Below are 115,343 nucleotides of genomic sequence, written 5' to 3' on the forward strand. Positions count from 1 at the left end.
ATTCGTGAAGCCGTGGTCCCTGGAGTTCGCTCCGGGGACCACGGCTTTTCTGCGTTCTGTTACCGGGAGTTCATGTGCCGCCGCCAGCATCGCCGTCATGGGGACGACGACACTGGGCAGCACGCTGCGATCGAAGCTCGAAGAGCAGCACATAGGCGTTGGGGACGAAGTCGTCGTGCCCGCCTACTGCGACAGCGAGGTGGCCGCCGCCGTACGGGAAGTCGGAGCACTGCCGGTCTTCGCCGACGTCGAGCGGGAGAGCCTCTGCCTCGATCCCGCGTCCGTCGCCGCGGTGGTGAGCGAACGGACCGCCGCCGTGATCCCCGTGCACACCTTCGGGTATCCCGCCGACATGGTGTGTCTGCGCGCGTTGGCGCAGCGGCACGGAGTGAAGGTGATCGAGACGGAGGAGGAGACGGCCGTCTCCTCGGTGGAGACCGCGCGGCGTCGACAGCACGCGGAGTTCCTGAGCGCGCGACTGAACGGTGTGATCGTCCCGCGGGCCGCGGCCGGCGTGCGGCACGCGTACGAGCAGTACGTGGTCCGGGTCCCGGGGAACGGACGGCCCGACCGGGACGCCTTCAAGCAAGCGTTGAGGGCGCGTGGAGTGCCGTGCCACGTGCCGGTGAAGACGCCCCTGTACCGGCTGCCGGAATTCCGGGCGGACATCTGGTTGCCCGAGACCGAGCGGGCGACGGACGAGTGCCTGGCGCTGCCGCTGGACGCGGCGATGTCCCGTCGCGATCTGCAGAGGATCGTCTCGGCGTGCAACGCGCTGGGCGGACTGCTGATGGAGCCCGCCTGTTGAGCCGGCCGAACTCCCGGAAGCGATCCCCGGAAAGGCTCCGGGGCCGGGGTGGTCGGAAGGGCTCCGAAGTTCAGGTATGATCTACTCCGTTGCCGCGCCCCAATAGCTCAGTCGGCAGAGCGTCTCCATGGTAAGGAGAAGGTCTACGGTTCGATTCCGTATTGGGGCTCAGGGAAAGAGAACGAGGAGGCCCCCGCCTTAAGGCGGGGGCCTCCTCGTCGTTCGTCTCGTTCGCCCTCGCGCTCGCTCGTATTCGTCACTCGGGGACGCGCATCGCGAGGATCGCCATGTCGTCGGAGGGAGCGTCGGCGGCGAAGCGTTCCACGGCGCGCATGATGCGCGCGGCGACGGCACCCGCCGTCAGGCCCGTACACGTGGTGAGGACGTCCGCGAGGCCGTCGTCCCCCAACATGCGGGCGCCCTCGCGGCGTTCGGTCACGCCGTCGGTGACGCAGAGCAGGACGTCGCCCGGGTCGAGGGTGACCGTTTCCTCGTACAGCTCCAGGTCCTCCAACACGCCCAGCAGCGGCTGCGGTTCGGCGGCCGGCTCGACGCTGCCGTCCTGGCGCAGGCGCAGCGGCAGCGGGTGGCCCGCGCAGACGACCTTGAGGGTCGCGCCGCCCTCCGGCTTCGGCCACAGCTCGCCGTAGAGGAGGGTCAGGAAGCGGCTGCGGGCTCCCTCGTCGAGGATCGCGGCGTTGAGCCGCTCCAGGACGGCCGGACCACCGAATCCCTCGCGGGCCAGGAGACGCAGCGCGTGACGGGCGAGCCCGGTGACCGCCGCGGCCTCGGGACCGGTGCCGCAGACGTCGCCGATGGCGAAGCCGTACGCGCCGTCGCGGATGGGGAAGATGTCGTAGAAGTCGCCGCCGACCTCGTTGCCCTCTCCCGCGGCGCGGTAGATGACCTCCACTTCGACGCCCGGCACGTCGGGCAGCTCGGGCGGCAGCAGGCTGCGCTGGAGGGACTGGCTGATGGCGGTCCGCTCGCTGTAGAGCCGGGCGTTGTCGAGGGCGAGGGCGGCCCGGCGTGAGAGGTCCTCGGCGAGTTCCAGGATCTCCTGGCGGAAGCGCTCCTCGGTCGGCTTGCCCAGCGTCAGCATGCCGATGACGCGGTTGCGGGCCACCAGCGGCAGCACCACCGTCTCCCCGCCGACCGCGGCGGCGGTGGCGAGGGTGGTGCCGGTGATGCCGGCGGAGGGGCGGTCGCCGGAGAGGCCGGTCTGGTCCAGCCCCAGGCTGCGCAGGGAGGTGCGCAGGGCCGCGGAGTGCGCCGCGTCGCCCGGGGCGGTCCACACCCGGGCGCCGGGAGTGGGCACCGGATCGGGCGGGGGAACCTTGGTCAGCAGGGCCTTGAGGCCGTCGATGCGTTCCTCGTCCTCGTGCAGGACGTAGGAGAGTTCGGGCTCGGACGACTGGTCGGCGATGGTGTAGACGGCGCACCAGGAGGCGAGGGTGGGGACCGTCATCTGGGCCATCAGGGCGAGCGTCTGGTCGCGGTCGAGAGTGCCGGCGAGCAGGTCGGACGCCTCGACGAGGAAGGAGAGCGAGCCGCGGCGCAGCCTCTCCAGCTCGGTCAGCCGCGCGGACTCCACGGCGAGCGCGATCCGGTCGGCGGCGAACTGCAGGCGCAGGGCCTCCTCGTTGGTGTAGCGGCCGGGCGCCTCGGCGGCGACCCCCAGGGAACCGGTCAGCCGTCCCTCGACCTTCAGCGGGACGGTGACCACCGAGCGCATCCCCGTGCCCTCCAGCAGGGGAACCGCGCCGGGCACCGCCGTGAGGTCCTCGTGGACCGAGGGCATCCGGGCCGATCCGTACCGGCCGCTGCCCGCCTCCACGGGGACGCGGGCGAAACGCTGACGGGCGGACGGCAGTCCGGTGGTGGCGCGGACCTCGAGCTCGGTCTCGTCGTCCGTGGCCAGCAGGAGGAACGCGGCGTCGCCGTCGAGCATGTCGCGGGCGCGCTCGACGGTGCGCTGGAGGAGGCCGTCGAGGTCGTCCGGCGGGGGCGAGCCGATGAAGATCTCGAAGGGATCGGCGGCGCGTTCACGGCTCTCGGAGGCACCCGTGGTGTCGGCCGCCGCGCCGCGCGCCGGGGACTGCAACACCGCGCGCTCGTGGTCGCGCACCAGCAGGCACACGGTGGAGGGCTCGCCGTCGGCGTCGCGGACGCGCAGGTGGGAGGCGTAGACCGGGATCGTGCGGCCGTCGGCGCCGCGGATGCCGTACGAGCCCTCCCAGCGGGAGAGGGCCAGGGCCTCGGCGATGCCGGTGCCGATGCCGGGGGTGTGGGGCCAGGCCGCCAGGTCGGTGAGGGGCTTGCCGATGACCTGCTCGGAGGTGTAGCCGAACAGCTCGCGGGCGTCGTCGTTCCAGGAGGAGACGGTGCCGCCGCTGTCGACCTGCACCACGGCGACGCGGACCCGGGTGTCGGTGACGGGCAGGGCGCTGTCGGGGAGCACGGGGCCGGCGCTGCGGGTGCCGACCGGACGCTCGGGCAGGTCGAGACGGAACCAGACGCGCTTGTCGGTGGCGGTGTACTCCACGCCCCAGCGGTCGGCGAGCGAGGCGCACAGCAGCAGGCCGCGGCCCCCCTCCCGGTCGGGGTCGCCGAAGTGGTGGCCCAGGTCCTGGACGGGCAGCCCCCGGTCGGGGTAGCGGTCGGCGACCTCGACGCGCACGCTCCCGTCGCCGTCGCGCAGGCACAGGACGTCGGCGGCGGTCCCGGCGTGGACGACGGCGTTGGTGACCAGCTCGCTGGTGAGGACCACGGCGTCGTCGACGATGTCCGCCAGGCCCCAGCCCTGGAGGGTGTCCCGGACGAAGGCGCGGGCACTCGCGACCGAGCGTCCGACCGGCTCGAAGGTAGCCGCAGCTCGCGCCGTGATCACTGTTCTCCCCATGGCTCTGTCGTCGGCGTTGTGGACGTTGTCGGCGTCGTGGACGTCGGTGCCGTCCGCACGCGCCGGTGTCGAAGGTGTGCGCTGGGCGCCCACCGCCGCCGCGGTCAGCCCCTGCCCGGCACTCGCCTCGTCCACCGCAGCGCCCCTCCGTTGCCCGTCGTGATCACGTGCCATCGCGGCCCGGCGGACCGGGACGGATGGACAGCCGGATGCCAGGTTACTTACGTTCGCAGCGCGAGCGGGCCCCGGATGCGGGTGTTTCCCCCTCGGGGCGATCGGTCGGCGGTGTGCGATGCTGCCGAACTGTTATCGCCTGGTTCCACCATGGTGAAACACTGGGAAGGCTCGAAGGGAATGCCCGGGCGGAACGTTCGACCCAACGGGAGGGACACGGTGCAGTCTGGCGGAGCGGCGCGAGGCGCCAGCACGCGCACGAGGAGCGGGCGGTCCCGGGCGAGCGGGACGATCGAGGTGGAGGTGGCCGAGGTCAACCGGCTGCTGACCGCTCTCGAGGCGATGCGGGACGGGAACTTCCGCAAACGCCTCACCGTGACCGGCAACGGCCCGATGGCCGAGATCGCGGCCGTCTTCAACGAGGTCGCCGACCGGAACCTCCATCTGACCAGTGAACTGGCCCGCGTGCGCAGGGTGGTGGGCAGGGACGGCAAGCTGACCGAACGGCTGGAGACCGGGGCCTGCGAGGGCGCCTGGGCCGCGGCCATCGACGCGTCGAACGCCCTGGTGGACGATCTCGCGCGACCCGTCTCGGAGGTCGGCCGGGTGCTGTCGGCGGTGGCCGAGGGCGACCTGGAGCAGCGGATGGACCTGCGGGTCCAGGGGCCGGACGGGACGACGCACCCGCTGCGGGGCGAGTTCCTGAAGGTGGGCCGCACCGTCAACGGGCTGGTCGACCAGCTCTCGACGTTCACCGACGAGGTGACGCGGGTCGCCAGCGAGGTGGGCACCGAGGGCAAGCTGGGCGGCCAGGCGCGGGTGCGCGGCATGTCCGGGTCCTGGAAGGACCTGACGGACTCCGTCAACACCATGGCGTCCCGGCTGACCGCCCAGGTCCGCGACATCGCGCTGGTGACGACCGCGGTCGCCAAGGGCGACCTGTCCCGCAAGGTCACCGTGCACGTGGCCGGCGAGATGCTGGAGCTGAAGAACACCGTCAACACGATGGTCGACCAGCTCTCCGCCTTCCAGTCCGAGGTGACGCGGGTGGCGCGCGAGGTCGGGACCGAGGGGCAGCTCGGCGGCCAGGCGCGGGTGCCGGGCGCCGGGGGCGTGTGGAAGGACCTGACGGACTCCGTCAACACGATGGCCGGCAACCTCACCTCCCAGGTGCGCGAGATCGCGCGGGTGACGACGGCCGTCGCGAACGGCGACCTGTCGCAGAAGGTCACGGTGAACGCACGCGGCGAGGTGGCCCAGCTCGCCGAGACCATCAACACGATGACGGAGACGCTGCGCACGTTCGCCGACGAGGTGACGCGGGCGGCGCGCGAGGTCGGGACCGAGGGCATCCTCGGCGGTCAGGCGCAGGTGCCGGGCGTGGCCGGGACGTGGAAGGACCTGACGGATTCGGTGAACACCGCGTTCCGCAACCTCACGGCGCAGGTGCGGGACATCGCGCAGGTGACGACGGCGGTGGCGCGCGGCGATCTGTCGCAGAAGGTCACGGTGGACGTCTCCGGCGAGATGCTGGAGTTGAAGAACACCGTCAACACGATGGTCGACCAGCTCTCCGCCTTCGGCTCCGAGGTCACCCGGGTGGCCCGGGAGATCGGCGTCGAGGGCGAACTGGGCGGTCAGGCGCAGGTGCCGGGGGCGGCCGGGACGTGGAAGGACCTGACGGACTCCGTCAACACCGCGTTCCGCAACCTCACCGGTCAGGTCCGCAACATCGCGCAGGTGACGACGGCGGTGGCCAACGGTGACCTGTCGCAGAAGGTCACGGTGGACGTCTCCGGCGAGATGCTCCAGCTGAAGAACACCGTCAACAGGATGGTCGACCAGCTCTCCGCCTTCGCCGAGCAGGTGACCCGGGTGGCCCGGGACGTGGGAACGGAGGGCCGGCTGGGCGGTCAGGCCCGCGTCGACGGGGTCTCGGGCACCTGGAAGGACCTGACGGACTCCGTCAATTCCATGGCGGGCAATCTCACCGCCCAGGTCCGGAGCATCGCCCAGGTGACGACGGCGGTGGCGCGCGGCGATCTGTCGCAGAAGATCGAGGTGGACGCCCGGGGCGAGATCCTGGAGCTGAAGAACACCCTCAACACCATGGTGGACCAGCTCTCCGCCTTCGCGGAGCAGGTGACCCGGGTCGCCCGCGAGGTGGGCACCGAGGGACGGCTGGGCGGCCAGGCCCAGGTGCCCGGGGTGGCCGGCGTGTGGCGTGACCTGACCGACTCGGTCAACGGCATGGCGGGCAATCTCACCGCGCAGGTCCGCAACATCGCCCAGGTCGCGACGGCGGTGGCGCGCGGCGATCTGTCGCAGAAGATCGAGGTGGACGCCCGGGGCGAGATCCTGGAGCTGAAGAACACCCTCAACACGATGGTCGACCAGCTGTCGTCGTTCGCCGAGCAGGTGACGCGGGTGGCGCGCGAGGTGGGCACCGAGGGCATCCTGGGCGGCCAGGCCGAGGTGGAGGGCGTCTCGGGCACCTGGAAGGACCTCACCCAGTCCGTCAACGGCATGGCGAACAACCTGACCTCCCAGGTGCGCAACATCGCCGAGGTGACCACCGCGGTCGCCCGGGGCGACCTCTCCAAGAAGATCACCGTCGACGCCAAGGGGGAGATCCTCGCCCTGGTGACGACCGTGAACACGATGGTCGACCAGCTGTCGTCCTTCGCGGAGCAGGTCACCCGGGTGGCCCGCGAGGTGGGCACCGAGGGCCAGCTCGGCGGCCAGGCCCACGTGCCCGGGGTCACGGGCATCTGGAAGGACCTCAGCGAGAACGTCAACCTGATGGCGTCCAACCTGACGGGCCAGGTGCGCAACATCTCCCAGGTCGCGACGGCGGTCGCCAACGGCGACCTGACCAAGAAGGTCACCGTCGAGGCGCGCGGCGAGGTGGCCCAGCTCGCGGACGCCGTCAACACCATGGTGACGACGCTGTCGTCGTTCGCGGACGAGGTGACGCGGGTGGCGCGCGAGGTGGGCACCGAGGGCATCCTGGGCGGACAGGCCCACGTGCCCGGGGTGTCGGGCACCTGGAAGGACCTGACGGAGTCCGTGAACTCGATGGCCTCCAACCTCACCGGTCAGGTCCGCAACATCGCGATGGTCACCACCGCGATCGCCAAGGGCGACCTCACCAAGAAGATCGACATCGAGGCCCGGGGCGAGATCCTGGAGCTGAAGACCACCATCAACACGATGGTCGACCAGCTGTCGTCGTTCGCCGAGCAGGTCACCCGGGTCGCCCGCGAGGTGGGTACCGAGGGTCGGCTGGGCGGTCAGGCCCGGGTCGACGGCGTCTCGGGCACCTGGAAGGACCTCACCGAGTCGGTGAACGAGATGGCGGGCAACCTGACCCGCCAGGTGCGCGCCATCGCCGCGGTCGCCGCCGCGGTGACCCGCGGCGACCACAACGTGAAGATCGACGTGGACGCCGCGGGCGAGATCCTGGCGCTCCAGGACAACGTCAACACCATGATCGCCACCCTGCGCGAGACCACGCTCGCCAACCAGGAGCAGGACTGGCTCAAGGGCAACCTCGCCCGGATCTCCGGTCTGATGCAGGGACGCCGCGACCTGGAGGACGTGGCACGGCTGATCATGAGCGAGCTGACGCCGGTGGTCTCCGCCCAGCACGGCGCGTTCTTCGTGGCCGCGCCGACCGGCAGCGGCGCGGAGATCGGGGTGGGGGCGAGCGAGGACGGCTCGTACGAGCTGCGGATGATCGGCAGCTACGGCTACTCCCCGGGCACCATGCCCACCACCTTCCGTCCGGGCGAGTCCCTGGTCGGCACCGCGGCGGAGGAGAAGCGCACGGTCCTGGTCGAGCACACGCCGCCCGGCTACCTGAAGATCTCCTCCGGTCTGGGCGAGGCGCCGCCCGCCCACGTGATCGTGCTGCCGCTGCTGTTCGAGGGCAAGGTGCTCGGCGTCATCGAACTGGCCTCGTTCCAGCCCTTCACCCAGATCCAGAAGGACTTCCTGAACCAGATCGCCGAGATGATCGCCACGAGCGTCAACACGATCAGCGTCAACACCAAGACCGAGCTGCTGCTGAAGCAGTCGCAGGAACTGGCCGAGCAGCTCCAGGAGCGCTCGATCGAGCTGGAGAGCCGCCAGCGGGCGCTCCAGGCGTCGAACGAGGAGCTGGAGGAGAAGGCCGAGCTGCTCGCCAAGACCAACCGCGACATCGAGATCAAGAACTCCGAGATCGAGGACGCCCGGCAGGTCCTGGAGGAGCGCGCCGAGCAGCTCGCGGTCTCGATGCGCTACAAGTCGGAGTTCCTGGCGAACATGTCGCACGAGCTGCGCACTCCGCTCAACTCGCTGCTCATCCTCGCCAAGCTGCTGGCCGACAACGCCGAGGGGAACCTGACCCCCAAGCAGGTGGAGTTCGCCGAGACGATCCACGGCGCGGGCTCGGACCTGCTGCAACTGATCAACGACATCCTCGACCTGTCGAAGGTCGAGGCGGGCAAGATGGACGTCAGCCCGACCCGCATCGCGCTGGTGCAGCTCGTGGACTACGTGGAGGCGACGTTCCGGCCGCTCACCGCGGAGAAGGGGCTCGACTTCTCGGTGCGGGTCTCGCCGGAGCTGCCGCCGACACTCCACACCGACGAGCAGCGGCTGCTCCAGGTGCTGCGCAACCTGCTGTCGAACGCGGTGAAGTTCACCGACAGCGGCGCGGTGGAGCTGGTGATCCGTTCGGCCAAGTCGGACGTGCCGGAGTCGATCCGGGAGCAGATGCTGGAGTCCGGCTCGCTGCGCGACCCGGACGCCGACCTGATCGCGTTCTCGGTGACCGACACCGGCATCGGCATCGCGCAGAGCAAGATGCGCGTGATCTTCGAGGCGTTCAAGCAGGCGGACGGCACGACCAGCCGCAAGTACGGCGGCACCGGGCTGGGCCTGTCCATCAGCCGGGAGATCGCGCGGCTGCTCGGGGGCGAGATCCACGCGGTCAGCGAGCCGGGCCGGGGCTCGACCTTCACCCTCTACCTGCCCCTGACGCCGACCGAGCTGCCGCCCCAGGGCTACGGGCAGACCGGCGGCCCGGAGAGCACGGCTCCCCGGACGGCCGAGGGCGAGCCCGGCGCCGAGGAGGAGACGGACCGGGAGGCGGGGGGCACGCTGGACGTGCCCGCCGCGGAGCGCGCCGCCGCGGAGCTCTCCTCCCGCCGCCGTACGGTGCCCCTGCCGGAGAAGCGGCCGGCGCGGCAGGGGGACCGTCCGCGCGCGGAGGAGACGTGGGTGAACGGCGACCGGAAGGCACAGGGACGCCCGCGCGGAGCCTTCAACGGCGAGAAGGTGCTCATCGTCGACGACGACATCCGCAACGTCTTCGCGCTCACCAGCGTGCTGGAGCAGAACGGCCTGCAGGTGCTCTACGCCGAGAACGGACGCGAGGGCATCGAGGTGCTGGAGCAGCACGACGACGTGGCGCTCGTCCTGATGGACATCATGATGCCCGAGATGGACGGGTACGCCACGACCGCGGCGATCCGGCGGATGCCCCAGTTCGCCGGGCTGCCGATCATCGCGCTGACGGCGAAGGCCATGAAGGGCGACAAGGAGAAGAGCATCGAGTCGGGGGCCTCGGACTACGTCACCAAGCCGGTGGACACCGATCACCTGTTGTCCGTCATGGCGAGGTGGATGCGCGGGGAGTGATGTGCGATGGTTCCGGGGCGGTGGCCGGCTCGCCGGCCGCTTGGTGCGCATTGTGTGTGAAGTGCTGTATTCGGGGAACCTTCGGGTCTCTTGCAGCGTTTCACCTATGTGCACAGTGACATCTCGGTGACAGGGTGTGGTGGGCCACGAGGTGGGGCTACCATGACCGGCACAAGAACGGGCGGCGCAAAGGAGTCGTTGCCAGTGACGGCGTCCAGGACGCTGTCGGGGCGAGGAGGACGGGCCATGGTGCAGAAGGCCAAGATCCTCCTGGTCGATGACCGGCCGGAGAATCTTCTGGCGCTGGAGGCCATCCTCTCCGCGCTGGATCAGACGCTGGTGCGGGCATCGTCAGGGGAGGAGGCGCTCAAGGCGCTGCTCACGGACGACTTCGCGGTCATCCTGCTGGACGTGCAGATGCCGGGCATGGACGGTTTCGAGACCGCCGCCCACATCAAGCGGCGCGAGCGCACTCGGGACATCCCGATCATCTTCCTCACCGCGATCAACCACGGTCCGCACCACACCTTCCGCGGCTACGCCGCCGGTGCCGTCGACTACATCTCCAAGCCGTTCGACCCGTGGGTGCTGCGGGCGAAGGTGTCGGTCTTCGTCGACCTGTACATGAAGAACGTCCAACTGCGTGAACAGGCCGCCCTGCTCCGGCTCCAGTTGGAGGGTCAGAACGCGGAGGAGGACGGCGCCAAGGGGCCCTCGGTCCTGCTGGCCGAGCTCTCCGCGCGTCTGGCGGCGGTGGAGGAGCAGGCCGAGGCGCTCTCCAAACAGCTGGACGAGTCCGCGGACGCCGCGGCGGTCGCCACGGCGGCCCACCTGGAACGCAAACTCACCGGCCTGCGGCGGGCACTCGACGCCCTGGAGCCGGGCAACGGCGGCCGGACGAGCTCGCTGCCGTCGCAGAACTGACACCGGACGGGCCGCGTCGCCCGGGCGCACCGGAACCTGGCGGGGCGTCACGTGCCCCGCGCCGGCGCCGCACCCGTCCCACCGGCCCCGTGGGTGTCCGTGTCCGGCGGGTCCGTCGCGGGTAATCTCGGCATCATGGCCTCACGTACGTCCGGCAAGGCCGCCAAGAAGGCGCCCGCGAAGAAGGCTCCGGCCAGGAAGCCCCCGGCATCGAGGTCCGCCGCCGCCAGGAAACCACCGGCGAAGAAGGCGGCGGCCAAGGCGCCCCCGAAACCCGCGCCGTCGCCCACCAACGGCGTCTACCGCCTCGTCCGCGCCCTGTGGCTCGGTCTCGCCCACACCGTCGGCGCGCTGTTCCGCGGCATAGGCCGCGGCGCCCGGGGGCTGGACCCCGCGCACCGCAAGGACGGGCTCGCCCTGCTGCTGCTCGGCATCTCCCTGGTGGTCGCGGCCGGCACCTGGTCCAATCTGCACGGCCCCGTCGGGGACCTGGTCGAGATGCTGGTGACCGGCGCCTTCGGACGCCTCGACCTGCTGGTGCCGGTGCTGCTGGGCACCGTGGCCGTGCGCCTGATGCGGCATCCGGAGAAGCCGGAGGCCAACGGACGGATCGTCATCGGGCTCTCCGCGCTGGCCGTGGGGCTGCTCGGACTGGTGCACATCGCCTGCGGTGCCCCGGGGCGGGGCGAGGGCGACGAGGCGTTGCGGGACGCGGGCGGCATGATCGGCTGGGCCGTGTCCAAGCCCCTGATCCTCACCGTCAGCGAGGCGCTGGCCGTTCCCCTGCTGCTGTTGCTGACCGTCTTCGGGCTGCTGGTCGTCACCGCCACGCCCGTCAACGCCATCCCCCAGCGGCTGCGGCAACTGGGCGTACGGCTGGGCGTGGTGGCGGAGAACGACGGACGGCACGGAACGTACGACGTGTACGACGCGTACGACGACCCCGGGGAGGACGAGCCCCGGCCGCGGCGGGCGAACCTCCGCAAGGGCGACGACGACGCCTTCCGGGCGGAGAAGGAGGCGCTGGACGGCCGCCGCCGCTCCCGCCGTCCCGCGCCCGCCTCCGACGACTTCCCGGACGCGGTGGACGTGGCCGCCGCCGCGGCGGCCCAACTGGAGGGGGCCGTCCTGCACGGCGTCCAGCCCTCGCCGCTGGTCGCCGACCTCACCAGCGGGGTCAGGGCCGACCGGGAGGAGCGCGAGCGCACCGGCGCCCCGACGGCCCCGACGCTCCCGGAGGCGCAGGAGGCACAGGACGTCCGGGAGGCCCCGGCGTCCGGCGGGCGGAGGGCGTCGCGCTCCGGGCGGACCTCCGTGCCGGACCTGACCAAGACGGCCGCCGAGCCCGCCGAGTCCCTGCCGCCGCGTGCCGAGCAACTCCAGCTCGCCGGGGACGTCACCTACACGCTGCCCCCGCTGGACCTGCTGCGGCGCGGCGGCCCGGGCCGCACCCGCAGCGCCGCCAACGACGCGGTCGTCGCGGCGCTGACCAACGTCTTCTCCGAGTTCAAGGTGGACGCGGCCGTCACCGGCTTCACCCGCGGCCCGACGGTCACCCGCTACGAGGTGGAGCTGGGGCCGGCGGTGAAGGTCGAGAAGATCACCGCCCTGGCCAAGAACATCGCCTACGCCGTCGCCAGCCCGGACGTGCGGATCATCAGCCCGATCCCCGGCAAGTCGGCGGTCGGCATCGAGATCCCCAACACCGACCGGGAGATGGTCAACCTCGGCGACGTGCTCCGTCTGGCGGAGGCCGCGGGCGACGACCATCCGCTGCTGGTCGGCCTCGGCAAGGACGTCGAGGGCGGGTACGTCACGGCCAACCTGGCGACGATGCCGCACGTCCTGGTCGCGGGCGCGACCGGGTCCGGAAAGTCCTCCTGCATCAACTGCCTGATCACCTCGGTGATGGTCCGTGCCACCCCCGAGGAGGTCCGGATGGTGCTGGTGGACCCCAAGCGGGTCGAGCTGACGGCGTACGAGGGCATCCCGCACCTGATCACCCCGATCATCACCAACCCGAAGAAGGCCGCCGAGGCCCTGCAGTGGGTGGTGCGCGAGATGGACCTGCGCTACGACGACCTGGCCGCCTACGGCTTCCGGCACATCGACGACTTCAACGCGGCGGTCCGCGCCGGCAAGGTGAAGGCGCCCGAGGGCAGCGAGCGGGAGCCGGCGCCGTACCCGTACCTGCTGGTCATCGTGGACGAGTTGGCCGACCTGATGATGGTCGCGCCGCGCGACGTGGAGGACGCGATCGTACGGATCACGCAGCTCGCGCGGGCCGCGGGCATCCATCTGGTGCTGGCCACCCAGCGTCCCTCCGTCGACGTCGTGACGGGGCTGATCAAGGCGAACGTGCCCTCGCGGCTGGCCTTCGCCACCTCCTCCCTCGCCGACAGCCGGGTCATCCTCGACCAGGCGGGTGCCGAGAAGCTGATCGGCAAGGGCGACGGCCTCTTCCTGCCGATGGGGGCCGGGAAACCCACCCGTATGCAGGGCGCCTACGTCACGGAGGAGGAGGTCGCGGCCGTCGTGGCGCACTGCAAGAAGCAGATGGCGCCGGTCTTCCGCGACGACGTCCTGGTCGGACAGGGCAAGAAGAAGGAGATCGACGAGGAGATCGGCGACGACCTCGACCTGCTGTGCCAGGCGGCCGAACTGGTGATCAACACGCAGTTCGGCTCCACCTCGATGCTCCAGCGGAAGCTGCGTGTGGGGTTCGCCAAGGCGGGCAGACTGATGGACCTGATGGAGTCTCGCGGGGTGGTCGGTCCCAGCGAGGGGTCGAAGGCCAGAGACGTACTGGTCAAGCCGGACGAGCTGGACGACGTGCTGGCGATGATCCGCGGCGAAACTCACTCGTAGGAGTGAGAAGGGCAACCGTTTCCCCTGGTTAAACGTCAACTTGGAGGAGGTCGCGGTCATGTGTTCACCGTTGGACGGCAAGGCCATCCCTATGGCGGACAGACGCCCTCCGCCCGCTTGCCCCACCCTTCCGCCCCCCCTCTAGACTGAACATCCAGCAGGTGGCTACACGCTCGAAAGGCGCCCCCGTGTCCATCGGCAACTCCCCCTCAGAAGACCGGCCTTCCGTCGGTCAGGCGATCCAGAAAGCCCGCATCGACGCACGACTGACGGCTGACGAGGTCAGCGCGACCACCCGCATCCGCGTCCCGATCGTGCACGCCATCGAACAGGACGACTTCTCCCGGTGCGGAGGCGACGTCTACGCCCGCGGCCATGTCCGCACGCTCGCCAAGGCCGTCGGGCTGGACCCGGACGAACTGGTGGCCCAGTACGACGCCGAGCACGGCGGGCGTCCGGCACCGACCCCCGCGGCCGCCCTCTTCGAGGCCGAGCGCATCCGTCCCGAGCCCAGCCGTCCCAACTGGACCGCCGCCATGGTGGCCGCGATCGTGGCGGTGGTCGGTTTCGTGGGATTCACCCTCTTCAGCGGCGACGACGAGCCGGCGCGCACCCCGGTGGCCCAGGAGGACGCCTCCGACACCGCCGAACGGCCCGACCCGGCCAAGCCCGCCGACCCCAAGCCCGAGCCGGAGCCGTCCGAGTCCGACAGCGCCATCGCCGCCGCCCCGGCGGACAAGGTCACGGTCAAGCTGGTCGCCGAGGACGGCAGCAGCTGGATCTCGGCCGAGGACCACAACGGGCGACTGCTCCACGAGGGCGTGCTCAAGGACGGGGACTCCAGGACCTTCACCGACGACAAGCGGATCGACCTGGTGCTCGGCAACGCCGGCGCGGTCACCCTCTTCGTCAACGGCAAGGAGGTCGACAAGGTGGGCGAGGTCGGCCAGGTGCAGCGCGTCAGCTACACCAAGGGCGATCCCGAGCAGGGATGACCAAACCCTGACGGCGGGAGGGGCGGCGGGGACGAAGTAGGCTGAGTCCATGCCCGAACGCCGTACCGTCGCCCTCGTCACCCTTGGCTGCGCACGTAACGAGGTGGACTCGGAGGAGCTCGCGGGCCGTCTGGCGGCGGACGGCTGGGAGCTCGTCGAGGACGCCGCCGAAGCGGACGTCGCCGTCGTCAACACCTGCGGTTTCGTCGAGGCCGCGAAGAAGGACTCCGTCGACGCCCTGCTGGAGGCCAACGACCTCAAGAAGACGGCCTCCGAGGGGGGCGGCCGCACCAAGGCCGTGGTCGCCGTCGGCTGTATGGCGGAGCGCTACGGCAAGGAACTGGCCGAGGCGCTCCCCGAGGCCGACGGCGTACTCGGCTTCGACGACTACGCCGACATCTCCGAGCGGCTGAGGACCATCCTCGCCGGGGGCGGACACGTCTCGCACGTCCCGCGCGACCGACGCAAGCTCCTGCCCATCAGCCCGGTCGAGCGCCGGAACGTCGCCGTCGCGCTGCCCGGCCACGGCGACGCCGCCGCCTCCGCGCCCGCCGACCTCCCCGACGGGGTGGCGCCCGCCTCCGGCCCCCGGGCACCGCTGCGGCGCAGGCTGGGAAGCAGCCCGGTCGCCTCGGTGAAGCTGGCCTCCGGCTGCGACCGCCGGTGCTCGTTCTGCGCCATCCCCTCCTTCCGCGGGGCCTTCGTCTCCCGCCGCCCCTCGGACGTGCTGGCCGAGACCCGGTGGCTGGCCGAGCAGGGGGTGAAGGAGATCATGCTGGTCTCCGAGAACAACACCTCCTACGGCAAGGACCTGGGCGACATCCGGCTGCTGGAGACGCTGCTGCCGGAACTGGCCGCCGTGGACGGCATCGAACGGGTCCGGGTGAGCTACCTGCAGCCCGCCGAGATGCGACCGGGGCTGATCGACGTCCTGACCGGGACGGAGAAGGTCGCCCCCTACTTCGACCTCTCCTTCCAGCACTCGGCTCCGGGCGTGCTGCGCGCCATGCGCCGCTTCGGCGACACCGACCGCTTCCTGGAACTGCTGGAGACCATCCGCTCCAAGGCGCCGCAGGCGGGCATCCGGTCGAACTTCATCGTGGGCTTCCCCGGTGAGAGCGAGGCGGACCTCGCCGAACTGGAGCGGTTCCTCACCCGTGCGAGGTTGGATGCGATCGGCGTCTTCGGGTACTCGGACGAGGAAGGTACCGAAGCGGCGACCTACGAGGACAAGATCGACCCGGAGGTGGTGGCCGAACGTCTGGCCCACATCTCACGGCTCGCGGAGGAGTTGACCGCGCAGCGCGCGGAGGAGCGCATCGGCGAGACCGTACGGGTGCTGGTCGAGTCGGTGAACGAGGAGGACGGCCCGGTGGGGCGCGGGGAGCACCAGGCCCCCGAGACCGACGGGCAGGTCTTCCTCACCGGCTCCTCGAGGTTCTCCGTGGGACAGATGGTCGAGGCGAAGGTGGTGGCGACCGAGGGTGTGGATCTCGTTGCCGAGCCGCCCCCGGGCATCGCGTGGGGGCACCCCGAGAATGAGGAGGCGGGAACATGACGGACGTCCACGCCTCCACGGCGAGCGGTGGACCTGTGGTGAGACCGAAGAGCGCCCCCAAGAACAGCGCCGCCCGCAAGGTGAGCCTGTGGAACATCGCCAACATCCTCACCATGGTGAGGCTGCTCCTGGTGCCGGGCTTCGTGATCCTGATGCTCGCCGACGGCGGGCACGATCCGGCCTGGCGCTCTCTCGCCTGGGCGGCCTTCTCCATCGCCATGATCACCGATCTCTTCGACGGCGAGCTGGCGCGGCGGTACGACCTGGTCACGGACTTCGGCAAGATCGCCGACCCGATCGCGGACAAGGCGATCATGGGCGCGGCGCTGATCTGCCTCTCGGCGCTCGGCGACCTGCCCTGGTGGGTGACGGGCGTGATCCTCTTCCGGGAGATCGGCATCACCGTGATGCGCTTCTGGGTGATCCGGCACGGCGTCATCCCGGCCAGCCGCGGTGGGAAGATGAAGACCCTCGCCCAGGGGATCGCCGTGGGGATGTACATCCTGGCGCTGACCGGACCGCTCGCCACGCTGCGCTGGTGGGTGATGGCCGTGGCCGTGGTGTTGACGGTCGGCACCGGTCTGGACTACGTGCGGCAGGCGGTGACCCTGAGGCGGGCCGGGCTGGCGGCGGAGCGCGCCCATGAACGGTGAGACCGCCACGGCACAGGCGTTGAAGCTGCTGAAGGACCGCGGACAGACCGTCGCGGCCGCCGAGTCGCTCACGGGAGGGCTGGTCGCCGCCGAACTGACCGAGGCCCCCGGGGCCTCGGCGACCGTACGGGGCTCGGTGACCGCCTACGCCACCGCCGTCAAGCACGAGGTGCTGGGCGTGGACGGGGCCCTGTTGGAGGAACGGGGCGCGGTCGACGCCGAGGTGGCCCGCCGGATGGCGGAGGGAGTCCGGCGGGTGCTGGGCGCGGACTGGGGCCTGGCGACGACCGGGGTCGCCGGTCCCGAGCCCCAGGACGGACAGCCGGTCGGCACGGTCTACGTGGCGGTCGCCGGCCCGGACGGGTCGGAGCGGGGCCTCCGTACCGTGGCGCGGCGGCTCAGCCTGGACGGCGACCGGAAGGAGATCCGCGACGCGAGCGTCCGCGAGGTCATCCGACTGCTCTTGAGCGAACTCATGGAAAATGCGGCGACAAAGGATACGGAACACAGTGGGGGGAATGGATGTTTGCAGCCCTGAGTGAACACAGCATCGCTCCCCGCACGGCCGCGGTTGTAGGCGGTACGGTGGGGCATGAAGGATCCGGGTCAGCGGTCCTAGGAGGGAGCCACCGATGATTCTGCTCCGTCGCCTGCTGGGTGACGTGCTGCGTCGGCAGCGCCAGCGCCAGGGCCGTACCCTGCGCGAAGTCTCCTCGTCCGCCCGGGTGTCACTCGGTTACCTCTCCGAGGTCGAGCGGGGTCAGAAGGAGGCTTCCTCCGAACTGCTCGCGTCGATCTGCGAGGCGTTGGACGTGCGGATGTCCGAGCTGATGCGAGAGGTCAGCGACGAGCTGGCCCTCGCGGAGCTGGCGGAGTCCGCGGCGAGCGACACGGTGCCCGCGCCGATGCGCCGTCCCGTTCTCAATCCGGTGTCCGTGACGTCCGTCACCGGGCGCCCGGACGAACGGGTGACGATCAAGGCACCGACGGAAGCCGTCGACGTCGTCGCCGCCTGATCGACGCAGCCCGAGGCACACGCCGGGACAGTCGGCACGGGCCCGGACCGGTCGCACACCGCGCACCGGCCGGGCCCGATACCGCAGGCGTGCCGTCCGGGGCGTCCGCGTCGCGCGTACGCCGGTGGGCAGCGAGCCGCCGGGTGATGAGCGCCGGTTCGGGCGAACGGTGGTTCGGAGCAGGGTACGGGCGGGCGCCGCGCTGCCCACCATGGAACGCGACGTGCTCCGGCACGCCGTCGGTCAGGAGGGGGACGGCCCCGTTTGACAGCGCGGACACCAGTACGCCACCCGCTGCCGATCGGCCGGGTCGGGCGTCTGTTTACGGACGGTGGTGCCGCAGCGCAGACACGGTTTTCCCCCACGCCCGTACACCCACAGGTTCCGGTCGCTCCGGACGTCGCCGGTGGTGACGCGCAGAGACCGTTCCTTGTTCACCTCCAGCAGCTTCCCGGCCAGGGCCGGCAGCCGCTCGGGCCTGGGCACCTCTCTCATCGGCAGCCAGGGGGTGACCCGTGTCAGGAAGCACAGCTCCGCCATGAAGACGTTGCCGATGCCGGCGAGGTTGCGCTGGTCCAGCAGGGCCTCGCCGACCGGGCGGGCCGGGTCGGCGAGCAGGCGCCGCAGCGCCTCGTCCGGATCCCAGTCGGGGCCGAGGAGATCCGGCCCCAGGTGGCCGACCACCCGGTCCTCGTCGGCGGTGCGCAGCAGGTCGAGGACGGGGAGGCGGTACCCCACGGCCGAGCGGGCGGCGGTGGCGAGGACCGCGCGGATCTGGTGGCCCGGGCCGCCGGTCCACCGTTCGTCGGGCGCGTAGACGCGCCAGGCTCCGTCCATCCGCAGGTGGGAGTGGAGCGTGAGACCACCCTCGAAACGGGTGAGGAGGTGCTTGCCCCGCGCGGTGGTCTCCAGCACCCCGCGGCCGGTGAGGTCGACGGTGGCGAGCTTCGGCACGCGCAGGTCGCAGCGGGCGACGGGCGCCCCCGACAGCGCCCGGTGGAGCTGCCGGGCGGTGCGCCAGACCGTGTCTCCCTCGGGCACCGGAACCGCCTTTCCTCGTCGTCCGCCCGTGTCCGTGTCCGCCCCTGTGCCGCCTCCACTGTGGCACGCCCCGGGCACCACCGGGCGCCGTCACGCGCGCAGCCGCATCCCCCGCGGGGTGGCGTGGAAGCCGGCCGTCTCCAGGGCTCGACCGAGCGGCGAGCCCAGCACGGGGGAGCCGTTGGCGCGCTCGACGGTGAGCGTGCCCACCATGCCCTGGCGCGTGGCGCGGGCCAGGGCCTCGACCGCGGCGTCCAGCGCCGGGCCCTCGGTCCGCCAGGCCAGCAGCGTCCTGCCGCCGCGCTCCAGGTAGAGGATCAGCTCGCCGTCCACGAGGACCACCAGGGAGCCCGCCTTCCGCCCGGGCTTGTGGGCGGCGGCGCGTGCCGTGCCGGAGCCGTCGGCGGAAGCCGTCGGGGGGTCGGGCCACGGCAGGGCGGCGCCGTAGGCGTTGGCGGGATCGGCGGCGGCGAGCACGGCGGTCCGCGGACGGGTGCCCTCCGGCTTCTCCCGGGCCGTGGCGATCGCGCGCAGCCGGTCCACCGCCCCGTCCATGGCGAACTGCGCGGCGCCCAGGCCCTCCACCACGTAGCCGCGTCGGGCCTGACCGCTCTCCTCGAAGACCGACAGCACGCGGTACGCGGCCGAGAAACCGCCCTCCACCCCCTCGGCGGCGACGGCCCCCCGGGTGACCACGCCGTGCCGGTCCAGGAGGGTGCGGGCCAGCGCGTGGGCGCGGTGGGTGGGGTCCGTCTCCCGCTCGGGCAGCAGCGACCAGCGGCCCGCCACGGTCGGGGGACCGGTACGGGAGGCGGTGGGGCGGGACGCGGCGGAGGACGCCGGCGAGGAGAGCAGGGCCAGGGAGCCGTACCGGCCCCGGGGCGTGGACCGCCTGGCGCGGTGCGCCGTGGCCCCCGCCGTACGGCCGGACCCGAGCAGGGCGCGCAGGGGGGCGAGGGTGTCGTTGGTGAGCCGCCCGGACCAGGCCAGCTCCCAGACGGCCTCGGCCAGCTCGGGGTCGGGCACCTCGACCCCGGCGGCGCGGACCCGTTCGGCGATCTGCCGGAAGAACAGCCCGTACCCGCCCGAGAGCGCGTCCAGGACCGCCCGGTGGACGGTGGTGAGCTCCAGCGGATGCGCCGGCGGCAGCAGCAGGGGCGCGGTGTCGGCGAGGTGGAGACGGACCCAGCCGTCCTTGCCGGGCAGCGCGCCGGCGCCCGCCCAGAGCACCTCTCCGGTGGTGGTCAACTCGTCCAGCATCGACGGGTGGTAGTCGGCGACCCGGGAGGGCAGGACCAGCTTCTCCAGCGCGGAGGCGGGCACGGGCGCGCCCTGCAACTGCTCGACGGCGCGCAGCAGTCCGTCGATGCCGCGCAGACCGCCCGCGCCCAGGTGCTGCCACTGGGGGAGGAAGGCGGCGAGCGCGGCGGGCGGCACCGGCTCCAGCTCCTGGCGCAGCGCGGCCAGGGACCGGCGGCGCAGCCGCCGGAGCACGGTGGGCTCGCACCACTCCTGCTCCACCCCCGAGGGATGGAACTCGCCCTGGACCAGCCGGCCGGAGGCCGCCAGCCGGTGCAGCGCGCCGTCGGCGACCGCCGTGCCCAGCCCGAAGCGTTCGGCGGCCCGGGCCGTGGTGAACGGGCCGTGGGTGCGCGCGTACCGGGACAGCAGGTCGCCGAGCGGGTCGGGAACGGGCTCGGTGAACGCCTCGGGCACGCCCACGGGCAGTGCCGCGCCGAGGGCGTCGCGCAGCCGTCCGGCGTCCTCGATCGCCGCCCAGTGCTCACGGCCGGCGATGCGGACCCGGATGGCGCGCCGGGCGTGCTCCAGCTCGCGCGCCCACCGGGGCTCGGCGCCCCGCTCGGCCAGTTCGTCGTCGGTGAGCGGGCCCAGCACGCGCAGCGCGTCGGCGACGGCCTCGACGTCCTTGACCCGGTGGACGCCGTCCTCGCCGGGGAGCCACTGCAGTTCGCGCTCCAGCTCGGCCAGCACCTCGGGGTCGAGCAGCTCGCGCAGCTCGCTGTGGCCCAGCAGCTCGGCCAGCAGCCGGGAGTCCAGCGACAGGGCGGCGGCCCGGCGCTCGGCGAGCGGCGAGTCGCCCTCGTACAGGTACTGCGCGACGTAGCCGAACAGCAGGGAACGGGCGAACGGGGACGGCTCCGGGGTGGTGACCTCCACCAGACGCACCCGACGCGCCTCGATGTCGCCCATCAGCTCGGCGAGGCCGGGCACGTCGAAGACGTCCTGGAGGCACTCGCGCACGGCCTCCAGCACGATCGGGAAGGACCCGAACTCGCTCGCCACCTGGAGCAGTTGCGCGGCGCGTTGGCGCTGCTGCCACAGCGGGGTGCGCTTGCCCGGATCGCGGCGGGGCAGCAGCAGGGCGCGGGCGGCGCACTCGCGGAACCGCGACGCGAACAGGGCCGAGCCGCCGACCTGGTCGGTGACGACCCGCTCCACCTCGTCCCGGTCGAACAGGACGTCGGCGGCGCCGACCGGCGGCTCCTCCGGCTCGTGGCCCGAGGCGCCGAAGTCCGCGCCCGGGCCCGGCCCCGTACCGAGGTCCGCGTCGGGGTCGAAGCCCAGCAGGTCGGTGTCGGGCAGGCGGAGCACGATGCCGTCGTCGGCGTGCATCACCTGCGCGTCCATGCCGAACCGCTCGCTCAGCCTCGCGCCCAGCGCCAGCGCCCAGGGCGCGTGCACCTGGGCGCCGAAAGGAGAGTGGACGACGATCCGCCAGTCGCCCAGTTCGTCGCGGAAGCGCTCCACGACGATCGTGCGGTCGTCGGGCACGTGCCCGCAGGCGCGGCGCTGCTCGTCGAGGTAGGTCAGCACGTTGTCGACGGCCCAGTCGTCCAGGCCGGCCGCGGCCAGCCGCTTCCGGGCGGCCTCGGGCGTCAGGCCGCCCACCTCGCGCAGGAACGCGCCCAGCGCGCGGCCCAACTCCAGTGGGCGGCCGAGCTGATCGCCCTTCCAGAACGGCAGCCGTCCCGGAACCCCCGGGGCGGGGGAGACCAGCACCCGGTCGCGGGTGATGTCCTCGATCCGCCAGCTGGTCGTGCCCAGGGTGAACACGTCGCCCACCCGCGACTCGTAGACCATCTCCTCGTCCAACTCCCCGACGCGGCCGCCGCCCTTCTTCGGGTCGGCGCCGGCGAGGAAGACGCCGAACAGCCCGCGGTCGGGGATCGTCCCGCCCGAGGTGACCGCCAGCCGCTGCGCACCGGGGCGCCCGCCGACGGTGTGGGCGACGCGGTCCCACACCAGGCGCGGACGCAGCTCGGCGAAGGCGTCGGAGGGGTAGCGTCCGGCCAGCATGTCCAGCACGGCGGTGTACGCCGACTCCGGCAGCGACGCGAAGGGCGCGGCGCGCCGGACGACCGCCAGCAGCTCGTCCACGTCCCAGGTGTCCATGGCCGTCATGGCGACGAGCTGCTGGGCCAGCACGTCCAGGGGGTTGGACGGCACCCGCAGGGCCTCGATGGCGCCCTCGCGCATCCGCTCGGTGACCACCGCGGCCTGGACCAGGTCGCCGCGGTACTTGGGGAAGACCACCCCGGCCGAGACCGCGCCCACCTGGTGGCCCGCGCGGCCCACCCGCTGGAGGCCGGAGGCGACCGAGGGCGGGGACTCGACCTGGATCACCAGGTCCACCGCGCCCATGTCGATGCCCAGCTCCAGGCTGGAGGTGGCCACCACGGCTGGCAGGCGTCCCGCCTTGAGGTCCTCCTCGACCCGGGCCCGCTGCTCCTTGGAGACCGAGCCGTGGTGGGCGCGGGCCAGCACCGGCGGCGCCCCGCCGGCCGCGCCGGATCCCCCCATCAGCTCCGCGGGCGAGTGGTCCTCGGGCACCGGCTCGCCGGTGGCCCGCTCGTAGGCGATCTCGTTCAGCCGGTTGCACAGCCGCTCGGCCAGACGGCGGGAGTTGACGAAGACGATCGTCGAGCGGTGGGCCTGGACGAGGTCGGCGATCCGCTCCTCGACCGACGGCCAGATCGACGGCCGATCGCCGCCGTCGCCGTTCGCGTCCTGCGCGGGCGAGCCGCCCAGCTCGCCCATGTCCGGCACGGGCACCACGACCGACAGGTCGAACTCCTTGTCCGTGGGCGGCTGCACGATCCGCGCGCCGCGCCGGGGCGACAGGAAGCGCGCCACCTCGTCCACCGGGCGGACCGTCGCCGACAACCCGATCCGCCGGGCCGGGCGGTCCAGCAGCTCGTCCAGCCGCTCCAGGGAGAGCGCCAGATGGGCGCCGCGCTTGGTGCCGGCCACGGCGTGCACCTCGTCCAGGATCACCGTCTCGACCCCGCGCAGGGCCTCGCGGGCGGCGGAGGTGAGCATCAGGAAGAGCGACTCGGGTGTGGTGATCAGGATGTCCGGGGGGCGCCGGACCAGCGCCCGGCGCTCGGCGGCCGGGGTGTCCCCGGAGCGGACCCCGACCCGGATGTCCGGCTCGGGCAGCCCCAGCCGCACCGACTCCTGCCGGATGCCGGTCAGCGGGCTGCGCAGGTTCCGCTCCACGTCCACCGCCAGCGCCTTCAGCGGCGAGACGTACAGCACCCGGCAGCGGCGGGTCGGATCCGCGGGCGGAGGCGTGGCGGCCAGCCTGTCCAGGGAAGCGAGGAAGGCGGCCAGCGTCTTGCCGGAGCCGGTCGGCGCGACGACCAGCACGTCGCTGTCCTCGGCGAGCGCCCGCCAGGCGCCTTCCTGGGCGGCGGTGGGCGCGTGGAACGCCCCCGTGAACCACGCGCGGGTCGCGGGGGAGAACATGTCGAGAGCCGGTGGCCGGTCCATGCGTCCATCGTGCACCCCGTCACTGACACCGCCGCCGGGGCCGTCTCCCGAGGCCGCGCACCACGGGTCGCACAATGGGGTCATGGGCACGGAGGAGTGGGCACGGCACTGGCGGTACGACCGGTTGCCGGACACGGACCTGCTGCGCGCCCGGTACGTCCGGCACACCTTTCCCCGGCACGCCCACGACGGCTACGTGTTCGCCGCCGTCACCGGCGGCGTGGAGGAGGTCGGGCTGCCGGAGGGCGCCCTGCGCGCCGGCGAGGGGTCCGTCGTCATGATCAACCCCGAGGTGGCGCACACGGCGCGCGCCGGGGCACCCGAGGGCTGGGCCTACGCCACGCTCTACCCGGCGGTCGGCACGGTCGCCGCCATCGCCGCCGAGACCACCGCCGTACGGGGCACGGCGGGGTTCGCCGAGCCCGTCGTGCACGATCCGGAGACCGCGCGTCTGATCACCGGGGTGCACCGGGCCGCCGAGCAGGGCAACGCCCTGGCCGCCGACAGCCTGCTGCGGGTCGCCGTCACCCGGCTGCTGCGCCTGCACGGCGGTCCGCTCCCGTCGCGCACGGTCCGCACCGCGGGCGCCCGCAACGCCGCGCGCGCCCGCGAGATCCTCCTGGAGCGCATGACGGACCCGCCCACCCTGGAGGGGCTCGCGGCGGAGCTGGGGACCAGCCCGTTCTCGCTGCTGCGCGCCTTCCGCGAGCGGTACGGCATGCCGCCCCACGCCTGGCTCACCAGCGCGCGGGTCCGCCGGGCCCGTCGACTGCTGGAGGAGGGGGTCCCGCCGGCCGAGGCGGCCACGGCCGTCGGGTTCGCCGACCAGCCGCACCTGGGACGGCACTTCCGCCGGATCGTCGGGGTGCCGCCCGGCGCCTACCGGCGAGAACGCGCAAGAACGTACAAGACCGGGCGGTGGGAGCGCCCGTAGCATCGAACGCGTGTCAGAACGGACCAAGATCACTCACACCGTGGCGGAGACCTCGGCGGACGCCCCGGTGGACCTGTCGGCGGACGCTCCCGCGGAGGCTCGCGAGACCGCCGGCCCGCCGTCCGCCGGCGACGACCGCACCGTCGTCCGGGACGCGCTCGGCGTCGGCGTGGCCGTCGGCCTCTCCGGCTTCGCCTTCGGGGTGACCTCCGCCGCCGCCGGGCTCGACCTCGCCCAGACCTGCGCGCTGAGCCTGCTGGTGTTCACCGGCGCCTCGCAGTTCGCCCTCGTCGGCGCGCTCGCCGCGGGCGGCAACCCGTTCACCGCCGCGGCCGGGGCCTTCTTCCTCGGCATCCGCAACGCCTTCTACGGACTGCGGCTGTCCACGCTGCTGCGCCTGCCGCGCGCGGTCCGTCCGTTCGCCGCCCAACTGGTCATCGACGAGAGCTCCCTCGTCGCCCTCGCCCAGCGCGACAGGCGCGCCGCCCGGATCGGCTTCACCGTCACCGGCGTCACCCTCTACGTGCTGTGGAACCTCACCACGCTGTTCGGCGCGCTGGGCGCCGAGGCGCTCGGCGACACCGATGCCTGGGGGCTGGACGCGGCCGGGCCCGCCGTCTTCCTGGCGCTGCTGGCCCCCATGCTGCGGACGGCGGTGGAGCGTGCCACGGCCGGGCTCGCGGTCCTGCTGGGCCTGGGGTTGTTGCCGGTGCTCCCGGCCGGGGTTCCGGTGCTGGTGGCGGCGCTCGCCGCCCCGCTGGTGCTGCTGGCGCGCGGACGGCGGGGCGGGGAGGAGGGCCGGTGAGCGTGTGGATCGCGATCGGGGTGACGGCCGTCGGCTGCTACCTCGTCAAGCTCCTCGGCCTGTCGGTGCCCGCCGGGGTGCTGGAGCGCCCGCTGGTGCGGCGGCTGGCGGCCCTGCTGCCCGTCGCGCTGCTGGCGGCGCTCACCGCCCAGCAGACCTTCGAGGGGACCGGCGGCACGCTGGTCGTCGACGCCCGCGCCGCGGGCGTCGCGGCGGCGGCGGTCGCCCTGGTGCTGCGCGCGCCGTTCCTGGTGGTGGTGGCGGTGGCCGTCCTGGTCACCGCGGGCGTGCGGGCCCTGGGGTAGGTCCGGGGCGGGGCCGGTGCCGGGCGGCCGACCGCGCCCCGCGGCACCCCCGCGGTCGACCGATACTGGAGACATGCGGTTGACGGTCTTCTGGGAGCGGATGGCGGCCCACTTCGGTGCGGCGTACGCCGACTCCTTCGCACGCGATCACGTGATGTCCGAGCTCGGTGGGCGGACGGTGTACGAGGCTCTGGAGGCGGGGTGGGAGGCGAAGGACGTCTGGCGCGCGGTCTGCGCCGCCATGGACGTCCCCGCCGACCTGAGGTGAGTGCGCACCGACCGGGCACGGCCCATCGGAACCCGCTCTGAGCTGCGATTTTTCGGGTTTTCCACAGGGCGGGGGAGCAACTTGACACAAAAATCGAACAACCATTCTCATAGAGGGGCCGGGCGGCTCGGGAACGGCGTCCGGGCTGATTGTCAGTGGCAGGCGCTAGCGTCTTTGACGTGAAGCGATCGACTCAAGCAAACCGGGTGGCACCCATGGCAGGAACCGACCGCGAGAAGGCGCTGGACGCCGCGCTCGCACAGATTGAACGGCAGTTCGGCAAGGGCGCCGTCATGCGTCTCGGCGAGCGACCGAACGAGCCCGTGGAGGTCATCCCCACCGGGTCGACCGCTCTCGACGTGGCTCTCGGCGTCGGCGGTTTCCCGCGTGGTCGGGTGGTGGAGGTCTACGGTCCGGAGTCCTCCGGCAAGACGACCCTGACGCTCCACGCGGTGGCCAACGCCCAGAAGGCGGGCGGCACGGTGGCCTTCGTGGACGCCGAGCACGCGCTGGACCCGGAGTACGCCAAGAAGCTGGGCGTGGACGTGGACTCCCTGATCCTGTCCCAGCCGGACAACGGCGAGCAGGCGCTGGAGATCACCGACATGCTGATCCGCTCCGGCGCCCTGGACCTGATCGTGATCGACTCCGTGGCCGCCCTGGTGCCGCGCGCGGAGATCGAGGGCGAGATGGGCGACTCCCACGTGGGCCTGCAGGCCCGGCTGATGAGCCAGGCCCTGCGGAAGATCACCGGCGCGCTCAGCCAGTCCAAGACCACCGCGATCTTCATCAACCAGCTCCGCGAGAAGGTCGGCGTGATGTTCGGCTCGCCGGAGACCACCACCGGCGGCCGGGCGCTGAAGTTCTACGCCTCGGTGCGGCTGGACATCCGCCGCATCGAGACCCTCAAGGACGGCACCGAGGCGGTCGGCAACCGCACCCGCGTCAAGGTCGTCAAGAACAAGGTGGCGCCCCCGTTCAAGCAGGCCGAGTTCGACATCCTCTACGGCGTGGGCATCAGCCGGGAGGGCGGCCTGATCGACATGGGGGTGGAGCACGGCTTCATCCGCAAGTCCGGCGCCTGGTACACCTACGAGGGCGACCAGCTCGGTCAGGGCAAGGAGAACGCCCGTAACTTCCTCCGCGACAACCCCGACCTCGCGAACGAGATCGAGAAGAAGATCAAGGAGAAGCTGGGCATCGGCCCGAAGACGGAGGCGCCCGAGAGCGAGCCGGGCGTGGACGCCGCCGGACCCACCGAGGTTCCCGCATCGGCCGCCGCGGCGAAGGCGGTGCCCGCGCCGGCGAGCCGGACCAAGGCCGTCAAGAGCACCGCGGCCAAGAGCTGAGCCATGGCGGGGCACCAGGGACTCCCGGTCGACCCGGAGGAGCGGGCGCGGGCGATCTGCCTGCGCCTGCTCACCGGGACGCCGCGTACCCGCGGACAACTCGCCGAGGCCCTGCGCAAACGGGAGATTCCCGAGGACGTGGCCGAGGCGGTGCTGTCCCGGTTCGAGGACGTCGGGCTGATCGACGACGCGGCGTTCGCCGACGCCTGGGTGGAGTCCCGGCACCACGGCCGAGGGCTCGCCCGTCGGGCGCTCGCCCGGGAGTTGCGGACGAAGGGTGTGGACCCCGCCCTGATCGACAATGCGGTCGGGCAGCTCGATCCGGAGCAGGAGAAGAGGACGGCCCGCGCCCTGGTGGATCGCAAACTGCACACCACCAGGGGCCTCGACCGGGACAAGCGGCTGCGCCGGCTCGCCGGGATGCTCGCCCGCAAGGGGTACTCCGAGGGACTCGCCCTGCGGGTGGTCCGGGAGGCCCTGGAAGAGGAGGGGGAGGACATGGAGGACCACCCCCTGTACGGCATGGATTGATCGCTTCGCCGTCGGACGCCGAGCCGAGGGAAGCCCTGGGGGATCGTGGGGAGGGGGTTTCCCCCGCCGTCGGGGTTCCGGCTGTCTCCGTGTCGACCACAGGGTTCCGAGGCGGAATCCTGGGCCGAGAAGTCCGAGAAGTGGAGCCTGGTTCGGCCCGGTTCGTCCACTTCTTGGTCGTGGCCGATGTCCATCCGCCGACCCTGTCGGCGGCCGGCGCCCTCCTCCGGCTCCGGAGCGGGACCACCCTGCGCACGCTGTGACCCCCGTCTCCCGCCCTCGGGCCCGCCCGGCAGGGGAGAGACGTCAGGGGCGGTCCGCCTGGCCGGCGCGGTCGCCCGCCTCCTCGACGCCGGCGCCGCGCATCGCCTCGACACAGGTGAGCAGGTCGCCCGACCGGCCCCCCGGCAGCGCGGTCACCAGATGGCCGTCCGGACGGACGACCAGGACGGTGTGGGCGACAGCACCCGGGTAGCTCTCGGTCACCAGCAGTTCGGCGGGCACGGGCAGCCGTCCCACCACGGCGGCCAACTCCGGCATCAGCCCCGCCGACAGCCAGTGACGGCTGTCCCACACATGGGTGCCCGGCGCGACCAGCAGCACCAGCAGATCGCGCCCCAGCCGCTGCCACAGCCGACCCCGCGATCCGTCCAGGGCCGTCACCGGCACGTCGTCCACCGGCGCGCCCGGTTCGGTCCCGACGGAGACCGCGCCGGGCACCGCGTCCTTCCCCGGGGCCAGGGGCGAGTCCCCGTAGTGGGGTGGCGCGCCCAGCGGCCCGAGTCCCAGATGCGCGTCCGTCAACAGGTCCAACTGCCCGCGGGAACCGCCGGGCAGCAGGGTGCGCAGCCCGCCGCCCCCGCGCACCAGCGGCAGCGCCTGGTCGAGGGCGCGCAGCCGGGCCCTGGCCGCTCCCCGGCGTTCGGTCTCGTAGCTGTCGAGCAGCTCCTCCGGGGCCTGGCCGTGGAGGCACAGCGCCAGTTTCCAGGCGAGGTTGGCGGCGTCCCGCAGCCCCTCGTCGACCGGCTGGGTGCCCAGCGCGCCCAACAGACGCGCCGCGTCCCCGGCCAGGAAGGCGCGGCCCGCGCGCCAGTGCCGGGCCAGCCGCTGGTGCGCGATGTGGACGCCCGTGTCCAACAGTTCGTACGGCGGGATCGGATCGCACCAGGCGGAGAGCGTCCAACGTATCCGGTCCACCAGCTCCTCCGGGGTCACCAGGTCGCCACGCGGCGGCAGCAGCCAGTCCAGCCGCCACACCCCGTTCGGCAACGGACGCGCCACCACTTCGCCGCCTCCGCCGGGAACGTCCCGGTGCAACAGCGCCTCGCCGTCCCAGGGCAGCTCCACGCGCAGCGCCGCCACCGCGTGTCGCTCCACCGAGGTGCGGCCCGGAAAGCGGATCCGCAGCAGCTTGCGCACCGTGGAGCGGGCTCCGTCGCACCCCACCAGATGGCTCCCGCGCCACCAGGTGCCCTCGGGGCCGCGGGTGCGGACCGATATCCCGTGCGCGTCCTGCTCCAACTCCTCCAGACGGGCCCCGGTGACGATCCGGGCCAGGGGCTCGCGCTCCAGCGCGGCGCGCAGACTCCGCTCCAGCGCGTACTGCTGCAGGTGCAGCGGCGATCCGGCGGTGTCCAACTCCACCCGCCGCACCACCTGTCGCCGCCGCTCGGTGCGCCACGCCGCCCACCGCGCGCCGCCCAGTGCCGACACGTACGCCGCCGTGTCGGGGCGCAGCACACAGGTGCGGGCCGCGCGCGGCTCGACCTCCCCGTCGCCCGCGTCGAACACCACCGAGGGCACGCCATGGCGCGCGAGCGCCAGGGACAGCGCGAGTCCGACCGGTCCCGCGCCGACGACGATCACCGGGTCCACGACGGGCGGACCTCGCAGTTCTCACGGTCCTTGAGGGGAAGGGGAGTTGAAGCCGACGGAGCCCGGTGCACGATCACACAACGTATGCAACCCACCTGCCCGCGTCCCCGTCAAGCGACGGGATCACAGGCAGGTGGGCAGGGGAGAGGAGGGGCGGGTGCGGCCGGGAGCCGGTCCCGACGCCTCCCGCCGCTACTCCTTGCGGACCTGGGGCACCGTGTGGGGCTCGTCGAACTCCATCTCCGTGTTGGTGTCGGCGTGGAGCACGGCGCCGGTCGACCTCTTGCCGCGCCGGACCCGGCCCTCGACCCAGCTCGCGAAGCTGGTGAGCAGGTAGTTCAGCACCACGAAGATCAGCGCGACCACCGTGAAGGCGGCGATGGTGTTGGCGCCGTAGTTGGCGGTGATCACCCGGACCTGGCTCAGCAGTTCCATGTAGCCCAGGAGCGCGCCGCCCAGCGCCGTGTCCTTGACGATCACCACGAGCTGGCTGACCAGCGCCGGCAGCATCGCCGTGACCGCCTGCGGCAGCAGCACGTACACCATGATCTGGCTCTTGCGCATGCCGATGGCCTTGGCCGCGTCGGTCTGGCCGGAGGGCAGGGAGAGGATGCCCGCCCGGACGATCTCGGCGATGACCGAGGCGTTGTAGAGCACCAGACCGGTCACCACGGCGTACAGCGGGCGCACGTCGGAGGAGATGTCGGTGAACTGCGCGTACGCCGCGTTGGCGAAGAACATCATCAGCAGCACCGGGATGGCGCGGAAGAACTCCACCACGGTGCCGGCGGGCACGCGGACCCACCAGTGGTCCGACAGCCGGGCCATGCCGAGCAGCGCGCCCAGGGGGAGCGCGATGACGATGGACAGGGCCGCCGCCTTGAGGGTGTTGAGCAGGCCCGGGATCAGGTACGTCGTCCACACCCGGCCGTCGGTGACGAACGGGCTCCACTTCTCCCCGTCGAGCTGACCCTTGTCGGCCATGATGTCCAGCACCCACCACAGCGCGAGGGCGAGGAGGACCAGGAACACCACGGAGTAGAGGACGTTGCGCGCCTTGGCCCGGGGGCCCGGGGCGTCGTACAGAACGGAGAGGTTGCTCATCGCTTCACCGCCACGCGCTTGCTCACCCAGCCCAGCAGCATGCCGGTGGGGAGGGTCAGGACAACGAACCCGAAGGCGAACATCGCGGAGATCAGGAAGATGGCGTGGCTCTCGGTCTCGATCATCTCCTTCATCAGGAGCGCGGCCTCCGCGACCCCGATGGCGGCCGCCACCGTGGTGTTCTTGGTCAGGGCGATCAGGACGTTCGCCAGCGGCGCCACGACGGAGCGGAACGCCTGCGGGAGGACGATCAGGGACAGCACCTGGAAGAAGCCGAGCCCCAGGGCGCGTGCCGCCTCGGCCTGCCCGACGGGCACCGTGTTGATGCCGGACCGCAGCGCCTCGCAGACGAAGGTGGCGTGGTAGGCGATCAACCCGAGCACGGCCAGCCTGAAACCGATCTCCTCGAAGTCGCCACTGGTGGACAGCGTGATTCCCAGTGTCTGGAACAGGCCCAGCGAGGCGGCCAGGATGATGACCGTCAGCGGGGTGTTCCGTACGACGTTGACGTAGACGGTGCCGAAGGCGCGCATCAGCGGCACCGGGCTGACCCGCATGGCGGCCAGGATCGTTCCCCATATCAGGGAGCCGACCGCCGAGTAGAAGGTGAGCTGCACCGTCACCCAGAAGGCTCCGAGCACGTCGTACTGCCCGGATTCAAGAAAGTCGAACACGTTCTCCCGCGCTCTCGCCTCGTCGGATGGCGTCTCGTCGGAGGGTGCGGCGCGCCGCCCGAGGCGGGCGGCGCGCCACGGACACCGTCAGCTCGTCTCGGTGATCTCCGGGGCGGGCTCGTAGTCGTAGTCGGCCGGGCCGAAGTGCTTCTTGGCGGCCTTCTCCCAGGAGCCGTCCTCGACCATCTTCTTCAGGGCGTCGTTGATCTGCTTCTGCAGCTTGGTGTCGCCCTTCTTCAGGCCGATGCCGTACGGCTCGTCGCTGAGGTTGAGGCCGGCGAGCTTGAACTTGCCCTGGTGCTCCTTCTGCGCCGCGTAGCCGGCCAGGATGGAGTCGTCGGTGGTCAGGGCGTCGACGGCCTTGTTCTCCAGGCCGGTCAGGCACTCCGAGTAACCGCCGTACTGCATCAGGTTGGCCTTCGGGGCGAAGTCCTTCTTGACGTTCTGCGCCGAGGTGGAGCCGGTGACCGAGCAGAGCTTCATCTCGCTCTTGTCGAGGTCGTCCTCGCTCCGGACGGTGTTGTCGTCGGCCCTCACCAGCAGGTCCTGGTGGGCGAGGAAGTACGGGCCGGCGAAGTCCACCCGCTCCTTGCGCTCGTCGTTGATCGTGTAGGTGGCGACGATGAACTTCACGTCACCGTTGGCGATCATGTTCTCGCGCTCGGCGCTGGGAGCCTGCTTCCAGACGATGTCCTTCTCGTCGTAGCCCAGTTCCTTGGCGACGTACTTGGCCACGTCCACGTCGAAGCCGACGTACTCGCCGTCCTGGGTCTTCAGACCCAGGCCCGGCTGGTCGAACTTGATGCCGATGTTGATCTTGTCGCCGTTCGAACCGCTGTCGCTGCTCCCGCCGCCGCACGCCGTGGCGGTCAGGGAGAGGACGAGTGCGGCGGCGGCCGCGAGGCCGGCTTTGCGGAGAGTCATGGTGAACATCCCTGAAATCGAGTTGTGCGTGGGTTCCGCTGAGCCGAGCTCAGTGGTGGAGGATCTTCGACAGGAAGTCCTTGGCGCGGTCGCTGCGCGGGTTGCTGAAGAACTGGTCGGGAGTGGCCTCCTCGACGATCCGTCCGTCGGCCATGAAGACGACCCGGTTCGCGGCGGAACGGGCGAAGCCCATCTCGTGGGTGACGACGACCATCGTCATGCCGCCCTGCGCCAGCTGCTGCATGACCTCCAGGACCTCGTTGATCATCTCGGGGTCGAGGGCGGAGGTCGGCTCGTCGAAGAGCATCACCTTCGGGTCCATCGCCAGGGCGCGGGCGATGGCCACGCGCTGCTGCTGACCTCCGGAGAGCTGGGCGGGGTACTTGTCGGCCTGGGTGGCCACGCCGACCCGGTCGAGGAGGGAACGCGCCTTCTCCTCGGCCGCCTTCTTGTCGATGCGCCGGACCTTGACCTGGCCGAGCATCACGTTCTCCAACACCGTCTTGTGCGCGAAGAGGTTGAAGGACTGGAAGACCATGCCGACGTCGGCCCGCAGCCGGGCCAGCTCCCTGCCCTCGGCGGGCAGGGGGTTGCCGTCGATGGTGATCGTTCCGGAGTCGATCGTCTCCAGGCGGTTGATGGTGCGGCACAGCGTGGACTTGCCGGACCCCGAGGGCCCGATGACGACGACGACCTCACCACGCGCGATGGTCAGGTTGATGTCCTGGAGGACATGCAGGGCACCGAAGTGCTTGTTGACGTTCTTCAGGACGACCAGGTCCTCCGCCGTCGGCGCGGCGTCCTTGGTCACCGATACGTTGCTCATCGGCGTCATTCGCTCCGTCCTCGTCGGTTGAGGGGACCTTAGTGACCACCGTCGGCCAACGTCATCACATCTGAGCTGAACTTGAGCATAACGATCCGGCAGCAAACAGACATATCCCTTGAAGGGGGCGGCGGACGGTGTATCGGCTGCATAACGTAGGCGTTCGTGCTGATGGTGGCCCCGTGGCACGCCGGTCCGCGGCGGTGTGGACGCCCGTCGCGCGGGGGAGGCACGGGGGAGAGGACGGGGGAGGAGGCCCATGAGACTGCTGCTCGTCGAGGACGACGACCGTGTCGCCGCGGCGCTGTCCGCCGTGCTGACCCGGCACGGGTTCGACGTGGTGCACGCCCGCAGCGGCGAGGAGGCCCTCCGGCGTCTGCTGCCGGACGACACGGCGCCGCCCTTCGGCGTGGTGCTGCTCGACCTCGGCCTGCCCGACGCCGACGGCTTCGAGGTGTGCGGCCGCATACGCCGCCTGACCACGGTCCCGGTGATCATGGTGACGGCACGGGCCGACGTGCGCTCCCGCGTCCACGGCCTCAACCTCGGCGCCGACGACTACGTGGTCAAGCCGTACGACACGGCCGAACTCCTCGCCCGCATCCACGCCGTCAGCCGGCGCAGCGCCGCCGGCACCGCGGCCCCCGCCCCCGAGAGCGGCGGAAGCGGGCACGGAAGCGCGCCGGAACTGCTCCTGGGGCCGCTGACCATCGAGATCGCCACCCGCCGGGTGACGGTGAACGGGGAGGCCGTCTCCCTCACCCGCAAGGAGTTCGACCTGCTCGCGCTGCTCGCCCAGCGCCCCGGCGTCGTCTTCCGCCGCGAGCAGATCATCAGCGAGGTCTGGCGGACCAGTTGGGAGGGCACCGGCCGCACCCTGGAGGTGCACATCGCCTCCCTGCGCTCCAAGCTGCGGCTGCCGTCCCTCATCGAGACGGTGCGCGGGGTCGGCTACCGGCTCGTCGCCCCCGCCGGCTGACCCGGAGCGGACCGCCCACCGTGCGCACCCGCCTGCTCGCCGTCCTCATCACCTTGATGGCCGCCGTGCTGCTCGCCCTCGGCTTCCCGCTCGCCGCGAGCATCGCCGCCGCCGAGCAGCAGGGCGTGGTGGTGGACCGCATCGACGACACCGCCCGTTTCGCCTCCCTGGCCCAGTACGTCACCGCTCGCCCCCCGGCCGGCAGCCCCACCACGGCCGAGAACCGGCAGCGGGACGAACGGCTGGCCACGCTCTACGACGAGCTGGAGCGCTACCACGACCTCTACGGCATCCGCGTCGGCGTCTTCTACCGCGACGGCAGCGCGATGGCCGCGGCCCCGGGGAACTGGCAGGTGCCCGAGGAGGGGGAGGGCGCCGAGGCCTTCGCCGAGGCGCTCGTCGGACGCCGCAGCCACGACCCCGCCCAGGTGTGGCCCTGGGACGCCGGCCGGCGCATCGCGGTCGCCTCGCCGGTCGTCCGCGACGGCGACGTCGTCGCCGTCGTCCTCACCGACTCGCCCACCGGGCCGATGCGCTCGCGCATCCTGCGCGACTGGCTGCCGCTCGCCGTCGGGGAGGCGGCCGCCATGCTCGTCGCGGTCGCCCTGGCCTCCCGGCTGACCGGCTGGGTGCTCGAACCGGTGCGCGTCCTGGACAAGGCCGCCCACGACATCGCCACCGGAAGGATGGCCTCCAGGGTGGCGGCCTCGAGCGGCCCCCCGGAGCTGCGGCGCCTGGCACGGTCCTTCAACGAGATGGCCGACCACGTCGAGACCGCCCTGGAACAGCAGCGCGCCTTCGTCGCCGACGCCTCCCACCAACTGCGCAACCCGCTCTCCGCGCTGCTGCTGCGCATCGACCTGCTGGCCCTGGAGCTCCCCGAGGACAACGAGGAGATCGCCTCGGTGCGGGCCGAGGGCAAGCGCCTGGCCCGGGTGCTCGACGACCTCCTCGACCTCGCGCTGGCCGAGCACGCCTCCGCCGACCTGCGGCTGACCGACGTCGCCCGGCTCGCCGTGGAGCGCGTCGCCGCCTGGCGGCCGGTCGCCGACAACAAGGGGGTGGAACTGCGCGCGGAGGGGCACGGGGCGGTGACGGGCTGGGCCGACCCGGTGGCCCTGTCCAGTGCGCTGGACGCGGTCGTGGACAACGCGCTGAAGTTCACCCCCGCCGGGGAGTCGGTCACGGTCTCCGTCGCCCCCGACGGCGACCGGGTGGTCGTCGAGGTCGCCGACCGCGGCCCCGGCCTCACCGAGGACGAGCTGACCCGGATCGGGGACCGCTTCTGGCGCAGCAACCGCCACCAGAACGTCTCCGGCTCCGGGCTCGGGCTGTCCATCTCCCGCACGCTGCTCGCCGCGGGCGGGGCGACGATCTCCTACGCCCACAACGAGCCGCACGGCCTGCGGGTGTTGATCAGCCTGCCGCGGAACGCGCCAGACGCAGCGTGAGGATCTGGAACGGTCGCAGCCGCAGCGCCACCGCGCCGGAGTCCGTCACCTCGTACGCCTCCTGCCCCGCGGACGCCGGAAGGGGACGCTCCAGCAGGTCGGTGGCGGTGACGGAGGCGACGGGGAACCCCGCGGTGAGCGTGGCCCGCGCCCGCCCGCCGTGCGCCTCGTACAGCCGCAGCACCACGTCGCCGCCGCGGTCCTCCGCCATCTTCACCGCCTCCAGGACCACCTGGTCGCTGTCCACCGTCACCAGCGGCGCCACCGGCGAGCCGCCCGCACGGGACCGCTCGGGCAGGTTGAACCAGTGGCCCTCGCGCACGGCGTCCCCGACCGTCGCCCCCGGTACGAGCCCGTAGCGCATCCGGTGCGTGCCCTGGTCGGTCTCCGGGTCCGGGTAGCGCGGCGCGCGCAGCAGGGACAGCCGCACCGTCGTGGTCTGGCCGCCGTCCGCGCGGACGTCCCGGGTGACGTCGTGGCCGTAGGTGGCGTCGTTGACGACGGCCACGCCCCAGCCCGGCTCCGCCACGTGGATCCAGCGGTGCGCGCAGATCTCGAACTTCGCCGCCTCCCAGGAGGTGTTGGTGTGGGTCGGACGGAGGACGTGCCCGAACTGGGTCTCGGCGGCCGAGAAGTCCGCCTTCACGTCCAGCGGGAACGCGGCCTTGAGGATCTTCTCGCTCTCGTGCCAGTCCACCTCGGTGTCGATCTCCACCACCCGGCTCCCCGAGCGCAGGACCACGCGCTGGACCACCGCCGAGGCGCCGAAGGAGCGCCGCACCGTCACCGACGCCTCGTCCGCGGCCGGCGGGTCGAGCCGCATCTCGTCGAGGGCGGTCAGGTCCGTCACGGTGTGCCGGTAGAAGGCGTCCACGTCCCAGGCGTCCCACATGTTCGGGAAGTCCGGGTGGATCTGGAGCAGGTTGGCGGCCGTCCCCGGGGCGACCGCCTCGCGGTCCGCGACGAGGTCGTACGCCGACACCACGAGCCCGCGCCCGTCGATCTCCACCCGCACCAGCCCGTTGTCCAGGACGTGCCCGCCGCCCGGCCGCTCCTCGGCGGTCACCGGCTCGCCCGTCCGGCCCGGCAGCGGCAGCGCGCCCCCGGCCGGGATGCCGCGCCGGGCGTGCGGGGCCCCGTTGAAGACGACCGTCACGCCGTCACCGGCGTCCTCGCCGGCCAGCGCGCGCTGCGCGGCGGCGACGATCTCCTCCAGCTCCCGGTGGACGCGGGCGTACGTCTCGCGCGCCTCGCGGTGCACCCAGGCGATCGACGAGCCGGGCAGGATGTCGTGGAACTGGTGGAGCAGCACCGTCTTCCACAGCCGCTCCAGCTCCTCGTACGGGTACGGCCGGCCCGCCCGCACCGTCGCCGTCGTCGACCACAGCTCGGCCTCGCGCAGCAGCGACTCGGCGTACCGGTTGCCGCGCTTGGTGCCGGCCTGCGAGGTGTAGGTGCCGCGGTGCAGCTCCAGGTAGAGCTCGCCCACCCACACCGGGGCGTCCTCGTACTCCGCCCGGGCCGCCTCGAAGAACGCCGCGGGCGGCTCCACGCGCACCCTCGGCGAGCCCTCCAGGTCGCGCAGCCGCTCCGCCCGCGCCAGCATCTCGCGGGTGGCGCCCCCTCCGCCGTCGCCGAAGCCGAAGGGAACCAGCGAGCGGGTGCCCCCGCCCTTCTCCCGGTAGGTGCGGGCGGCGTGCGCCATCTGTCGCCCGCCCAGGTCGGAGTTGTAGGTGTCCACCGGAGGGAAGTGGGTGAACACGCGGGTGCCGTCGATGCCCTCCCACCAGAAGGTGTGGTGCGGGAAGGCGTTGGTCCGGTTCCAGGAGATCTTCTGCGTCAGGAACCACTCGGCGCCCGCCAGCCGCACGATCTGCGGCAGCGCGGCCGTGTAGCCGAAGGAGTCCGGCAGCCACACCTCGCGGGTGTCGATCCCGAACTCCTCCAGGAAGAACTTCTTGCCGTACAGGAACTGCCGGGCCATCGCCTCGCCGCCGACCATGTTGGTGTCGGACTCCACCCACATCCCGCCCACCGGCACGAAGCGTCCCTCGGCGACCTTCTTCTTCACCCGGGCCCACAGCTCGGGCCGGTGCTCCTTGATCCAGGCGAACTGCTGCGCCTGGGACATCGCGAAGACGTACTCCGGGTGGGTGTCCATCAGGTGGACGGTGTTGGCGACCGTCCGCGCGACCTTGCGGACGGTCTCGCGCAGCGGCCACAGCCAGGCGGAGTCGATGTGCGCGTGACCGACCGCGCTGATCCGGTGGGCGGAGGCGTGGGCCGGGGAGGCCAGCGCGTCCGTCAGGCACGCGCGGGCGCGGCCGGCCGTACCGGGGACGTCGGCGAGGTCCAAGGCGTCCAGGGCGCGCTCCAGGGCGCGCAGGATCTCCCACCGCCGCGCCTGGTCCACCGGCAGCTCGCGCATCAGCCCGTCCAGCACCTCCAAGTCCCGCACCAGCTCCCACACCCCGGTGTGGAAGACGGCCAGCTCCATGCGGCGCAGCCGGTACAGCGGCCGGCCGTGCGCGGTCAGCCGGTCGCCCTGGCGAGTGGGGCGCTGGGCGTTCAGGATCGGGTTGGCCGCCGCCTCGACGTACAGCTCGACCTCCTCCCCGCCCCGCGCGGGGGCGCCGATCGACACCCAGTCGTTGTGCGGGTGGAGGCCCTTGACCACCTCCCCGTCCGCGCGGTGCACCAGCCCCTCGCACTGGAAGCCGGTCATGCCCCGATCGAAGCCGAGGTCGAGCACCGCCTCGACGGTGCGCCCGGCCCAGTCCTCGGGAACCCGCCCGGTCACCTTGAACCAGGTCGTCCCCCAGGCCGGACCCCAGGCGTCGCCGACGGCGGCGGGCCCGTACGGCGCGGCCAGGCCCTCGGCGGCCGACACGGGCTCCCCGGGGGCGTCCCACCGCTCGACGGTCAGGGGGACGGAGTCGCCGTGGACGGCGGGGCGGATCCGTTCGCGCAGGACGCGGTCCAGGCGGTCTTCCACGATGCTGCGGTCGTCGTGCATACGGCGGCTCCGATGCTTCGCTTCGCTGGCGGGGGACGCTCAGAGGGCATTACCGCCCGGAGGCGGCGGCAACCCTCCCGCCGTCGCGCGCCGCGCGACGGCGCGCCCCTCCGCTCTCCCGCGACCCCGCCCGCCGCCTCTCCTACGACTTCACCGAGCGGTAGTAGCGCTCGGCCCCCCGGTGCAGGTCGAGCGGGTGGGTGTAGATGGCGGTGCGCAGGTCGACCTTCTGCGCCGCGTGCACCGCGCGTCCGATGCGGTCCCGGCTGTTGATCACCGAGCGGGTGATCCCCTCGGTCAGCGCGTCGTCCGTGCCCTCCACGGTCACCAGCAGGTTGGCCACCGCGATGGTCTCGATCGCCTTGCCCCGCTGGACGCCGGGATAGGCGTCGGCGGGCATCAGCGCGGCGCGGTAGGAGCGGGTCTCGGGCTCCTGGGCGTGCAGCTTCGGCACCAGGTCGCCGAGCGGGACGAGACGGATGTCGGCGGCCTCGGCGAGCTCCTCGATCGCGCCGGTCGGCAGCCCGCCCGACCAGAAGAAGGCGTCCAGCTCGCCGCGGGCCAGCAGGTCCGGCATCCGGCCGATGCCCTCGAGCACCGGGACGACGTCCCGCCGGGGGTCCAGTCCGGCCGCCCGCAGCAGCCGCCCGGCGATCAGGTTGACGCCGGAGCGCTGCTGTCCGAGCCCGACCCGCAGCCCCTCGAGGTCCTCCGCCGAACGCACCGGCGAGTCGGCCGGGACGACGAGCTGGATGTAGTCGTCGTACAGCCGCGCGCAGGCCCGCAGCCGGTCGGCGCCCGGCCTGTCCTCCTCCAGGTAGGCCGCCACCGCGTCCGCCGCGGCGATGGTGAACGACGCCTCGCCGGAGACGAGCCGCTCGATGTTCTCCACCGAGCCCTCGCTGGAGGCGAGGGTGACGTCCACCTCGGGCAGGTCGCGGCCCAACTGCTCCTTCAGCAGTTCTCCGTAGCGCTCGTACACCCCGCCCCGCGCGCCCGTGGCGAAGACCACCGACCCGCTCGGCGCCGGACCGCCGCCGGGCAGCAGCCACCACAGCAGCAGCGCCAGCGCGGCCACCGCGCCCGCGGCGGCCCTCAGCAGGCGCCGGGTTCCGGGGCGGCGCGACGACGGGGGGACCACGGGATCGATCCTGCCAGGGTCGGTGCGCGGAAGGGAGAGGCGGGGGCCGGGCGCGAACACGTACCCTGTCGTGTGAGATGAGTGCGAAGACTTACCAGGTGCGCACCTACGGGTGCCAGATGAACGTCCACGACTCCGAGCGGCTGGCGGGCCTGCTGGAGGACGCGGGCTATGTCCGGGCGCCCCAGGACGCCGAGGTGGCCGACGTGGTCGTCTTCAACACCTGCGCGGTGCGGGAGAACGCCGACAACAAGCTGTACGGCAACCTCGGCCACCTCGCGCCGAAGAAGGCGGCCCGGCCGGGGATGCAGATCGCGGTCGGCGGCTGCCTGGCGCAGAAGGACCGCGACACCATCGTCAAGAGGGCGCCCTGGGTGGACGTCGTCTTCGGCACCCACAACATCGGCAGCCTGCCGGTGCTGCTGGAGCGCGCCCGCGTCCGGCAGGAGGCGCAGGTCGAGATCGCCGAGTCGCTGGAGACGTTCCCCTCCACGCTGCCGACCCGGCGCGAGAGCGCGTACGCCGCGTGGGTCTCCATCTCCGTCGGCTGCAACAACACCTGCACCTTCTGCATCGTCCCGGCGCTGCGCGGCAAGGAGAAGGACCGCCGTCCCGGCGACATCCTCGCCGAGGTCGAGGCGCTGGTCGCCGAGGGCGTCACCGAGATCACGCTGCTCGGGCAGAACGTCAACGCCTACGGGTCCGACATCGGCGACCGCGAGGCGTTCTCCAAGCTGCTGCGGGCCTGCGGGCGGATCGAGGGCCTGGAGCGGGTCCGCTTCACCTCGCCCCACCCGCGCGACTTCACCGACGACGTCATCGCCGCCATGGCCGAGACGGAGAACGTGATGCCGCAGCTCCACATGCCGTTGCAGTCCGGCTCGGACCGCGTGCTGCGGGCGATGCGCCGCTCCTACCGGCAGGAGCGCTACCTGGGGATCATCGAGAAGGTCCGGGCCGCGATCCCGGACGCGGCGATCTCCACCGACATCATCGTGGGCTTCCCCGGCGAGACCGAGGAGGACTTCGAGCAGACCCTGCACGTGGTGCGCGAGGCCCGTTTCGCGCAGGCGTTCACCTTCCAGTACTCCAAGCGCCCGGGGACCCCGGCCGCCGAGATGGACGGGCAGGTCCCCAAGGCGGTCGTCCAGGAGCGGTACGAGCGCCTGGTCGCGCTCCAGGAGGAGATCTCCTGGGAGGAGAACAAGAAGCAGATCGGGCGGACCCTGGAGGTCATGGTCGCCGAGGGCGAGGGCCGCAAGGACGACGCCACCCGGCGGCTGTCCGGCCGCGCCCCCGACAACCGCCTGGTGCACTTCGCCCGGCCCGACGAGCCGGTCCGCCCCGGTGACATGGTCACCGTCGAGGTCACCTACGCCGCCCCGCACCACCTCCTCGCCGAGGGTCCGGCGCTGGGGGTGCGCCGCACCCGCGCCGGCGACGCCTGGGAGCGGCGCAACGCCGCGCCCGCGCCCGCGTCCAAGGGCGTGATGCTCGGCCTGCCGACCGTCGGCGTCCCCGAGCCGCTGCCCGCCGCCCCGGACGGCTGCCGCACCTGCTGACCCGGTCGGCCCGCCGGTAGGCTGCGCCCATGCTTGTCGCCGCCGCCGTATGTCCCTGTCCGCCGCTGCTGGTGCCCGAGGTCGCCGGGGGCGCCGCGCGGGAGATGGACGACGCCCGGGCCGCCTGCTACGACGTGCTCGCCGTCCTGGCCGCCGCACGTCCCGACCGGCTCCACGTCGTCGGCACCGCCGACCGGTCCGGCCGGGGCGGGCATCCGCAGGGGGCCGTGGGCTCCTTCCGGCCCTTCGGCGTCGACCTGGAGGTCCGCCTCGGCCGCGGCGAGCCCGCCGACCGTCCCCTGCCGCCGTCCCTGGCGGTGGCCGCCTGGCTGCTGGAGCGCACGGACTGGGGCGCGGCGCCCGTCGAGGGCCTGGGCGTGGAGGAGACGCTGTCGAAGGAGCGCTGCGCGGCCACCGGACGGGAACTCGCGAGCGGCGCCGAGCGCGTGGCCCTGCTCGTGATGGGCGACGGCACCAACTGCCGGACGGAGAAGGCGCCGGGCCACCTCGACGAGCGCGCCGCCCCCTTCGACGCGGCCGTGGCCCGGGCCCTGGAGGCCGCCGACACCGAGGCGCTGCTGGCGCTGGACGAGGGACAGGCGCGCGAGTTGGGCGCGTCCGGCCGCGCCTGCTGGCAGGTGCTGGCCGGAGCGGCGGAGGGGGCGGGACTGGAGGGCAGGGTGCTGTACGACCGGGCGCCGTACGGCGTCGGGTACCTGGTGGCGAGCTGGTCGTAGCCGGAGGCCGCGCCGCCCCGGCGGGACGCGCGGCCTCCGGTGCGGGACTCCCGGCGAGCGGGGGGTCAGGCGGCGGGACCGCCGCCCTCGCCTCCGTCGCGGTGCTCGCGGGACGTCCGACCCGGCACGCCCTCGCCGGCTTCCGCCGCCGGGGTCACCGGCGGGCGCTGCCGTCCGCCGTCTCGTCCGTTGTTTCGTCCGCCGGGCCGTCCGGGACGCCCGCGCCCTCCACGGGCCTCTCGGCGGACTGCTGCCGCGGGATCCCGGCGGTCGCCGCGGTCCCGCCGTCGGCTCCGTCTCCGTCCTCCGCCGCGGGCCGGGGCGCCTCCTCCCGACCCTCCCCGGCACGCCCGTCCTCGCCGGTCTCCCGGAACTCCGAGGTCTCCTCGGCGGTTCCCCCGGTGGTCCCCTCGGCCTCCGGCGGCGCCGCGGGCACGTCCTCCTTCGCCGCTTTCGAGCCACGACGGAACCAGGCGAAAAAGCCCATATCTACTCCAGACCCTTACTCGTGCGAGCGAAGTTCCGCGCCCTCCGGAGCGGCTCGGGATGGCACTCGGGGCCACCGGCCCGTGAGTCCGCGGACGGAACCTCGCATCGGGCAACGACTCCGGACGTGTGATGTCACGTCACTCGTTCGGAGGCCCGGTCGAGGGTTTGGGAGACTTGCCCCGTGAGCAGCGCACCCCCCACCCCCCGCGTGATCGCCGTGGTCGGCCCGACCGCGGCCGGAAAGTCCGACCTCGGCGTCGCCCTCGCCCGGCACCTGGGCGGCGAGGTGATCAACGCCGACTCCATGCAGCTCTACCGCGGCATGGACATCGGCACCGCCAAGCTGACGCCGGAGGAGCGCCAGGGCGTTCCGCACCACCTCCTCGACATCTGGGACGTCACGGTCGCCGCCAGCGTCGCCGAGTACCAGCGGCTGGCCCGCGCCGAGATCGACCGCCTGCTGGCCCGGGGGCGCACGCCCGTGCTGGTGGGCGGCTCCGGCCTGTACGTGCGCGGCGCCATCGACGCCCTGGAATTCCCGGGCACCGACCCGGCCGTACGCGCCCGGCTGGAGGCCGAGTTGGCCGAGTCCGGCTCCGGGGCGCTGCACGCCCGGCTCGCCGCCGTCGACCCGGAGGCCGCCCGCGCCATCCTGCCGAGCAACGGCCGCCGGATCGTCCGCGCCCTGGAGGTCATAGAGATCACCGGCCGCCCCTTCACCGCCAACCTCCCCGGCCCCGAGTCCGTCTACGACACCCTCCAGATCGGGGTCGACGTCGCGCGCCCCGAACTGGACGAGCGGATCGCCCGCCGGGTGGACCGGATGTGGGAGGCCGGACTCGTCGACGAGGTGCGCGCCCTGGAGCGTGTCGGGCTGCGCGAGGGGCGCACGGCCTCGCGCGCCCTGGGCTACCAGCAGGTGCTGGCCGCGCTGGCCGGGGAGTGCACCGAGGAGGAGGCGCGCGCCGAGACCGTACGGGCCACCAAGCGCTTCGCGCGGCGCCAGGACTCCTGGTTCCGGCGCGACCCCCGGGTGCACTGGCTCGACGGCTCCGCCGACCGTCGCGAGGACCTCCCGGAGCGTGCCCTGGCCCTCCTCGAACGAGCGGTCACAGCCTGATCACGTCATGGCATCGGGACGCCCCGCCGGCCGTGGACGACCGCGCGGACGTGCCATCATCGCTTTCGAGTGAGCCGCACAGCCGGAGTTGGGAGGGCACGTGGCGATGGAGGCCGGCCCTCGTAGCAGCGACGAACCGGCCGTCGAGCCGCTTCGGACCGACGGCCCCGGAGAGGGCGCCGGAGACGGCGCCGGGAACGACGGTCCGTCGGGCCTGGACGGCCTGGAGGACGTGGGGTCCCTGGAGGACCCGGCCGCGGGCGGCGGCGAGTCCTACGGCGAACTCCGCCCGCCCCGGCGGCTGCGCCTGTGGCAGATCGCCCCGGTCGTGGGCCTGGCCGCGGCCGGCTCGCTGATGTTCGCCTTCCCCCTCGCCTTCGGACTCGGCGACGGGGGAGCGGTGGTCGCCATGCTCGGCCTGCTGCTCAGCTGCTGCGCCGCCGGCTGGGGCATGATGGCCGCCCGCCGCGCCGGCCTCGGCTGGCCCGGCCTGCCGCCGCGCGGCTCGGACGAACGCCCCGACTGGCGCCTGATCGCCCTGTACGTCCTGGTCGCCGTCGTGCTCGTCGTCCTGGCCGTCTGGCGCGTCGCCCGGCTCCGCTAGGGATGGACGGCACAGCGGACACCCGTACGATGACACCGTGAACAGCGCAGAGCCCGTGCGGTTCCTCAAGGGACACGGCACCGAAAACGACTTCGTGATCATCCCGGACCCGGACGGGACGCTGGAGCTGCCCCCGTCGGCCGTGGCCCGGCTGTGCGACCGTCGCGCCGGGATCGGCGGGGACGGCCTGCTGCACGTGGTGCGCTCCGCCGCCCACCCCGAGGCGCGGGCGATGGCCGGCGAGGCCGAGTGGTTCATGGACTACCGCAACGCCGACGGCAGCATCGCCGAGATGTGCGGCAACGGCGTACGGGTCTTCGCGCGCTACCTGGAGCGGGCCGGCCTGGCCGGGGCCGGCGACCTGGCCGTCGCCACCCGGGCGGGCGTGCGCCGGGTGCACCTGGCCAAGAACGGCGACGTCACCGTCCACATGGGCGCCGCGCGGCTGCCCGCCGGGGCCGACCCGTCCGTCACCGTCACCGTCGGCGAGCGCAGCTGGCCCGCCCGCAACGTCAACATGGGCAACCCGCACGCCGTCGCGTTCGTCGACGACCTCGACCACGCGGGCGATCTGCTCACCGCCCCCGCCGTCGCCCCGGCCGACGCGTACCCCGAGGGCACCAACGTGGAGTTCGTCGTCGACCGCGGCCCCCGCCACGTGGCCCTGCGGGTGCACGAGCGCGGCGCCGGCGAGACCCGCTCCTGCGGCACGGGCGCCTGCGCCGTGATGGTCGCCGCGGCCCGCCGCGACGGCCTCGACCCGGCCGCCGACGGCGCCCCGGCGACCTACACCGTCGACGTCCCCGGCGGACGGCTGGTGATCACCGAGCGCGCGGACGGCGGCATCGAGATGACCGGACCCGCCGTGATCCTGGCCGAGGGCACCCTCGACCCCGACTGGTTCGCCGCCTCCCCGGGAGATTGACCGCTCGAACGGGTGATCCCGGCCACTGTGGACGGGAGGCGGCACGCGGCGCATGGCAGGCTCGATAGGATCAAGCCCCCCGACCGCCGTGGGAGGTGCCTTGAGCGCAGTACGGAGCCTTCGCAAGCTCGGTCGTGCGGCCCTCCTGGGGCCATCGTCCCGCCACGCCCTCCCCGATGCCATCGAGCACGTCGCCAAGGTCCACCGCGCCCACCACCCCGGCGCCGACCTCGACATCCTGCGCCGCGCGTACGTGCTGGCGGAGTCCTCGCACCGCGGCCAGACGCGCAAGAGCGGCGAGCCGTACATCACCCACCCGCTCGCCGTCACCCTGATCCTGGCCGAGCTCGGGGCCGAGACCACCACGCTGACCGCCTCGCTGCTCCACGACACCGTCGAGGACACCGACGTCACCCTCGAACAGGTGCGGGCGGAGTTCGGCGAGGAGGTGAGCTACCTGGTCGACGGCGTCACCAAGCTGGAGAAGGTGGACTACGGCGCCGCCGCCGAGCCGGAGACCTTCCGCAAGATGCTCGTGGCCACCGGCAACGACGTCCGCGTGATGTCCATCAAGCTCGCCGACCGGCTCCACAACATGCGCACCCTCGGCGTGATGAGGCCCGAGAAACAGGCCCGGATCGCCCGCGTCACCCGCGACGTGCTGATCCCGCTGGCCGAGCGGCTCGGGGTGCAGGCGCTCAAGACCGAGCTGGAGGACCTGGTCTTCGCCGTCCTCCACCCCGAGGAGTACGCCCGCACCCGGGAGCTGATCCGCGCGCACAACGCGGGCCCCGACCCGCTCGCCGAGATCGCCGAATCGGTGCGGACCGTGCTGCGCGAGGCCGGCATCGCGGCCGAGGTCCTCATCCGGCCGCGGCACTTCCTCTCCGTCCACCGGGCCCGGGCCAAACGCGGCGAACTGGGGCCCTGCGACTTCGGCCGGCTGCTGATCCTGGTCGCCGAGAACGCCGACTGCTACGCGGTCCTGGGCGAGCTGCACACCTGCTTCACCCCGGTGATGTCGGAGTTCAAGGACTTCATCGCGGTCCCCAAGTTCAACCTGTACCAGTCGCTGCACACCGCCTTCGCCGACGCCCGGGGCCGGGTGGCGGAGGTCCTGGTCCGCACCCACCGGATGCACCGCGTCGCCGAGGCCGGGGTGATCGCGCTCGGCGACCCGCACCGGACCTCCGGCACCTCCCACGACGGGACGGCCGCCGCGGACGCCGAGCGCGCCGACCCCACCCGCCCCGGCTGGCTGGAGCGCCTGCTGGAGTGGCAGAGCCACGCCCCCGACCCGGACACCTTCTGGGCCGAGCTCCGCGACGACCTCGCCCAGGACCGCGAGATCACCGTCTTCTGCACCGACCCGGGCGGCACCGGCCACGTCGCCACCCTCCACCTGCCCGCGGGCGCCACCTGCGTGGACGCCGCCTACGCCCGCTACGGCGCGGCCGGACACGCCCTGGTCGGCGCCCGGGTGGACGGGCGGCTGACGCCACTGGGCACCGTGCTGCGCGACGGCGACGCGCTCCACCTGCTGATGGCCCCCGAGGGCACCTCCGGCCCCTCCCCGCAGTGGCTGGAGCACGCCCGCACGCCCACCGCGCGGATCGCCATCCGCACCTGGCTCGACTCCCGCCCCCAGGACGGCGACCGGACGGAACCGGAACCCGGCCACCCGACCGGCGAGGCCGGCACCGCCGCGCCCGCCCGCACGGCCCGCGTCCGGGAGAAACCGGCGGCCGTGGCCGAGCCGCCCGGCGCGCCCGTACGGCTGGCCCGCTGCTGCACGCCCGTGCCGCCCGACGCCGTGGTCGGTTTCGCCGTCCGCGGCGGCGTGGTCACCGCCCACCGGGAGAGCTGCCCCACCGTGGCGCGGATGACCGCGGCCGGACGCGAGACCGTGCCCGTGCGGTGGCAGGCGTCCGACGCGGGCTGCCGGGTGACGCTGCACGCCGAGTCGCTGAGCCGGCCGCACCTGCTCGCCGACCTCACCGAGGCCATCGCCGCGGAGGGCGCGGCCGTGATCTCCGCCGAGGTGGAGCCCCCGCGGGAGCACCGGGTGCGGCACACGTACACCCTCCGGCTCTCCGACGCCGGCGACCTGCCCCGGCTGATGCGCGCCATGCGGGACGTGCCCGGCGTCTACGACGTCGTGCGGGCCACCCGCGACCAGGGCTCCTCGTAGGCGCCCCGCGGACCGGGAGCGCCGCGCAAACCGGATGACGGCGGGGCCGCGCCGTGTCACCATCGTCGTGATCGGACCGCGGTCCGGGCCGGGACCGGTCCCGCCCCGCGGGGAATGTTCCGGGCGCCCCGTGCGTTGTTCCGACACCCTCACTTCTACGACGTAAGGACACAATGACCTCCTCTTCCTCCCTTCCGCAGAACGGCCAGCGCACCACCGAGTCGTACCGCCGAGCCGACGCCCTGATGGAAGAGGACGTCGCCTGGATCCCCGAGATCGACGGCGAGCGCGACGGAGATCAGTACGACCGCCACGACCGCGCGGCCCTGCGCAGGGTCGCGGGCCTGTCCACCGAGCTCCAGGACGTCACCGAGGTCGAGTACCGGCAGCTGCGTCTGGAGCGCGTGGTGCTCGTGGGCGTGTGGACCTCCGGCACGGTGCAGGAGGCCGAGAACTCCCTCGCGGAGCTCGCCGCCCTGGCCGAGACGGCGGGCGCGGTCGTCCTCGACGGCGTGATCCAGCGCCGCGACAAGCCCGACCCGGCCACCTACATCGGCTCCGGCAAGGCCCAGGAGCTGCGCGACATCGTGGTGGAGACGGCGGCCGACACCGTCGTCTGCGACGGTGAGCTCAGCCCCGCACAGCTGATCCACCTGGAGGACGTCGTCAAGGTCAAGGTGGTGGACCGCACCGCCCTGATCCTCGACATCTTCGCCCAGCACGCCAAGTCCCGCGAGGGCAAGGCGCAGGTCTCGCTCGCGCAGATGCAGTACATGCTGCCCAGGCTGCGCGGTTGGGGTCAGTCGCTGTCCCGGCAGATGGGTGGTGGTGGCTCCGGCTCCGCGGGCGGCGGCATGGCCACCCGCGGTCCCGGTGAGACCAAGATCGAGACGGACCGGCGGCGGATTCGCGAGAAGATGGCGAAGATGCGCCGGGAGATCGCGGAGATGAAGACCGGCCGCGAGATCAAGCGTCAGGAGCGGCGCCGCAACAAGGTGCCCTCGGTCGCCATCGCCGGCTACACCAACGCCGGCAAGTCCTCGCTGCTCAACCGGCTCACGGGCGCGGGCGTCCTGGTGGAGAACGCGCTGTTCGCCACCCTCGACCCGACCGTGCGTCGCGCCGAGACCCCCAGCGGGCGGGCGTTCACCCTGGCCGACACCGTCGGCTTCGTACGGCACCTTCCGCACCACCTCGTCGAGGCGTTCCGCTCCACGATGGAGGAGGTCGGCGACGCCGACCTGATCCTCCACGTGGTCGACGGCGCGCACCCGGCGCCGGAGGAGCAGCTGGCCGCCGTGCGCGAGGTGATCCGGGACGTCGGCGCGACGGACGTGCCCGAGATCGTGGTGATCAACAAGGCGGACGTGGCCGACCCGCTGGTCCTCCAGCGACTGCTGCGCGCCGACAAGCACGCCATCGCGGTCTCGGCCCGTACCGGTCAGGGCATCGACGAGCTGTTGGAGCTGATCGACCAGGAGTTGCCGCGCCCGGGCGTGGAGCTGACGGTCCTGGTGCCCTACACCCGGGGCGACCTGGTCTCCCGCGTCCACGCCGACGGCGAGGTGGTCTCCGAGGAGCACACCGAGGGCGGCACGCTCCTGTCGGTCCGCGTCCACGAGGAACTGGCGGCGGAGTTGAGGGCGTACGTCACGGCGGACGCCCGCGCCTAAGCCGTAGCATGGCCCGGACGGCGCGCATCCCGGACCGGGAGCGCGACCCTTCTCACCGCTAGGAGGCGGCACCGTGCTGCGCACCATGTTCAAGTCGAAGATCCACCGGGCCACGGTCACCGAGGCGGATCTCCACTACGTGGGGTCCGTCACGATAGACGCCGACCTGATGGAGGCCGCGGACCTGCTGCCCGGGGAACTGGTCCACATCGTCGACATCACCAACGGCGCTCGCCTGGAGACGTACGTCATCGAGGGCCGGCGCGGCTCCGGGGTGATCGGGATCAACGGCGCCGCCGCGCATCTCGTCCACCCCGGGGACCTGGTGATCCTCATCAGCTACGCGCAGATGGACGACGCCGAGGCCCGTTCCTTCCGGCCCAGGGTCGTGCACGTCGACGCGGACAACCGCATCGTGGACCTGGGCGCCGACCCGTCCGAGCCGGTTCCCGGCAGCGACACCCGGCGCAGCCCGATGGCGATGGTCTGAGGCGGCCCGGGACCGCTCGGACCGGCCCCGCCCCGTCGTGGGGCGGTGCGCACACACGGCGAGGGCCCCGCCGCTCCTCGGGGAGCGGCGGGGCCCTCGGTGTTCCGGTGGCCGGGGCCCCGGCGCCGATCAGCTCCGGCCCGCGAACTTCTCGCTGATCGCCTCGTAGACGGCCTCGGCGCTCGGGCCGAGGTACGGACCGGCCAGCCAGGAGGCCGGTCGCGAACCGATCGAGGTGACGGAGACGATCTCGGGCTCGCCGTCCGGGCCCTCGGCCAGCCAACTGCCGCCGGAGGAACCGCCGGTCATGGTGCAGCCGATGCGATACATCGTGGGCGCCGACGGGTCGATGGTCAGCCGGGTCGGCCGGTCGGTGCAGGTGTACATCAGCACGCCGTCGTACGGCGGGGCCGCCGGGTAGCCGTAGTTGCTCACGCCGGAGATCCGGGCCATCTCCGGCGCGTCGAAGTTGATCGGCAGGGCGGCGCCGACGGTCTCCTCCAGGGACTTGCCGGTCTTCTGCTCCGGCTGGACGTGGAGCACGGCGAAGTCCTCCTGCGCGCCGCCGCCGCCCGACTCGGTGCCCTGCGAGATCCAGTAGTCGGTGGTCTGGGCCCAGGTGGCCCAGTACACGCCGTACGGCGCGACGTCCTGGTACGGCGCGCTGTCGACGTTCGCCGAGGAGTGGCCCTTGTCGTTGTAGGCGGGCACGAACGCGATGTTGCGGAACCAGCCGCCCTCCTTGCCGGCGTGGACGCAGTGGCCGGCGGTGGCGACGAGGTTGGACTTGCCGGGGTTGCGCGGGTCCTCGACCACGGTGCCGGAGCAGACCATGGCGCCCTGGGGGGTGTCCATGAACACCTTGCCCACCGGCGCGGCGTTCCGGTGGTACGGCGTCTTCACCGGCTCGGCCTCCACCGGGGCCGGCTCGGGGTCGGTGGCGCCCTGGTCGGCACCGGCGTTGGTGGAGACCGTCTTGGTGTTGTCCTCGGCCTCCTTCATCCGGTCCGGCTTCCACAGCCCCTCGATGACGGGGTTGACGAAGTCCTTGGCCTCACGCAGCCACCGTTCCTCGTCCCAGTTCCGCCACTCCCCGTCCTTCCACTTGTCGAGGTCGAAGTCCTTCAGGGCGTCGGGGAGTTCCTCGGGCAGACCGAGGTCGTCGACGTCGGCGTTGTCGCCGTCCTGCGCGGAGGCGCCGGGCCTGGCCTTCGCGTCGGTCTCGCCGTCCGTCGGGCCGCACGCGGTGGCGGCGACGGCCAGGACGGCGATCATCGCCACGGCGGTCGGCGCCGAGCGTCGCCTGCGTATCGATGACATGAGCTGTGCATCCCCCAGTGGTGTCGACTGCGGCTTCGGCCGCCGCCGTCCCCGCTCCCGGCGGGGGCGGAGACGGCGGTCGGACCTGTGGAACTCCTGCGTGGACGGCCGGTGTCAGCCGGCGTACTTCTCGCTGACGGCCTCGTGGACGGCCTCGGCCTCCTCACCCAGCCGCGGACCGGCCAGCCAGGTGTGGTCGAGCGTGCCGATGGAGGTCACCGAGACCAGCACGGGCCTGCCGGAGGACCCCTCGGCGAACCAGCCGCCGCCGGAGGAACCGCCGGTCATGGTGCAGCCGATGCGGTACATCGTGGACTCCGACGGGCTCAGGGTCAGTCGGCCGGGCCGGTCGGTGCAGGTGTGCATGGTGAGTCCGTCGAAGGGCGGCGCGGCCGGGTAGCCGTGGGCCCGCACGGAGGAGAGCGCGGAGACCGAGGGGGTGTCGAAGTTGATCGGCAGGGCGGTGCCGACGGTCTCCTCCAGGGACTTGCCGGTCTCGTCCTCGGCCTCCACGTGCAGCACGGCGAAGTCCTGCGAGGCGCCGGACCCGCCGGTCCGGGCGCCCTCCGCGATCCAGTGGTCGGTGGTGGCCGCCCAGGTGGCCCAGTACACGCCGTGCGGGGCGACCTCCTCCGGAGCGGCCTTCTCCAACTCGCCCGCCTCCAGCGCCTTGTCGTTGTAGGCGGGCACGAAGACGATGTTGCGGAACCAGCCGCCCTCCTTGCCGGCGTGGACGCAGTGGCCGGCGGTGGCGACGAGGTTGGACTTGCCGGGGTTGCGCGGGTCCTCGACCACGGTGCCGGAGCAGACCATGGCGCCCTGGGGGGTGTCCATGAACACCTTGCCCACCGCCGGGGCGTTCTCCTGGTACGGGGTCTTGACCGGCAGGGCCTTCCGCGGGGCCGGCTCGGGGTCGGTGACGCCCTCGTCCGACTCGCCGCCCTCACCGCCGTCGATGTCGGCGTCGTCGACCCGGCGGTCGTTCTCCCGGGCGTCCTTCATCCGGTCCGGGTCCCACAGCCCCTCGATGACGGGGTTGACGAAGTCCTTGGCCTCGCGCAGCCAGTCCTCCCGGTCCCAGTCCTTCCACTCCCCGTTCTTCCACTTCTCGGGGTCGAAGTCCTTCAGGGCGTCGGGCAGTCGGTCCGGCAGGCGGATGTCGCCGAGACCGCCGTCGGCGGTGCCGTCCTCCTGCGCGGAGGCGTCGGGCCTGGCGTTCGCGTCGGTCTCGCCGTCCGTCGGGCCGCACGCGCTCGCGGTGACGGCCAGGGCCGCGATCATCGCCGCGGCGGCCAGCGCGGACCGCCCTCTGCTCACAGATGACATGGACGGAAATCCCCCTGAAACGGAACGTTCTGCGTCTTGGTTTGTCATGGCCCCTTGAAAGAGACGGCCCCCACTATGCCGGTGATGGTGGGGACGGCACGCGGCGGGTTCCCGGTTCCGCGCCGCCTCCGGGCGAAGGATCTTGCCCGCGACCGTGATCGGACAGCGGCGGCGTCGTTGGTACGGGCGGAGACACGGCGTGCTCCGCCGCGCCTCGGGAACCGGACGACCACGCACCGGTGCGGTGCCCTCACCCCCAGGGAGACTTCCGTGAACGCATGTCCCGGTCCGGACGGGAGGACGACACGGGAACGGCCCCCCGTCCCACGGCAGCCGCGCCGCGGGGAGACGGACGCGGAGGACGGCGTCGCCGCGCCGGGCGGCACACCGCCGTACGCCGCCGGACAGGGCTGCGACGATCCGCTGGAGCACCCCGACCCGGTGTCCGCCGCGGACGCCGCGGCCTGCGAGAACCTGCTGCGCTGCTGGGTGCGCGAGAACGGCCTGACCCCGCCCGAGGGACCGGAGGCCCCCGACGCCCCCGGCGGCGGAGGCGTCCTCCGCGTCCCCCTCGCCTCCTGCGGCCTGGTGCTGGAGGTGCCCGTCCGCCACTGGTCCGCCACCGGCTGGCACCGCTTCGGACGGCCCGTCCCGGCGGGTGCCGAGCCGAGCCCCGGTGCCTCCTCCGCCGCACCCGTCGACGCCGTGACGCTCGCCGCGCTGCTGGCGCGGGAGGCGGCGCACCGCGGTGCCGTGGTCCCGGGAACCGCCGCGGGCGAGAGCGCCGCGCTGGTCGGCCGGGTCGCCGACTCGGTCCGGCGCACCGCCGCCTTCCTCGCCGACCGCCGGGCCCGGCCCGAACCCCCGCCCGCCGTCGACCGGTTCCTGGACGGCGAGCAGTCCCTGGTCCTCGGCCACCCCCTGCACCCCACGCCCAAGAGCCGCGAGGGGCTCTCCGACGCCGAGGCGCGCGCCTACTCCCCGGAACTGCGCGGCGCCTTTCCCCTGCACTGGATGGCCGTCGACCGCTCCCTCCTGGCCGCCGACTCCGCCTGGACCGTACGCGGCCGGACGGTGTCCGCGCGGCGGCTCGTCACCGAACTGGCCGGACCGGGCCTGCGCCTGCCCGAGGGGACCGTCCCGCTGCCGCTGCACCCCTGGCAGGCCCGCGAGGTGCGGCACCGGCCCGCCGTCGCCGCGCTGCTGGAGGCCGGACTGCTGCACGACCTCGGCCCGCACGGCGACCCGTGGCACCCGACCTCCTCCGTGCGCACCGTCCACCGGCCCGGCGTACCCGCCATGCTCAAGCTGTCCTTGGCCCTGCGGATCACCAACTCCCGCCGCGAGAACCTCCGCAAGGAACTGCACCGGGGCGTCGAGGTGCACCGGCTGCTCCGCACCGGCCTGACCGAGCGCTGGCGCGCCGCCTTCCCCGGCCGTCCCGGGTTCGACATCGTGCGCGATCCCGCCTGGATCGCCGTCGACGACGCCGACGGGAACCCCGTCACCGGGCTGGAGACCGTCATCCGGCACAACCCGTTCGGACCGGCCGACGACGCGGTGTGCCTGGCCGGCCTCACCTCGCCCCGGCCCTGGCCGGGCGCTCCCGACGGCGCGCTGCGCTCCCGCCTGGCCGACCTCGTCGTCCGTCTCGCGGCCCGCACCGGGCGGGCGCCGGCCGCCGTCGCCACGGAGTGGTTCCTGCGCTACCTCCACACCGTCGTGCGCCCCGTGCTGTGGCTGGACGCCGAGGCGGGCATCGCCCTGGAGGCCCACCAGCAGAACACCGTGGTCCTGCTCGACGGCGCCGGCTGGCCGGCGGGCGGGCGCTACCGCGACAACCAGGGCTACTACTTCCGCTCCTCCCGGCGGGAGGAGCTCCAGCGGCGGCTCCCGGGCGTCGGGGACGCCGGCGACGCCTTCGTCGCCGACGAGGTCGTCGACGAGCGCTTCGCCTACTACCTGGGCATCAACAACGTGCTGGGGCTGATCGGCGCGTTCGGTTCCCAGCGCCTGGTCGACGAGCGGCTGCTGCTCGCGGCGCTGCGCCACTTCCTCACCGAGGCCGACCGCCCCGCGGACGGCGGTCGGCGGTCGCCGCTGCCGGCCCTGCTGCTGGAGGCCCCGACCCTGCGCTGCAAGGCCAACCTCCTCACCCGGCTGCACGGACTGGACGAGCTGGTCGGGCCGGTGGACTCCCAGTCCGTCTACGTCACCGTCGCCAACCCCCTGGTGAAACCCTGACCAGCACAGGAGCCCTCATGCCCACCGGTGGCCCGTCGGCGGAGTCCGCCATGTCCGCCGCACCCCTCACGCGCGTCACTCCCGCCGCGTCCAGCGCGTTCCGCGCCTCCGCCCCGTCCGCCACGCCCGGCCCCCTCGCCACCTCCGGCACGGACGACACCCTCGACCTCCACCTGCCCGCGGGGCCCACCGCACCGCTGTACGACGCCACGCCGGCCTCCCCGGCACGGACGGACCTGCTGGGCGCCGTCGCCGACTGGGGGCCGGTCGCCACGGTCGCGGGCGTCTTCCGGCTCGTCCCGGTCCGCATCGACCGCGACCTGCGGCTGATCACCGCCTGGATGAACGACCCCGCCGTGGCGGCCTTCTGGGGGCTGTCCGGCCCCAGCGAGGTCACCGCCGCCCACCTGCGCGCCCAACTCGACGGGGACGGCCGCAGCGTGCCCTGCCTGGGGACGCTCTCCGGCGTGCCCATGAGCTACTGGGAGGTCTACCGAGCCGACCTCGACCCGCTCGCCCGCCACTATCCGGCTCGTCCGCACGACACCGGCCTCCACGTGCTGATCGGGGGCGTGACGGACCGCGGGCACGGCATCGGCACCGCGCTGCTGCGCGCCGTGTCGGACCTCGTCCTGGACAACAGGCCGAGGTGCGATCGCGTCATCGCCGAGCCCGACGTGGGCAACGTCCCCTCCGTCGCCGCCTTCCTCGGCGCGGGCTTCCGGCTGGCCGCCGAGGTCGAACTCCCCGACAAGCGCGCCGCCCTGATGGTCCGCGACCGGAGCCTGCGCGATGTGCTGTGAGAGTCCGGTGGGACCGCGGCCCGCCTCCACGGGGACGGCGGGCCGCATCGGGACGCGGCTGTCGTCGGCGCCGCGTAAGGTGACATCCCTATGACCAAGCCCGCCCTCACCGACCTCCTCCACGCCGCCGTCGCCGCCGTCGGCGGTACCGAACGCCCCGGCCAGGTCGCCATGGCCGAAGCGGTGGCCGAGGCCATCACCGACAACACCCACCTGCTGATCCAGGCGGGCACCGGCACCGGCAAGTCGCTGGGTTACCTGGTGCCCGCCCTGGCGCACGGGGAGCGCACGGTCATCGCGACCGCGACGCTCGCCCTGCAACGGCAGTTGGTCGAGCGGGACCTGCCGCGCACGGTCGAGGCCCTGCACCCGCTGCTGCGCCGGCGCGCCGAGTTCGCCATGCTCAAGGGACGCTCCAACTACCTGTGCCTACACCGTCTCCACGAGGGCGTGCCGCAGGACGACGAGGACGGCCTGTTCGACCCCTTCGAGGCCGCCGCCCCCACCAGCAGACTGGGCAAGGACCTGCTGAGACTGCGGGACTGGGCCGACGAGACCGAGACCGGCGACCGCGACGACCTCACCCCGGGCGTCTCGGACCGGGCCTGGTCCCAGGTGTCGGTCTCCTCACGGGAGTGCCTGGGCGCCACCCGCTGCGCCTACGGTGCCGAGTGCTTCGCGGAGGCGGCGCGCGAGCGGGCCAAGCTGGCCGAGGTGATCGTCACCAACCACGCGCTGCTGGCCATCGACGCCATAGAGGGCGCGCCGGTGCTCCCCGGCCACGAGGTCCTGATCGTCGACGAGGCGCACGAACTGGTCTCCCGGGTCACCGGGGTGGCCACCGGCGAGCTGACGCCGGGCGGGGTGAACCGGGCGGTGCGCCGGGCGGCCAAGCTGGTCGACGAGAAGGCCGCGGACCGGCTCCAGGCCGCCGCGGAGTCCTTCGAGAAGCTGATGGAACTGGCCCTGCCGGGGCGTCTGGAGGAGATTCCCGAGGACCTCGGGTACGCCCTGGCGGCGCTGCGCGACGCGGCCCGCACGGTGATCACCGCGCTGGGCAACACCCGGGACAGGTCCGTCCAGGACGAGGACGCGGTCCGCAAGCAGGCCCTGGCGTCCGTCGAGAACGTCCACGAGGTCGCCGAACGCATTCTGACGGGCTCGGAGTACGACGTCGTCTGGTACGAGCGCCACGACCGCTACGGCGCCTCGCTGCGGGTCGCCCCGCTGACGGTCTCCGGGCTGCTGAGGGAGAAGCTGTTCGAGGACCGGTCGGTGATCCTGGCCTCCGCCACCCTCAAGCTCGGCGGCGACTTCGACGGTGTGGGCGCCTCCCTGGGCCTGACGTCGGAGGGCCGCATCACGGGCGAGAGAACCGCCGTCGACCAGGCCGGAGGCGGTGGGGACGGCGAGGACGACGGGGAAGGCGCCGAGGACGCCGTCCCGCGCTGGCGCGGGCTGGACGTCGGCTCGCCCTTCGACTACCGCAAGCAGGGCATCCTCTACGTCGCCCAGCACCTGGCCCCGCCCGGCCGGGAGGGCAGCCGCGGCGACATGCTGGACGAGCTGACCGATCTGGTCCAGGCCGCCGGCGGCCGCACCCTGGGGCTGTTCTCCTCGATGCGGGCCGCCCAGGCCGCCGCCGAGGAGCTGCGCGGGAGGCTGGACCTGCCGATCCTGTTGCAGGGCGAGGAGACCCTGGGGGAGCTGATCCGCCGGTTCGCCGCGGACGCGGAGACCTGCCTGTTCGGGACGTTGTCGCTGTGGCAGGGCGTGGACGTGCCGGGGCCGAACTGCCAGCTGGTGGTGATGGACCGCATTCCGTTCCCGCGCCCCGACGATCCGTTGATGAGTGCGCGGCAGAAGGCGGTCGAGGAGGCGGGCGGCAACGGGTTCATGGCGGTCGCGGCCACCCATGCGGCGCTGCTGATGGCGCAGGGCGCGGGCCGTCTGGTGCGGGCCACGGGGGACCGGGGCGTGGTCGCGGTGCTGGACCCGCGGCTGGCGCGGGCGCGGTACGGGGGCTTCCTGCGGGCCTCGATGCCCGACTTCTGGTACACCACCGACCGCAACCAGGTGCGCCGCTCGCTGGCCGCCATCGACGCGGCCGCGAAGGCGGCCGAGTAGCCCCGAGCGGGCCCCGGAGCGAGCCCCCGCGTGAGCGGGGGCCGAGAGGGGCTCCAGGGGCCCGTGGGACACATGTGGCCCCGGGACCGGCGCAGTGGTCCCGGGGCCGGTCTGTCGGGCGTCTCAGACGCGGCGCAGCACCGCGACGACCTTGCCCAGGATGGTGGCCTCGTCACCGGGGATCGGCTGGTAGGCGGAGTTGTGGGGGAGCAGCCACACGTGCCCGTCCTCGCGCTTGAAGCGCTTGACGGTCGCCTCGCCGTCCAGCATGGCGGCGACGATGTCACCGTTCTCCGCGACGGGCTGGCGGCGCACCGTCACCCAGTCCCCGTCGCAGATGGCCGCCTCGACCATGGAGTCGCCGACGACCTTGAGAACGAACAGTTCGCCGTCCCCGACGAGCTGACGCGGCAGCGGGAAGACGTCCTCCACCGACTCCTCGGCCAGGATCGGTCCGCCGGCGGCGATCCGGCCGACCAGGGGCACGTAGGAGGCGGCGGGCTTGCCGGTGGTGTCGGTCGTCTGGCTGGTGGGCGCGTCGGAGGCGCGCACCTCGTAGGCCCGCGGGCGGTGCGGATCGCGGCGCAGGAAGCCCTTGCGCTCCAGCGCCATGAGCTGGTGGGCGACGGAGGAGGTGGAGGACAGGCCGACGGCCTGGCCGATCTCCCGCATGGACGGCGGGTAGCCGCGGCGCTGCACGGAGTCGCGGATCACCTCGATGACCCGCCGTTGGCGGTCCGTCAGCCCGGAGCTGTCGGCTCGGATTCCCGGGGGGCGGCCGGGCAGCGCGCGGGCGGGCTTGGGGGCTTCCGGGCCGCTCGTGCCGTCGTGTTTCCCCGGGGGAGTGTTTGCTCCCTGCACATGATCGATTCGATCCCGGGAACGGTCCCGTGCGGTGATGGTGGCGCTCTCTGCGGTGGTGCTCACGTCGGCCCCTCTCAAGCGGTTCTCCCTAGCTGGACAACGGTAGGTGCTTTCGAAAGGTTGCGCCAAACACACGTTCGAGTGAAATTTCGCAGATTAGCTGACGTGATCGATGCGGTGGGTGTATGGACCCGAGGTCGCCGCCGATCGCTACGGTACCCTTTCGTGCGCTTCTCGCCCGGGCGTTTCCGGCCCGCACGGCGTGTTCGGGTAACCGGCCACCAGATGTAGTGGTTAGATGGTCGTCAGCCACCCAGAAGTTGTGGTCCCCCGCTCCTGAGGGCGGAGGGCATCGCCTATGCTGGGGGCCGCTTCGAGAGCCGTTCACCGGGCACTCGAAGGCTTGTCCAGTGCTGCGTTCGTGCGGCTTTCATGCTGCGCCATCGAGGGTGAAGGAGGGTGGGAAGCGATGCACTGCCCCTTCTGCCGGCACCCCGACAGCCGCGTCGTCGACAGCCGTACCACCGACGACGGCACCGCGATCCGCCGGCGCCGCCAGTGCCCGCACTGCTCCCGCCGGTTCACCACGGTGGAGAACGCGTCACTGATGGTGATCAAGCGGAGCGGGGTCACCGAGCCCTTCAGCCGGGACAAGGTGATCGCCGGCGTGCGCAAGGCGTGCCAGGGCCGTCCGGTCACCGAGGACGCGCTCGCCCAGCTGGGCCAGCGGGTCGAGGAGGCGGTCCGCGCCACCGGGAGCGCCGAGCTGTCCACGCACGACGTCGGCCTGGCCATACTCGGGCCGCTGCGCGAACTGGACCTCGTGGCGTACCTGCGCTTCGCGTCCGTCTACCAGGCGTTCGACTCGCTGGAGGACTTCGAGGCCGCGATCGCCGAACTGCGCGCGGCACGGGCCGACGCGCGCGGCGACCACGACGGCGACCGTGACGGGAGCCGTGAGGACGGGGCCGGCGAGGCCCGGGAAAGAGCCGTGGGCGGAACCCCGGCCGGAGACACCCCCGCAGGCGCCGACGGACGCCGGAACGGCGTCGGTGGCGGCGGTGACGGCCGTGACGCCGGGGACATCGGAGGCGGGGGAGGCGACGGGGGCGACGGCGGCCCCGGAGCCCCCGCCGTCCGGGCCGCCAGGGACTGAGCGGCCCACAGAACCCGACCGGAACGCTGTCGCGCTCCGGCCATCAGAACAGACACCACACCCGGGAAGGGCCGGGTGTGTCAGGGCGTTATGCCTGTACAGGGAGGCGGAATGACAGAGACGACGAGCGACCCGGCACGAGGCTCCAAGGCCAGGGGGAACAAGGCCGGCAAGGGGCTGCGGTTCGAGCGCATCCACACCACCCCCGGGGTGCACCCGTACGACGAGGTGGTCTGGGAGCGCCGTGACGTCGTCATGACCAACTGGCGCGACGGCTCGGTCAACTTCGAGCAGCGCGGCGTGGAGTTCCCCGACTTCTGGTCGGTGAACGCGGTCAACATCGTCACCAGCAAGTACTTCCGCGGAGCCCTGGGCACGCCCCAGCGCGAGACCAGCCTCAAGCAGCTCATCGACCGCGTGGTGAAGACCTACCGCGCCGCCGGAGAGAAGCACGGCTACTTCGCCTCCCCGGCCGACGCCGAGATCTTCGAGCACGAGCTGGCCTACGCCGTGCTCCACCAGATCTTCGCGTTCAACTCCCCGGTGTGGTTCAACGTCGGCACCCAGCAGCCCCAGCAGGTCTCGGCCTGCTTCATCCTCTCCGTCGACGACTCCATGGAGTCGATCCTCGACTGGTACAAGGAAGAGGGGATGATCTTCAAGGGCGGCTCCGGCGCCGGACTGAACCTCTCGCGCATCCGCTCCTCCAAGGAGCTGCTCTCCTCCGGCGGCAACGCGTCGGGCCCGGTGTCCTTCATGCGCGGTGCCGACGCCTCCGCCGGAACGATCAAGTCCGGTGGCGCCACCCGTCGCGCCGCCAAGATGGTCGTCCTGGACGTCGACCACCCCGACATCGAGGCGTTCATCGAGACCAAGGTCAAGGAGGAGGAGAAGATCCGCGCCCTGCGCGACGCGGGCTTCGACATGGACCTGGGCGGCGAGGACATCACCTCCGTCCAGTACCAGAACGCCAACAACTCCGTCCGCGTCAACGACGCCTTCATGAAGGCCGTCGAGAGCGGCGCGAAGTTCGGCCTGCGCGCCCGGCTGACCGGCGAGGTCATCGAGGAGGTCGACGCCCGCGCGCTGTTCCGCAAGATGGCCGAGGCCGCCCACGCCTGCGCCGACCCCGGCATCCAGTACGACGACACCATCAACCACTGGCACACCTCGCCGGAGACGGGCCGCATCACCGCCTCCAACCCGTGCAGCGAGTACATGCACCTGGACAACTCCTCGTGCAACCTCGCCTCGCTGAACCTGATGAAGTTCCTGCGGGAGGACGAGCAGGGCAACCAGTCCTTCGACGTCGAGCGCTTCGTCAAGGTCGTCGAGATGGTCATCACGGCGATGGACATCTCCATCTGCTTCGCCGACTTCCCCACCGAGAAGATCGCCGAGACCACCCGCGCCTTCCGGCAGCTCGGCATCGGCTACGCCAACCTCGGCGCCCTGCTGATGGCCACCGGCCACGCCTACGACTCCGACGGCGGTCGCGCGCTGGCCGGTGCGATCACCTCCCTGATGACCGCCACGTCCTACCGCCGCTCGGCCGAACTCGCCGCGATCGTCGGCCCGTACGACGGCTACGCCCGCAACGCCGAGGCCCACCAGCGCGTCATGCGCCAGCACGCCGACGCCAACACCGACGCCAAGCGCATGGACGACCTGGACACCCCGGTGTGGGCCGCGGCCACCGAGGCGTGGCAGGACGTGCTGCGGCTGGGCAAGAAGAACGGATTCCGCAACGCCCAGGCGTCCGTGCTCGCCCCCACCGGCACCATCGGCCTGATGATGGACTGCGACACCACCGGCATCGAGCCCGACCTCGCCCTGGTCAAGTTCAAGAAGCTGGTCGGCGGCGGTTCGATGCAGATCGTCAACAACACCGTGCCGAAGGCCCTCAAGCGCCTGGGCTACCAGCCCGAGCAGATCGAGGCGATCGTCGAGCACATCGCCGAGCACGGCAACGTCATCGACGCGCCGGGCCTGAAGCCGGAGCACTACGAGGTCTTCGACTGCGCCATGGGCGAGCGCTCCATCTCCCCGATGGGGCACGTGCGGATGATGGCCGCCACCCAGCCGTTCCTGTCCGGCGCCATCTCCAAGACCGTCAACATGCCCGCGACCAGCACCGTCGAGGACGTCGAGGAGATCTACCTCCAGGGCTGGAAGCTCGGCCTGAAGGCGCTCGCCGTCTACGTCGAGAACAGCAAGGTCGGCCAGCCGCTCTCCGCCAAGAAGAAGGAGGAGAAGGGCAAGGCCAAGGAGGGCGAGGCGGAGAAGGTCGTCGAGTACCGCCCGGTGCGCCGGCGCCTGCCCAAGGGCCGTCCCGGCATCACCACCTCCTTCACCGTCGGCGGCGCCGAGGGCTACATGACCGCCAACTCCTACCCGGACGACGGTCTCGGCGAGGTCTTCCTGAAGATGTCCAAGCAGGGCTCGACCCTCGCGGGCATGATGGACGCCTTCTCGATCGCCGTCTCGGTGGGCCTGCAGTACGGCGTGCCGCTGGAGACGTACGTCTCGAAGTTCACCAACATGCGCTTCGAGCCGGCCGGCATGACGGACGACCCCGACGTGCGGATGGCCCAGTCGATCGTCGACTACATCTTCCGCCGCCTGGCGCTGGACTTCCTGCCCTTCGAGACCCGCTCGGCCCTGGGCATCCACTCCGCCGAGGAGCGCCAGCGCCACCTGGAGACCGGCTCGTACGAGCCGGCCGAGGAGGAGCTGGACGTCGAGGGGCTGGCCCAGTCGGCTCCGCGCCAGGTGGACCCGCCCAAGCCGGTCAAGGCCCCGGAGCCGCAGGCCCAGGCCCCGGCCCCGAAGGAGGTCCACAGCTCCACGGAGCTGGTGGAGATGCAGCTCGGCCTCAACGCCGACGCCCCGCTCTGCTTCTCCTGCGGCACCAAGATGCGCCGCGCGGGCAGCTGCTACCTGTGCGAGGGCTGCGGCTCCACCAGCGGCTGCAGCTGACGGCGGACCGGGCCGCGGCGCTCGCCGCGGCCCGGTGTCCGGACGTGACGGGAGGGGCGTCGGCCTTGGGCCGGCGCCCCTCCCGCCGTACCGGGGAGGCCCCGGAAGATCTCCGGCGTCGGCCGACCGCGTGTCGGGCGGCGGGACCGGGAGCGCGGCGTCCGTCAGCGCGGTACGGGGCCCGGGGCGGCGTCACCGGCCCCGCGAGGTGTCTGGGAACGGTGGGAATGCCCCAGTTCCGGTCCGAGGCCGAAGTAGTGGCGGAAGTTGTAGACGAGCGGGCTCCAGGCCGCCGGGTCGATGTGGTGGGTACCGGGGACGACGATGCGCGGATCGGCGTGCACCCTTCGCACCACGGCCTCGACGACGACGAAATCCCCGGAGGCGTCCGGCCGTACCTGGTCGGCGCGCGCCTCCAACTGGAGGGGGCATTCGACGACCCGTGGTGGCCGGACCAGGTGGGAGGGCTCGGCGCGCAGCCCGGCCGCGGCGAACTTGTCCGGCTCGAAGCGGCACCCGGGTGGCTTGGAGGCGGGCACCGGGTGGCGTCCGGTCAGTGGAGCCAGACGTTCCACCGCCCGCCACTGATCGGGGGCGGGCAGATTGATCACCAGTTCGGGACGGTGGGCCAGGTTGTGCGCGCTCTGCCCGTCGGCGCCCAGGCCGAGGACGACCACCCGGCCGAGCGCCCAGGCGGAGGAGATCGGGGCGAGGTTGAACGAACCGTCCCGGTTCTCGGTCGAGAGCAGCACCACCGGAGTCCCGAAGTACAGGATGCTCGGTTCGATGGTCACGTGTCCGGTGGGGCCGTGCTCGGCGACCGTGCCCGAGGGCGGGATGTCGTGCTGTGCGATGTTCACGCGCCGATTGTGGGGAACGGACGTTTCGGCGGCGGCCGAAGCGTCGCGAGGCGGCGAACGCGACCGGCCCGCCGCTCCGGCGTCCGCCCCACCGGACGGGGGAAGCGGAAGGCGGATCAGGACACCGCGGCGCCCATCAGCGTGGCGAAGGAGTCCGGGTCGGCGTCGAACCCTCGGACGTCCTCGCGGAACTCCCAGACGCCCGAGCCGTCGCGGGTGAACTCCGCGACGGTCGCGGCCGTGGAGCCGGAGACGGCGGAGAAGTCGTGTCGGGCCAGTTCGGTGTACCCCTCGGCGATCCGGACGGCGGTGTTCGTTATGTCGCCGAACGTCTTGCGCCCCGGGCTCTGCTGGATGGCCACGCCCACCATCACGCGGACGTACGAGGACGCCATCCGGTGGAGTTCCAGCGTCATGACCTCGTCGTCGCCGAAGCCCAGGCCCGTCCTGCTGTCCCGGTTGAGGGTGATGGTGCCGTCGGGCGAGCGCCTGTCGAAGTGCACGAGGTGGACGGGTTCGCCGTGCGGGTCATCCGCGGAGTAGACCGCGGCGATGATGTCCAGGTCGTGGGGCGGCGCGCCGGAGGGGCTGGGATCCCACTTGAGCGCCACCTGAACCTTCTCGACCCCCTTGTTGAGACTGCTCACCAGGCTCCCCTTCCTCGGAACTGAGCCGCCGCGGTACGTGCCCGCGCCCGGTGGGCGGGGCCACGGCCGGACGAGGGCGTCCGGCCGGGTACGGGACCGGGCTCCGGTGTGGCGGGACCGGCCGTACGACCGGGTCCTCGACTGCCGGGGCTTCGGACCGTCCGTCCATGGTGCCATGCGCGCGGCCTCGCTCCGAGCGGAAGTCGCCGATCCGCAAGGCCGGTTGAGCACCCGTCAGGGCAGGTCCCTTGGCGTGGCCGGGGGCGGGCGGCGGACGCGGCGTCGACGCGACCGACGAGGGCGGTCGTCGAATCCCCACCCCCGAATCCCGCCCCCCGAACCCCCGCCTCGGCGGGAGGGGGCCCACGGGTGCCGGGCGTCGCCGGAGTGGTCGGTCCGGCGGACGGGTGAGCCGTCACCTCCGCGCGGGCCGTCCGGTCCCTCCGGTGGAAGAGGAACTCCGTTCGGACTGTGGAAGGCCGGTGGAACGCATGGAACCCGTCGAGTTCGGCGACGCCCCCACCCCCGGAGGGGACGCCGACAGGCCCGTCCTGGTGACCGGGGGCACCGGCACGCTCGGTCGCCGCGTCGTACGGCGGCTGCTGGAGGAGGAACGCGCGGTACGGGTGCTCAGTCGCCGTCCGCGGCCCGCCGGCGACCGCGAACCGTACGACTGGGCGACCGGCGACCTGAGCACGGGGGAGGGGATCGACGCCGCGGTCGCGGGCGTCGGGACGATCGTGCACTGCGCGACCACGGTCGGGCGCGGGGACGTGGCCGCGACCCGACGGCTGGTGGACGCCGCGCGCCGGTCGGGAGGCGAGCCGCACCTGGTCTACATCTCCATCGTCGGGATCGACCGGGTGCCGTTCGTCTACTACCGGGCCAAGTCGGCCGCCGAGCGGATCGTGGAGGGGGCGGGGCTGCCGTGGAGCGTCCTGCGGGCCACCCAGTTCCACGACCTGATCGCCGGGATCGTCGACGCGCAGCGGATGCTGCCGGTGGCGCTGGCGTTCGGTGGAGTGTGTTTCCAGCCCGTGGACGCCGGGGAGGTGGCCGACCGGCTCGCAGCCCTCGCCGTCGGCGGGCCCGCGGGCCGGGTGCCCGACATGGGCGGTCCGCAGGTGCGCGACCACCGCGAGCTGACGCGGACGACGCTGCGGGCCCGCGGCCGCCGTCGCCCGGTGCTGCCGCTGCGACTGCCGGGGGCCGTCTTCCGCGCCTTCCGGGAGGGGGGTCATCTGGCGCCCGACCGTGCGGTGGGCCGCGTCACCTACGACGAGTACCTGGCCGCTCGGACTCCCACAGGCGGGTGAGCCGGTCGTCCAGGATCTCCAGCGCCGCCTCGGGGGAGAGCCGCCCGATGAGGACATGGGTGGTCAGGCCGTCGGCGAGGGCGAGCAGGGCGTCGGCCTCGCGTTCGGGGCGGGGGCAGGGCGGGTCGGCCGCCTCGGCGATCAGGCCCGCCAGGAGCGCGCGCAGGTCGTCGTAGGCGCCGCGTACGACCGCCGCCAGCGCGGGGGTGACGGCGGCCTGCGCCACGAACGCCAGCCAGACCCGGGCCTCCGCGCGGTGCTCCTGGGCCAGGAGGGAGACCTCGGTGAGGGTGTGGCCGAGGGAGGTCCGCGCGGACCGGGCGGGCGAGGCGGCGAGCCGGGCGCGGACGCGATCGGTGATTCGCTCGCCCACGTGCGCGAGGGCGAAGACGAGCATCTCCTCCTTGGTGCGGAAGCAGCGCTGGACGGCTCCCATGGACACCTCGGCCCGGGTGGCCACGTCGCGCAGGGTGACCCCCTCCAGACCGCGCTCGTCGGCGAGGAGACAGACGGCGTCGGCGATCCGCCGGCGGCGGCTGTCGTGGTCGATCCTTCGGGGCATGGGCGCGGCCTCGCTTTTCCGATGCGCTTGTATCGATGACAGGGTACGGTTCCGATGCAAGCGCATCGGAACGAGGGGCGCCCGCGGAGGCGGCGGGCGCCGTGGAGGAGCGGAAGATGAGCGGTGGCGGCGGTGGCGGCGGTGGCCTCGGTGGGGACGGCGCCCTGTGGCGGTGGGAGGCCGGCGCGATCGCGCGGGCGGTCCGGGCCGGCGAGGTGAGCGCGGTCGAGGTGGTCGACCGCCACCTGGAGCGGATCGCGGAGGCGAATCCGGAGGTCAACGCCGTCACCCGGGTGCTCGCCGACGCGGCTCGGGAGCAGGCCGCCCGGATCGACTCCCGCCGCGCGGTGGGAGTCGATCCGGGCCCGTTGGCCGGCGTGCCGTTCACCGTCAAGGAGAACATCGCGATCGGCGGAGTGCCGACCACCCACGGCGCCCGGTGGTTCCGGGACGCCACGGCCACGGCCGACGCCCCGCCGGTGGCCAGGCTCCGCGCGGCCGGGGCCATACCGGTGGGCCGCGGCAACATGCCCACCCTCACACTCGCCGGGATGCACTCCCGCAGCGAACTCTTCGGCGACACGGTCAACCCCTGGGACCCCCGCGTCACCCCGGGCGGCAGCAGCGGAGGCGACGGCGCGGCCGTGGCGGCGGGTCTGGCGCCTCTGGGGCTGGGCAACGACTCCGGCGGATCGGTGCGCATTCCCGCCGCCTTCTGCGGCGTGACCGGCCTCAAACCCACCGAGGGACGATTTCCCGCCGACCACCGGATCGGAGCGGAGGACCCGCCCCTGAGCGCCCAGACGTTCCCGGTGGACGGTCCACTGGCCCGTACGGCCGGCGATCTGCGGCTCGCCTTCGAGGCGCTGGCCGGCCCGGGAGCCGACCCGCGCGACCCGCGCGCCGTGCCGGTGCCCACGGAAGGCCCCGACGGCGTCGGGCCCGTGCGGGTGGCGGTGGTCGCCGATCCGGGCGGTCGGGGCGTGCACCCGTGGGTGCGGGAGGCGGTGGACACCGCGGCCTCGTACCTGTCGGACGCCGGGTACGCCGTGACGGAGGTGCCCGACGTGCCGATGCACGACGAGGCGCTGGAGGCGTACGGCAGGATGATCATGACCGAATTCGCCCTGACCTGGCCCTCGGTCAAACGGATCCTGGGGGAGGGCGGACACCGCTACATCGAGATGTCGATGGCGCGCACCGCGCCGGTGGGCCTGTCGGAGTACCTGCGGCTGACCGGAGTGCGGCTGACGGTCCGGCGGGCCTGGGCCGAGTTCCTCACCGAGTACCCCCTGCTGCTCGGACCCGTGTTCACGAGCCCGCCGCCGGCGCCCGGCCTGGAGTCCCGCGACGAGGAGGGGCACCGCGCCGTCACCGAGGCGATGCGGCTGTGCACCGTCACCAGCTTCGCCGGCGTGCCGGCCGTGGCCGTGCCCGCCGGGGTGTGGGGCGGCCTGCCACAGGGGGTGCAGATCGTCGGGCAGGCCTTCCGCGAGGACCGGTGCCTGGCCGCGGCCGCGGTGGTCGAACGCGGCGTCGGGCGCCTCACTCCCGTCGGTCCCCATCTGTGACGAGCCATGCGATCAGTGCTCCATATGGCCGTACGATGGCGCGGTGTTGGTCAAGTGGATGCGGTGCACGGTGGTCGACCGACGCGGCTTCGAGCGAGGGCAGCGGAAGTGGGCGGGGCTGCTCGGCGAGCCGGGTTTCCGCGCGCAGGGCGGCGGCTGGAGCCGGTCCCGGCCGGGCGTGGCACACCTCTTCGGCTTCTGGGAGAGCCGCGCCTTCTACGACTCCTTCATGGCACGCTCCCACGACCGACTGGCGGCGGCGCAGAACGGCACCTACAAGGACGCCCAAGTCCGCCTCTTCGAGTACCGCTTCGACGTGAAGGTGGGGTTCCAACCGGGGTTCGCGGACGCCGACCTGCTGCGCGTCGCCCACTGCAAGGTGCGCCGGGAGCGCATCGAGCACTACACCCTGATGCAGGAGAAGGTGTGGAACCCGGCGATGGCCGGGTCGCCCGGGATGCTGCGGGGGGTCTTCGCCCAGGCGCGGAGCGAGGACGAGTTCCTGGTGCTGTCGATGTGGGACTCGGCCGCGGAGCACGGCAAGTACCGCACGGAGAGGATCGAGAGGCTGGCGCTGCGCGCCCAGCTCGGGGCCGACGTCACGGCGGTCACCGGGGACGTGATCGACCTCGAACCGGCGTGGACCGTCTGACGGACCGGTCCCGGCCTTGGACCCCGGCCCTGGCCTCGATCCCGGCCGCGGACGCCGTGCCCGCGGTGGGCCGGCGGCCCCGGCCCGCCTAGGCTGGACACATGGCACGACCCCGGCGCATCGTCCTGGTCCGACACGGAGAGTCGGAGGGGAACGTCGACGACTCGGTGTACGAGCGAATCCCCGACCACGCCCTGAGCCTGACCGCACGGGGGATCCGACAGGCGGAGGCCGCGGGCGAACGGCTGCGGGCGGTCTTCGGGGACGAGCGCGTCTCGGCCTACGTCTCGCCGTACCGCCGCACCCACCAGACCTTCCGGGCCCTGCGTCTGGACCCGACACGGGTGCGGGTCCGCGAGGAGCCGCGGCTGCGCGAACAGGACTGGGGCAACTGGCAGGACCGCGAGGAGGTCCGGCGGCAGAAGGCGGCGCGCGACGCGTACGGACACTTCTTCTACCGCTTCGCGCAGGGCGAGTCCGGCGCGGACGTCTACGACCGGGTCGGCGCCTTCCTGGAGAGTCTGTGGCGCAGCTTCGCCCTGCCCGACCACCCGCCGAACGTGCTGTTGGTGACGCACGGGCTGACCATGCGGCTGTTCTGCATGCGGTGGCTGCACTGGACGGTCGCGGAGTTCGAGTCCCTGTCCAACCCGGGAAACGGGGAGAGCCGGATGCTGCTGTTGGGGCCGAACGGGCGTTACCACCTGGATCGGCCCTTCGAGCGCTGGACCACCCCCGAGTCGTACGCGGGAGCGTACGAAGGGGAGTCCGGGGAGGCGTACGGCCTGGCGCACTCCTACGAACCCCCCGGCCGGCGCCGGAGCGGGTGACGGTCCGGTACCGCGACCACGGTCACGGCACCGCCGTGCCGACCGGCCCGGGCGGGTCGGACGGCCCCTCGCCGCACCCTCGTCACCGTCCTCGTGACACCGGGCGTGGGCCGGGCCTTGTCACCGCTCTGTCACAGAGCAGCGCTCGGGCGTCGCCGCGCGCCGGGCGCGCACTACGGTGACGCCCGGACCATCGCGTTGATCATCGATCACCGTGGCGCGGTGGGGGAGGGGAGGCCATGTCCGACCAGTCGTCCGATGCGCCCGCGGCGGAGGAACCGAGGAAAGCGACCCCGGGGGGTGACGGACCGCCGGAGGTCCCCGCGGCCATGACGCGGAAGGCCGATGGGGAGGGGCGGCGCCCCGGCGGGACGCACGAGGCCACGTCCTGGTCCGTCCCCCACCCACTGCCACCGCCCGCCTGGAAGGTGGCCGCGGAGCCCGAGGAGGCCGCGCCGCTCAGGCCGGCCACCGGATGGGCGGCGCTGGCCACGGGCCTGCTCGCGGCGCTGCTGCTCGGCGACGGGCTGGGGGCGAACGTGCTGCTGATCGCCGTACCGGCCGCCTTCGCCGCGTACATCGCCGCCCGCGCGGCGGGTCGCCGACCGCACCTGTGGACCTTGGTGTGGGCCGTGGGCGGCCTGGTGCTGCTGCTCGTGCCCGCGCTGCGGGACGCGGGGTGGCCGACCTTCCTGGCCCTGGTGACCGCGTTGGGATTGGGCTCGCTGGCGCTGCACGGGACGCGCACCTGGCGCGGCACCCTGCTGGGCTGCGTCGGAGTGTTCCTCGGTGCCGTGCCCGGGGTGGCCTGGGCCTGGCGCGGGGTGCGCGCACGGGCGGAGGGCTCTCGCGACCGGTGGGGACCGGTGGTCCGCACCGGCGGGATCGCCGTCGGGCTGCTGGTGGTCTTCGGTGCCCTGTTCGCCGGTGCGGACGCCGCCTTCGCCGATCTGTTGTCGGGACTGGTGCCCGAGATGTCGCTGAGCGACGGGCCTCTGCGTCTCCCGCTGTTCGTTCTGGGGGTGGTGGGAGCGCTGGCCGCGGCGCACACGGCCGCGACCCCGTGGCGCTGGGACCGCATCGAGAACACGCCGGGACGGCCCCGGGGACGCGTGGAGTGGGCGATACCGCTGATCGCCCTGAACGTGCTGTTCGCCGTCTTCAACGTCATCCAGCTCACCGTCCTCTTCGGCGGCTACGACAAGGTGCTCGGCGAGACCGGACTGTCCTACGCCGAGTACGCCCGGCAGGGCTTCTGGCAGTTGCTGGTGGCCACCCTCCTGACTCTCGTGGTCATCGCGCTGGCCCTGCGCTGGGCGCCGCGCGGCGCCGCCCGCGATCGCACTCTGGTCCGTACGGTGCTGGGCACGCTCTGCGCGCTGACCCTCGTCGTGGTGCTCTCGGCGCTGCGCCGCATGGACCTGTACGTCGACGCCTATGGCCTCACCCGGCTGCGGGTGTCGGTGGCCGGGATCGAGTTGTGGCTCGGCCTTGTCGTGCTGCTGATCATGGCGGCCGGGATCTTCGGAGGACGCCGGTTGCCGCACGCCGTCGTGGCGAGCGCCGGCGCCGCCGTGCTGTGCTTCGGCCTCGCCTCGCCGGACGCGCTGATCGCCGAGCAGAACGTCCGACGCTTCGAGCGGACCGGCAAGATCGACCTGAGCTACCTCCAAGAGCTCTCCGCCGATGCCGTACCGGCCCTGGACACGCTCCCCGAACCGCAGCGTTCCTGTGCCCTGCAGCGCATCGCCGAGGATCTGCGGGCGGAGGACGACCCCTGGTACGCGACCAGTTACGGCGCGGCGCGGGCCCGGTCCCTGCTCGACGAGCGTCCGGTCGACCGGGACAACGGGCTGTGCATGGGCCTGGATTCGGAGGGACGGGTCCGCGAGGCGTACTGATCCCGGCGGACCCGTCCGCCCGTCCCCCTCCCCGCGGTCAGACGGCGGGTCCCCCCGGTCCGGCCGTTCCGCCGAGGGCCTCCAGATCGCTTCGGCGCACCCGTATCACCACCAGGGCCGTGAGGAGGGCCAGGCCGATCAGGGCGGTCGCCGCCAGGAAGGACGTGGACATTCCCTGGACCAGCACCGCGTCGCCCCACCGGCCGGGCAGTTCGTGCGTGGCGGCGAACTCGGTCCGCTGCTCCGGGGAGGCATGGGCCGTGAAGTCGGGTATCTGCTTCACGGCCTCGGCGCGGCCTGCATCGCCGAAGAGCGTCATCAAGACGGCCAGTCCCAGCGAACCGCCCACCTGCTGCGTGGCGTTGAGCAGTCCGGAAGCCGCTCCCGCCTCGTGCTGGGCGACCCCGGAGACCGCGGTGAGCGTCAGGGTCACGAAGTTCAGCCCCATGCCGAAACCGAAGAACAGCATCGGCGCCAGGACGCCGTCCAGATAGCCGCTGTTCTGGTCGGTGAAGGTCAGCCACCCCATGCCGATGCCGGCGAGAAGGGAGCCGGTCACCATGAACGGCTTGGGGCCGAGCGTGGGAAGCAGCCGCTGCGACGTTCCCGCGCCCGCCACGATGGCGACGGTCACCGGAAGGAAGGCGAGTCCCGCCGTGATCGGGGAGTAGTGCAGCACGTCCTGCACGAAGAGCACGATGAAGAAGAACATCCCGAACATCGCCGCGGCGAGACTCAGCATGATCAGATACGTCCCGGAACGGTTCCGGTCGGCGAACATCCGCAGGGGTGTGATCGGGTCGGGAACGCGGGACTCGTTCAGGGCGAACGCGGCCAGCAGCACGACGGCCGCGCCGAAGGAGCCCAGGGTGATCCCGTCGCGCCAACCCTCCTCGGCGGCACGGACGAAGCCGTAGACCAGGGAGGCCATGCCGAGGGTGGAGGTCAGCGCTCCGGTGATGTCGAAACGGCCCGGGTGGCGGCGGGACTCGGCGATGTACAGGGGAGCGAGCACCGCGATCAGGATGCCGATGGGAACGTTGACGAACATCACCCAGCGCCAGCTCAGCCACTCGGTCAGCATGCCGCCGGCCAGCAGGCCGATGGCGCCGCCACCGGCCGAGACGGCCGCGAACACCCCGAACGCGCGGTTGCGCTCGGGACCCTCGGGAAAGGTGGTGGTGACGAGGGCCAGGGCGGTGGGCGACGCGATCGCGCCACCCGCGCCCTGCAGCGCCCGTGCCACGAGGAGTTGCCAGGGTTCCTGGGCCAGCCCGCCCAGCAGGGAGGCGAGGACGAACAGCAGGACGCCGGTCGTGAAGACCCGGCGCCGCCCCAGGATGTCGCCGGCCCTGCCGCCGAGCAGCAGCAGGCCGCCGAAGGTGAGGGTGTAGGACGTGACCACCCAGGAAAGACCCGTGGTCGAGAAGTCGAGCGCTTCCCTGATGTGGGGAAGCGCGATATTCACGATGGTGGCGTCGAGTACCACCATGAGCTGACAGGCGGCGATCACGAGCAGCGCGACGCCGCGTCGTGCCCGAGACCCGGGAGGTTGCGCTTCTTGCAGGTCGGTGACCAACTGAGAGGTTGCCACGTGTGAATCCCCCATGAAGAAAAATAGTGAACGCAGCCGTTCACTGTTCCTCAGCCTAGTGAGACCCGAGTAGAGAACGCAAGCGTTCACTAGGGGTCGCGTCGACGGTCGCGTCGACGAACGACGAGCACCAACGGAGAGACGGACATGGCCACTTCGCGCAACACGGACACGGACGCACCGGCTGTACGCCGCCGGGGCACCGAGCTGGAGCGCGCGATCCTCGACGCGACGCTCGAACAGCTGGGCAACGTCGGATGGGCGGGGCTGACCATGGAAGGGGTCGCCGCCCGGGCCCGCACCGGCAAGGCCGCGGTCTACCGCCGCTGGCACTCCAAGGTCGATCTGGTGGCCGACGCCCTGCGGGCCGGACTGCCGGACCCGGAAGAGGCCCCGGACTGCGGCAGCCTCCGCGAGGACCTGATCCACCTGTGCGTCCGGCTGCGCGACGCCATGTACTCCCCGACCGGGTGCGCGCTGCGGGCCGTCATCGACGAGTGTGACCGGACCGATGCCGAGCGCTTCTTCGGGATCATCGCCGGCAGGGTGCTGGAACCGGGGAAGCGTCTGATCGGCGAGGTGGTGCGGCGCGGTGTCGCGCGTGGCGAGGTGCGCGCCGACGCCACCGGGGACCTCGTCGTGGACGTGCTGCCGGCCATGCTGATGTACCGGCACAAGGTCACCGGGGCCTCGCTGGAGGAGTCGGACCTGATCGACATCGTCGACCAGGTGATGATGCCGCTGCTCGGCCCGCGCGCCGATTGAGCGCACCGGGGCCGGGCCCCGCGGAGCGCGTCCCGGTCGGGGAGCGTACCCTTGCTGGCGCCATGCCGTACGAGCCTCCCACCCACCGCGTCGAGCGTTCCCTGCGCGCCACCACCGGAGCGCGGATCGTCGCCGGGGTCGACGAGGTCGGCCGCGGCGCCTGGGCCGGGCCGGTCACCGTCTGCGCCGCGGTCACCGGGCTGCGCCGGCCGCCCGAGGGTCTCACGGACTCCAAGCTCATCGGCCCCGCGCGCCGTGCCGAACTGGCCGAGGAGCTCGCCGGATGGGTCACGGCCCACGCCCTGGGGCACTCCTCCCCGCAGGAGATCGACGAACTGGGCATGACGGCCGCGCTCCGGCTCGCCGCCGTACGCGCGCTGGAGGCTCTGCCGGTCCGCCCCGACGCGGTCATCCTCGACGGCAAACACGACTACCTGGGGCCGCCCTGGCGCGTCCGCACGGTGATCAAGGGCGACCGGTCCTGCGTCGCGGTGGCCGCCGCGTCCGTGATCGCCAAGGTGCACCGGGACGCCCTCATGGCACGCCTGGGCGACGAGTACGCCGCCTTCGGATTCGACCGCAACGCCGGCTACCCCTCGCCCGTGCACCGCGCCGCCCTCGCGGAGTTGGGGCCCACGCCCCACCACCGGCTGTCGTGGTCGTATCTGGACACGCTGCCGCGCTGGCGACACATGAAACGGACACGGGGGGAGCGAGCCGAGCAGATCGGCCTCTTCTGACCCGAAGTCATGCTAACGAAATCGCACCTTTTTCCGAACCCGGTGACACGTCCGGCTTCGGTGTTTGATAGACATCAGCCCATGCCGCACAGCTCCGAGGAGCCCAAGATCCACCCGACAGTCCCCGGCCCCCGCACCGCGGCGGGCAGCACCCGGACTCCCCAGGTTTCCCGCCCCGCCGCCCCCGTTCCCGGCCCCCGGCCGACACCGTCGCGAGCGGACCGCAGTCGTCCCGTTCCCGGCCGGCCCGCACCGGTGCGCACCGCGGCGTCCCCGCACCCCACCCCCGCGGGACGCCCCGCGGCACAGGCGAAGACGACACCGCAGATCCAACTCGTCCCCGCCGACGAGGCGGCCGCGGTCGAGGCCGCCGACGAGACCGTCGACAAGCTGCTCGACGAGGGGTGCCCGCCCGCCGACATCCTGGTGCTCACCACCGGCGACCCGCACCCCTGGGCACAGCACGAACTCTCCTTCGGCGAGGACTCCTACTGGCGTCAACAGGCCGAGGGCGAGGACGTCTTCTACGCCCACACGTCGGACGTCGACCGCACCACGGCCCGCCCGGTCGTCGTGTTCGTCGTCAACGGCGGGACGGACCAGGAGGCCGCCCGAGCGCTGCCCGAGGCCCTGGCCAAGGCGAGTTCACGGCTGATCGTCTGCGGAGATCCCCAGAGGCTGCGCAACCTGCTCTGATCCGCCGCTCCGCGCTCCGCCCGGAGAGTCAGCGGTCCGCGGCACGGCGCGGTGCCCCGATGCCCCCGCCTCGCGTCCGCCCGTTCCGGGCGGTGGGACCGAGGGACGGCCGCCGGCCGCGACGGTCCTCGCCGAGCACCTGCCATCCGGTGCGGGTCAGCGTGAGGTACGCCCCGCACCGCAGGCCGTGCAGGGCACAGGCGTCGCGCAGACCCCACATCCACGCACCGTCCTCCTCCGTCCAGCCGGAGTCGTCCTCCCGACAGCACAGCAGGACCGCGGTGCGCACGGGCCTGCGCAGACGCAGGTCGTGCGGGACGATCCCGCGCAGGTGGGACAGCAGGGCATTGCGGCATTCCCAGCCGTCGGGCACGGAGTCGGAGCGGGTGAACGACGCGCTCGCGACGAGCCGTTCGTCCGGTCCGAGCACCGCCACGACGGCGGTGGCCGGGCCGGGTCGGTGGCGGGTGTACAGGCCGGTGACGACCTCGCGCGGGTTGCGCAGCAGGGGTATCCCGGCGGCGATCCACTCGGCGGGTTCGAGGGTGCGCCCGAGGCGGGACGACGTGTCCGCGGGCGATGGCGAGGCGAAGCCGAAGGCCATGGTTCTCCCTCCGTCCTTCGTCCGTGGGCCGCACCCATTCTCACCTGCGCGGACGGCGACGGCAACGGAACATCGGCTGCCGTGGACCACCCGGGCCGGCACCGCACCGACGCCCGTCGTTCTCACCGTTCCGGCCCTCTCGGCCGGCCTCCGCCCCCGGTGTTCCTCCGTCGACGCCGATGCGGACGGTTCCTGCGACGCCCGGTGGAACGTCACCCCTGCACGGCGAGGACCAACGGCATCACTCCCTCCGCGCCGGCCCGGCGCAACAGCCGCGCGGCCACGGCCAGGGTCCAACCGGTCTCCGTGAAGTCGTCCACCAGCAGCACCGGCCCACCACAGGCCGCCACCGCCTCGGCCAGGGGCTCCGGCACGGTGAGCGCTCCGTGCAGCGCCCTGAGCCGCTGCGCGCTGTTGGTCCGCGGAACACGGGTGTCCACCGATGCGTCGACGTACTCCACGGTGCCCAGCAGCGGTATCCGGCCGACCGTCGCGATCCGTTCCCCCAGCGACCGGATCAGCCGTGGCCGGGTCCGGGAGGCGATCGTCACCACCCCCACAGGCCGGGCCGGGGCCCCCTCCTGCCCGGAGGCCCACCCTCCGGGGCCCTTGGCCCAGTCGGCGAGCACCGTCACCACGGCACCGGCCACGTCCTCCGGCACCGGCCCGTCCGCCGACCGCGGCTCCAGCAGCGGACGCAGCCGATTGCCCCAGCCGATGTCGGAGAGCCGGCCCAGGGCCCTGCCGGGAGCGGCCTGTTCCCCGGGCGGAATACGGCCCTTGAGGTCCAGCCCGATGGCGGGCAACCCCGTCGGCCACATCCTGCGGGGCTCCACCTCCACGCCGGGGCGCCTCAGTTCACCCCGTGCGGCCTCCAGCGACACGGGATCGACCTCGGTGCCGAACCGCGGCCCCGCGCAGTTGTCGCAGCGCCCGCAGGGCGCGGCCTCCTCGTCGTCCAACCGGCGCCGCAGGAACTCCATCCGACACCCGGAAGCGGCCGCGTACTCCCGCATCGCCCGCTGCTCGGCCTCCCGCTGCCGGGCCACCCAGGCGTACCGCTCCGTGTCGTAGGACCACGGTGCGCCGGTGGCGATCCAACCACCGCGCACCCGCCGCACCGCTCCGTCCACGTCGAGGACCTTGAGCATCATCTCCAGCCGCGAGCGGCGCAGTTCCACCAAGGGCTCCAGGGCGGGCAGCGACAACGGCCGATCGGCCGCCGCCAGCACGTCCAGCGTGCGGCGCACCTGCTCCTCGGGCGGGAAGGCCAGGGAGGCGAAGTACCGCCAGATCGCCTCGTCCTCCGGGCCGGGCAGCAGCAGCACCTCGGCATGCTCCACACCACGCCCGGCCCGGCCCACCTGCTGGTAGTAGGCGATGGGGGAGGAGGGCGAGCCGAGGTGGACGACGAACCCCAGATCCGGCTTGTCGAAGCCCATGCCCAGGGCTGAGGTGGCCACCAGCGCCTTGACCCGGTTGTCGAGCAGGGCGGCCTCCGCGGCCTCCCGATCGGCGTTCTCGGTCCTCCCCGTGTAGGAGGAGACCGCGTGCCCGCGCTGCCGCAGGAACGCCGCCACCTCCTCGGCCGCCGACACCGTCAGCGTGTAGACGATCCCGGACCCCGGCAACTCGTCGAGGTGGCTGTCGAGCCAGGCCAGCCGGTGCGCCGCGTCCGGCAGGTGAAGCACGCCCAGACGGAGGCTCTCGCGGTCCAGGGGACCGCGCAGGACGAGCGCGTCCGCCGTCCCCTCGCCGGTGCCCAACTGCTCGGCCACGTCGGCCGTGACCCGGGCGTTGGCCGTCGCGGTGGTGGCGAGCACGGGGACACCCGGGGGCAGCTCCGCGAGCATCGTCCGCAGCCGTCGGTAATCGGGCCGGAAGTCGTGGCCCCAGTCGGAGATGCAGTGCGCCTCGTCGACCACCAGCAACCCGGTCGTGGCGGCCAGCTTCGGCAGCACCTGATCGCGGAAGTCGGGGTTGTTGAGCCGCTCCGGGCTCACCAGCAGCACGTCGACCTCACCCGCGGCCACCTCGGCGTGGACCGCCTCCCACTCCTCGGTGTTCGAGGAATTGATCGTGCGAGCGTGGATTCCCGCCCGCTCGGCGGCCTCCACCTGGTTGCGCATCAGCGCCAGCAGAGGGGAGACGATCACGGTGGGCCCGCTGCCGCGTTCGCGCAGCAGCGCGGTCGCCACGAAGTACACCGCCGACTTGCCCCAGCCGGTGCGCTGCACCACCAAGGTCCGCCGGCGCTCCACCACCAGGGCCTCGACGGCCCGCCACTGGTCCGTGCGCAACCGCGCCGTGCCGGTGGTGTCGCCGACGAGGCGGGACAGTACGGCATCGGCCGCGGCACGCAGGTTCTCCTCGCTCATGCGTCCATGCAACCCGATCGCACCGACACCGCGCGAACGGGACCTGTGGACAACCGATGATTCATGTGATCATCGCCGCCGCCTGTGGACGACCGCGAGCGGCGCCGCGTCCACCCGCGTCACCGTCGGGGCATGACACAGCACAGTGAATCGGCACGGCAGCCGTCCGCCACCACTCGGGTCACCCTGCGAGGTCCGGCCGAGCTGATCGACTCCCTTCCGTACCTGCTCGGCTACCACCCCGACGACTCCATCGTCCTGGTCGGCCTCCACGGTCCCAACGGGCGCTTCGGCGGCCGGCTCCGGGTGGGCATCCCCTCCGGTGAGGAGGGATGGGCCGACCTCGCCGAGCAACTCGCCGACTGCCTGCGCGACAACAGCGCCGCGCGGGGCGAGCGACCCGACGGGGCGCTCGTCTTCCTCTACCGGGATCCGGCCGAGGGCGAGAGCGGCCGAGCCGTCATGGAGCGGCTCAGGCCGCTCGCCCAGCGGCTGCGGACCGCCTGCGGGGCACTGGACATGCCCGTGTACGAGGCGCTGTGCGTCTCCGACGGGCGGTACTGGTCCGGTTGCTGCTTCATCGCTCCTGACCAGCGCTTTCGTCCTGTGGTGGATCTTGTGGGCGCACCATGGGCGCACCGGCAGCGCCCAAGGCGTTCTCGATGACGGTCCGCGCGGTGTCGTCCGCACCGGGCAGGACATGGGCATAGACCTTCATCGTCACGCCCGGGTTGGAGTGCCCGGCGTACGTCTGCACGGCCTTGATCGACACTCCTGCCTGCACCAGCGTGGACACGTACCCGTGTCGCAGGGTGTGCAGCGTGGTCCGCTCGGCGATCGGCTCCTGCCCGGCCGCGACCAGCGCCTCGTCCGCCCGCCGGACGAGCTTCTCCCACCGCCGCGCCCAGTTCGAGCGCCGCACCGGCTCCCCCTCGGAGGAGGGGAAGACCAGCATCGCCGTACGCCGCTCCGGTCGCCTGGGGTCGCTCCGGTCGTCCAGCTCCACGCCACGGGGAGGAAAGGCCGCCAGATGGGCGCGTAGGGCCTTCACGGCCACCGGGGGGAGCGGGACGGTGCGCAGGCTCTTGGCCGTCTTCGGCCGGTCCAGATAGGGGGCACCGGCGGTCGGGCCGACGAGCTGCCGCCGGACCGTGACCGTCCCCGCCTCCAGGTCGAGGCAGTCCAACTCCAGCCCGAAGAGTTCTCCGGCCCTGAGCCCGGCGGAGGCCGCCAGTACCAGCGCGGCCCGGTAGTGCGCCGGGGCGGCGTCCACCAGCGCGGCGATCTGGACCGCCGACGGCGGCGGGACCTCGCGGTGGGCGTCGGCGGGCAACCGGATACGCGAGCACGGCGACCGGGTGATCAGCCCGTCGCGCACCGCCTCGTTGAAGATCGCGGCCAGGATGGCGTAGGTGCTGCTCAGCGTGCTGGGCGCGAGCACGTCCGCCCGGTCGGCCACCCAGGCCTGGACGTCCCGGCGGGAGACGGCCCGGATCGGCACGTCGGCGAAAGTCGGCAGGATGTGCCGACGGAGCACGCGCTCCGTGCGCTCCATGGTGCCCGGCCGGTGGTGGGCGGTGGCCGCCCAGCGCTCGGCGACCTCGCGGAACGTCTCCCGGCCGGTGGCGGTGTCGCCCAGCAGGCCACGCGCCAGATCGGCGGACACCTGGGCGGCCCGGCGGTCGGCGTCCGCCCGCTTCGCCCAGGTCTCCTTGCACTGCCTGCCGTTGGCCGCACGCCAGCGGACCTGCCACCGACGGCCCCTGCCATGCAAGGCAGTCGGGACCTTGCCGTGCTCGGCGCAGGTGCCGCGCGAGGTCTTCGGCTTCGAGGTATGCCAGAGGTCGGTGACGGCGGCCATGGTGCCCGCCTCCCTGGGCGCATTGCTATCGCTGCCCTTGCGTCCCAGCGTACTGCGCCCCGCCCCGCGTGACGGGCACGGTTCTGACCAACGTCCGCGACGAGCCCATCGGCGCAGGTCAAAAGGGCTGGACGCCCCCTCTGTAGAGGCGTTCGGAGGGGGTTCCGGGGCCGGATTCTCGGGGTTCTGTCCAGTGGCCTTGGTGCGCTGGAGGCCACAGGCATTCCAACCAGGGAGGTCCCCATGGCCACCAAGAGCGTCGAGCGGCTCCTCACCTCCGACGAGGTCGCCGAGATCCTGGGCGTCGATCGGCGAACCGTTCCTCAATGGCGATACAGGGGGTACGGCCCCGACTGGGTGAAGATCGGCACCCACGTCCGCTACCGGCCGCAGGATGTGGAGGCGTACATCGCCGCCCACGTACGGAAGCCGAGCAGGCCGTGAGCGCCGCGCAGCTCCCGGCCATGCTCAAGGCCCTGCGCGAACAGCGGCGGATGACCCGGCTGACCTTGTCCATTCGGGCCGGGGTCTCCGAAGACGCGATCCGCTCCTTCGAGAAAGGCAAGGGCCTCCCCTCCGCCGAAGTGCTGGCGCGATTGGCGGCGGCCCTGGGCGCGGACGTGGGCGCTCTGGCCGCACCGCCCAAGGAGGCGGCATGAGCGACCGTCCCTGCGCCGTCTGCGGCTCCTGGCAGCGCGTCTCGAACGGAAAGGGCCGGGGGACCAGGTGCGGACTCTGCAAGAGGGTCTACCAGCGTTCTCGCTACTGGCTGAACCCGGAGCAGGAACGCGAACGGGCCCGGGCTTGGCGTGCAGCCAACCGCGAACGTGCCCGGCGGGCCAAGCGGGCCCGCAAGAAGGGAAATCCGTGAGCCGGATATGGCGACGGCCGCCGGGAAGTCCGACGGCCGTCTGAACACTCACCCACTGACCCGCAGGAAAGTGAATATGATCACCGATGTCAACTATACCGCCGTCCGGACAGCCGAGCGACAGTGATCTCGCCGCCCTCGCCGAGGCCGGGAGGGAGGAGGACAACGACCAGGCGGCCGACCTCTGCCCCGACCACCACCAGCGCCATCCGTGCCTGCACCGGGCGCACGCCGTGAACGGAGCCGCCGCCCCGATCCCGCAGGTGTCCGGCAGCGCCGACCTCGTGTTCCGGCCGTTGAGCGAGTACGCGGCCGAGGTGGACGCCTCCGGCCCGCCCCGGTGGCTGTTCCGGGACGCTCTGGTCGACGGCGACTACGGGATGCTCAGCGCCGAGGACAAGGCCGGAAAGACCTGGGCCCTCCTGGACGCGGCGGTGTCGTGCGCGGCCGGGCTGCCGTGGCTCGGCCGGTTCGGGTGCGAGAAGCCGGGGCCGGTGATCGTCTTCTTCGGCGAGGGATCGAAACGGAAGGCCGTCCGGCGCATCCGGGCGATCGCCGTCTCCAAGGGGCTGACGCGGGAGCAGGCCGATGCCCTGGAGATCATCCCGGTGTTCCGGTCGCCGCAGCTCAAGAGTGCCCAGCACCAGGAGCTGATCCGGCAGGCCATCGCGCAGTACCGGCCGAGCCTGGTGATCGTCGATCCGCTCTACCTCGCGGCCAGCGGTGCCAAGAGTTCGGACCTGATCTCCATGGGCGAGCTGCTCGGCAGCATCCAGCACATCGTCCAGGACGGCGGTGCCTCGCTGATCATCTCCCATCACTGGAACAAGACCGGCAGCGGCAGCGGCCACGACCGGTCCTCCGGGGTGGGGCCGGGGGCCTGGGGCCGCTTCCTGATCTCCATGGGCGTCAAGAACCGATCGACCGACCCGGTGACCGGCGAGAGTACCGTCACGCTGAGCTGGGCGCTGCGTGGCGACGAGATCCCCGACCGGAAGCTGGTGTTCATCCGCAAGGTCGGCGAGGAGGTCCCCGGCGACCTGACCAGTGCCATGCGGTACGCGGTCCTCTGCTCCGAGGTCCCGGAGGACGACGAGGAGGACGGCGTCCGGCTGACACCGGCGGAGCGGAAGGTCCTGGAGGCCCTGGGCGACCGGCCGTCCACGATTCCGGCGATCACGGACCGGATTGCCTCCCGGTACGGCCACGGACTCAAGCGCAACACCGTCTCGGCCGCCCTGAACAAACTCAAGGACCTCGGTCTGACGACGAACGACAACCCTCTGCCCGGCCACGAGAAGACCTGGGAGCGCGTCGCGTGATCTTGAAAAACACCCCCGTCGCAAACCATGATCACGCGACACCCCCCTCGGACAGGAAAACCGCAGGTCAGAGAGTGCGTCGCAGCGTCGCGACACCCCCCGCGACGAGGGGTGTCGCAAGGTGTCGCGCCCCTATAAGGGCGCGACGCCACGACACCCCCTGTCCAGACGGCCTGGAAGCCCTGCGGCTCACAGCCTCCTAACACCTGAATCACCCCGTGATGGGCGTGTCCGGTACCGCCCCGCCACCGAGGAGAACCTCATGGGAAGCCAAGATCAGCACCGCCCCCCGCACGACCCCGACGACGAGGACGCCCATCCGTTCCCCATCCGGCCGCCCAGGACGCCGCTGACGCCCCCGGAGAGCACTTGCGCCTTCTGCTCCACGGCCATCGACGGCGGCCACACGCCCGGCTGTCCCTTCCGCCCGAGGCCGACGTGAGCGCCCACCGCATCACCGAGGAGTCGGTCGTCATCGGCGGCCACACGGCCCTGCTCATGGCGGTCGCGCTCCGCTCGTACATGCGCAACGGAGGCTTCGACCGGGTGCACCCGGTCGAACGCGCCGAGCTGGACGCCGGGATTTCCGCGCTGGAAGCGGCCGGAAATGCATCGCGGCAGCTCAGGGCAGTGCGCGGCAATACGGAAGCGCCGACCGAAGAATCCATGCCAGAGTCGTCCATGTCAGCGCGGGAAGCTGCCGCACGGCTCGGGGTGACTCCGAGGCACGTCCGGGGAATCGCCCCGAGTCTTGCGGGTCGGAAAATCCGGGGGGTCTGGCGATTCGACCCGATGGTCGTGGAAAACGAACTGGCCCGCAGGAACAGGAAAACGTGATGGAACGGAAAGAGTTCACGCCCGTCATCCGAGGCGTGAACGGCGACGGTCGGGTCACCATCGTTATCGCGACCCTGAATCAGGTCGACAAGGACAACGATGTCACGCTGCCCGGGTTCTTCGGCCGCCAGACCGCCCAGGTCGTGCCGTCCCACGACTGGACGCACGTGCCGCTGGGCAAGGCCGTCATCCGCGAGGAGGCCGGTCGGGCCATCGCGGACATCCACTTCAACCTCAAGATCCCGGCCGCCGTGGACTGGTTCGAGGCCATCAAGTACGACTTCGAGCATCCGCCCGCCCTTCAGGAGTACTCCTACGGCTTCACCGTGCTCGATGGCGGGTCGCGCACCGGCACCTTCCAGGGACGCAGTGTCCGCTTCCTGACGCCCGCCAAGGACGGCAGGCCCGGCGTCGCCGTCCACGAGGTCTCCCCGGTCCTGGTCGGCGCAGGGGTCGGCACCCGGACTTTGGCCGTCAAGAACGACCGGCGGCAGCGACCGAACCGCAGGCCTGCCCCGGCCGCCGTCCGCGACGAGCTGCGCCGCATCAAGCAGCGCCTGGAGCGCGACGAGCTGGCCGAGCTGAAGGCGGTCTCGGACCGCATGGAGATGGCCGTCGAGGCGCTGAAGGTGCGCAACGAGGCCGAGCGGCTCGTCGGCATTGGGTACGCCCGGGTGCCCGACGTCCTCGTGCCCGAGACCGTGAAGGCCGCCGCACGGGCTTCCCTGGCCCGCTACGCCCCCGAACTCGGTATCTCCGAAGACATCACCATCAAGTACTTCGCGGAGGAGACCGACGAGAAGCGGGCGGGCTTCTGGTCGGTCTGGCCGCTCAACGGGCTGTGTCACCCGAAGAGCTATCCGAACGAGATCTGGGTGCGGAGCGAACTGTCGCCCGACGAGGCGTGGCGGGTGGCCGCCCACGAGATCCGCCACATGGCGGGTGGCGACGAGACCGAGGCGCAGATCTACGACCAGTTCGCCCGCATGGAGTGGCTGGAGGGCATCCGGGATGCCCGATAAGACCTCTCGTCGCTGGCACGGCTGGCTCGACGGCCTGCACCTCGCCGCCCAGATCGCGGATGTTTACGACGAGATCCTCCGCCGCGACGGCGTCGCGTACGCCCGGGTCCCCGACTCCGCCGTCCCGGCCGAGGTCCGCGCCGCCGCCCAGGCCGCCACGGCGGCGTACGCCCCGGAGCTCGGAGACGTCGCCGTGCGGTTCTTCGGCACCGGGAAGGACGCGAACTTCATCGCCTTCCGCGACCTTCTGCCCCCGTTGGGGCGGTGCCGTCCGAGGACCGGACCGAACGAGATCTGGCTCGACGCCTCACTGACGCCGGAGGCGGGCTATCTCGTGGCCGTCCAGTGCCTGGAACGGCTCGCGGACGGCGACGAGAGCGAGTTCCGCACGTACGAGGAAGGACATTGGTCATGACCGAGAAGACCTACCGCAGCCCCACCGAGGAAGCACAAGGAAGGCTCCAGGACGCCCTGGAAATCGCCGACCTGTCGGCAGTCCACTCCAATGCTCGGTATCTGCTCCAGACGCGGATCCTGAATCTCGATATCGAGAACAGCGACTACCTGACCGCGATCGTCGAGCGGGCCAAGGACATCGCCGTGGCCCGCGCCCTGGCAGGGGAGGGTGAGCGATGAGGAAGGCAGCCGAGAACAAAGCGTTCGGCCGGGCCGCCAAGTGCCCCCGGTGCGGCCGGGCGCGAACCGACTTCGGATGTCGCACCGTGCGGATCGGCGAGTACTGCATGACCGACGGGCTGTACGAGTACGCCGACGGCTATCTCGTGTATCCGACCTACGACCCCCCGGGTCCGTCGGAAGGCGCTGCGATGGTCGAGTGGGCCGGACCCGTCGCCGACGCGGAGAAGGCCGTCGACGAGGCCCTGAACGAGTTCACCGCCGCGCAGGCGGCGTGGCTCGCCGCGCTCCAGGACGCCCAGGCCGCCGGGGTCGACACCGCCTCGTTCGTGATGCGCACCGACGGTGCGGTCCCCGTGCGCCGCGTCTCGGCCCGGGAGCGGGCCAAGCTCGCCGCCGCCGAGGAGCAGGCCAAGGAGCGTCTGGACGGGGCCGAGGCCGTGCTCGCGCGGGTGCGCGACAAGCTCAGTCGCCTGGAGCGGAAGCGGGAGATCGCTGTCCGCGTCGGTCGGGAAGAGGATCGGCAGGCGGGCTGAATGGCCGTCGCAGCACGGCCACCTCGGTCGTGGTCCACGTTCTCCGCTCAGGTGCGTGACGCTGTGCTGATATCTGCCAAGCGTATCCACCAAGCACAGAACGAGAACGCTGTATCCATCCTTGCTGCTGATCCATTACTGCATCATCCATGCAGTAGTTGTATCGATGATGTAGTCACTGAAGATAAACAACAAGGCAAAGAGCAACAAGACAAAGAACAGCAAGATGAAGAACGTTCGTGATGGCACAACAGACAGACCAATGTGCCTGCCTATGCCTGTGTGCGTACATGGACGCATGGACTGTGGACCGCAGTGAGGAACGATCGCCTCGCCGCTCGAATCCGCACCGCACTCGATGCAGTGCTGGTTCTGCGGCACCGCAGCACGAAGGAATCCGTGCGCCGGTGGCGCAATCGACGGCACTGGAGCAGTAACGGCGCGAGGAGTACGACTTCCTCGCCGGTGTGCTGCCTTTCGACCGCGCGGCTCGTATTCTTCGCACCCACCCGGACTCCCGGCCGCTGCTGGAAAGGAGGGGGGCGGGGGTGCACGGAATGGCACGCCTTCTCACCCCGCCCGCCCCGCCAACGTTTCTCTCCCTATTCCGGCTCTATGGGAGGCCCGGAATCGCTCCCCGATGGGCGTATACGAAAGGACGAAGGACCATGTGCCTGACCTGTGAGGACTGTGACCGGAGCTTTCACCAGCGCACGGGACGTCCGGCCAGGCGCTGTCCGGCGTGCCGGGGCATGTACGACGCCGAATTCCGGAAACTCCGCGACACCACGAAGGCCGCTGCGGTCGGAACGCCGTGTAGGCGCTGTGCCCGTCCCATGGACGACCCGGACGCCATGGATCTGGGTCATGACGACCTCACCGGCGAGATCGCCGGGTGGGAACATGCTCGCTGCAACCGCTCGGCCGGGGCGCGGAAGGGCAACGCGCTGCGGGCCGCGAAGGGCCATCCCGTCCAGGCCGCCGCGCGACCACCGAAGCCCGACGACGGGCGGCACTGGGTCTGGTGCGACGTGACGGGGGAGTGGGGCCCGTCGTCCGGGGTGTGGTGAGGACGCGCAGGACCGCCAGCTCGGCATTCGGGGAGATCGGACGTGCCGATGACGTGATGAAGGCGTCCGACTACAAGATCTAGGCGAATGGCTGCCGAGTTGGTCCCGGCCTCACGCGGCAGGCGGCCAGGGCTGCTGGGCGAGGTGGCGTTGTAGGTCGATGTGCCGGAACTGGTACACCGGCCCGACCTGTCGCAGCACGCCGCGCTGATGTGCGTCCTGGAGGAACGCCATCAGGTTTCTCGGGACTTTGCGGTATGCCACTAGGTGCACGCGAGTCAGCGTGAAGTCTAGCCATTTTGTGCCAGCGCGGATGACTCCGAATATAAGTGCAAGACTTATGAGGGTTCCTTCTGCGGCTGCGGTCATGAAGTCGCCCGGTATTCCCTTTTCGATTCCCTTGAGGGGAGCCCCTTCGGGGCTTTTGAGGAATTCGCTGATGAGTTCGCCTAGCGTTCCTATCGAAATTCCAATTGCGAGCGAACAGGTTATCCCTGTGGTCAGGGAAGATCGGCGATCTCGGGCTAGAAGTGAGAGCGGGTCAGTGGCTGTAGCGGAATCTGACTCTTCCACCTCCAATCCGGCTATGGCTGCTTGCATGAGGCCAAGGGCGAGACCGAATGCAAGCCCAATCTTTAGTCCGGTTGAAGGATTGTAGATGAAGCTAAAATATATTCCTATCGCGAGGAATACGGTGACTCCGAGCCTGGCTCCTCGGATGGATTTTCGAGGCGACCAGGTTACTCGCACTGCTGGCGCAAGTGGAAAATTCCAAGAGTTGCTTCCCAGTATGCCAATGGCGCTGCCGAAAATGAAGCCACGGATAGCCCCGCTGGGTCCATCTAGAAATCCTATGGGGGTCCCGAATATGAGTCCGAAGAGGGTTACGTTCAAAAGGTAGCGAGCGTGTCGCGGGACAGCGTGAGCGAGTTCCCACCAAGCCAGGTCAGGACTCCTGCCACGATTGATTTCCAGGTGTCGGGCAAGGAAAACCAGGGTGCGGAGCGCTTGGTCGACTGGCCAACGAGGTGGGTTGGGCTGATGGGGAGCGTAGGTAACGGGGATGAAGGTGTTGAACAGGTGCCGGTCCACAGCGGAGCGGTCGGGGAAGGCAGCCGTGTCGCACAGTTCGTCCGGGTGTGGGGCGGGATCCGGGCCGGGAGCGGCTTGGGGGCGCGGGTTGTAGATGGTGCGGGCCAGGAACAGCCCGAGCGGGGTGCCAAGGGCCTGTCCGACCGGGGTGTCGGTGCCCAGTTGGGCGATGACGGTATCCCATCGCCGGGCGGCAGGCGTGTGCGGTCCGCCCGCGTCCCGGCGCAGGTAGTCGGCGGCCTGCTCCCGGGTGACGGGGAGCAGGCGGATGCCCGCCGCGCCGTTGAGCCGCACCACGGCATCCGGGCGAGCCACCGCCGCGCGGTACTCGGCGGCTCGGGCCGCGAGGACCAGGGGGAGCTTCGCGGGCAGAGTCCGGTTGATCGCATCGAGCGCGACGGCGTGCAGGGCCGGGGGCAGCTCGTCGAATCCGTCCAACAGCGGCAGGATCAGCCGGGCGTCCAGCAGTTCCTGGGCCAGGTCGTGGGCTTCGGGCCGGGAAGTGACGGCCGTGGCCGGGGCAGAGGCCGGGGCGCGGAGGCCGGGGTGGGCACGCCGCAGTTGCTCGGCCATCCACGCGTCCAGCCGCTGCCGGTTGGGGTCCCAAGCCGCCAGGGAGAACAGCACCGGCACCGGTCCGCCCGCAGGGCGTCGCGCGATGAGGTCCTGCAAGAGGTGGATGAGCAGCACGCTCTTGCCCGCGCCGGGTTCGCCCAGCACGACCAGGCGGCGCGTGGGCACCCGCTCGCTGAACACCTGGCCGATCTGGGCGTCACCGCCCGCCAGTCCGTCGGCGTCCGTCGGCCAGCGGGCCGGATCGCTTGGGGGTCCGCCGGGCCAGGCGCGGGCCAGGTCGGTCAGCAGCTCCCAGGGCTCCACCAGGTCCGGGTCTGCGGCCCGCCAGGAGACCGGCAGCGGGTAGGGGTCGTTGATCCGGCGGACCTCGGCCTCGGCCTCCCACTGCTTGCGCACCGCGTCCGCCAACCGATCGGTCACTGCTGCCAGGTCCACGGCAGCGGCCTCGACGCGATCGTGCTTGAACGACTTCCAGCCCAGGTAGAGCGATGGTGCCACGGAAGAGAGGACCGCAGCTGCGGTCTGGGCTACGCCGAACTCAAAGTGCCACGCCAGCAGCAAGGCACCGGCCGTTGCCATGCCGGTAAGCAGCAGCAGCCTTACGCCCACGCGCTTCAGTACTTGACTCTGTCCCCCACGTCTCACAGCAGACCATCGTGCCTTGCTCTACCTCGGCCGGGGAGCCGTTCACATCAAGCCAGGGACGTTTCTGCTGGCCGTACCCAACTCCCGTTGTCGGGCAGGGCTTTGTCGTACGGCTGCCCTACGCTGCCCCATGTGGGAGGAATCGACTGGGGGGACGCCCCGACGTGGTTGGGGGCCGTCTTCGCCGCCCTGGCCGCAGCGGCGGCGGTGTGGACGCTGAAGTCCCAACGGGACCAGATCGACGAGCAGCGGGAGTTCATCCGCCAGCAGTCCGAGAACCTGGCTCTGGAGCGTGTCGAGCTGCGGGCTGCGGCGCAGGACCGGAAGGTGGCTCAGGCTCGGCGGGTCAAGATGAGTGTGGCTGAATTCTGTGGCCATGTGTTCGTTCCTGAGTTAGGGAAGCTAAGGGGGGCAGGGCGTTTGGGCGTAGAAGTTCTCAATGGGAGTGATGCGCCGATCCGTTCCGTTCAGGTTTATTTCGGGGATTTGCCAGCCGGTCCTAGAGCGCTTCGAGTCAGGAAGGAGGGTGGTTTTCCCGAATGGAGCGAAGTCACACCTGTTCCGCTGATCGGAGCAGGGAAGGCGTATGCCTATGTCTCCATCACGATGACCCCGCAGGAGTCTCGTGAGAATCCACCTGTCGTGCACTTCACTGATGATGACGGCGTTCGGTGGTCTTTGGACTACCACGGCAGCCTCGAAGAGGTCACGGATACGCAGGCCGAGTAGCCCCTACCGGCTGGGCGTACCGAAGACAGCCCGCCCGGAAGCGATTAAAGAGCGCGAGCCAGGCCGCACTCAGGCCGCTCCGGCTTGAACATCGAAGCAAACGGCGATCAGGTCGGCCAGCAGGTCCAGGCCGGGGTTGGGGTCGTCTACGCGCAGGGTGTCCAGTGCGTCGGCGAGCCGGGTCAGATCGCCCGGGTCGAGATGCTCGATCTCGTCGGCGACGGTGATCAGTTCTTCGGGGGTCATTGGTGATCGCTTCTTCGGGTGCGGGGGTCGATCTTGTGGGCGCGAGGTGGGCGCGAGACCCGTCGATCGGCAGTGATGCCGGTTGATGCCCATAGATCTGAGTCGCAGGTCAGGGCCGGTGCGCCGGGTGTTGCCGCTGGTCACAACGCCCCCCGAACAGAGCTGGTCCTACTGTTGCCCGGGCGACCGCTGCTGCCCCGCCGACGGCACCCCGCTGGGCGTTCCGGGCACTTCGGTCATGGCGGCGGCCGCCACGTACGCGGGGATGCGGGTGGAGGGCTCCCTCAAGGAACTGACCGCCAGGCTGACACCGCTCGGGCCGCCGGTCGCGGAACCGCAGGAGCTGGCGCTCGACCTCGCGGGCACGGCCCTCGTGCCCCGGATGCTCGGCGGTGCCGACCGGCGGAGCGTGCGCGCCGAGACCCTCGCTCTCGCCCGGCGGTTGCTCGATCGCTACCGGAGCACGCCCACCACGGACCGGCGGGAGGGACGGGCGCGGGCCGATGCCCGGGACGACGGGCTCCTCTCCCACGAGGAGGCCGCCGCCTTGATCCTCGGCCTCCAGGACCGGGTCGCCCGGGACTGGGCCGCGGAGTGGATGGAGGGCGAGGACGCGGCACCCGCGCTCCGGCTGTGGCGTGCCCTGGCACGGCGGTGCGTCGGCGCCTACGCCGAACACGCCGCGGCGCCGCTCACCCTGGCGGGATGGGTCGCCTGGTCCAGCGGCGACGAACCCGGCGCGCGCGTGGCGCTGGGCCGGGCCCTGGAGCTGGATCCGGAGTACGTCTTCGCACGGTTGCTGCACAGCGCCTGCAACAGCGGACTCGACCCCGAGCCGCTGAGGCGGTGCCTGCGGCGGCAGCGGGCCGAGCGCACCTCCGAGGACGCGGTGACCCGCAACTGACCACGGGGAGACGGAAGCCCCTGTTTATCGTCAGGCAGACGACTATGATCACGCCATGCCCTACGACCCGTCGGCCTTCCCTCCCTTCGCCGTCACCGTCGACCTGGTCGTGCTCACCGTGCGCCGGCACGCGCTGTGCGCACTGCTCGTACGCCGGGGCGAGCCGCCGTACCAGGGGAGGTGGGCGCTGCCCGGTGGCTTCGTGCGGATCGACGAGGACCTCGAGGCCGCGGCGGCCCGGGAACTCGCCGAGGAGACCGGGCTGCAGGTGCAGGATCCGGGCAGCGGGCACGTGGGTGCGCACCTCGAACAGCTCGCGACCTACGGAGACCCGCGGCGGGATCCGCGGATGCGGGTGGTCAGCGTCGCCTACCTGGTGCTCGCCCCGGATCTTCCCTCCCCCACGGCCGGGGGAGACGCGCACAGCGTCCGCTGGGCACAGGTGGACACCCTGTCGACTCCCGGTGGCGGCCCGGTGCGGGACGGTGACCGACCCGCACCGCTCGCCTTCGACCACGACCGGATCCTCGCGGACGGGGTGGAGCGCGCCCGTTCGAAGATCGAGTACTCCTCGCTCGCCACCGCCTTCTGCCCGCCGGAGTTCACGGTGGGGGAACTGCGGCGGGTCTACGAGGCGGTGTGGGGCGTCGCGCTCGATCCGCGGAACTTCCACCGCAAGGTCACCGGCACCCCCGGCTTCCTGGTGCCGACCGGTGGGACGACGACCCGCCAGGGCGGCAGGCCCGCACAGCTCTTCCGGGCCGGAGGGGCCACGCTGTTGAACCCGCCCATGCTGCGTCCGGAGATCTGAGGGGGCGCGGGAACGGGGCCGGATGCCGGACCGGAGAGGGCTCCGCGCTCTCGTTCCCTCCCACCGCGGAGTCCCGCCGGTCGGGCGGGTCTTCCCGTCGCGGTCGCCTGCGCCGGCACGCGCCGACTTCGCCAACTTCCGCGCGCGCCCGATCGAAAGAGCGTTTCCTTCCGATAAGGCGTCAATTATGCAGGGGCCGCCGATCACCCTTTCGTGTGCTTTTCACCAAAGCCCTCAAGGCCGTCCGGAGCACCGCCGACAAAGGATGCGTGACTACCCTTGCGCACACCATGATGACCTCGGCCCGTTCCGCCGACTCCGGCCTCGCCGGTCCGGGCGAGCCGGACCGTTACGCCTACGCCGAGTCGACCGGCGCGGTCCGTGCCACCAGCGTCTCCGCCTGGGACGGCGGCGAGGCGGACATGGCCCGGGCCGGACGCCGTGCCGCCGGAAACCGAGGACGTGGGCTGCACGGACAACTCGTACAGCAACTGGGCCAGATGATCGTTTCCGGTGACCTCGGTGCCGACCGACCCCTCGTTCCCGAGGAGATCGGTCAGCGTTTCGAGGTCTCCCGCACCGTCGTCCGCGAGTCGCTCCGGGTCCTGGAGGCCAAGGGCCTGGTCAGCGCCCGCCCCAACGTCGGCACGCGGGTCCGCCCGGTCAGCGACTGGAACCTCCTCGACCCCGACATCATCGAGTGGCGTGCCTTCGGCCCGCAGCGCGAGGACCAGCGCCGCGAGCTGTGCGAACTGCGCTGGGCCATCGAGCCGCTCGCCGCCCGCCTCGCCGCCGACCACGGCCGCGACGAGATCCAGCAGCGCCTCGCCGACATGGTCGAGATCATGGGCCACACGCTCGCCCAGGGGGACGCCCTGACCTTCTCCCGAGCCGACGCCGAGTTCCACGCCCTCCTGCTCCAGGCCGCCGGCAACCGGATGCTGGAGCACCTCTCCGGCATCGTCGCCGCGGCCCTCCAGGTCTCCGGTGCCCCCGCCGTCGGATGCGAGCGCCCCACCGAGGCGTCGGTGACCCACCACCGCAGGATCGCCGACGCCATCGCCTCCGGTGAGGCCGCCACCGCCGAGAGCACGATGCGCCGACTGCTCGCGGTCTCCTCCGAGGCGGCCGTGCCGGCGACCTCCGGTGCCCCGGCCCCGACGGCGTCCGTCCCCGCGACGGCGGGAACGGCGTCGGAGGCTCCGGCGACGGGCGGCTCCTCCGACCACGTGGTGCCCGCGCCGCGCGAGCACTGACAGTCGGTACCGATCGTGCTCCGCGGTGTCGCCGGATTCCGACCCGGGATCCGGCGACACCGCCCAGGTCCGTGATCCACGTCCGTCGCAGCCCCGATCCGCTTCCGCCGCACCGGTCGTGCCGCGCGGAGCGTCCGGCGATACATCACGTAAAAGGCGATCCGACCGTGTATGTCCTGTGACTCGGGACACTCTAATTAGGCGTAACGCTTCGCGCGGCAGCGCGATGACTCAAGAGGTGGCAGCCGCCGGGGAAATGCGACGCCGTGTCCGGTGTCGGACTTTCCCCGTCGCTTCCACCCGAGCCGCCGGTCATCCCCGCCGGGGCTTGCAGGTTCCGGATCCTTCGTGGGCGGGGCCGAAGCCGTTTCCATCGTTCCGAGAGGTTGTTCGTGTCGGCCAGCACATCCCGTACGCTCCCTGCGGAGATCGCCGAATCCGCGTCTGTGATGGCGCTCATTGAGCGGGGAAAGGCCGAGGGGCAGATCGCCGGCGACGATGTGCGTCGGGCCTTCGAGGCTGACCAGATTCCACCCACCCAGTGGAAGAGCGTCCTGCGGAGCCTCAACCAGATCCTCGACGAGGAGGGTGTGACGCTCATGGTGAGTGCCGCGGAGGCCCCCAAGCGCACCCGGAAGAGCGTCGCAGCGAAGACCCCCGCCAAGCGCACCGCCACCAAGACGGTCGCCGCAAGGAAGACCACTGTCAGGAAGACCGCCGCCACCAGCGCGGAGAGCCCGGTCGAGGGCGCGGAGGAGGCCGCGGAGGAGACTCCGGCCAAGCCCGCCAGGAAGACGGCGGCGAAGAAGACGACGGCCAAGAAGACCGCCACCGCCAAGAAGGCGGTGGCGAAGAAGACGGCCGCGAAGAAGACCACCGCCAAGAAGTCCGATGTCGACGACCTGCTCGACGAAGAGGAGCTCATCGACGAGCCCGCGCTCAAGGGCGGCAAGGTCGCCGACGACCCCACGGCCGAGGCCAAGGGCGAGAATGAGGGATTCGTCCTGTCCGACGAGGACGAGGACGACGCCCCCGCCCAGCAGGTCGCCGCCGCGGGCGCCACCGCCGACCCGGTCAAGGACTACCTCAAGCAGATCGGCAAGGTCCCCCTGCTCAACGCCGAGCAGGAGGTCGAGCTGGCCAAGCGCATCGAGGCCGGTCTCTTCGCCGAGGACAAGCTCGCCAACAGCGACAAGCTCGCCCCCAAGCTCAAGCGTGAGCTGGAGATCATCGCCGAGGACGGTCGCCGGGCCAAGAACCACCTCCTGGAGGCCAACCTCCGCCTGGTGGTCTCCCTGGCCAAGCGCTACACCGGTCGCGGCATGCTCTTCCTGGACCTGATCCAGGAAGGCAACCTGGGCCTGATCCGTGCCGTCGAGAAGTTCGACTACACCAAGGGCTACAAGTTCTCCACCTACGCGACCTGGTGGATCCGCCAGGCCATCACCCGCGCCATGGCCGACCAGGCCCGCACCATCCGCATCCCGGTGCACATGGTCGAGGTGATCAACAAGCTCGCGCGCGTCCAGCGCCAGATGCTCCAGGACCTGGGCCGCGAGCCCACCCCGGAGGAGCTGGCCAAGGAGCTCGACATGACCCCCGAGAAGGTCGTCGAGGTCCAGAAGTACGGCCGCGAGCCGATCTCCCTGCACACCCCGCTGGGCGAGGACGGCGACAGCGAGTTCGGCGACCTCATCGAGGACTCCGAGGCCGTCGTGCCCGCCGACGCGGTGAGCTTCACGCTCCTGCAGGAGCAGCTCCACTCCGTTCTCGACACGCTCAGCGAGCGCGAGGCGGGCGTGGTCTCGATGCGCTTCGGACTCACCGACGGCCAGCCCAAGACGCTGGACGAGATCGGCAAGGTCTACGGCGTGACCCGTGAGCGGATCCGCCAGATCGAGTCCAAGACGATGTCGAAGCTGCGCCACCCGTCCCGTTCCCAGGTGCTGCGCGACTACCTGGACTGATCCGGCGGTCCGGCGGACGGGACGCGAGGAGGCGTCCGAGCGTTCCGTCCCCGGCGCCCTCCTTGTGCCGAAGGCCGGTACCCCGCGGGGTACCGGCCTTCGGCACAAGGAGGGAAGCGACTCCTCCGGATGCGGATGTCGCCCGCATGGCCCACGCTGGACAGGACGGGACGATCGTACGCTCGGGGAGGCGCCGTGGACGTGTTCCCGAGACGGGCCGCCCGGACGGGACACACCGGGATTCGTCACGGTGTGCCGCCCGCGTCGCGGGCGCGTGCGGGAACGGGCGCGGATCCGTGGACCCGCGCGGAGAACGGGCCCCGGAGGACGGGGCGGCGGCGATGGCCGCTCGGCACCCGCGTCCCGGTGGCGTACGGGCCCGCCCGCACGGGGACGTGGGGATCTCGATACGAGGATGTGGATGTGGATACGGGGGGACGCGGAAGGACGTGCGTCGGGAACGAGGAAACCGCTCGGGGCGGAGGACCGCGTGAGTCGGAAGGGCGGGAGCCGGGTGCTCCCGGAGGCCCCTCTCGGGAGCCTGGCGGCTACGGGTACGGGCGGTCACTCCCGACGAGAGTGACCGCCCGTCGCGTCCGGCCTGGGGCCGGTCCGAGCTCGTCGGATGGGGACGCGGTGGCCGCCGGGCCGGCGGGCCGACGGTTCTGCCGTCAGCGCTCGCCGTCGCCCGTGCCCGCGGACGTGGCGTTGAGCCGCTCCGTCTCGTCCTGTATCTCCGCGGCGATCTTCTTGAGCTCCGGCTGGAACTTGCGGCCGTGGTGGGCGCAGAACAGCAGCTCTCCACCGCTGATGAGCACAACGCGCAGGTATGCCTGGGCGCCGCAGCGATCGCAGCGGTCAGCGGCCGTCAGCGGGCTCGCGGGGGTCAGAACAGTAGTCACGTCGCCTCTTCTCTAGCTCGACGAGCTGTCGTACCAGGGTCAACATCCAACCAGGCCGAAAACGTTCCCGCTCGTGGCTTTTCCTCGAAAATCTCTGTGTGAGGTGGCTGACATGTTGCCGAGCCGGCGGCGAATGAGCCGTTTACAGAGATGTGTTGATCTTTGTCGTCTTCATGTTGTCTGTTCGGTTGTCTCTCCTCCGGTGCCGGTCTCCCGGTCTTGTTCCTGAGGACGTGCCCGGAGCCTAGATGGTTCATGCCCCGAAGGGAACGTGATGTACACGTCACCCGGACGAGTTATCGAACACGTTGTCGACACTGGGTTACCATGGGCCTTCTCCTGGGTGGCGTCACATCGGCTCTCCTGGGCCTCGGTACCCTCTGACCCGCAAGACAGCCATCCCCAGCGAAATTCAGCGAGGAGCGAACCGCGTGACCGCCGAGACTCCCCTGGCCTCCGGCAGGGGGACCACCATGCCGTCCACCGCCCTGTTGACGGGGGCGGACCGCGACGGCTCCAGCTACACCGCGCGGCACCTGCTCGTCCTCGAAGGGCTGGAGGCGGTGCGCAAGCGGCCCGGCATGTACATCGGGTCCACCGACAGCCGCGGCCTCATGCACTGCCTCTGGGAGATCATCGACAACTCCGTCGACGAGGCCCTCGGAGGCCACTGCGACCACATCGAGGTGATCCTCCACGAGGACGGCTCGGTCGAGGTGCGGGACAACGGCCGCGGCATCCCCGTCGACGTCGAGCCCAAGACGGGGCTGTCGGGCGTCGAGGTCGTGATGACCAAGCTGCACGCCGGCGGAAAGTTCGGAGGCGGCTCGTACGCCGCCTCCGGCGGTCTGCACGGTGTCGGCGCGTCCGTCGTCAACGCCCTGTCCGCCCGCCTCGACGTCGAGGTCGACCGAGGCGGCCGCACCCACTTCATGAGCTTCCGGCGCGGTGTTCCCGGGATCTTCACCGAGCCCGGCCCGGACGCCCCCTTCGACCCGGCGAGCGGTCTGCGCAAGGGCAAGAAGATCCCCAAGGACCGGACCGGCACCCGGGTCCGGTACTGGGCCGACCGGCAGATCTTCCTCAAGGACGCCAGGTTCTCCCTGGAGAACCTGCACGCCCGCGCCCGCCAGACGGCCTTCCTGGTGCCCGGCCTGACCATCGTCGTCCGCGACGAGCGCGGGATCGACGGCGCCCCGCCCGCCGAGGAGGTCTTCCACTACGAGGGCGGCATCAGCGAGTTCTGCGAGTACCTCGCCCAGGACAGGCCGATCTGCGACGTGCTCCGCCTCACCGGGCAGGGCACCTTCAAGGAGACCGTCCCGGTCCTGGACGAGCGCGGCCACATGATCCCCACCGAGGTCACCCGCGACCTGGGCGTCGACATCGCGCTGCGGTGGGGGACGGGGTACGAGAGCACGGTCAAGTCCTTCGTCAACATCATCGCCACGCCCAAGGGCGGCACCCACGTCGCCGGCTTCGAGCGGGCGCTCACCCGGACGGTCAACGAGGTGTTGCGCTCCACCAAGCTGCTGCGCGTCGCCGAGGACGACGTCGTCAAGGACGACGCCCTGGAGGGCCTGACGGCGGTCGTGACCGTACGGCTGGCCGAGCCCCAGTTCGAGGGCCAGACCAAGGAGGTGCTGGGCACCTCCGCGGCCTCCAGGATCGTCGCCCAGGTCGTCTCCAAGGAGCTGAAGGCGTTCCTGACCTCCACCAAGCGCGACGCCAAGCAGCAGGCCCGCGCGGTGCTGGAGAAGATCGTCGCCGCGGCCCGCACCCGTATCGCCGCCCGTCAGCACAAGGAGGCCCAGCGCCGCAAGACCGCGCTGGAGTCCTCCTCGCTCCCGGCCAAGCTCGCCGACTGCCGCAGTGACGACGTGGAGCGCAGCGAGCTGTTCATCGTCGAGGGCGACTCGGCGCTGGGCACCGCCAAGCTGGCCCGGAACTCCGAGTTCCAGGCGCTGCTGCCGATCCGGGGCAAGATCCTCAACGTCCAGAAGTCGTCCGTCTCCGACATGCTGAAGAACGCCGAGTGCGGCGCGATCATCCAGGTCATAGGAGCGGGCTCGGGCCGGACCTTCGACATCGACCAGGCGCGCTACGGCAAGGTGATCTTCCTCGCCGACGCCGACGTCGACGGGGCGCACATCCGCTGTCTGCTGCTGACGCTCTTCCAGCGCTACATGCGGCCGATGGTCGAGCAGGGCCGCGTCTTCTCGGCGGTGCCGCCGCTGCACCGGATCGAGCTGGTCAACCCCAAGCGGGGCCAGAGCAAGTACATCTACACCTACTCCGACAACGAGCTGCGCCAGACCCTGCTGGAGCTGGAGAGCCGCGGCATCCGCTACAAGGACTCCGTCCAGCGCTACAAGGGTCTGGGCGAGATGGACGCCGACCAGCTCGCGGAGACGACGATGGACCCGCGCCACCGCACCCTGCGGCGCATCAACATCAGCGACCTGGAGGCCGCCGAGAAGACCTTCGACCTGCTGATGGGCAACGAGGTCGCGCCGCGCAAGGAGTTCATCACCACCTCGGCGGCGACGATGGACCGCTCCCGGATCGACATCTGACCGATCCCGGCCGGAACTCGGCCGCCCTCCACCGCCCCGCCCCGGGCCACCCGGGGCGGGGCGGTGTCCCTCGCCTCTCCCGGACCCCTCTGAAACCTCCCCTGAACGGGTGAAGAGTCCGGTTTGAGCCGGTCGGGGTCCCGCGGTTCTGTCCATCCTGGGACATGCGGATCGACGACCCCTGGCACGACGTCCTCGCCTCCGGCTGGGGCGGGCGACACGACGAGCCCGCCACGCCCGTTCCGGAGCGGTCCGGCATCGGGACGGACGCCCACACCGCCGCCCGCCTCGCCGTCCACCGGAGTGCCGCCTTCCAGGAGATGCGCCGACGTCACCGCCGCTTCGTGCTGCCCGCCGCCGCGGCGTTCCTCGCCTGGTACCTGGCGTACGCGATCACCGCCACCACCGCCCCCGGCCTGCTGGGGCGCCCGCTGGGCGACGGACCGTTCACGGTGGGGATGCTCGCCGGGCTCACGCAGTTCGCCCTGGTCTTCCTGTGGGTCTGGGCGTACGCCCGACACGCGCGGCTGCACCGGGACAGGACGGCGCTCGAACTGCGCTGGCACGTCCAGGACCTGGCGCGCGGACCGGGCGGGGAGCAGGGGGGAGCGGACCGGTGACCGGCGGCCGGCAGGCCCTGGCGCTGCTGCCGTTCCGCGCCGCCGTCGCCGCCGTGGTGAGCACGCGCCGGGCGGGCCGTGGCCGGCGCGCCTCGCCGGAGGAGTTCCACACGGGCGGACGGCTGTCCTCGCCGGTGGAGAACGGTTTCGTCCTGGCCGGCGACCACCTCCCCGTCGCCGCCCTCCTCGGAGTCGCCGGACTGATCGCCCTCCACGGCCACGGCGCGCCGGCCCACTCCGTCGGCTTCCTCGCGGCCTGGCCGGTCGTCCTCCTCGTCGCCGAGTCCGTCCGCAACTGCGGCCGGTTCACCCTCGCCGACGTGGTCGCCGCCCGGCTGCGCGAGCGCTCGCTGCGGATCGCCGTCGGGATCTCGTCCGTCACCGTCTCGGTCCTCCACCTCGCCGCGCAGACGGTCGCCGCGTGCGGGCTGGTCGCCCTCCTGCCGGGCGGCACCGGAGTCCGCGCCTGCGTCGTCGGGGTCGGCGCGCTCGCGGCCGTCCTCGTCGCCCGCGGCGGGATGCGCGCGACCACCCGGGCCCAGGCCGTCGCGGCCGTCCTGCTCCTGGCGGGCTTCGGCACGCTCACGGTCCTGGTGCTGCTGCGCCACGGCGGCGATCCGGGCGCCCTGGTGACCGCCGCGGCCGAACGCGGCGGTCACGGTTCCGCGATCCCCGTCCCGGGGCCCGCGGGCGGCCTCGAACCGATCGCGCGGACGGACCTCCTCGCCCTCGGGGTGGCGCTCGTCCTGGGCGCCGCCGGGCTGCCGCACCTGCTGGCCCGGTTCGTCACCGTGCCCACCGCGCGCGCCGCGCGGCGTTCCGTGGTGTGGGCGACCGGGCTGAGCGGAGCGCTCCACCTGGCGGCGGTCGTGCTCGGTCTGGGCGCCGCGGCCCTGGTCGGCCCGGACGCCGTGCGCGCCCTCGGGGACTCCGGGAACGCCGCCGTCCCGCTGCTCGCCCTCGATCTCGGCGGCGGCGCCGGTTCGACCGGGGGAGCGGTGCTGTGCGCGGTGGTCGTCGCGCTCGCCTTCGCCGCCGTCCTGGCGACGGTCGCGGGCGTCACCCTCGTCTGCTCGACCGCCGTCGCCCACGACCTGGCCCACGACCCGTACGCCTCGTTCCCCCGTAGGCGCCGCCGCGGCCGGCGGCCCCGGAGCGCCCGGAACGAGGTCGCGGTCGCGCGGGCGGCCGTGCCGGTCGTCGGGGCGTTCGCCGTCGCCCTGGGGCTCCTCGCGCGGGAGACGAACCCCGTGTTCCTCGTCGGGCTCGCCTTCGCGGTCGCCGCCTCCGCCCACCTCCCCGTCCTGCTGTACGCCCTCTTCTGGCGCCGCTTCACCGCCCGTGGCGCCCTCTGGGCGGTCTACGGCGGCCTCGTCGCGGCGGTGGTCCCAACGGTCCTCTCCCCGCTCGTCTCCGGCGGTCCGCAGGCCCTGCTGCCCCAGTGGGACTTCGCCGTCCTCCCCCTGCGCAACCCCGGCCCGGTCTCCGTCCCGCTCGGCTTCCTCGCGGGCTGGCTGGGCACCCTCCTGTCCCCGAAACCCCCGGACGGGGTTCGGTACGCGGAGACGGAGGTCCGGGCGCTGACGGGGGCGGGAGCGGCGTGACGCCCGCCCGCGGGCGGGCCGGGGGAGGGCCGCGCCGGGCTCACCGCGAGGCGATCCCCGCGACCGTCATCCGGGGCTGGGGGGCGGGATCGGCGCCGCAACTGGCGGGCAGGGGCGGCACGGAGACGTCCTCGACGACCGTGACGCGCCAGGAGCGGCCGTCGCGACGGGTCACCGTGACGGTCCACTCCGGAGCGGCGCCCTCGGTACCGGAGACCGTCAGGGCGTCGGCTCCCGTCTCGCCCGTCAGCTCGCGGACCGCCAGGTCGGCCGCCTGCCCCGGACGCTCCCAGGCCGAGCGGCCGCGGCAGCCCGCGGTGACGACGCGGCCGCGTCGCACGCCGTCCAGGACGTCCTTGACGGCGTGGCCCCCCAGCCTGCCGTACGTGTAGCCGTGGGGCAGGGTCAGCAGCGTGGGGGCGAAGCGGTGGCCGCCGAGGTGGGTGATCTCCCACACCTCGCCGGCGTCGGAGGCGACGAGTTCGGCGGCCAGCGGACGCCCGAACAGGGCGCAGCAGCGGTCGCGCCTGCCGTTGGTGCACACCAGCGCGAGGGGGTCGCCGTCGTACGGCTCCCACAGCCCGCCGTGGTCCCCCGCGCCGAGGGCCGCCATGTCCAGGTCGCGCAGCACCTCCGGATCGGGGAGCATCCCGGTGCGCACCCAGGAGCGGCCCGGGAGGGTGTGGGCGAGGTAGACGCGGCGACGGGAGGGGCCGTGGTGGTCCGCGTGGCGGCCGGGGCGGCGGATCAGCGCGACCCGCACGCCGGTGCCGGCGGCGGCCCGTTCCAGCGCGCGGCCCAGCTCCGGATCGAGGTGGCTGTGGGTGAGGGCCTTGGCTCCCCACGGACCGGGCTGCTCGACGAGCAACCAGGTCCGGGCCGTCGCGGCGGTGGCCGCGAGGGGTTCGGACAGGGTCCGGGAGGCGGCCGAACAGGTACTCACACAGGTGAGCCTAACCTCTGCCGTCCTCCGGGGCCTCCCGGCACACCCGGTCGGGTGCCGGGCCGTCGACTACGATCGTCAGCCGTCCCGCAGGACTGCCACCCACACGACGGAGGCGCGAGCTTGGCCACGAAGCGGATCCCGGTCGTCCTTCTGGCGGGGTTCCTGGGGTCGGGGAAGACCACCCTGCTCAACCACCTCCTCTCCCACGGCGGCGGCACCCGGATCGGTGTGATCGTCAACGACTTCGGCAGCATCGAGATCGACGCCATGACGGTGGCCGGGCAGGTCGACTCGATGGTCTCCCTGGGCAACGGCTGCCTGTGCTGCGCCGTCGACACCAGCGACCTGGACGAGATGCTGACCCGGCTCACCCGCCCCGCGGCGCGCATCGACGTCATCGTCGTGGAGGCCAGCGGGCTGGCCGAACCGGAGACGCTGGTCCGGATGATCCTCGCCGGCACCGACGAACGCGCCGTCTACGGCGGGCTGGTGGAGGTCGTCGACGCCGCGGAGTTCGAGGCCACCCGGTCCAGGCACCCGGAGATCGAACGGCACGTCGCCCTGGCCGACCTGGTGGTGCTCAACAAGGCCGACCGCGTCGGGGAGGGCGAGGTGGAGGCCCTGACGGAGGAGCTGCGGCGGCTGGGCGGGGGAACGCCCGTCGTCCCCGCGGTCCACGGGCGCGTGGACCCGGAGCTGTTCTTCGACCGGCGTCCCCGGGAGGAGGACACGCGGGCCGTACGGCAGCTCTCCTTCGAGGACGTGTGGGCCGAGCTCCGGGAGCGCGAGCACGACACCCATGCGCACGCCGCCTACGAGAGCGTGGAGTTCGCCACCGACGAACCCGTCGACCCGCGCCGGCTCATGGAGTTCCTCGACGGCAGGCCCGACGGCCTGTACCGGATCAAGGGCTTCGTGCACTTCGGGGTGCCCGGTCACCGGGAGAAGTTCACGGTGCACGCGGTGGGCCGCTTCCTGCGCTTCACTCCCGGGCCGTGGGGGCGCGACGAGCCGCGCGCGACGCGGCTCGTGCTGATCGGCTCGGGCATCGACGCCGCGGCCGTCCGCAAGGAGCTGGAGGGCTGTGTGGCGACCGGCTCCCCCGAGGCGGCCGGTCCCGACAGCATGTGGGGCGTCCTGCGCTACACGCGCCCCTGAGACAGTCCCCGAGACTGCACCTGAGACCGCGCCGGAGACACCGCGAGGCCCCGACCGCGCACCGCGGCCGGGGCCTCGCGAGAACCGACGGTCCGGACCGTCACACCGGTCCGGCGACCGCCGCGACCTGCTTGGCCAACGGGGTGCCCGAGCCGTCGCGGCGCGGGTCCATCTCGGGCAGCTCCACCGGCGAGCCCTTGGCGTCCGCCGCGCGGGCGGGAGCGGCACCGGCCCAGGCGAACACGAGGCAGTCCTCGCCCTTGAGGAAGCGCTGGCAGCGCACCCCGCCCGTCGCCCGGCCCTTGCGCGGGTACTGGTCGAACGGCGTCAACTTGACCGTGCCCAGGGAGTCGACCAGCGCGCCGCGCGAGCCCGCGACGGTGAAGACCGCCGCGTCGGAGGACGGGTCGACGGCGGTGAAGGAGATCACCTTCGCGCCCTGGCCCAGCTTGATGCCCGCCACGCCGCCCGCCGGGCGGCCCTGCGGCCTCACCTGACCGGCCGGGAAGCGCAGCAGCTGTGCCTCGTCGGTGATGAAGACCAGGTCCTCCTCGCCCGTGCGCAGCTCCACCGCGCCGACGATCCGGTCGCCCTCCTTGAGGGTGATGACCTCCAGCTCGTCCTTGTTGGCGGGGTAGTCCGGCACCACCCGCTTGACCACGCCCTGCTCGGTGCCCAGCGCCAGGCCCGGGGAGGACTCGTCCAGGGTGGTGAGGCAGACCAGCTCCTCGCCCTCCCGCAGGGAGAGGAACTCGGTGAACCGCGCGCCGCCCGCCAGGTTCGGCGGGGAGTTCTCCGGAAGCTGCGGCAGGTCGACGACGGACAGCCGCAGCAGGCGTCCGGCGGAGGTCACCGCGCCCACCTCGCCCCGGGCCGTGGCGGGGACGGCCGAGACGATCACGTCGTGCTTGCGGCGCTTGGCCGAGGAGTCGACGACGGAGTCGCCGTTGGCGGTGCGGGCCAGCAGGCCGGTGGAGGAGAGCAGCACCCGGCACGGGTCGTCCGCGACCTGGAGCGGAACGGCCGCCGCCGGGACGTCCGCCGACTCCAGGAGCTGGGTGCGGCGCGGGGTGGCGTACTTCTTGGCGACCGCGCCCAGCTCCGAGGAGACCAGCTTCCGCAGGGCGGCGTCGGACTCCAGGATGGTGGTCAGCTCCTCGATCTCGGCGTTCAGCCGGTCGCGTTCGGCCTCCAGCTCCAGCCGGTCGAACTTCGTCAGCCGGCGCAGCGGCGTGTCGAGGATGTACTGCGTCTGGACCTCGGACAGGTCGAACCGCTCGATCAGCCTCTCCTTGGCCTGCGCGGCGTTCTCGCTGGCCCGGATGATCCTGATGACCTCGTCGATGTCGACCAGCGCCACCAGCAGGCCCTCGACCAGGTGCAGCCGGTCCCGCCGCTTGCCGCGCCGGAACTCGCTGCGCCGCCGCACCACGGAGAAGCGGTGGTCGACGTAGACCTCCAGCAGCTCCTTCAGGCCCAGCGTCAGCGGCTGGCCGTCGACCAGGGCCACGTTGTTGATGCCGAAGGACTCCTCCATCGGCGTGAGCTTGTAGAGCTGCTCCAGCACGGCCTCGGGGTTGAAGCCGTTCTTGATCTCGATGACCAGGCGCAGCCCGTGCTGGCGGTCGGTGAGGTCCTTGACGTCGGCGATGCCCTGGACCTTCTTGCCGTTGACCAGGTCCTTGATCTTGGAGATGACCTTCTCCGGGCCGACGTTGAAGGGCAGTTCGGTGACGACCAGCCCCTTGCGCCGCGCGGTCACGTTCTCCACGGACACCGTGGCGCGGATCTTGAAGGTGCCGCGGCCCTTGGCGTACGCGTCCCTGATCCCGTCCAGCCCGACGATCCGGCCGCCGGTGGGCAGGTCCGGGCCGGGCACGAAACGCATCAGCGTCTCCAGGTCCGCGCCGGGGTGCTTGATCAGGTGCCGGGCGGCGGCGATCACCTCGCCCAGGTTGTGCGGGGGCATGTTGGTGGCCATGCCGACCGCGATGCCCGAGGCGCCGTTGACCAGCAGGTTCGGGTAGGCCGACGGGAGGACGGCGGGCTCCTGCTCGCTGCCGTCGTAGTTGGGGGCGAAGTCGACGGTGTCCTCGTCGATCGACTCCACCATCAGCCCGGCCGCCGGGGTGGAACGGCACTCGGTGTACCGCATGGCCGCGGGCGGGTCGTCGTTGCCCAGCGAGCCGAAGTTGCCGTGCCCGTCCACCAGCGGCAGCCGCATCGAGAACGGCTGCGCCATGCGCACCAGCGCGTCGTAGATGGCGGTGTCGCCGTGGGGGTGGAGCTTGCCCATCACCTCGCCGACGACGCGCGCGCACTTGACGAACGGACGCTCGGGCCGCAGCCCCATCTCGTGCATCTGGTACAGGATCCGCCGGTGCACCGGCTTGAGGCCGTCGCGCGCGTCGGGCAGGGCACGCGAGTAGATGACGGAGTAGGCGTACTCCAGGAAGGAGCCCTGCATCTCGTCGACGACGTCGATGTCGAGGATGCGCTCCTCGAACTCTTCCCCGGGGGGCGGGGTCTTCGTGCTGCGGCGGGCCATCGCGGCTGCGACTCCTTCTTGCGTACTGCTTCTCGCTGGTGCGGGCTGTGCCGGCTCCCGCCGGGTGGGACGGGGCGCGGACGCTGACCATTGTGGACCTCGGCACCGACAGCCGGATCCCCGCCCCGAACCGTACGGGAACTTCGCGCTTTGTCGGGCCGCTTGCATACAGTGACCACACACGCGTTGTGAGAACGCGGTCCGCGATCGCGATCGAAGGGACTCCCTGCCCATGGGTCACACGGCCACGCCTCCGCCCACCGCCGGCGGCCTGACAGCGACCGAGCACCGCCTGCCCAACGGCCTGCGCGTGGTGCTCTCCGAGGACCATCTGACGCCGGTCGCCGCGGTGTGCCTCTGGTACGACGTCGGCTCCCGCCACGAGGTCGAGGGCCGTACCGGTCTGGCGCACCTCTTCGAGCACCTGATGTTCCAGGGGTCGGCCCAGGTCAAGGGGAACGGCCACTTCGAACTCGTGCAGGGCGCGGGCGGCTCGCTCAACGGAACCACCAGCTTCGAGCGCACCAACTACTTCGAGACCATGCCCGCCCACCAGTTGGAGCTGGCGCTGTGGCTGGAGGCCGACCGCATGGGCTCGCTGCTGGCCGCCCTGGACGAGGAGTCCATGGAGAACCAGCGCGACGTGGTGAAGAACGAGCGCCGCCAGCGGTACGACAACGTGCCCTACGGCACGGCCTTCGAGAAGCTGACGGCGATGGTCTACCCCGAGGGCCACCCGTACCACCACACCCCGATCGGCTCCATGGCCGACCTGGACGCGGCCTCGCTGGAGGACGCGCGGGACTTCTTCCGCACCTACTACGCGCCGAACAACGCCGTCCTGGCGGTCGTCGGCGACATCGACCCGGAGCAGACGCTCGCCTGGATCGAGAAGTACTTCGGGTCCATCCCCTCCCACGACGCCAAGCGGCCGCCGCGCGACGGCACGCTGCCGGACGTCATCGGCGAGGAGATCAAGCAGATCGTGCGCGAGGAGGTGCCCTCCAGGGCGCTGATGGCCGCCTACCGGCTGCCGCACGACGGCACCCGCGAGGCGGACGCCGCCGACCTGGCGCTGACCGTGCTCGGCGGCGGGGAGTCCTCCCGCCTGCACAACCGCCTGGTCCGCCGCGACCGCACCGCCGTCACCGCGGGCTTCGGCATGCTGCGGCTGGCGGGCGCGCCCTCGATGGGGTGGCTGGACGTCAAGGCCTCCGGCGACGCCGAGATCGCCGACATCGAGCGGGCCGTCGACGAGGAGCTGGCCCGCTTCGCCTCCGAGGGCCCGACGCCCGAGGAGATGGAGCGCGCCCAGGCCCTGCTGGAGCGCGAGTGGCTGGACCGGCTGGCCACGGTCGGCGGCCGGGCCGACGAGCTGTGCCGGTACGCCGTGCTGTTCGGCGACCCCCAGCTCGCCCTGACCGCGGTGGAGCGCGTGCTGCGGGTCACCGCCGACGAGGTCCGCGAGGTGGCCGCCGCCCGGCTGCGCCCCGACAACCGCGCGGTGCTGATCTACGAGCCCACCGAGGCGACCGCCCCCGACACCGCGGCCGAGGTCGCCGACGGTGCCACCGTCTCCGACACCGCCGCCACCGACGACCAGGAGGCCGCTCAGTGAGCGACGCGACTGCACAGTCCCCCGACCAGCCCTCGGAGAAGTCCGAGAACCTCCAGAACGGCGTCTCGATGGAGTTCCACCCCCAGCCCCGCGGCGGAGAGCCCAGGCCGTGGGCGTTCCCGGCCCCCGAGCGCGGCGAGCTGCCCAACGGTCTGACCGTGCTGCGCTGCCACCGTCCCGGCCAGAAGGTCGTGGCCGTCGAGGTCAACCTCCTCGCGCCGCTGGACGCCGAGCCCCGGGAGCAGGAGGGTGTGGCCGCGATCATGGCCCGCGCGTTCAGCGAGGGCACCGACCGGCACAGCGCCGAGGAGTTCTCCGCCGAGTTGGAGCGCTGCGGCGCCACCCTGGACGCGCACGCCGACCATCCGGGCGTGCGGGTCTCCCTGGAGGTTCCGGCCTCCCGGCTGGCCAAGGCGCTCGGCCTGCTCTCCGACGCGCTGCGTGCTCCGGCCTTTCCGGAGAGCGAGATCGAGCGGCTGGTGCGCAACCGCCTGGACGAGATCCCGCACGAGTTGGCCAACCCCGCCCGTCGGGCGGCCATCGCCCTGTCCGACGAGCTGTTCCCGGACACCTCCCGGCTCTCCCGCCCGCGCCAGGGCGCCCAGGAGACCATCGAGCGCATCGACGCCGCGGCCGTGCGCGCCTTCTACGAGGCGCACGTGCGGCCCTCGACCGCCACGGCCGTGGTGGTCGGCGACTTCACCGGCGTGGACCTGGACAAGGCCCTCGCCGACACCCTCGGCACCTGGACCGGTACGGCCGGCAAGCCCCGGCCCGTGCCGCCGATCACGGCGGACGACACCGGCCGGGTGATCATCGTGGACCGTCCCGGCTCGGTGCAGACCCAGCTCCTCATCGGCCGGATCGGCCCCGACCGGCACGACCGCGTGTGGCCCGCCCAGGTGCTCGGCACGTACTGCCTGGGCGGCACGCTCACCTCCCGCCTGGACCGGGTGCTGCGCGAGGAGAAGGGCTACACCTACGGCGTGCGCGCCTTCGCCCAGGTGCTGCGCTCGGCCCCCGACGGCACCGGCGCCTCGCTGCTGGCCATCAACGGCTCGGTGGCCACCGATGTGACGGGGCTCGCGCTGGCCGACCTGTGGCAGGTGCTGCGCACCCTCGCCGAGGAGGGGCTCACCGACGCCGAGCGGGACACGGCCGTGCAGAACCTGGTGGGCGTCGCCCCGCTGCGGTACGAGACGGCGGCGGCCGTGGCGGGCACCCTCGCCGACCAGGTGGAGCAGCACCTGCCCGACGACTACCAGGCGCGGCTGTACGAGCGGCTCGCCGAGACCGGCACGGTGGAGGCCACGGCGGCGGTCGTCGCCGCCTTCCCGGCCGACCGTCTGGTGACGGTCCTGGTGGGAGACGCGTCACAGATCGCCGACCCGGTGCGGGATCTGGGGATCGGAGAGGTGACGGTCGTCACGGACTGACGGGGAATCGGACGGACCGCGCGTGACGGCCGTCACGTTCCGAAGGGTATCGCGGCGCATCGGAGGTGACGGCCGTCACGCATCCCAAAAGGACCGCAGTGCGCCGGAGGTGACGGCCGTCACGCCGCGGGAGTGACGGCCGTCACGGATCGGCGGTCCGCAAGTCCCGGACCAGCGAAGGCCCTTGGTGTGCTTGTCACACCAAGGGCCTTTCCCGTGGGCGGATTGACGCTTCCGGAGGAAGGTTTATGTGGCATGCGATACAAAACGCCCGATTTGTTTGCTCGCTCAAGCACGGCCGTTTAGCTTCGAGTCCGTTGGCCGTCAGAAGCGTCCGCATCCGTGGCCGCCGGCCCACGCATCGCCGAGTCCCCCGTCCGGGGGAGCCGGGGACCCACCCTCCGCCTCCTGTGCGCGAGGGGTCCATCCCACCGGGGTGAATCGAGCCGAGTGCTCGTAGGAGACCTTCCCGCTCCGAACCCGTCAGCTAACCCGGTAGGCGACACGGAAGGAAAGGAGCACGCCGTACATGGCGTTCACCCGTGCCACCGAGAAGCTCACCGAGAAGGTCACCACCTTCACCGGGAAGCTCGCCGAGAAGCACCGGCTCTCCGGCCGCGCCGTCCGCACGGGCGCCGGTCTGCTGGGAGCCGCCACCCTCGCCGCCACCGGTGTGGTCGGCACCATCGCCACCCCCGCCGTCGCCTCCTCGGGCGAGGCGCACAAGACCTACGCCCTGGGCTTCGCGCAGGCCGTGGCCGTCGGTGACACGATCGCCGACGACGTCCGGGCCCAGGCCCAGGCCCAGCAGCGCGCGGCCGACGCCTCGCGCGTGAAGGCCGAGGAGATCGCGGCCGCCAAGGCCGTGAAGGCCGAGAAGGTCGCCCGGGAGCGCGCCGCCGAGCGTGCGGCCGCCGCCGAGCGCGAGGCCGAGGAGCGCCGGGCCGCCGCGAAGCGCGAGGCCGAGGAGCGCCGCGCCGAGCGGACCGCCGAGCGCCGTGCGGCGAGCGGCTACGTCGACCCGGTCGCGGGCGTGGACACCACGACCACGTACAAGCAGGCCGGCGCCTCCTGGTCCTCCGGCAAGCACAGCGGCATCGACTTCCCCGCCGCCACCGGCACCCCCGTGCGGGCCGTGGGCCCGGGCACCGTGGTGACGGTCGGCTGGGGCGGCGCGTACGGCAACCAGATCGTCATCCGCCACGACGACGGCCGCTACACCCAGTACGCCCACCTGTCCGCCACGAACGTGACGCCCGGCCAGCGGGTGGACGGCGGCCGGCAGATCGGCGCGGTCGGCTCCACCGGCAACAGCACCGGCCCGCACCTGCACTTCGAGGCCCGCACCGGCGCGTACTACGGCTCCGACATCAACCCGATCACGTACCTGGCCTCCAAGGGCGTCGACGTCTGACGGACGCCCCCGGGCGGACGCCATCGGACGGACGGCACACGGCCGCGCGACCCACGAGTCGCGCGGCCGCAGCTTTTCCGCCTGTTTTCCACGGGGCATCGGAATTTCCGTGACGGTGGAATACAGTTCGACTCTGCGGAACATCGGAAACGCGGAGACGACGGCGGAGGTCGACCCATGCGCATTTCGGCGCACATGGTGTGCACTGCGGTCCGCGACGACATCGTCTCCGGAGCATTCCCGCCCGGCGCCCGGCTCACCGAGGAACTGCTCGCCAGACGCTACGGCGTCTCGCGGATCCCGGTGCGCGAGGCGCTGCGCACCCTGGAGTCGGAGGGCTTCGTGATCACCCGCCGGCACGCGGGCGCCTGTGTCGCCCGGCCCAGCGAACAGGAGGCGGCCGACCTGCTCGACATCCGGGCCCTGCTGGAGCCGCTGGGCGTCGCGCGGGCGGCCCGGCGCCGCACCGAGGCGCAACTGAAGGTGCTGCGCGGCCTGGTCCGTCTGGGGCGGCAGCGCGCCGAGCACGGCCACTTCTCCGACCTGCGGGCCCTGGAGGACTGGTACCACGAGACGCTGGCCCAGGCGTCCGGCAGCCCGACCCTGGCCGCGCTGCTCACCCAGCTCCGGCGCAAGATCACCTGGGTCTACGCCGCGGAGCCCCCGACACGGGCGACGGCCGTCTGGCGGGAGCACGGCGCCATCGTGGACGCGGTCGCCCGCGGGGACGCGGAGCGGGCGCGGGCCCTGGCGGTCGCCCATGTGGAACGCTCCGTCGCGGCCCGCCGCGAGCAGCGGCCGGTGGCCGTGCGCGAAACCGGCCGGAAAGCCGCCGTGAGAGAGACGAAACATTCCGTCAACACGGGAGGCGACAATGCGTAACAGCGGTCGTATAGCGGCGGGATGAAAAGCCGGCCACATTGTCCACCCATTGTTCCGCGGATATGGCGAAGGCGGTGGAGCGATACCGCTCCACCGCCTCCGCCGGTGTTTTCCGGAGCCGTCTTCCGAGGTTTTCCGGTTCAGACGGCGCCCGGAAGCTCGTCCAGCCCCTCGGAGACCAGCTTCGCCAGACGATCCAGGGCGACCTCGGCGTCCTCGATCGGGGAGGCCAGCACGATCTCCTGGCCGCCCTCCACGCCCAGCCCCAGCACCGAGAGCATCGAGGCGGCGTTGACCGGCTCGCCCCCGGGCCTGGCCACGGTGACGGGGACGCCGGACGCGGTCACGGCACGGACGAAGATCGCGGCGGGACGGGCGTGCAGGCCCTCGGCCCAGCCGACGGTGACGCGGCGCTCAGCCATGGTGTCGTCCTTCGGATCGGAGCAGCTGTCCGAACCAGCTTTGCACACGGAAAGGCCCGACCGGAGCGAGGGACGCGCCCCGCCCGTGCCCCGCCGGCCGCCCCGCCGAACGTCCCCCCGCGGAGGGGCCGCGAACCGGAACGCCGGTGACTAGGCTGACCCCATGCGGACGCCGACCGAGCCTGCCTACCCCGCCCACTGGGAGGCCGACGTGGTGCTGCGCGACGGCGGCACGGCCCGGATCCGTCCCATCACCCCCGACGACGCCGACCGCCTGGTCAGGTTCTACGAGCAGGTCTCCGACCAGTCGAAGTACTACCGCTTCTTCGCCCCCTACCCGCACCTCAGCGACCGCGACGTGCGCCGGTTCACCCACCACGACTACGTCGACCGGGTCGCCCTGGCCGCCGTCATCGGCGACGAGTTCGTCGGGACCGTCCGCTACGACCGCATCGACGGCACGGGCCGGCCCGCCTCGCTCCCCGCCGACGAGGCCGAGGTCGCCTTCCTCGTCCGCGACGACCACCAGGGGCGCGGCGTCGGCTCCGTCCTGCTGGAGCACATCGCGGCCTGCGCCCGCGAGCGCGGCGTGCGCCGCTTCGTCGCCGAGGTGCTGCCCGCCAACACCAGGATGGTCAAGGTCTTCACCGACGCCGGCTACTCCCAGAAGCGCAGCTTCGAGGAGGGCACGGTCCACCTCGTCTTCGGGATCGAGCCGACCGAGCAGTCCGTGGCCGTCATGCGGGCCCGCGAGCAGCGCGCCGAGGCCCGCTCCGTGCAGCGGCTGCTCTCTCCCGGGTCGGTCGCCGTCATCGGGGTCGGCCGCGCCCCGCGCGGCGCCGGACGGACCGTCCTGGCCGGCCTGCGCGAGGCGGGCTTCACCGGCCGCGTCTACGCCGTCAACCGGGCCTTCCCGCCGGAGACCACCGAGGTCGAGGGGGTGCCCGCCCACCGGTCGGTGCGCGAGATCCCCGAGCCCGTCGACCTGGCCGTCGTCGCCGTCCCCGCCGAGCGGGTGCCCGACGTCGTCACCGAGTGCGGCGAGCGCGGCGTGCAGGGCCTGGTCGTCCTCTCCGCCGACTTCGACCGCGACGAACAGCGCGAACTGGTGCGCCGGGCCCGCTCGTACGGGATGCGGATCATCGGCCCCAACGCCTTCGGCGTGATCAACACCGCCCCCGACGTCCGGCTCAACGCCACCCTGTCGACCGAGATCCCCGAGCGGGGGCGCATCGGCCTGTTCACCCAGTCCGGCGCGATCGGCATCGCCGTGCTCGACGCCCTCCACCGCCGGGGCCACGGGCTCGGCGGCGTCTCCACCTTCGTCTCCGCCGGGAACCGCGCCGACGTCTCCGGCAACGACGTGCTCCAGTACTGGGACGACGATCCCGACACCGACGTCGTCCTGATGTACCTGGAGTCCTTCGGCAACCCGCGCAAGTTCAACCGCCTGGCCCGGCGCACCGCCGCCCGCAAGCCGATCGTGGTGGTCAAGGGCGCCCGGCACAACGCCAGCGCCCCGCCCCCCGGGCACGTCGTCCCCGTCAGCCGCACCCCCGACGCGACCGTCTCCTCGCTGCTGCGGCAGGCCGGGGTCATCCGCGTCGACACGGTCACCGAACTCGTCGACGCCGGCGTCCTGCTGGCCGGCCAGCCGCTGCCGGCGGGCCCGCGCGTGGGAGTCCTGGGCAACGCCGAGTCGCTGTGCCTGCTCACCTACGACGCCTGCCTCGCCCGGGGACTGCGCCCGCAGCCCGTCACCGACCTGACCACCGAGGCCATGCCCGAGGACTTCCGGGAGGCCCTGCGCAGGGCGCTGGAGGACCCGGCCACCGACGCCGTCGTGGTCACCGCGATCCCCTGGGTGGACGACCCCCGGGGAGGCTGGGGCGCGGCCGAACTGGCCGGTGCGCTGCGCGAGGCCGCCGCCGGCAGCGCCAAACCGGTGGCCGTCGTCCACCTGGCCATCGAGGGGCTGGACGCCGCCCTCGCCGCGTGCGGACTGCCCGCCTACCCCTCGCCCGAACGGGCCGTGGGCGCCCTGGCGGAGACCGTCCGCTACGCGAAGTGGCGGCGCCGGGCCCAGTCGCCCGGCCGGGTGCCCGAGTACGACGACATCGACGAGGCGGCGGCCGCCGCCCTGCTCGCCCGCGTCCTGGAGAAGGAACGCGATCCGCGCCACAGCGTGCCGCTGAGCGGCAGGGAGACGGCCGAGCTGCTGAGGCACTACGGCATCGCGGTGCAGCGCGCCCTGCCCGCCCCCGACGTGCACGCCGCCGTGGCCGCCGCGCGCCGGCTCGGCTACCCCGTGGCCCTGAAGACCACCGCCCCCCACCTGCGCCACCGGCCCGACCTCGGCGGCGTACGGCTGGACATCACGGACAAGGCCGGGCTGCGGCACGCGTACGCCGAGATGACCCAGCAGCTCGGCAAGCCCGCGGAACTGCGGCCCGTCGTCCAGGCCATGGCGCCCCGCGGCGTGGACACCGTCGTGAAGGCCGCCGTCGACCCCGCCACCGGCGCGGTGCTCTCCTTCGGACTGGCCGGCCCGCCCTCCGAACTGCTGGGCGACACCGCCCACCGACTCGTCCCCGTCACCGACCGGGACGCGGCGGACCTGGTGCGCTCCATCCGCTCCGCGCCCGTGCTGTTCGGCTGGCGCGGCGCCCAGCCGGTGGACACCGCCGCCCTGGAGGAACTGCTGCTGCGCGTCTCCCGGCTCGTCGACGACCATCCCGAGATCGTCTCCGTCGACCTGGAGCCGGTGGTGGTCGCCGCCCGCGGCCTGACCGTCCTGGACGCCGCGATCCGCGTCGCCGACGCCCCCGCGGCCTTCGGCACGGGCAACCCCGCCTGGGCCGATCTGGGACCCCGCCGCCTGCCCGCGTACTGAGCCGCCCGATCACCGTAGGATGGGCGACATGGCGAAGACCGGTACGACGACCCAGGGGCTGCGCGCGGCGATCGAGCGCAGCGGCTACTACCCGGCTCTCGTGGCCGAGGCGGTCGAGTCCGCCGTGGGCGGGGAGCCCGTGGCCTCGTACCTGGTGCACCAGGAGACGACGTTCGACGCCAACGAGGTGCGCCGCCACGTCACGGTGCTGGTGCTCACCGACACGCGGTTCATCGTCAGCCACACCGACGAGCAGCCCGCCGACGGCACCTCCCCGTCGCCGTACGCCACGACCTCCACCGAGTCGGTGAAGCTGGAGCGGATCTCCTCCGTCGTGCTCAGCCGGGTCGTCGCCAACCCCGAGTCCTACACCCCGGGCACCCTGCCCCGCGAGGTCGTCCTCACCATCGGCTGGGGCGCGGTCTCCCGCCTCGACATGGAGCCCGCCAACTGCGGCGACCCCAACTGCGAGGCGGACCACGGCTACACGGGCTCCCTCACCGCCGACGACCTCTCGCTGCGGGTCAGCGAGACGGGCGACGGCCCGGACACCGTCCGTCAGGCGCTCGCCTTCGCGCAGGCGCTCTCCGAGGCCACCGCGGCGACCGCCGGCGCCCGCCGATGACCCACTCCCTCCCGCACGACCCGGTGCCCCTGGACCCCCGCACCGCGCCCGTACCCCGCTACGGCGAGGCGTCCCTGGCCGACCTGCTCCCCGCCATCGTGGCGGGGCAGGGCGTGCCGGGGATCACATCGGGGCTGAAGCTCCAGCCGGCGGACCGGGCCTGTGTCTTCCTCGTGGACGGCATGGGCTGGGAGCTGCTGGCGGCCCACCCCGACGAGGCGCCCTTCCTGACCTCGCTGCTGCCCACCTCCCGCGGCGGCACCGGGGAGCCGATCACTGCGGGCTTCCCCTCCACGACGGCCACCTCGCTCGCCTCGGTCGGCACCGGCCAGGTCCCCGGGGCCCACGGGCTGCCCGGCTACAGCGTGCTGGACCCGGCGACCGGCGAGCTGATGAACCAGCTCCGCTGGCAGCCGTGGACCGACCCGTACCTGTGGCAGCCGTACCCCACCGTCTTCCAGCTCGCCGACGCGGCCGGGGTCGCGGCCTGCCAGGTCACGGCGCCGCATTTCGAGCACACCCCGCTCACGCGGATCGCGCTGTCCGGCGGGGCCTTCCACGGCAGGCTCTCCGCCGAGGAGCGGATGGACTTCGCCGCCGACCGGCTGGCCGCCGCCGACCGCACGCTGGTCTACACGTACTACGCCGAACTCGACGGCAACGGCCACCGCTACGGCGTGGACTCCGACGCCTGGCGCGGCCAGCTGATGTACGTCGACCGCCTCGCCCAGCGGCTGGCCGAGCAGCTCCCGCCGCGCTCGGTCCTCTACGTCACCGCCGACCACGGCATGGTGGACGTCCCCCGCGACCCCGAGGCGCGGTACGACTTCGACGAGGACTGGGAGCTGCGCGCGGGCGTCGCCCGCCTCGGCGGCGAGGGCCGGGCCCGCCACCTGTACGCCGTGCCGGGCGCGGCCGACGACGTCCACGCCGTCTGGCGCGAGGTCCTGGGGGACCGGGCGTGGGTGGCGACCCGGGACGAGGCGATCGAACTGGGCTGGTTCGGCCCGCGGGTCGACGACCGGGTGCGCGCCCGGATCGGCGACGTGGTGGCCGCGATGAGCGACGGCGTCGCGGTCGTCGCCACCGAGAGCGAGCCCAGCGAGTCCGAACTGATCGGCATGCACGGCTCCATGACGCCCACCGAGCAACTGGTCCCCCTGCTCGAAGTGCGCACCTAGGGCCGCGCGCCCCGAAGCCCGTCACCGCCGACCCGTCGAAAGGTCCCCAACTCCCCATGCCCGAACTGGTTTTCTTCGCCGGAACGATGGACTGCGGGAAGTCCACCCTCGCCCTCCAGATCCAGCACAACCGTTCGGCGCGCGGCCTGTCGGGGATGATCTTCACGCGCAACGACCGGGCGGGGGAGGGGCTGCTGTCCTCCCGGCTCGGCCTGGTCACCGAGGCCGTCGAGGCGGGCGAGGGGTTCGACTTCCACGCCCATCTGGTGAAGCACCTGACGGCGGGCGGCCGCACGGACTACGTGATCGCCGACGAGGCGCAGTTCCTGGCGCCCGAGCAGGTGGACCAACTCGCCTGCGTCGTCGACGACCTGGGCATCGACGTCTTCGCCTTCGGGATCACCACCGACTTCAGGACGAAGCTCTTCCCCGGCTCGCAGCGGTTGATCGAGCTGGCCGACCGGATCGAGTCGCTCCAGGTCGAGGCGCTGTGCTGGTGCGGCGCCCGGGCCACGCACAACGCCCGTACGGTCGGCGGGAGGATGGTCGTCGAGGGCGCCCAGGTCGTCGTGGGGGACGTGGGCGGCGCGGAGGGCGAGGTCGGCTACGAGGTGCTGTGCCGGCGCCACCACAGGCGCCGTCTCACCGCCGCCGCGGCCCGGGCGGGCGCGCTGTCCCCGGACGTGCTGCCCGTGGACGACGTGGATGCCCCGGTTCCGTCCCGGAGTTGAGGCCCTTTCGGAGCCGGGCCCGCCCGAGCCGTGACGGCCGCGGAGGTCAGCGGCTCCTGTGGATCACCGCGAAGGGC

At 72.3% G+C, this 115,343-nt stretch carries 95 protein-coding genes, 1 tRNA gene, 1 pseudogene and 1 riboswitch (1 of these 98 running past the window's edge); of the genes and pseudogenes, 69 read left to right on the plus strand and 28 right to left on the minus strand.

All coding sequences use genetic code 11. The features are described from left to right. Positions 1-97: 97 nt before the first annotated feature. Together ABD335_RS17055 and ABD335_RS17060 are read left to right on the plus strand one after the other, a co-directional pair. Complete coding sequence (locus ABD335_RS17055) at positions 98-808, plus strand: DegT/DnrJ/EryC1/StrS family aminotransferase (RefSeq protein ID WP_344323768.1); 711 nt, start codon at positions 98-100, stop codon at positions 806-808. A gap of 96 nt (positions 809-904) precedes the next feature. Beyond that, positions 905-977: transfer RNA gene (locus ABD335_RS17060), tRNA-Thr, on the plus strand. A gap of 87 nt (positions 978-1,064) precedes the next feature. Here the strand turns inward: ABD335_RS17060 and ABD335_RS17065 are convergent. Beyond that, the gene (locus tag ABD335_RS17065) at positions 1,065-3,698 is read right to left on the minus strand and encodes a SpoIIE family protein phosphatase (RefSeq protein WP_344324690.1); all 2,634 of its coding nucleotides are present in this window, start codon (positions 3,696-3,698) and stop codon (positions 1,065-1,067) included. A 405-nt stretch (positions 3,699-4,103) separates the two neighbouring features. Between ABD335_RS17065 and ABD335_RS17070 the strand changes: the two genes are divergently transcribed. From ABD335_RS17070 to ABD335_RS17105, 8 genes are all read left to right on the plus strand, one after another. Further along, positions 4,104-9,572, plus strand: a complete 5,469-nt coding sequence (locus ABD335_RS17070) for a HAMP domain-containing protein (protein WP_344323771.1) — start codon at positions 4,104-4,106, stop codon at positions 9,570-9,572. Positions 9,573-9,818: 246 nt separating this feature from the next. Beyond that, complete coding sequence (locus ABD335_RS17075) at positions 9,819-10,496, plus strand: response regulator (RefSeq protein ID WP_344323773.1); 678 nt, start codon at positions 9,819-9,821, stop codon at positions 10,494-10,496. 135 nt (positions 10,497-10,631) lie between these two features. Then, positions 10,632-13,364, plus strand: a complete 2,733-nt coding sequence (locus ABD335_RS17080) for a DNA translocase FtsK (RefSeq protein WP_344323775.1) — start codon at positions 10,632-10,634, stop codon at positions 13,362-13,364. Positions 13,365-13,552: 188 nt separating this feature from the next. Then, positions 13,553-14,359 (plus strand): helix-turn-helix domain-containing protein, encoded by an 807-nt coding sequence (locus tag ABD335_RS17085; RefSeq protein ID WP_344323777.1) that lies wholly within the window; start codon positions 13,553-13,555, stop codon positions 14,357-14,359. 49 nt (positions 14,360-14,408) lie between these two features. Beyond that, positions 14,409-15,917 carry a 30S ribosomal protein S12 methylthiotransferase RimO gene (gene rimO, locus ABD335_RS17090; RefSeq protein WP_344323779.1) on the plus strand — a complete coding sequence of 503 codons (1,509 nt, stop codon included), beginning with the start codon at positions 14,409-14,411 and terminating at the stop codon, positions 15,915-15,917. Then, the gene (gene pgsA / locus ABD335_RS17095) at positions 15,914-16,570 is read left to right on the plus strand and encodes a CDP-diacylglycerol--glycerol-3-phosphate 3-phosphatidyltransferase (protein WP_344323780.1); all 657 of its coding nucleotides are present in this window, start codon (positions 15,914-15,916) and stop codon (positions 16,568-16,570) included. Before rimO ends, pgsA begins: the two co-directional genes overlap by 4 nt. Then, a complete protein-coding gene (locus tag ABD335_RS17100; protein WP_344323783.1) occupies positions 16,560-17,108 on the plus strand; it encodes a CinA family protein in 549 nt (182 codons plus the stop codon). The genes pgsA and ABD335_RS17100 overlap by 11 nt, the downstream gene beginning before the upstream one ends. 94 nt (positions 17,109-17,202) lie before the next feature. Further along, positions 17,203-17,586 (plus strand): helix-turn-helix domain-containing protein, encoded by a 384-nt coding sequence (locus ABD335_RS17105; protein ID WP_344323785.1) that lies wholly within the window; start codon positions 17,203-17,205, stop codon positions 17,584-17,586. A 243-nt stretch (positions 17,587-17,829) separates the two neighbouring features. Here the strand turns inward: ABD335_RS17105 and ABD335_RS17110 are convergent, their stop codons facing one another. Further along, a complete protein-coding gene (locus ABD335_RS17110; protein ID WP_344323787.1) occupies positions 17,830-18,627 on the minus strand; it encodes an Fpg/Nei family DNA glycosylase in 798 nt (265 codons plus the stop codon). A 90-nt stretch (positions 18,628-18,717) separates the two neighbouring features. After that, positions 18,718-23,421, minus strand: a complete 4,704-nt coding sequence (locus ABD335_RS17115; RefSeq protein WP_344323789.1) for an Lhr family ATP-dependent helicase — start codon at positions 23,419-23,421, stop codon at positions 18,718-18,720. 82 nt (positions 23,422-23,503) lie between these two features. Between ABD335_RS17115 and ABD335_RS17120 the strand changes: the two genes are divergently transcribed. The 6 genes and pseudogenes from ABD335_RS17120 to recX all read left to right on the plus strand — a co-directional run. After that, positions 23,504-24,355 carry an AraC family transcriptional regulator gene (locus tag ABD335_RS17120; RefSeq protein WP_344323791.1) on the plus strand — a complete coding sequence of 284 codons (852 nt, stop codon included), beginning with the start codon at positions 23,504-23,506 and terminating at the stop codon, positions 24,353-24,355. Between the two features lie 73 nt (positions 24,356-24,428). Beyond that, positions 24,429-25,160, plus strand: coding sequence for an AzlC family ABC transporter permease (locus ABD335_RS17125; protein ID WP_344324693.1), 732 nt, complete (start codon positions 24,429-24,431; stop codon positions 25,158-25,160). After that, entirely contained in the window at positions 25,157-25,465 is a 309-nt protein-coding gene (locus tag ABD335_RS17130; RefSeq protein WP_344323794.1) for an AzlD domain-containing protein, read from the plus strand. The genes ABD335_RS17125 and ABD335_RS17130 overlap by 4 nt, the downstream gene beginning before the upstream one ends. Positions 25,466-25,538: 73 nt before the next feature. Further along, complete coding sequence (locus tag ABD335_RS17135; protein ID WP_344323796.1) at positions 25,539-25,733, plus strand: DUF3046 domain-containing protein; 195 nt, start codon at positions 25,539-25,541, stop codon at positions 25,731-25,733. A gap of 215 nt (positions 25,734-25,948) precedes the next feature. Then, positions 25,949-27,082, plus strand: coding sequence for a recombinase RecA (recA, locus tag ABD335_RS17140; RefSeq protein ID WP_344323798.1), 1,134 nt, complete (start codon positions 25,949-25,951; stop codon positions 27,080-27,082). A 15-nt stretch (positions 27,083-27,097) separates the two neighbouring features. Further along, a pseudogene (gene recX / locus ABD335_RS17145) lies at positions 27,098-27,613 on the plus strand (recombination regulator RecX); the annotation flags it as partial. Between the two features lie 306 nt (positions 27,614-27,919). Here recX and ABD335_RS17150 read toward each other — a convergent pair. The 5 genes from ABD335_RS17150 to ABD335_RS17170 all read right to left on the minus strand — a co-directional run bounded on the left by ABD335_RS17150 (position 27,920) and on the right by ABD335_RS17170 (position 33,016). Continuing rightward, positions 27,920-29,488, minus strand: coding sequence for an FAD-dependent monooxygenase (locus tag ABD335_RS17150; protein WP_344323800.1), 1,569 nt, complete (start codon positions 29,486-29,488; stop codon positions 27,920-27,922). 192 nt (positions 29,489-29,680) lie between these two features. Beyond that, on the minus strand, positions 29,681-30,592 hold the full coding sequence (locus ABD335_RS17155) for an amino acid ABC transporter permease (protein ID WP_344323802.1): 912 nt from the start codon (positions 30,590-30,592) through the stop codon (positions 29,681-29,683). Next, the gene (locus ABD335_RS17160) at positions 30,589-31,266 is read right to left on the minus strand and encodes an amino acid ABC transporter permease (RefSeq protein ID WP_344323805.1); all 678 of its coding nucleotides are present in this window, start codon (positions 31,264-31,266) and stop codon (positions 30,589-30,591) included. The genes ABD335_RS17155 and ABD335_RS17160 overlap by 4 nt, the downstream gene beginning before the upstream one ends. An 87-nt stretch (positions 31,267-31,353) precedes the next feature. Beyond that, positions 31,354-32,190, minus strand: coding sequence for a glutamate ABC transporter substrate-binding protein (locus ABD335_RS17165; protein WP_344323807.1), 837 nt, complete (start codon positions 32,188-32,190; stop codon positions 31,354-31,356). A gap of 49 nt (positions 32,191-32,239) precedes the next feature. Continuing rightward, entirely contained in the window at positions 32,240-33,016 is a 777-nt protein-coding gene (locus ABD335_RS17170) for an amino acid ABC transporter ATP-binding protein (protein ID WP_344323809.1), read from the minus strand. A 259-nt stretch (positions 33,017-33,275) separates the two neighbouring features. On the opposite strand from ABD335_RS17170, the gene ABD335_RS17175 reads away from it, so the two are divergent. Together ABD335_RS17175 and ABD335_RS17180 are read left to right on the plus strand one after the other, a co-directional pair. Next, positions 33,276-33,995: a response regulator transcription factor gene (locus tag ABD335_RS17175; protein WP_344323811.1), complete on the plus strand. Its 720-nt coding sequence runs from the start codon at positions 33,276-33,278 to the stop codon at positions 33,993-33,995. A 20-nt stretch (positions 33,996-34,015) separates the two neighbouring features. Continuing rightward, positions 34,016-35,446 (plus strand): sensor histidine kinase, encoded by a 1,431-nt coding sequence (locus tag ABD335_RS17180; RefSeq protein ID WP_344323813.1) that lies wholly within the window; start codon positions 34,016-34,018, stop codon positions 35,444-35,446. Here ABD335_RS17180 and ABD335_RS17185 read toward each other — a convergent pair. Further along, a complete protein-coding gene (locus ABD335_RS17185) occupies positions 35,412-38,462 on the minus strand; it encodes an alpha-mannosidase (protein WP_344323816.1) in 3,051 nt (1,016 codons plus the stop codon). The genes ABD335_RS17180 and ABD335_RS17185 overlap by 35 nt on opposite strands. Positions 38,463-38,604: 142 nt before the next feature. After that, entirely contained in the window at positions 38,605-39,603 is a 999-nt protein-coding gene (locus ABD335_RS17190) for a TAXI family TRAP transporter solute-binding subunit (protein ID WP_425583658.1), read from the minus strand. Between the two features lie 77 nt (positions 39,604-39,680). On the opposite strand from ABD335_RS17190, the gene miaB reads away from it, so the two are divergent. Further along, the gene (miaB, locus tag ABD335_RS17195) at positions 39,681-41,165 is read left to right on the plus strand and encodes a tRNA (N6-isopentenyl adenosine(37)-C2)-methylthiotransferase MiaB (RefSeq protein WP_344323818.1); all 1,485 of its coding nucleotides are present in this window, start codon (positions 39,681-39,683) and stop codon (positions 41,163-41,165) included. A gap of 29 nt (positions 41,166-41,194) precedes the next feature. Continuing rightward, positions 41,195-41,902 carry a class III extradiol dioxygenase subunit B-like domain-containing protein gene (locus ABD335_RS17200; protein WP_344323820.1) on the plus strand — a complete coding sequence of 236 codons (708 nt, stop codon included), beginning with the start codon at positions 41,195-41,197 and terminating at the stop codon, positions 41,900-41,902. A 154-nt stretch (positions 41,903-42,056) separates the two neighbouring features. Here ABD335_RS17200 and ABD335_RS17205 read toward each other — a convergent pair whose 3' ends face one another. Further along, positions 42,057-42,338, minus strand: a complete 282-nt coding sequence (locus ABD335_RS17205; protein ID WP_344323822.1) for a hypothetical protein — start codon at positions 42,336-42,338, stop codon at positions 42,057-42,059. Between the two features lie 234 nt (positions 42,339-42,572). On the opposite strand from ABD335_RS17205, the gene miaA reads away from it, so the two are divergent. From miaA to panD, 6 genes are all read left to right on the plus strand, one after another. Then, complete coding sequence (gene miaA, locus ABD335_RS17210; protein WP_344323824.1) at positions 42,573-43,511, plus strand: tRNA (adenosine(37)-N6)-dimethylallyltransferase MiaA; 939 nt, start codon at positions 42,573-42,575, stop codon at positions 43,509-43,511. 106 nt (positions 43,512-43,617) lie between these two features. Then, a complete protein-coding gene (locus tag ABD335_RS17215) occupies positions 43,618-44,115 on the plus strand; it encodes a hypothetical protein (RefSeq protein ID WP_344324699.1) in 498 nt (165 codons plus the stop codon). A 37-nt stretch (positions 44,116-44,152) separates the two neighbouring features. Next, positions 44,153-45,040, plus strand: coding sequence for a diaminopimelate epimerase (dapF, locus tag ABD335_RS17220; protein WP_344323826.1), 888 nt, complete (start codon positions 44,153-44,155; stop codon positions 45,038-45,040). Between the two features lie 100 nt (positions 45,041-45,140). Beyond that, complete coding sequence (locus ABD335_RS17225; RefSeq protein ID WP_425583659.1) at positions 45,141-47,231, plus strand: RelA/SpoT family protein; 2,091 nt, start codon at positions 45,141-45,143, stop codon at positions 47,229-47,231. 173 nt (positions 47,232-47,404) lie between these two features. After that, positions 47,405-48,904, plus strand: coding sequence for a GTPase HflX (hflX, locus tag ABD335_RS17230; RefSeq protein ID WP_344323830.1), 1,500 nt, complete (start codon positions 47,405-47,407; stop codon positions 48,902-48,904). A gap of 73 nt (positions 48,905-48,977) precedes the next feature. Then, positions 48,978-49,394, plus strand: a complete 417-nt coding sequence (gene panD, locus ABD335_RS17235; RefSeq protein WP_344323832.1) for an aspartate 1-decarboxylase — start codon at positions 48,978-48,980, stop codon at positions 49,392-49,394. Positions 49,395-49,523: 129 nt separating this feature from the next. On the opposite strand, the gene ABD335_RS17240 is transcribed toward panD, so the two are convergent. Beyond that, on the minus strand, positions 49,524-50,714 hold the full coding sequence (locus tag ABD335_RS17240; protein ID WP_344323834.1) for a trypsin-like serine peptidase: 1,191 nt from the start codon (positions 50,712-50,714) through the stop codon (positions 49,524-49,526). Between the two features lie 114 nt (positions 50,715-50,828). Then, on the minus strand, positions 50,829-52,040 hold the full coding sequence (locus ABD335_RS17245; protein ID WP_344323836.1) for a trypsin-like serine peptidase: 1,212 nt from the start codon (positions 52,038-52,040) through the stop codon (positions 50,829-50,831). A 270-nt stretch (positions 52,041-52,310) separates the two neighbouring features. On the opposite strand from ABD335_RS17245, the gene ABD335_RS17250 reads away from it, so the two are divergent. The 3 genes from ABD335_RS17250 (at position 52,311) to ABD335_RS17260 (ending at position 57,214) form a co-directional block, all read left to right on the plus strand. Then, positions 52,311-54,284 (plus strand): IucA/IucC family protein, encoded by a 1,974-nt coding sequence (locus ABD335_RS17250; protein ID WP_344323838.1) that lies wholly within the window; start codon positions 52,311-52,313, stop codon positions 54,282-54,284. A 50-nt stretch (positions 54,285-54,334) separates the two neighbouring features. Next, a complete protein-coding gene (locus ABD335_RS17255; RefSeq protein ID WP_344323840.1) occupies positions 54,335-55,087 on the plus strand; it encodes a GNAT family N-acetyltransferase in 753 nt (250 codons plus the stop codon). A gap of 90 nt (positions 55,088-55,177) precedes the next feature. Continuing rightward, positions 55,178-57,214 carry an ATP-dependent DNA helicase gene (locus ABD335_RS17260; RefSeq protein ID WP_344323842.1) on the plus strand — a complete coding sequence of 679 codons (2,037 nt, stop codon included), beginning with the start codon at positions 55,178-55,180 and terminating at the stop codon, positions 57,212-57,214. Positions 57,215-57,337: 123 nt separating this feature from the next. Here the strand turns inward: ABD335_RS17260 and lexA are convergent, their stop codons facing one another. Then, the gene (gene lexA / locus ABD335_RS17265; protein ID WP_425583660.1) at positions 57,338-58,075 is read right to left on the minus strand and encodes a transcriptional repressor LexA; all 738 of its coding nucleotides are present in this window, start codon (positions 58,073-58,075) and stop codon (positions 57,338-57,340) included. A 472-nt stretch (positions 58,076-58,547) separates the two neighbouring features. Here lexA and nrdR point away from each other — a divergent pair, with 472 nt between their 5' ends. Next, positions 58,548-59,234 (plus strand): transcriptional regulator NrdR, encoded by a 687-nt coding sequence (gene nrdR / locus ABD335_RS17270; RefSeq protein ID WP_344323845.1) that lies wholly within the window; start codon positions 58,548-58,550, stop codon positions 59,232-59,234. Between the two features lie 111 nt (positions 59,235-59,345). Next, entirely contained in the window at positions 59,346-62,213 is a 2,868-nt protein-coding gene (locus ABD335_RS17275) for a vitamin B12-dependent ribonucleotide reductase (protein WP_344323847.1), read from the plus strand. A gap of 164 nt (positions 62,214-62,377) precedes the next feature. On the opposite strand, the gene ABD335_RS17280 is transcribed toward ABD335_RS17275, so the two are convergent. Both ABD335_RS17280 and ABD335_RS17285 read right to left on the minus strand, forming a co-directional pair. Then, positions 62,378-63,067: a flavin reductase family protein gene (locus ABD335_RS17280; RefSeq protein ID WP_425583673.1), complete on the minus strand. Its 690-nt coding sequence runs from the start codon at positions 63,065-63,067 to the stop codon at positions 62,378-62,380. Positions 63,068-63,189: 122 nt separating this feature from the next. Next, positions 63,190-63,720 (minus strand): TerD family protein, encoded by a 531-nt coding sequence (locus ABD335_RS17285; protein ID WP_344323850.1) that lies wholly within the window; start codon positions 63,718-63,720, stop codon positions 63,190-63,192. 491 nt (positions 63,721-64,211) lie between these two features. Between ABD335_RS17285 and ABD335_RS17290 the strand changes: the two genes are divergently transcribed. Continuing rightward, the gene (locus ABD335_RS17290; protein WP_344324706.1) at positions 64,212-65,036 is read left to right on the plus strand and encodes an SDR family oxidoreductase; all 825 of its coding nucleotides are present in this window, start codon (positions 64,212-64,214) and stop codon (positions 65,034-65,036) included. Here the strand turns inward: ABD335_RS17290 and ABD335_RS17295 are convergent. Further along, complete coding sequence (locus ABD335_RS17295; protein ID WP_344323852.1) at positions 64,990-65,598, minus strand: TetR/AcrR family transcriptional regulator; 609 nt, start codon at positions 65,596-65,598, stop codon at positions 64,990-64,992. The two genes, ABD335_RS17290 and ABD335_RS17295, sit on opposite strands and share 47 nt — an antisense overlap. 116 nt (positions 65,599-65,714) lie before the next feature. Here ABD335_RS17295 and ABD335_RS17300 point away from each other — a divergent pair, with 116 nt between their 5' ends. From ABD335_RS17300 to ABD335_RS17315, 4 genes are all read left to right on the plus strand, one after another. Next, positions 65,715-67,169 (plus strand): amidase, encoded by a 1,455-nt coding sequence (locus ABD335_RS17300; RefSeq protein WP_344323854.1) that lies wholly within the window; start codon positions 65,715-65,717, stop codon positions 67,167-67,169. A gap of 43 nt (positions 67,170-67,212) precedes the next feature. Then, the gene (locus ABD335_RS17305; protein ID WP_344323856.1) at positions 67,213-67,821 is read left to right on the plus strand and encodes a YdbC family protein; all 609 of its coding nucleotides are present in this window, start codon (positions 67,213-67,215) and stop codon (positions 67,819-67,821) included. 101 nt (positions 67,822-67,922) lie between these two features. Continuing rightward, positions 67,923-68,651 (plus strand): histidine phosphatase family protein, encoded by a 729-nt coding sequence (locus ABD335_RS17310; RefSeq protein ID WP_344323858.1) that lies wholly within the window; start codon positions 67,923-67,925, stop codon positions 68,649-68,651. Between the two features lie 239 nt (positions 68,652-68,890). Further along, entirely contained in the window at positions 68,891-70,552 is a 1,662-nt protein-coding gene (locus tag ABD335_RS17315) for a DUF4153 domain-containing protein (RefSeq protein WP_425583661.1), read from the plus strand. A 37-nt stretch (positions 70,553-70,589) separates the two neighbouring features. Here the strand turns inward: ABD335_RS17315 and ABD335_RS17320 are convergent, their stop codons facing one another. Then, a complete protein-coding gene (locus tag ABD335_RS17320) occupies positions 70,590-72,146 on the minus strand; it encodes an MFS transporter (protein WP_425583662.1) in 1,557 nt (518 codons plus the stop codon). A gap of 147 nt (positions 72,147-72,293) precedes the next feature. Here ABD335_RS17320 and ABD335_RS17325 point away from each other — a divergent pair, with 147 nt between their 5' ends. The 3 genes from ABD335_RS17325 to ABD335_RS17335 all read left to right on the plus strand — a co-directional run bounded on the left by ABD335_RS17325 (position 72,294) and on the right by ABD335_RS17335 (position 74,347). Next, a complete protein-coding gene (locus tag ABD335_RS17325; RefSeq protein ID WP_344323865.1) occupies positions 72,294-72,911 on the plus strand; it encodes a TetR/AcrR family transcriptional regulator in 618 nt (205 codons plus the stop codon). Positions 72,912-72,973: 62 nt separating this feature from the next. Further along, positions 72,974-73,651: a ribonuclease HII gene (locus ABD335_RS17330; RefSeq protein ID WP_344323867.1), complete on the plus strand. Its 678-nt coding sequence runs from the start codon at positions 72,974-72,976 to the stop codon at positions 73,649-73,651. Between the two features lie 255 nt (positions 73,652-73,906). Continuing rightward, on the plus strand, positions 73,907-74,347 hold the full coding sequence (locus tag ABD335_RS17335) for a hypothetical protein (protein WP_344323869.1): 441 nt from the start codon (positions 73,907-73,909) through the stop codon (positions 74,345-74,347). A gap of 28 nt (positions 74,348-74,375) precedes the next feature. Here the strand turns inward: ABD335_RS17335 and ABD335_RS17340 are convergent, their stop codons facing one another. Next, positions 74,376-74,951: a hypothetical protein gene (locus ABD335_RS17340; protein WP_344323871.1), complete on the minus strand. Its 576-nt coding sequence runs from the start codon at positions 74,949-74,951 to the stop codon at positions 74,376-74,378. A gap of 212 nt (positions 74,952-75,163) precedes the next feature. After that, entirely contained in the window at positions 75,164-77,329 is a 2,166-nt protein-coding gene (locus tag ABD335_RS17345) for a RecQ family ATP-dependent DNA helicase (RefSeq protein ID WP_344323873.1), read from the minus strand. Between the two features lie 132 nt (positions 77,330-77,461). Here ABD335_RS17345 and ABD335_RS17350 point away from each other — a divergent pair, with 132 nt between their 5' ends. Continuing rightward, positions 77,462-77,995: a DUF4192 domain-containing protein gene (locus tag ABD335_RS17350; RefSeq protein WP_425583663.1), complete on the plus strand. Its 534-nt coding sequence runs from the start codon at positions 77,462-77,464 to the stop codon at positions 77,993-77,995. Here the strand turns inward: ABD335_RS17350 and ABD335_RS17355 are convergent. Then, entirely contained in the window at positions 77,907-79,190 is a 1,284-nt protein-coding gene (locus tag ABD335_RS17355) for a tyrosine-type recombinase/integrase (RefSeq protein WP_344323876.1), read from the minus strand. The two genes, ABD335_RS17350 and ABD335_RS17355, sit on opposite strands and share 89 nt — an antisense overlap. A gap of 243 nt (positions 79,191-79,433) precedes the next feature. On the opposite strand from ABD335_RS17355, the gene ABD335_RS17360 reads away from it, so the two are divergent. From ABD335_RS17360 to ABD335_RS17415, 12 genes are all read left to right on the plus strand, one after another. Next, complete coding sequence (locus ABD335_RS17360) at positions 79,434-79,634, plus strand: helix-turn-helix transcriptional regulator (protein WP_344323878.1); 201 nt, start codon at positions 79,434-79,436, stop codon at positions 79,632-79,634. Continuing rightward, a complete protein-coding gene (locus tag ABD335_RS17365) occupies positions 79,631-79,849 on the plus strand; it encodes a helix-turn-helix domain-containing protein (RefSeq protein WP_344323880.1) in 219 nt (72 codons plus the stop codon). The genes ABD335_RS17360 and ABD335_RS17365 overlap by 4 nt, the downstream gene beginning before the upstream one ends. Beyond that, entirely contained in the window at positions 79,846-80,061 is a 216-nt protein-coding gene (locus ABD335_RS17370) for a hypothetical protein (RefSeq protein WP_344323882.1), read from the plus strand. The genes ABD335_RS17365 and ABD335_RS17370 overlap by 4 nt, the downstream gene beginning before the upstream one ends. An 86-nt stretch (positions 80,062-80,147) precedes the next feature. Then, positions 80,148-81,383 carry an AAA family ATPase gene (locus ABD335_RS17375; RefSeq protein ID WP_344323884.1) on the plus strand — a complete coding sequence of 412 codons (1,236 nt, stop codon included), beginning with the start codon at positions 80,148-80,150 and terminating at the stop codon, positions 81,381-81,383. 262 nt (positions 81,384-81,645) lie between these two features. After that, a complete protein-coding gene (locus ABD335_RS17380; RefSeq protein ID WP_344323887.1) occupies positions 81,646-81,825 on the plus strand; it encodes a hypothetical protein in 180 nt (59 codons plus the stop codon). Then, a complete protein-coding gene (locus tag ABD335_RS17385) occupies positions 81,822-82,220 on the plus strand; it encodes a hypothetical protein (RefSeq protein WP_344323889.1) in 399 nt (132 codons plus the stop codon). The genes ABD335_RS17380 and ABD335_RS17385 overlap by 4 nt, the downstream gene beginning before the upstream one ends. Next, positions 82,220-83,242 carry a hypothetical protein gene (locus ABD335_RS17390; RefSeq protein ID WP_344323891.1) on the plus strand — a complete coding sequence of 341 codons (1,023 nt, stop codon included), beginning with the start codon at positions 82,220-82,222 and terminating at the stop codon, positions 83,240-83,242. Before ABD335_RS17385 ends, ABD335_RS17390 begins: the two co-directional genes overlap by 1 nt. Beyond that, positions 83,232-83,657: a hypothetical protein gene (locus ABD335_RS17395; RefSeq protein WP_344323893.1), complete on the plus strand. Its 426-nt coding sequence runs from the start codon at positions 83,232-83,234 to the stop codon at positions 83,655-83,657. The genes ABD335_RS17390 and ABD335_RS17395 overlap by 11 nt, the downstream gene beginning before the upstream one ends. Beyond that, positions 83,654-83,878, plus strand: coding sequence for a hypothetical protein (locus ABD335_RS17400; RefSeq protein ID WP_344323895.1), 225 nt, complete (start codon positions 83,654-83,656; stop codon positions 83,876-83,878). Before ABD335_RS17395 ends, ABD335_RS17400 begins: the two co-directional genes overlap by 4 nt. Next, entirely contained in the window at positions 83,875-84,414 is a 540-nt protein-coding gene (locus tag ABD335_RS17405; RefSeq protein WP_344323898.1) for a hypothetical protein, read from the plus strand. Before ABD335_RS17400 ends, ABD335_RS17405 begins: the two co-directional genes overlap by 4 nt. A gap of 63 nt (positions 84,415-84,477) precedes the next feature. Continuing rightward, positions 84,478-84,657: a hypothetical protein gene (locus ABD335_RS17410; protein WP_344323900.1), complete on the plus strand. Its 180-nt coding sequence runs from the start codon at positions 84,478-84,480 to the stop codon at positions 84,655-84,657. 593 nt (positions 84,658-85,250) lie between these two features. Beyond that, the gene (locus ABD335_RS17415) at positions 85,251-85,484 is read left to right on the plus strand and encodes a hypothetical protein (RefSeq protein WP_344323902.1); all 234 of its coding nucleotides are present in this window, start codon (positions 85,251-85,253) and stop codon (positions 85,482-85,484) included. A 111-nt stretch (positions 85,485-85,595) separates the two neighbouring features. Here ABD335_RS17415 and ABD335_RS17420 read toward each other — a convergent pair whose 3' ends face one another. Further along, positions 85,596-87,761 (minus strand): NACHT domain-containing protein, encoded by a 2,166-nt coding sequence (locus ABD335_RS17420; protein ID WP_344323904.1) that lies wholly within the window; start codon positions 87,759-87,761, stop codon positions 85,596-85,598. A gap of 168 nt (positions 87,762-87,929) precedes the next feature. Between ABD335_RS17420 and ABD335_RS17425 the strand changes: the two genes are divergently transcribed. Then, positions 87,930-88,526 (plus strand): hypothetical protein, encoded by a 597-nt coding sequence (locus tag ABD335_RS17425; RefSeq protein WP_344323906.1) that lies wholly within the window; start codon positions 87,930-87,932, stop codon positions 88,524-88,526. A gap of 69 nt (positions 88,527-88,595) precedes the next feature. Here ABD335_RS17425 and ABD335_RS17430 read toward each other — a convergent pair whose 3' ends face one another. Then, positions 88,596-88,772 carry a hypothetical protein gene (locus ABD335_RS17430; protein ID WP_344323908.1) on the minus strand — a complete coding sequence of 59 codons (177 nt, stop codon included), beginning with the start codon at positions 88,770-88,772 and terminating at the stop codon, positions 88,596-88,598. 118 nt (positions 88,773-88,890) lie between these two features. Between ABD335_RS17430 and ABD335_RS17435 the strand changes: the two genes are divergently transcribed. The 4 genes from ABD335_RS17435 to ABD335_RS17450 all read left to right on the plus strand — a co-directional run bounded on the left by ABD335_RS17435 (position 88,891) and on the right by ABD335_RS17450 (position 93,710). Then, positions 88,891-89,676 (plus strand): DUF4192 domain-containing protein, encoded by a 786-nt coding sequence (locus ABD335_RS17435; RefSeq protein WP_425583664.1) that lies wholly within the window; start codon positions 88,891-88,893, stop codon positions 89,674-89,676. A gap of 55 nt (positions 89,677-89,731) precedes the next feature. Then, a complete protein-coding gene (locus ABD335_RS17440; protein ID WP_344323910.1) occupies positions 89,732-90,487 on the plus strand; it encodes an NUDIX hydrolase in 756 nt (251 codons plus the stop codon). Positions 90,488-90,777: 290 nt separating this feature from the next. Beyond that, positions 90,778-91,743, plus strand: coding sequence for a FadR/GntR family transcriptional regulator (locus ABD335_RS17445; protein ID WP_425583674.1), 966 nt, complete (start codon positions 90,778-90,780; stop codon positions 91,741-91,743). 392 nt (positions 91,744-92,135) lie between these two features. Further along, the gene (locus tag ABD335_RS17450; RefSeq protein WP_344323914.1) at positions 92,136-93,710 is read left to right on the plus strand and encodes an RNA polymerase sigma factor; all 1,575 of its coding nucleotides are present in this window, start codon (positions 92,136-92,138) and stop codon (positions 93,708-93,710) included. Between the two features lie 671 nt (positions 93,711-94,381). On the opposite strand, the gene ABD335_RS17455 is transcribed toward ABD335_RS17450, so the two are convergent. Further along, complete coding sequence (locus ABD335_RS17455; RefSeq protein ID WP_344323916.1) at positions 94,382-94,612, minus strand: DUF7455 domain-containing protein; 231 nt, start codon at positions 94,610-94,612, stop codon at positions 94,382-94,384. A 473-nt stretch (positions 94,613-95,085) separates the two neighbouring features. Between ABD335_RS17455 and ABD335_RS17460 the strand changes: the two genes are divergently transcribed. The 3 genes from ABD335_RS17460 to ABD335_RS17470 all read left to right on the plus strand — a co-directional run bounded on the left by ABD335_RS17460 (position 95,086) and on the right by ABD335_RS17470 (position 99,412). Continuing rightward, positions 95,086-97,188, plus strand: a complete 2,103-nt coding sequence (locus tag ABD335_RS17460; RefSeq protein WP_344324709.1) for a DNA gyrase/topoisomerase IV subunit B — start codon at positions 95,086-95,088, stop codon at positions 97,186-97,188. Between the two features lie 164 nt (positions 97,189-97,352). Continuing rightward, positions 97,353-97,808, plus strand: coding sequence for a DUF485 domain-containing protein (locus tag ABD335_RS17465; protein WP_344323918.1), 456 nt, complete (start codon positions 97,353-97,355; stop codon positions 97,806-97,808). Further along, complete coding sequence (locus ABD335_RS17470; RefSeq protein ID WP_344323920.1) at positions 97,805-99,412, plus strand: solute symporter family protein; 1,608 nt, start codon at positions 97,805-97,807, stop codon at positions 99,410-99,412. Before ABD335_RS17465 ends, ABD335_RS17470 begins: the two co-directional genes overlap by 4 nt. 40 nt (positions 99,413-99,452) lie before the next feature. On the opposite strand, the gene ABD335_RS17475 is transcribed toward ABD335_RS17470, so the two are convergent. Beyond that, positions 99,453-100,355, minus strand: coding sequence for a ferredoxin family protein (locus tag ABD335_RS17475; protein WP_344323922.1), 903 nt, complete (start codon positions 100,353-100,355; stop codon positions 99,453-99,455). A gap of 123 nt (positions 100,356-100,478) precedes the next feature. Here ABD335_RS17475 and ABD335_RS17480 point away from each other — a divergent pair, with 123 nt between their 5' ends. Next, entirely contained in the window at positions 100,479-101,516 is a 1,038-nt protein-coding gene (locus ABD335_RS17480; protein ID WP_344323924.1) for a CobW family GTP-binding protein, read from the plus strand. A gap of 100 nt (positions 101,517-101,616) precedes the next feature. Here ABD335_RS17480 and ABD335_RS17485 read toward each other — a convergent pair whose 3' ends face one another. Further along, a complete protein-coding gene (locus ABD335_RS17485; protein ID WP_344323926.1) occupies positions 101,617-104,064 on the minus strand; it encodes a DNA gyrase/topoisomerase IV subunit A in 2,448 nt (815 codons plus the stop codon). Positions 104,065-104,296: 232 nt separating this feature from the next. Between ABD335_RS17485 and ABD335_RS17490 the strand changes: the two genes are divergently transcribed. The 4 genes from ABD335_RS17490 (at position 104,297) to ABD335_RS17505 (ending at position 109,414) form a co-directional block, all read left to right on the plus strand. Then, positions 104,297-105,682, plus strand: coding sequence for a M16 family metallopeptidase (locus ABD335_RS17490; protein WP_344323928.1), 1,386 nt, complete (start codon positions 104,297-104,299; stop codon positions 105,680-105,682). Between the two features lie 68 nt (positions 105,683-105,750). Beyond that, complete coding sequence (locus ABD335_RS17495; protein WP_344324711.1) at positions 105,751-107,118, plus strand: M16 family metallopeptidase; 1,368 nt, start codon at positions 105,751-105,753, stop codon at positions 107,116-107,118. A gap of 352 nt (positions 107,119-107,470) precedes the next feature. Next, a riboswitch (cyclic di-AMP (ydaO/yuaA leader) is annotated at positions 107,471-107,635 on the plus strand. A 12-nt stretch (positions 107,636-107,647) separates the two neighbouring features. Then, complete coding sequence (locus ABD335_RS17500; protein WP_344323931.1) at positions 107,648-108,532, plus strand: M23 family metallopeptidase; 885 nt, start codon at positions 107,648-107,650, stop codon at positions 108,530-108,532. Between the two features lie 177 nt (positions 108,533-108,709). After that, a complete protein-coding gene (locus ABD335_RS17505; protein ID WP_344323933.1) occupies positions 108,710-109,414 on the plus strand; it encodes a GntR family transcriptional regulator in 705 nt (234 codons plus the stop codon). A 140-nt stretch (positions 109,415-109,554) separates the two neighbouring features. On the opposite strand, the gene ABD335_RS17510 is transcribed toward ABD335_RS17505, so the two are convergent. Further along, positions 109,555-109,836 (minus strand): HPr family phosphocarrier protein, encoded by a 282-nt coding sequence (locus ABD335_RS17510; RefSeq protein ID WP_344323935.1) that lies wholly within the window; start codon positions 109,834-109,836, stop codon positions 109,555-109,557. 163 nt (positions 109,837-109,999) lie between these two features. Between ABD335_RS17510 and ABD335_RS17515 the strand changes: the two genes are divergently transcribed. From ABD335_RS17515 to ABD335_RS17530, 4 genes are read left to right on the plus strand one after another with little or no spacing between them, the layout of a single operon-like run. Next, the gene (locus tag ABD335_RS17515; protein WP_344323937.1) at positions 110,000-112,729 is read left to right on the plus strand and encodes a bifunctional acetate--CoA ligase family protein/GNAT family N-acetyltransferase; all 2,730 of its coding nucleotides are present in this window, start codon (positions 110,000-110,002) and stop codon (positions 112,727-112,729) included. A gap of 28 nt (positions 112,730-112,757) precedes the next feature. Then, positions 112,758-113,354: a DUF5998 family protein gene (locus tag ABD335_RS17520; RefSeq protein WP_344323939.1), complete on the plus strand. Its 597-nt coding sequence runs from the start codon at positions 112,758-112,760 to the stop codon at positions 113,352-113,354. Next, positions 113,351-114,535: an alkaline phosphatase family protein gene (locus tag ABD335_RS17525; protein ID WP_344323942.1), complete on the plus strand. Its 1,185-nt coding sequence runs from the start codon at positions 113,351-113,353 to the stop codon at positions 114,533-114,535. Before ABD335_RS17520 ends, ABD335_RS17525 begins: the two co-directional genes overlap by 4 nt. A 56-nt stretch (positions 114,536-114,591) precedes the next feature. Continuing rightward, the gene (locus ABD335_RS17530) at positions 114,592-115,266 is read left to right on the plus strand and encodes a thymidine kinase (protein ID WP_344323944.1); all 675 of its coding nucleotides are present in this window, start codon (positions 114,592-114,594) and stop codon (positions 115,264-115,266) included. Positions 115,267-115,312: 46 nt separating this feature from the next. Here the strand turns inward: ABD335_RS17530 and ABD335_RS17535 are convergent, their stop codons facing one another. Continuing rightward, positions 115,313-115,343 carry the 3' end of a VOC family protein gene (locus ABD335_RS17535; RefSeq protein WP_344323946.1) on the minus strand. It continues 785 nt past the right edge of the window, so the window shows 31 of its 816 coding nt (coding positions 786-816); its start codon lies beyond the right edge, outside the window; the stop codon is at positions 115,313-115,315.

The sequence above is a fragment of the Streptomyces macrosporus genome (assembly GCF_039533145.1).
Lineage (GTDB): Bacteria > Actinomycetota > Actinomycetes > Streptomycetales > Streptomycetaceae > Streptomyces > Streptomyces macrosporus.

Coding starts and splice junctions, on each gene's coding strand:
- ABD335_RS17375 (WP_344323884.1), top strand. CDS start 80,148: ATGTCAACTATACCGCCGTCCGGACAGCCGAGCGACAGTGATCTCGCC.
- ABD335_RS17310 (WP_344323858.1), top strand. CDS start 67,923: ATGGCACGACCCCGGCGCATCGTCCTGGTCCGACACGGAGAGTCGGAG.
- ABD335_RS17260 (WP_344323842.1), top strand. CDS start 55,178: ATGACCAAGCCCGCCCTCACCGACCTCCTCCACGCCGCCGTCGCCGCC.
- ABD335_RS17075 (WP_344323773.1), top strand. CDS start 9,819: ATGGTGCAGAAGGCCAAGATCCTCCTGGTCGATGACCGGCCGGAGAAT.
- ABD335_RS17115 (WP_344323789.1), bottom strand. CDS start 23,421: ATGGACCGGCCACCGGCTCTCGACATGTTCTCCCCCGCGACCCGCGCG.
- ABD335_RS17415 (WP_344323902.1), top strand. CDS start 85,251: ATGGACGACCCGGACGCCATGGATCTGGGTCATGACGACCTCACCGGC.
- ABD335_RS17245 (WP_344323836.1), bottom strand. CDS start 52,040: ATGTCATCTGTGAGCAGAGGGCGGTCCGCGCTGGCCGCCGCGGCGATG.
- ABD335_RS17170 (WP_344323809.1), bottom strand. CDS start 33,016: ATGAGCAACGTATCGGTGACCAAGGACGCCGCGCCGACGGCGGAGGAC.
- ABD335_RS17120 (WP_344323791.1), top strand. CDS start 23,504: ATGGGCACGGAGGAGTGGGCACGGCACTGGCGGTACGACCGGTTGCCG.
- ABD335_RS17390 (WP_344323891.1), top strand. CDS start 82,220: ATGGAACGGAAAGAGTTCACGCCCGTCATCCGAGGCGTGAACGGCGAC.
- miaB (WP_344323818.1), top strand. CDS start 39,681: ATGAGTGCGAAGACTTACCAGGTGCGCACCTACGGGTGCCAGATGAAC.
- ABD335_RS17165 (WP_344323807.1), bottom strand. CDS start 32,190: ATGACTCTCCGCAAAGCCGGCCTCGCGGCCGCCGCCGCACTCGTCCTC.
- ABD335_RS17515 (WP_344323937.1), top strand. CDS start 110,000: ATGCGGACGCCGACCGAGCCTGCCTACCCCGCCCACTGGGAGGCCGAC.
- pgsA (WP_344323780.1), top strand. CDS start 15,914: ATGACGGACGTCCACGCCTCCACGGCGAGCGGTGGACCTGTGGTGAGA.
- ABD335_RS17400 (WP_344323895.1), top strand. CDS start 83,654: ATGACCGAGAAGACCTACCGCAGCCCCACCGAGGAAGCACAAGGAAGG.
- ABD335_RS17215 (WP_344324699.1), top strand. CDS start 43,618: ATGGAGGCCGGCCCTCGTAGCAGCGACGAACCGGCCGTCGAGCCGCTT.
- ABD335_RS17430 (WP_344323908.1), bottom strand. CDS start 88,772: ATGACCCCCGAAGAACTGATCACCGTCGCCGACGAGATCGAGCATCTC.
- ABD335_RS17325 (WP_344323865.1), top strand. CDS start 72,294: ATGGCCACTTCGCGCAACACGGACACGGACGCACCGGCTGTACGCCGC.
- ABD335_RS17275 (WP_344323847.1), top strand. CDS start 59,346: ATGACAGAGACGACGAGCGACCCGGCACGAGGCTCCAAGGCCAGGGGG.
- ABD335_RS17300 (WP_344323854.1), top strand. CDS start 65,715: ATGAGCGGTGGCGGCGGTGGCGGCGGTGGCCTCGGTGGGGACGGCGCC.
- ABD335_RS17345 (WP_344323873.1), bottom strand. CDS start 77,329: ATGAGCGAGGAGAACCTGCGTGCCGCGGCCGATGCCGTACTGTCCCGC.
- ABD335_RS17200 (WP_344323820.1), top strand. CDS start 41,195: ATGCTTGTCGCCGCCGCCGTATGTCCCTGTCCGCCGCTGCTGGTGCCC.
- ABD335_RS17510 (WP_344323935.1), bottom strand. CDS start 109,836: ATGGCTGAGCGCCGCGTCACCGTCGGCTGGGCCGAGGGCCTGCACGCC.
- ABD335_RS17105 (WP_344323785.1), top strand. CDS start 17,203: ATGATTCTGCTCCGTCGCCTGCTGGGTGACGTGCTGCGTCGGCAGCGC.
- ABD335_RS17445 (WP_425583674.1), top strand. CDS start 90,778: ATGATGACCTCGGCCCGTTCCGCCGACTCCGGCCTCGCCGGTCCGGGC.
- ABD335_RS17360 (WP_344323878.1), top strand. CDS start 79,434: ATGGCCACCAAGAGCGTCGAGCGGCTCCTCACCTCCGACGAGGTCGCC.
- ABD335_RS17355 (WP_344323876.1), bottom strand. CDS start 79,190: ATGGCCGCCGTCACCGACCTCTGGCATACCTCGAAGCCGAAGACCTCG.
- ABD335_RS17155 (WP_344323802.1), bottom strand. CDS start 30,592: ATGAGCAACCTCTCCGTTCTGTACGACGCCCCGGGCCCCCGGGCCAAG.
- ABD335_RS17080 (WP_344323775.1), top strand. CDS start 10,632: ATGGCCTCACGTACGTCCGGCAAGGCCGCCAAGAAGGCGCCCGCGAAG.
- ABD335_RS17315 (WP_425583661.1), top strand. CDS start 68,891: ATGTCCGACCAGTCGTCCGATGCGCCCGCGGCGGAGGAACCGAGGAAA.
- ABD335_RS17330 (WP_344323867.1), top strand. CDS start 72,974: ATGCCGTACGAGCCTCCCACCCACCGCGTCGAGCGTTCCCTGCGCGCC.
- ABD335_RS17525 (WP_344323942.1), top strand. CDS start 113,351: ATGACCCACTCCCTCCCGCACGACCCGGTGCCCCTGGACCCCCGCACC.
- ABD335_RS17395 (WP_344323893.1), top strand. CDS start 83,232: ATGCCCGATAAGACCTCTCGTCGCTGGCACGGCTGGCTCGACGGCCTG.
- ABD335_RS17460 (WP_344324709.1), top strand. CDS start 95,086: ATGCCGTCCACCGCCCTGTTGACGGGGGCGGACCGCGACGGCTCCAGC.
- ABD335_RS17135 (WP_344323796.1), top strand. CDS start 25,539: ATGCGGTTGACGGTCTTCTGGGAGCGGATGGCGGCCCACTTCGGTGCG.
- ABD335_RS17100 (WP_344323783.1), top strand. CDS start 16,560: ATGAACGGTGAGACCGCCACGGCACAGGCGTTGAAGCTGCTGAAGGAC.
- ABD335_RS17340 (WP_344323871.1), bottom strand. CDS start 74,951: ATGGCCTTCGGCTTCGCCTCGCCATCGCCCGCGGACACGTCGTCCCGC.
- ABD335_RS17290 (WP_344324706.1), top strand. CDS start 64,212: ATGGAACCCGTCGAGTTCGGCGACGCCCCCACCCCCGGAGGGGACGCC.
- recA (WP_344323798.1), top strand. CDS start 25,949: ATGGCAGGAACCGACCGCGAGAAGGCGCTGGACGCCGCGCTCGCACAG.
- ABD335_RS17485 (WP_344323926.1), bottom strand. CDS start 104,064: ATGGCCCGCCGCAGCACGAAGACCCCGCCCCCCGGGGAAGAGTTCGAG.
- ABD335_RS17440 (WP_344323910.1), top strand. CDS start 89,732: ATGCCCTACGACCCGTCGGCCTTCCCTCCCTTCGCCGTCACCGTCGAC.
- ABD335_RS17175 (WP_344323811.1), top strand. CDS start 33,276: ATGAGACTGCTGCTCGTCGAGGACGACGACCGTGTCGCCGCGGCGCTG.
- hflX (WP_344323830.1), top strand. CDS start 47,405: ATGACCTCCTCTTCCTCCCTTCCGCAGAACGGCCAGCGCACCACCGAG.
- ABD335_RS17055 (WP_344323768.1), top strand. CDS start 98: ATGGGGACGACGACACTGGGCAGCACGCTGCGATCGAAGCTCGAAGAG.
- ABD335_RS17295 (WP_344323852.1), bottom strand. CDS start 65,598: ATGCCCCGAAGGATCGACCACGACAGCCGCCGCCGGCGGATCGCCGAC.
- ABD335_RS17370 (WP_344323882.1), top strand. CDS start 79,846: ATGAGCGACCGTCCCTGCGCCGTCTGCGGCTCCTGGCAGCGCGTCTCG.
- nrdR (WP_344323845.1), top strand. CDS start 58,548: ATGCACTGCCCCTTCTGCCGGCACCCCGACAGCCGCGTCGTCGACAGC.
- ABD335_RS17240 (WP_344323834.1), bottom strand. CDS start 50,714: ATGTCATCGATACGCAGGCGACGCTCGGCGCCGACCGCCGTGGCGATG.
- ABD335_RS17465 (WP_344323918.1), top strand. CDS start 97,353: ATGCGGATCGACGACCCCTGGCACGACGTCCTCGCCTCCGGCTGGGGC.
- ABD335_RS17255 (WP_344323840.1), top strand. CDS start 54,335: ATGTCCGCCGCACCCCTCACGCGCGTCACTCCCGCCGCGTCCAGCGCG.
- ABD335_RS17495 (WP_344324711.1), top strand. CDS start 105,751: ATGGAGTTCCACCCCCAGCCCCGCGGCGGAGAGCCCAGGCCGTGGGCG.
- ABD335_RS17380 (WP_344323887.1), top strand. CDS start 81,646: ATGGGAAGCCAAGATCAGCACCGCCCCCCGCACGACCCCGACGACGAG.
- rimO (WP_344323779.1), top strand. CDS start 14,409: ATGCCCGAACGCCGTACCGTCGCCCTCGTCACCCTTGGCTGCGCACGT.
- ABD335_RS17500 (WP_344323931.1), top strand. CDS start 107,648: ATGGCGTTCACCCGTGCCACCGAGAAGCTCACCGAGAAGGTCACCACC.
- ABD335_RS17405 (WP_344323898.1), top strand. CDS start 83,875: ATGAGGAAGGCAGCCGAGAACAAAGCGTTCGGCCGGGCCGCCAAGTGC.
- ABD335_RS17185 (WP_344323816.1), bottom strand. CDS start 38,462: ATGCACGACGACCGCAGCATCGTGGAAGACCGCCTGGACCGCGTCCTG.
- ABD335_RS17520 (WP_344323939.1), top strand. CDS start 112,758: ATGGCGAAGACCGGTACGACGACCCAGGGGCTGCGCGCGGCGATCGAG.
- ABD335_RS17490 (WP_344323928.1), top strand. CDS start 104,297: ATGGGTCACACGGCCACGCCTCCGCCCACCGCCGGCGGCCTGACAGCG.
- ABD335_RS17530 (WP_344323944.1), top strand. CDS start 114,592: ATGCCCGAACTGGTTTTCTTCGCCGGAACGATGGACTGCGGGAAGTCC.
- ABD335_RS17505 (WP_344323933.1), top strand. CDS start 108,710: ATGCGCATTTCGGCGCACATGGTGTGCACTGCGGTCCGCGACGACATC.
- ABD335_RS17350 (WP_425583663.1), top strand. CDS start 77,462: ATGACACAGCACAGTGAATCGGCACGGCAGCCGTCCGCCACCACTCGG.